99 protein-coding genes and 1 tRNA gene are annotated in these 111,960 nt (G+C 70.6%); 35 read left to right on the top strand and 65 right to left on the bottom strand.

Translation table 11 applies throughout. From position 1 onward, the window contains the following. Positions 1–79: 79 nt before the first annotated feature. Together glpK and OGL88_RS07580 are read right to left on the bottom strand one after the other, a co-directional pair. On the bottom strand, positions 80–1,591 hold the full coding sequence (glpK, locus tag OGL88_RS07585) for a glycerol kinase GlpK (RefSeq protein WP_111084025.1): 1,512 nt from the start codon (positions 1,589–1,591) through the stop codon (positions 80–82). Positions 1,592–1,665: 74 nt separating this feature from the next. Next, positions 1,666–2,391, bottom strand: coding sequence for an MIP/aquaporin family protein (locus OGL88_RS07580; protein WP_111084024.1), 726 nt, complete (start codon positions 2,389–2,391; stop codon positions 1,666–1,668). A 318-nt stretch (positions 2,392–2,709) separates the two neighbouring features. Between OGL88_RS07580 and dhaK the strand changes: the two genes are divergently transcribed. The 3 genes from dhaK to dhaM all read left to right on the top strand — a co-directional run bounded on the left by dhaK (position 2,710) and on the right by dhaM (position 5,147). Further along, positions 2,710–3,711, top strand: coding sequence for a dihydroxyacetone kinase subunit DhaK (gene dhaK / locus OGL88_RS07575; protein WP_263090925.1), 1,002 nt, complete (start codon positions 2,710–2,712; stop codon positions 3,709–3,711). A 75-nt stretch (positions 3,712–3,786) separates the two neighbouring features. Continuing rightward, positions 3,787–4,428 (top strand): dihydroxyacetone kinase subunit DhaL, encoded by a 642-nt coding sequence (gene dhaL, locus OGL88_RS07570; RefSeq protein ID WP_263090923.1) that lies wholly within the window; start codon positions 3,787–3,789, stop codon positions 4,426–4,428. Further along, positions 4,425–5,147 (top strand): dihydroxyacetone kinase phosphoryl donor subunit DhaM, encoded by a 723-nt coding sequence (gene dhaM / locus OGL88_RS07565; protein WP_263090921.1) that lies wholly within the window; start codon positions 4,425–4,427, stop codon positions 5,145–5,147. The genes dhaL and dhaM overlap by 4 nt, the downstream gene beginning before the upstream one ends. Positions 5,148–5,265: 118 nt before the next feature. On the opposite strand, the gene OGL88_RS07560 is transcribed toward dhaM, so the two are convergent. Then, the gene (locus tag OGL88_RS07560) at positions 5,266–5,874 is read right to left on the bottom strand and encodes a TetR/AcrR family transcriptional regulator C-terminal domain-containing protein (RefSeq protein WP_263090919.1); all 609 of its coding nucleotides are present in this window, start codon (positions 5,872–5,874) and stop codon (positions 5,266–5,268) included. A 55-nt stretch (positions 5,875–5,929) separates the two neighbouring features. Between OGL88_RS07560 and OGL88_RS07555 the strand changes: the two genes are divergently transcribed. Then, positions 5,930–7,150 carry a beta-ketoacyl-[acyl-carrier-protein] synthase family protein gene (locus OGL88_RS07555; protein WP_263090918.1) on the top strand — a complete coding sequence of 407 codons (1,221 nt, stop codon included), beginning with the start codon at positions 5,930–5,932 and terminating at the stop codon, positions 7,148–7,150. Positions 7,151–7,181: 31 nt separating this feature from the next. Beyond that, positions 7,182–9,083 carry an ABC transporter ATP-binding protein gene (locus tag OGL88_RS07550; protein WP_263090917.1) on the top strand — a complete coding sequence of 634 codons (1,902 nt, stop codon included), beginning with the start codon at positions 7,182–7,184 and terminating at the stop codon, positions 9,081–9,083. A 9-nt stretch (positions 9,084–9,092) separates the two neighbouring features. On the opposite strand, the gene OGL88_RS07545 is transcribed toward OGL88_RS07550, so the two are convergent. Further along, complete coding sequence (locus tag OGL88_RS07545; RefSeq protein ID WP_263090916.1) at positions 9,093–9,929, bottom strand: helix-turn-helix domain-containing protein; 837 nt, start codon at positions 9,927–9,929, stop codon at positions 9,093–9,095. A gap of 102 nt (positions 9,930–10,031) precedes the next feature. Here OGL88_RS07545 and OGL88_RS07540 point away from each other — a divergent pair, with 102 nt between their 5' ends. After that, complete coding sequence (locus tag OGL88_RS07540; RefSeq protein WP_263090915.1) at positions 10,032–10,712, top strand: SDR family NAD(P)-dependent oxidoreductase; 681 nt, start codon at positions 10,032–10,034, stop codon at positions 10,710–10,712. Between the two features lie 34 nt (positions 10,713–10,746). Here OGL88_RS07540 and OGL88_RS07535 read toward each other — a convergent pair whose 3' ends face one another. Then, the gene (locus OGL88_RS07535) at positions 10,747–11,196 is read right to left on the bottom strand and encodes a GNAT family N-acetyltransferase (RefSeq protein WP_263090913.1); all 450 of its coding nucleotides are present in this window, start codon (positions 11,194–11,196) and stop codon (positions 10,747–10,749) included. A gap of 91 nt (positions 11,197–11,287) precedes the next feature. On the opposite strand from OGL88_RS07535, the gene OGL88_RS07530 reads away from it, so the two are divergent. After that, positions 11,288–12,319, top strand: a complete 1,032-nt coding sequence (locus OGL88_RS07530) for an alcohol dehydrogenase catalytic domain-containing protein (protein WP_263090912.1) — start codon at positions 11,288–11,290, stop codon at positions 12,317–12,319. Here the strand turns inward: OGL88_RS07530 and OGL88_RS07525 are convergent. The 3 genes from OGL88_RS07525 to OGL88_RS07515 all read right to left on the bottom strand — a co-directional run bounded on the left by OGL88_RS07525 (position 12,316) and on the right by OGL88_RS07515 (position 13,888). Next, positions 12,316–12,942 carry a hypothetical protein gene (locus tag OGL88_RS07525; RefSeq protein WP_263090911.1) on the bottom strand — a complete coding sequence of 209 codons (627 nt, stop codon included), beginning with the start codon at positions 12,940–12,942 and terminating at the stop codon, positions 12,316–12,318. The genes OGL88_RS07530 and OGL88_RS07525 overlap by 4 nt on opposite strands. Positions 12,943–12,984: 42 nt before the next feature. Beyond that, complete coding sequence (locus OGL88_RS07520) at positions 12,985–13,581, bottom strand: dihydrofolate reductase family protein (RefSeq protein WP_263090910.1); 597 nt, start codon at positions 13,579–13,581, stop codon at positions 12,985–12,987. A gap of 151 nt (positions 13,582–13,732) precedes the next feature. Next, entirely contained in the window at positions 13,733–13,888 is a 156-nt protein-coding gene (locus OGL88_RS07515; protein WP_263090909.1) for a hypothetical protein, read from the bottom strand. A gap of 134 nt (positions 13,889–14,022) precedes the next feature. Here OGL88_RS07515 and OGL88_RS07510 point away from each other — a divergent pair, with 134 nt between their 5' ends. Next, on the top strand, positions 14,023–14,166 hold the full coding sequence (locus OGL88_RS07510) for a hypothetical protein (protein WP_263090908.1): 144 nt from the start codon (positions 14,023–14,025) through the stop codon (positions 14,164–14,166). Between the two features lie 94 nt (positions 14,167–14,260). Here the strand turns inward: OGL88_RS07510 and OGL88_RS07505 are convergent, their stop codons facing one another. The 4 genes from OGL88_RS07505 to OGL88_RS07490 form a co-directional block, all read right to left on the bottom strand. Further along, positions 14,261–14,527, bottom strand: coding sequence for a hypothetical protein (locus OGL88_RS07505; protein ID WP_123294405.1), 267 nt, complete (start codon positions 14,525–14,527; stop codon positions 14,261–14,263). A 119-nt stretch (positions 14,528–14,646) separates the two neighbouring features. Beyond that, positions 14,647–17,040 (bottom strand): excinuclease ABC subunit UvrA, encoded by a 2,394-nt coding sequence (locus tag OGL88_RS07500; RefSeq protein ID WP_263090907.1) that lies wholly within the window; start codon positions 17,038–17,040, stop codon positions 14,647–14,649. Between the two features lie 272 nt (positions 17,041–17,312). After that, positions 17,313–17,768 (bottom strand): NUDIX hydrolase, encoded by a 456-nt coding sequence (locus OGL88_RS07495; protein ID WP_263090905.1) that lies wholly within the window; start codon positions 17,766–17,768, stop codon positions 17,313–17,315. Positions 17,769–17,778: 10 nt separating this feature from the next. Then, on the bottom strand, positions 17,779–18,540 hold the full coding sequence (locus tag OGL88_RS07490; RefSeq protein ID WP_205462447.1) for an SDR family oxidoreductase: 762 nt from the start codon (positions 18,538–18,540) through the stop codon (positions 17,779–17,781). 154 nt (positions 18,541–18,694) lie between these two features. Here OGL88_RS07490 and OGL88_RS07485 point away from each other — a divergent pair, with 154 nt between their 5' ends. Beyond that, on the top strand, positions 18,695–19,168 hold the full coding sequence (locus OGL88_RS07485; RefSeq protein ID WP_263090904.1) for an NfeD family protein: 474 nt from the start codon (positions 18,695–18,697) through the stop codon (positions 19,166–19,168). Continuing rightward, complete coding sequence (locus tag OGL88_RS07480) at positions 19,165–20,391, top strand: SPFH domain-containing protein (protein ID WP_205462448.1); 1,227 nt, start codon at positions 19,165–19,167, stop codon at positions 20,389–20,391. Before OGL88_RS07485 ends, OGL88_RS07480 begins: the two co-directional genes overlap by 4 nt. A gap of 73 nt (positions 20,392–20,464) precedes the next feature. Here OGL88_RS07480 and OGL88_RS07475 read toward each other — a convergent pair whose 3' ends face one another. From OGL88_RS07475 to OGL88_RS07435, 9 genes are all read right to left on the bottom strand, one after another. After that, positions 20,465–20,815 (bottom strand): RNA polymerase-binding protein RbpA, encoded by a 351-nt coding sequence (locus OGL88_RS07475; protein WP_263090903.1) that lies wholly within the window; start codon positions 20,813–20,815, stop codon positions 20,465–20,467. A 123-nt stretch (positions 20,816–20,938) separates the two neighbouring features. Further along, on the bottom strand, positions 20,939–22,501 hold the full coding sequence (gene lnt, locus OGL88_RS07470) for an apolipoprotein N-acyltransferase (protein ID WP_263090901.1): 1,563 nt from the start codon (positions 22,499–22,501) through the stop codon (positions 20,939–20,941). Between the two features lie 41 nt (positions 22,502–22,542). Next, the gene (locus tag OGL88_RS07465) at positions 22,543–24,987 is read right to left on the bottom strand and encodes a DEAD/DEAH box helicase (RefSeq protein ID WP_263090900.1); all 2,445 of its coding nucleotides are present in this window, start codon (positions 24,985–24,987) and stop codon (positions 22,543–22,545) included. Beyond that, positions 24,984–25,736, bottom strand: a complete 753-nt coding sequence (gene tatC / locus OGL88_RS07460; protein ID WP_263090932.1) for a twin-arginine translocase subunit TatC — start codon at positions 25,734–25,736, stop codon at positions 24,984–24,986. Before tatC ends, OGL88_RS07465 begins: the two co-directional genes overlap by 4 nt. A gap of 191 nt (positions 25,737–25,927) precedes the next feature. Continuing rightward, positions 25,928–26,899 (bottom strand): helix-turn-helix transcriptional regulator, encoded by a 972-nt coding sequence (locus OGL88_RS07455; protein WP_111084002.1) that lies wholly within the window; start codon positions 26,897–26,899, stop codon positions 25,928–25,930. Beyond that, the gene (locus OGL88_RS07450; protein ID WP_263090899.1) at positions 26,892–27,923 is read right to left on the bottom strand and encodes a helix-turn-helix transcriptional regulator; all 1,032 of its coding nucleotides are present in this window, start codon (positions 27,921–27,923) and stop codon (positions 26,892–26,894) included. The genes OGL88_RS07455 and OGL88_RS07450 overlap by 8 nt, the downstream gene beginning before the upstream one ends. Positions 27,924–27,994: 71 nt before the next feature. Further along, positions 27,995–28,921 carry a hypothetical protein gene (locus OGL88_RS07445; protein WP_263090898.1) on the bottom strand — a complete coding sequence of 309 codons (927 nt, stop codon included), beginning with the start codon at positions 28,919–28,921 and terminating at the stop codon, positions 27,995–27,997. A gap of 43 nt (positions 28,922–28,964) precedes the next feature. After that, a complete protein-coding gene (locus OGL88_RS07440) occupies positions 28,965–30,068 on the bottom strand; it encodes a tRNA (adenine-N1)-methyltransferase (protein ID WP_260215883.1) in 1,104 nt (367 codons plus the stop codon). Beyond that, positions 30,065–30,823, bottom strand: coding sequence for an HAD family hydrolase (locus OGL88_RS07435; RefSeq protein ID WP_263090896.1), 759 nt, complete (start codon positions 30,821–30,823; stop codon positions 30,065–30,067). Before OGL88_RS07435 ends, OGL88_RS07440 begins: the two co-directional genes overlap by 4 nt. 150 nt (positions 30,824–30,973) lie before the next feature. Here OGL88_RS07435 and OGL88_RS07430 point away from each other — a divergent pair, with 150 nt between their 5' ends. Continuing rightward, entirely contained in the window at positions 30,974–31,909 is a 936-nt protein-coding gene (locus OGL88_RS07430) for a proteasome assembly chaperone family protein (protein WP_263090895.1), read from the top strand. A gap of 348 nt (positions 31,910–32,257) precedes the next feature. Here the strand turns inward: OGL88_RS07430 and mshC are convergent, their stop codons facing one another. The 3 genes from mshC to OGL88_RS07415 are packed head-to-tail and all read right to left on the bottom strand — an operon-like array spanning position 32,258 to position 35,712. Next, complete coding sequence (gene mshC, locus OGL88_RS07425; RefSeq protein WP_205462451.1) at positions 32,258–33,502, bottom strand: cysteine--1-D-myo-inosityl 2-amino-2-deoxy-alpha-D-glucopyranoside ligase; 1,245 nt, start codon at positions 33,500–33,502, stop codon at positions 32,258–32,260. Then, positions 33,499–34,329, bottom strand: coding sequence for an undecaprenyl-diphosphate phosphatase (locus tag OGL88_RS07420; protein WP_111083996.1), 831 nt, complete (start codon positions 34,327–34,329; stop codon positions 33,499–33,501). Before OGL88_RS07420 ends, mshC begins: the two co-directional genes overlap by 4 nt. A 60-nt stretch (positions 34,330–34,389) precedes the next feature. Then, on the bottom strand, positions 34,390–35,712 hold the full coding sequence (locus tag OGL88_RS07415) for a M20/M25/M40 family metallo-hydrolase (protein WP_263090893.1): 1,323 nt from the start codon (positions 35,710–35,712) through the stop codon (positions 34,390–34,392). Between the two features lie 183 nt (positions 35,713–35,895). On the opposite strand from OGL88_RS07415, the gene OGL88_RS07410 reads away from it, so the two are divergent. Continuing rightward, positions 35,896–35,981 (top strand) — tRNA-Leu (locus tag OGL88_RS07410). A gap of 396 nt (positions 35,982–36,377) precedes the next feature. On the opposite strand, the gene OGL88_RS07405 is transcribed toward OGL88_RS07410, so the two are convergent. The 5 genes from OGL88_RS07405 to OGL88_RS07385 form a co-directional block, all read right to left on the bottom strand. After that, positions 36,378–37,706, bottom strand: coding sequence for an NAD(P)/FAD-dependent oxidoreductase (locus OGL88_RS07405; protein WP_111083993.1), 1,329 nt, complete (start codon positions 37,704–37,706; stop codon positions 36,378–36,380). Positions 37,707–37,765: 59 nt separating this feature from the next. Beyond that, on the bottom strand, positions 37,766–37,963 hold the full coding sequence (locus tag OGL88_RS07400) for a hypothetical protein (RefSeq protein ID WP_123294394.1): 198 nt from the start codon (positions 37,961–37,963) through the stop codon (positions 37,766–37,768). 25 nt (positions 37,964–37,988) lie between these two features. Continuing rightward, entirely contained in the window at positions 37,989–39,782 is a 1,794-nt protein-coding gene (locus OGL88_RS07395; RefSeq protein ID WP_263090931.1) for a DEAD/DEAH box helicase, read from the bottom strand. A 161-nt stretch (positions 39,783–39,943) separates the two neighbouring features. Continuing rightward, the gene (dinB, locus tag OGL88_RS07390) at positions 39,944–41,188 is read right to left on the bottom strand and encodes a DNA polymerase IV (protein WP_263090891.1); all 1,245 of its coding nucleotides are present in this window, start codon (positions 41,186–41,188) and stop codon (positions 39,944–39,946) included. A 225-nt stretch (positions 41,189–41,413) separates the two neighbouring features. Then, a complete protein-coding gene (locus OGL88_RS07385; protein ID WP_263090889.1) occupies positions 41,414–42,595 on the bottom strand; it encodes an acyl-CoA dehydrogenase family protein in 1,182 nt (393 codons plus the stop codon). 23 nt (positions 42,596–42,618) lie between these two features. Between OGL88_RS07385 and OGL88_RS07380 the strand changes: the two genes are divergently transcribed. Further along, entirely contained in the window at positions 42,619–43,413 is a 795-nt protein-coding gene (locus OGL88_RS07380) for an SGNH/GDSL hydrolase family protein (protein ID WP_123294457.1), read from the top strand. Positions 43,414–43,547: 134 nt separating this feature from the next. Here OGL88_RS07380 and OGL88_RS07375 read toward each other — a convergent pair whose 3' ends face one another. Together OGL88_RS07375 and OGL88_RS07370 are read right to left on the bottom strand one after the other, a co-directional pair. Beyond that, complete coding sequence (locus OGL88_RS07375) at positions 43,548–44,930, bottom strand: serine hydrolase domain-containing protein (RefSeq protein ID WP_263090886.1); 1,383 nt, start codon at positions 44,928–44,930, stop codon at positions 43,548–43,550. A 50-nt stretch (positions 44,931–44,980) separates the two neighbouring features. After that, entirely contained in the window at positions 44,981–46,210 is a 1,230-nt protein-coding gene (locus tag OGL88_RS07370; protein WP_263090884.1) for a D-alanyl-D-alanine carboxypeptidase family protein, read from the bottom strand. 76 nt (positions 46,211–46,286) lie between these two features. Here OGL88_RS07370 and OGL88_RS07365 point away from each other — a divergent pair, with 76 nt between their 5' ends. Beyond that, on the top strand, positions 46,287–47,381 hold the full coding sequence (locus OGL88_RS07365) for an acetamidase/formamidase family protein (RefSeq protein WP_263090883.1): 1,095 nt from the start codon (positions 46,287–46,289) through the stop codon (positions 47,379–47,381). Beyond that, entirely contained in the window at positions 47,378–48,943 is a 1,566-nt protein-coding gene (locus OGL88_RS07360) for an AtzH-like domain-containing protein (RefSeq protein WP_263090882.1), read from the top strand. Before OGL88_RS07365 ends, OGL88_RS07360 begins: the two co-directional genes overlap by 4 nt. Positions 48,944–48,978: 35 nt before the next feature. On the opposite strand, the gene OGL88_RS07355 is transcribed toward OGL88_RS07360, so the two are convergent. Beyond that, entirely contained in the window at positions 48,979–49,797 is an 819-nt protein-coding gene (locus OGL88_RS07355) for a TrmH family RNA methyltransferase (protein ID WP_263090881.1), read from the bottom strand. A 224-nt stretch (positions 49,798–50,021) separates the two neighbouring features. On the opposite strand from OGL88_RS07355, the gene OGL88_RS07350 reads away from it, so the two are divergent. The 3 genes from OGL88_RS07350 to OGL88_RS07340 all read left to right on the top strand — a co-directional run bounded on the left by OGL88_RS07350 (position 50,022) and on the right by OGL88_RS07340 (position 52,515). Then, entirely contained in the window at positions 50,022–50,912 is an 891-nt protein-coding gene (locus OGL88_RS07350; RefSeq protein ID WP_374114432.1) for a Sir2 family NAD-dependent protein deacetylase, read from the top strand. Positions 50,913–50,919: 7 nt separating this feature from the next. Further along, the gene (locus OGL88_RS07345) at positions 50,920–51,558 is read left to right on the top strand and encodes a histidine phosphatase family protein (RefSeq protein ID WP_263090880.1); all 639 of its coding nucleotides are present in this window, start codon (positions 50,920–50,922) and stop codon (positions 51,556–51,558) included. Positions 51,559–51,774: 216 nt separating this feature from the next. Then, on the top strand, positions 51,775–52,515 hold the full coding sequence (locus OGL88_RS07340) for a hypothetical protein (RefSeq protein WP_263090879.1): 741 nt from the start codon (positions 51,775–51,777) through the stop codon (positions 52,513–52,515). A gap of 103 nt (positions 52,516–52,618) precedes the next feature. On the opposite strand, the gene OGL88_RS07335 is transcribed toward OGL88_RS07340, so the two are convergent. After that, entirely contained in the window at positions 52,619–53,692 is a 1,074-nt protein-coding gene (locus OGL88_RS07335) for a glycosyltransferase family 4 protein (RefSeq protein ID WP_263090929.1), read from the bottom strand. 5 nt (positions 53,693–53,697) lie between these two features. Continuing rightward, on the bottom strand, positions 53,698–54,765 hold the full coding sequence (locus OGL88_RS07330; protein WP_308202608.1) for an alpha/beta fold hydrolase: 1,068 nt from the start codon (positions 54,763–54,765) through the stop codon (positions 53,698–53,700). A 113-nt stretch (positions 54,766–54,878) separates the two neighbouring features. Between OGL88_RS07330 and treS the strand changes: the two genes are divergently transcribed. Further along, positions 54,879–56,588, top strand: coding sequence for a maltose alpha-D-glucosyltransferase (treS, locus tag OGL88_RS07325; protein ID WP_111084171.1), 1,710 nt, complete (start codon positions 54,879–54,881; stop codon positions 56,586–56,588). A 58-nt stretch (positions 56,589–56,646) separates the two neighbouring features. Beyond that, on the top strand, positions 56,647–57,390 hold the full coding sequence (locus OGL88_RS07320) for a 3'-5' exonuclease (protein WP_123339893.1): 744 nt from the start codon (positions 56,647–56,649) through the stop codon (positions 57,388–57,390). A gap of 76 nt (positions 57,391–57,466) precedes the next feature. On the opposite strand, the gene OGL88_RS07315 is transcribed toward OGL88_RS07320, so the two are convergent. The 3 genes from OGL88_RS07315 to glgA all read right to left on the bottom strand — a co-directional run bounded on the left by OGL88_RS07315 (position 57,467) and on the right by glgA (position 59,815). After that, positions 57,467–57,715 carry a type B 50S ribosomal protein L31 gene (locus OGL88_RS07315; RefSeq protein ID WP_017887280.1) on the bottom strand — a complete coding sequence of 83 codons (249 nt, stop codon included), beginning with the start codon at positions 57,713–57,715 and terminating at the stop codon, positions 57,467–57,469. 108 nt (positions 57,716–57,823) lie between these two features. Next, entirely contained in the window at positions 57,824–58,606 is a 783-nt protein-coding gene (locus OGL88_RS07310; protein WP_111083979.1) for an ABC transporter ATP-binding protein, read from the bottom strand. A 9-nt stretch (positions 58,607–58,615) separates the two neighbouring features. Beyond that, on the bottom strand, positions 58,616–59,815 hold the full coding sequence (glgA, locus tag OGL88_RS07305; RefSeq protein ID WP_263090873.1) for a glycogen synthase: 1,200 nt from the start codon (positions 59,813–59,815) through the stop codon (positions 58,616–58,618). Between the two features lie 47 nt (positions 59,816–59,862). Between glgA and glgC the strand changes: the two genes are divergently transcribed. Together glgC and serB are read left to right on the top strand one after the other, a co-directional pair. Beyond that, positions 59,863–61,104 (top strand): glucose-1-phosphate adenylyltransferase, encoded by a 1,242-nt coding sequence (gene glgC, locus OGL88_RS07300; protein WP_263090871.1) that lies wholly within the window; start codon positions 59,863–59,865, stop codon positions 61,102–61,104. 81 nt (positions 61,105–61,185) lie between these two features. Next, positions 61,186–61,824 carry a phosphoserine phosphatase SerB gene (gene serB, locus OGL88_RS07295; RefSeq protein ID WP_263090870.1) on the top strand — a complete coding sequence of 213 codons (639 nt, stop codon included), beginning with the start codon at positions 61,186–61,188 and terminating at the stop codon, positions 61,822–61,824. Between the two features lie 115 nt (positions 61,825–61,939). On the opposite strand, the gene fabG is transcribed toward serB, so the two are convergent. Then, positions 61,940–62,653, bottom strand: coding sequence for a 3-oxoacyl-ACP reductase FabG (gene fabG / locus OGL88_RS07290; RefSeq protein ID WP_027465673.1), 714 nt, complete (start codon positions 62,651–62,653; stop codon positions 61,940–61,942). Between the two features lie 165 nt (positions 62,654–62,818). Between fabG and OGL88_RS07285 the strand changes: the two genes are divergently transcribed. Genes OGL88_RS07285 through OGL88_RS07275 form a run of 3 tightly spaced genes read left to right on the top strand, consistent with a single transcriptional unit; the run spans position 62,819 to position 64,526 of the window. Beyond that, positions 62,819–63,241 (top strand): DUF3099 domain-containing protein, encoded by a 423-nt coding sequence (locus OGL88_RS07285; RefSeq protein ID WP_123312561.1) that lies wholly within the window; start codon positions 62,819–62,821, stop codon positions 63,239–63,241. Next, complete coding sequence (locus OGL88_RS07280; protein WP_374114431.1) at positions 63,241–63,549, top strand: hypothetical protein; 309 nt, start codon at positions 63,241–63,243, stop codon at positions 63,547–63,549. The genes OGL88_RS07285 and OGL88_RS07280 overlap by 1 nt, the downstream gene beginning before the upstream one ends. Then, the gene (locus tag OGL88_RS07275; protein WP_263090866.1) at positions 63,546–64,526 is read left to right on the top strand and encodes an SURF1 family cytochrome oxidase biogenesis protein; all 981 of its coding nucleotides are present in this window, start codon (positions 63,546–63,548) and stop codon (positions 64,524–64,526) included. The genes OGL88_RS07280 and OGL88_RS07275 overlap by 4 nt, the downstream gene beginning before the upstream one ends. 329 nt (positions 64,527–64,855) lie before the next feature. Here OGL88_RS07275 and OGL88_RS07270 read toward each other — a convergent pair whose 3' ends face one another. Continuing rightward, the gene (locus tag OGL88_RS07270; protein WP_263090865.1) at positions 64,856–66,454 is read right to left on the bottom strand and encodes an ABC-F family ATP-binding cassette domain-containing protein; all 1,599 of its coding nucleotides are present in this window, start codon (positions 66,452–66,454) and stop codon (positions 64,856–64,858) included. A gap of 115 nt (positions 66,455–66,569) precedes the next feature. On the opposite strand from OGL88_RS07270, the gene OGL88_RS07265 reads away from it, so the two are divergent. Next, a complete protein-coding gene (locus OGL88_RS07265) occupies positions 66,570–67,169 on the top strand; it encodes a biotin transporter BioY (protein WP_123294377.1) in 600 nt (199 codons plus the stop codon). A gap of 355 nt (positions 67,170–67,524) precedes the next feature. Here OGL88_RS07265 and OGL88_RS07260 read toward each other — a convergent pair whose 3' ends face one another. The 5 genes from OGL88_RS07260 to sufB all read right to left on the bottom strand — a co-directional run bounded on the left by OGL88_RS07260 (position 67,525) and on the right by sufB (position 71,718). Beyond that, positions 67,525–67,854: a metal-sulfur cluster assembly factor gene (locus tag OGL88_RS07260; protein ID WP_263090863.1), complete on the bottom strand. Its 330-nt coding sequence runs from the start codon at positions 67,852–67,854 to the stop codon at positions 67,525–67,527. Further along, complete coding sequence (sufC, locus tag OGL88_RS07255) at positions 67,854–68,636, bottom strand: Fe-S cluster assembly ATPase SufC (protein ID WP_111083971.1); 783 nt, start codon at positions 68,634–68,636, stop codon at positions 67,854–67,856. The genes OGL88_RS07260 and sufC overlap by 1 nt, the downstream gene beginning before the upstream one ends. A gap of 71 nt (positions 68,637–68,707) precedes the next feature. After that, positions 68,708–69,034, bottom strand: a complete 327-nt coding sequence (locus tag OGL88_RS07250; RefSeq protein ID WP_111083970.1) for a non-heme iron oxygenase ferredoxin subunit — start codon at positions 69,032–69,034, stop codon at positions 68,708–68,710. After that, a complete protein-coding gene (gene sufD, locus OGL88_RS07245) occupies positions 69,034–70,299 on the bottom strand; it encodes a Fe-S cluster assembly protein SufD (protein ID WP_263090862.1) in 1,266 nt (421 codons plus the stop codon). Before sufD ends, OGL88_RS07250 begins: the two co-directional genes overlap by 1 nt. Then, entirely contained in the window at positions 70,300–71,718 is a 1,419-nt protein-coding gene (gene sufB / locus OGL88_RS07240) for a Fe-S cluster assembly protein SufB (protein ID WP_111083968.1), read from the bottom strand. It abuts the gene before it with no gap. Positions 71,719–71,970: 252 nt separating this feature from the next. Here sufB and OGL88_RS07235 point away from each other — a divergent pair, with 252 nt between their 5' ends. Next, positions 71,971–72,948 (top strand): COX15/CtaA family protein, encoded by a 978-nt coding sequence (locus tag OGL88_RS07235; protein ID WP_263090860.1) that lies wholly within the window; start codon positions 71,971–71,973, stop codon positions 72,946–72,948. Positions 72,949–73,308: 360 nt separating this feature from the next. Here OGL88_RS07235 and OGL88_RS07230 read toward each other — a convergent pair whose 3' ends face one another. Continuing rightward, entirely contained in the window at positions 73,309–74,235 is a 927-nt protein-coding gene (locus tag OGL88_RS07230) for a heme o synthase (protein WP_111083966.1), read from the bottom strand. A gap of 446 nt (positions 74,236–74,681) precedes the next feature. Here OGL88_RS07230 and tkt point away from each other — a divergent pair, with 446 nt between their 5' ends. From tkt to pgl, 6 genes are all read left to right on the top strand, one after another. Next, positions 74,682–76,775: a transketolase gene (gene tkt, locus OGL88_RS07225; RefSeq protein WP_263090859.1), complete on the top strand. Its 2,094-nt coding sequence runs from the start codon at positions 74,682–74,684 to the stop codon at positions 76,773–76,775. Positions 76,776–76,902: 127 nt separating this feature from the next. After that, on the top strand, positions 76,903–78,015 hold the full coding sequence (tal, locus tag OGL88_RS07220) for a transaldolase (protein WP_205462466.1): 1,113 nt from the start codon (positions 76,903–76,905) through the stop codon (positions 78,013–78,015). Then, a complete protein-coding gene (locus tag OGL88_RS07215; RefSeq protein WP_263090857.1) occupies positions 78,015–79,613 on the top strand; it encodes a glucose-6-phosphate isomerase in 1,599 nt (532 codons plus the stop codon). The genes tal and OGL88_RS07215 overlap by 1 nt, the downstream gene beginning before the upstream one ends. Positions 79,614–79,635: 22 nt before the next feature. Then, entirely contained in the window at positions 79,636–81,174 is a 1,539-nt protein-coding gene (zwf, locus tag OGL88_RS07210) for a glucose-6-phosphate dehydrogenase (protein WP_111083962.1), read from the top strand. Continuing rightward, entirely contained in the window at positions 81,171–82,115 is a 945-nt protein-coding gene (locus OGL88_RS07205) for a glucose-6-phosphate dehydrogenase assembly protein OpcA (RefSeq protein WP_263090854.1), read from the top strand. The genes zwf and OGL88_RS07205 overlap by 4 nt, the downstream gene beginning before the upstream one ends. A gap of 98 nt (positions 82,116–82,213) precedes the next feature. Beyond that, positions 82,214–82,984 (top strand): 6-phosphogluconolactonase, encoded by a 771-nt coding sequence (gene pgl, locus OGL88_RS07200; RefSeq protein WP_111083960.1) that lies wholly within the window; start codon positions 82,214–82,216, stop codon positions 82,982–82,984. Positions 82,985–83,312: 328 nt separating this feature from the next. Here the strand turns inward: pgl and OGL88_RS07195 are convergent, their stop codons facing one another. The 11 genes from OGL88_RS07195 to uvrB all read right to left on the bottom strand — a co-directional run bounded on the left by OGL88_RS07195 (position 83,313) and on the right by uvrB (position 97,517). Next, complete coding sequence (locus tag OGL88_RS07195; protein WP_027465686.1) at positions 83,313–83,681, bottom strand: RNA polymerase-binding protein RbpA; 369 nt, start codon at positions 83,679–83,681, stop codon at positions 83,313–83,315. A gap of 3 nt (positions 83,682–83,684) precedes the next feature. Beyond that, a complete protein-coding gene (gene secG, locus OGL88_RS07190; RefSeq protein ID WP_017887256.1) occupies positions 83,685–83,936 on the bottom strand; it encodes a preprotein translocase subunit SecG in 252 nt (83 codons plus the stop codon). A gap of 108 nt (positions 83,937–84,044) precedes the next feature. After that, positions 84,045–84,824: a triose-phosphate isomerase gene (tpiA, locus tag OGL88_RS07185; RefSeq protein ID WP_263090848.1), complete on the bottom strand. Its 780-nt coding sequence runs from the start codon at positions 84,822–84,824 to the stop codon at positions 84,045–84,047. Then, positions 84,821–86,038, bottom strand: coding sequence for a phosphoglycerate kinase (locus OGL88_RS07180; RefSeq protein ID WP_263090846.1), 1,218 nt, complete (start codon positions 86,036–86,038; stop codon positions 84,821–84,823). Before OGL88_RS07180 ends, tpiA begins: the two co-directional genes overlap by 4 nt. Positions 86,039–86,041: 3 nt before the next feature. Continuing rightward, positions 86,042–87,046, bottom strand: a complete 1,005-nt coding sequence (gene gap / locus OGL88_RS07175) for a type I glyceraldehyde-3-phosphate dehydrogenase (protein ID WP_111083958.1) — start codon at positions 87,044–87,046, stop codon at positions 86,042–86,044. 280 nt (positions 87,047–87,326) lie between these two features. Next, positions 87,327–88,307, bottom strand: a complete 981-nt coding sequence (gene whiA, locus OGL88_RS07170) for a DNA-binding protein WhiA (protein WP_111083957.1) — start codon at positions 88,305–88,307, stop codon at positions 87,327–87,329. 75 nt (positions 88,308–88,382) lie between these two features. Continuing rightward, positions 88,383–89,282 carry an RNase adapter RapZ gene (rapZ, locus tag OGL88_RS07165; protein WP_111083956.1) on the bottom strand — a complete coding sequence of 300 codons (900 nt, stop codon included), beginning with the start codon at positions 89,280–89,282 and terminating at the stop codon, positions 88,383–88,385. A 103-nt stretch (positions 89,283–89,385) separates the two neighbouring features. Continuing rightward, positions 89,386–91,461, bottom strand: a complete 2,076-nt coding sequence (gene uvrC / locus OGL88_RS07160; RefSeq protein WP_263090843.1) for an excinuclease ABC subunit UvrC — start codon at positions 91,459–91,461, stop codon at positions 89,386–89,388. Further along, positions 91,462–94,488, bottom strand: a complete 3,027-nt coding sequence (gene uvrA, locus OGL88_RS07155; RefSeq protein ID WP_263090842.1) for an excinuclease ABC subunit UvrA — start codon at positions 94,486–94,488, stop codon at positions 91,462–91,464. A 49-nt stretch (positions 94,489–94,537) separates the two neighbouring features. Beyond that, positions 94,538–95,455, bottom strand: a complete 918-nt coding sequence (locus OGL88_RS07150) for an SDR family NAD(P)-dependent oxidoreductase (RefSeq protein ID WP_263090841.1) — start codon at positions 95,453–95,455, stop codon at positions 94,538–94,540. Further along, a complete protein-coding gene (gene uvrB, locus OGL88_RS07145; protein WP_308202609.1) occupies positions 95,445–97,517 on the bottom strand; it encodes an excinuclease ABC subunit UvrB in 2,073 nt (690 codons plus the stop codon). The genes OGL88_RS07150 and uvrB overlap by 11 nt, the downstream gene beginning before the upstream one ends. 193 nt (positions 97,518–97,710) lie before the next feature. Between uvrB and OGL88_RS07140 the strand changes: the two genes are divergently transcribed. Beyond that, a complete protein-coding gene (locus OGL88_RS07140) occupies positions 97,711–99,039 on the top strand; it encodes an MFS transporter (RefSeq protein WP_263090836.1) in 1,329 nt (442 codons plus the stop codon). A 290-nt stretch (positions 99,040–99,329) separates the two neighbouring features. Here the strand turns inward: OGL88_RS07140 and OGL88_RS07135 are convergent, their stop codons facing one another. The 7 genes from OGL88_RS07135 to polA all read right to left on the bottom strand — a co-directional run bounded on the left by OGL88_RS07135 (position 99,330) and on the right by polA (position 109,945). After that, positions 99,330–100,562 carry an acyltransferase gene (locus OGL88_RS07135; protein WP_263090835.1) on the bottom strand — a complete coding sequence of 411 codons (1,233 nt, stop codon included), beginning with the start codon at positions 100,560–100,562 and terminating at the stop codon, positions 99,330–99,332. Continuing rightward, positions 100,559–102,109, bottom strand: coding sequence for a class I adenylate-forming enzyme family protein (locus tag OGL88_RS07130; protein WP_263090834.1), 1,551 nt, complete (start codon positions 102,107–102,109; stop codon positions 100,559–100,561). The genes OGL88_RS07135 and OGL88_RS07130 overlap by 4 nt, the downstream gene beginning before the upstream one ends. A 22-nt stretch (positions 102,110–102,131) precedes the next feature. Then, the gene (locus OGL88_RS07125; RefSeq protein WP_263090833.1) at positions 102,132–103,175 is read right to left on the bottom strand and encodes a BPSS1187 family protein; all 1,044 of its coding nucleotides are present in this window, start codon (positions 103,173–103,175) and stop codon (positions 102,132–102,134) included. Next, complete coding sequence (gene coaE / locus OGL88_RS07120; RefSeq protein ID WP_263090832.1) at positions 103,172–103,774, bottom strand: dephospho-CoA kinase; 603 nt, start codon at positions 103,772–103,774, stop codon at positions 103,172–103,174. The genes OGL88_RS07125 and coaE overlap by 4 nt, the downstream gene beginning before the upstream one ends. A 92-nt stretch (positions 103,775–103,866) precedes the next feature. Next, positions 103,867–105,345 (bottom strand): 30S ribosomal protein S1, encoded by a 1,479-nt coding sequence (rpsA, locus tag OGL88_RS07115; protein WP_263090830.1) that lies wholly within the window; start codon positions 105,343–105,345, stop codon positions 103,867–103,869. Between the two features lie 160 nt (positions 105,346–105,505). Next, complete coding sequence (locus OGL88_RS07110; RefSeq protein ID WP_263090827.1) at positions 105,506–107,185, bottom strand: DUF885 domain-containing protein; 1,680 nt, start codon at positions 107,183–107,185, stop codon at positions 105,506–105,508. Positions 107,186–107,302: 117 nt separating this feature from the next. Continuing rightward, complete coding sequence (polA, locus tag OGL88_RS07105; protein WP_263090825.1) at positions 107,303–109,945, bottom strand: DNA polymerase I; 2,643 nt, start codon at positions 109,943–109,945, stop codon at positions 107,303–107,305. Between the two features lie 127 nt (positions 109,946–110,072). Here polA and OGL88_RS07100 point away from each other — a divergent pair, with 127 nt between their 5' ends. Beyond that, positions 110,073–110,441 carry a PaaI family thioesterase gene (locus tag OGL88_RS07100; protein WP_111084165.1) on the top strand — a complete coding sequence of 123 codons (369 nt, stop codon included), beginning with the start codon at positions 110,073–110,075 and terminating at the stop codon, positions 110,439–110,441. Positions 110,442–110,448: 7 nt separating this feature from the next. Here OGL88_RS07100 and OGL88_RS07095 read toward each other — a convergent pair whose 3' ends face one another. After that, entirely contained in the window at positions 110,449–110,919 is a 471-nt protein-coding gene (locus OGL88_RS07095; RefSeq protein WP_263090824.1) for a GNAT family N-acetyltransferase, read from the bottom strand. A 275-nt stretch (positions 110,920–111,194) separates the two neighbouring features. After that, positions 111,195–111,800, bottom strand: a complete 606-nt coding sequence (locus OGL88_RS07090; protein ID WP_022905562.1) for an ANTAR domain-containing response regulator — start codon at positions 111,798–111,800, stop codon at positions 111,195–111,197. Positions 111,801–111,960: the final 160 nt, after the last annotated feature.

Raw genomic sequence — 111,960 nt, 5'->3', positions numbered from 1 at the left:
CCCGGTGCCGGTTCACGGAACCGGCACCGGGCCTCCCGTCGGTGCGTTCGGTGCACGCGGTCAGCGTGCGCGTGCGTCGCTACTGGACGTCTTCGTCGACCCAGTCGAAGGTCTTCGTGACGGCCTTCTTCCAGAGACGGAGCGTGCGCTCGCGCTCCGCGGCGTCGAGCTGCGGCTCCCAGCGCTTGTCCTCCTGCCAGTTGGCACGGAGCTCGTCGAGGTTGGCCCAGAAGCCCACGGCGAGACCGGCCGCGTAGGCCGCGCCGAGCGCCGTCGTCTCGGCGACCACCGGACGCACCACCGGCACGTTGAGGATGTCGGCCTGGAACTGCATGAGCTCGTTGTTGGCGGTCATGCCGCCGTCGACCTTGAGCTCGGTCAGGTCCACGCCCGAGTCGGCGTTCACCGCGTCGAGGACCTCGCGGGTCTGCAGCGCCGTCGCCTCGAGGGCCGCACGCGCGATGTGCCCCTTGTTGACGTAGCGGGTCAGGCCGACGATCGCACCGCGAGCGTCCGGACGCCAGTACGGCGCGAAGAGGCCGGAGAACGCCGGCACGAAGTACACGCCGCCGTTGTCCTCGACGGTCTTGGCCAGCGCCTCGACCTCCGGGGCACTGCCGATGAGACCGAGGTTGTCGCGGAGCCACTGGATGAGCGAGCCCGTGACGGCGATCGAACCCTCGAGGGCGTAGTGCGTCTCCTGGTCGCCGAGCTTGTAGCCGACGGTGGTGAGCAGGCCGTTCTCGGAGCGGACGATCTCGGTACCGGTGTTGAAGATGAGGAAGTTGCCGGTGCCGTAGGTGTTCTTCGACTCGCCCTGGTCGAACGCCGCCTGGCCGAAGGTCGCGGCCTGCTGGTCGCCGAGGATGCCCGCGATCGGGACCTCGCGGAGCAGGTTGGACGACTCGACGTGGCCGTAGACCTCGGAGGAGCTGACGATCTCGGGGAGCATCGACTTCGGCACACCGAAGTCGGCGAGGATGTCGTCGCGCCACTGGAGCGTCTCGAGGTCCATGAACAGCGTGCGGGACGCGTTCGTGACGTCGGTCTTGTGGACGCCGCCGTCGACGCCACCGGTCAGGTTCCAGAGGACCCAGGTGTCGGTGGTGCCGAAGAGCAGGTCCCCGGCCTCGGCCTTCTCACGCGCACCCTCGACGTTCTCGAGGATCCACATGATCTTGGTGCCGGCGAAGTAGGTCGCGAGCGGCAGGCCGACGATGGCCTTGTAGCGGTCGGTGTCACCGTCGGCGAGCTTGTCGACGATCGACTGCGTGCGGGTGTCCTGCCAGACGATCGCGTTGTAGATCGGCTTGCCGGTGGTCTTGTCCCAGACGACGGCGGTCTCGCGCTGGTTGGTGATGCCCACGGCGGCGACGTCGTGACGCGTGATGTCGGCACGCGACAGTGCCTGACCGATCACCTCGCGGGTGTTGTCCCAGATCTCGGCGGGGTCGTGCTCGACCCACCCGGCGCGCGGGAAGATCTGCTCGTGCTCCTTCTGCCCGGTCGAGATGATCGAGCCGGAGTGATCGAAGACGATCGCTCGGGTGGAGGTCGTGCCCTGGTCGATGGCGACGATGTAGTCGGCCATTGGTGCTCCTTACGGGTGTTCGGTGCGGTGGGCGGCCCGCGATCGCGCGCCACTCACCCCGGGGTTGGGTTGGGTCAGCTGACGACGGGCAGCAGGGCGTAGGACAGCCCGGCGGCGATGGCGCCACCGATCAGCGGTCCGACGACGGGCACCCAGGCGTACGACCAGTCGCTCGAGCCCTTGCCCTTGATGGGCAGGAAGGCGTGCGCGAGGCGCGGACCGAGGTCACGGGCCGGGTTGATGGCGTAGCCGGTCGGACCGCCGAGGCTGACACCGATCGCGATCACGAGGAAGGCGACGGGGATCGCGCCGAGCTGCGCCGGGGTCTGGCCGTTGGTGAAGGCGATGACGACGAACACCAGCACGAAGGTGCCGATGATCTCGGTCACGAGGTTCCAGCCGTACGACCGGATCGCCGGGCCGGTGGAGAAGACGCCGAGCTTGGCGGCGGGGTCGGGCTCCTCGTCGAAGTGCTGCTTGTAGGCGAGCCAGACGATGACGGCCCCGATGACCGCACCGATGAGCTGCGCGAGCCAGAACAGGAGCATCGCGCCGACGGTGATGTTGCCGAGGATGGCCTGGGCGAGGCTGACGGCCGGGTTCAGCTGGCCGCCCGACTTGTACGACACGGTGACACCGGCGAAGACCGCGAAGCCCCAACCGATCGTGACCATGAGGAAGCCGGCTCCGAAGCCCTTCGACTTCGAGAGGGAGACGGCGGCGACGACACCGCCACCCAGGATGATGAGCATCGCTGTACCGACGAGCTCGGACAGGAACTTGACGCCGATGTCGTCCATCGGTGACCTCCAGTGCGTGAGGTGGGGGTCCGGTGGTGCTGCGCCGCACTCCCCGTTGAGTGATTGAGGCCGAGCATAGTGACGCGGAGAACGACGGGGCGATGAATTCCTGAGGGAAGTCCGGGATCGTGCACGAACGTGCAAGCGGCGTGCGCTGCGGAGGATCGCGAGCCGGTGACGCGTCCCCGTCGCACTGCACGAACGTGCAGACCGGACGAACGAGCGCCCGGGCGTCGGATGTAGATTGGGCGCACTCCGGTCGACGACGGCGGTGTGCAGTTCGCCTCGGCTCGGCCCCGTACCCGTGGAGGCACGCGCATGAAGAAGCTCATCAACGACCCGCAGGCCGTGGTCGACGAGACCGTCCGGGGGTTCGCCCGGGCACACGCCGGACACGTCGTCCTGGTCGAGGACCCGATCCACCTGCACCGCGCCGACGCCCCCGTCGCCGGCAAGGTCGGCATCGTCAGTGGCGGCGGCAGCGGACACGAGCCGCTGCACGCGGGCTTCGTCGGGTACGGCATGCTCGACGCCGCCGTCCCGGGCCCGGTGTTCACGAGTCCGACCCCCGACCCGATCGTCGCGGCCACCAAGGCCGTCGACGGCGGCGCGGGCGTCCTGCACATCGTGAAGAACTACACCGGCGACGTCCTGAACTTCGAGACCGCCGCCGAGCTCGCCGAGATGGACGACATCCGCGTCGAGTCCGTTGTGGTCGACGACGACGTCGCCGTGCAGGACTCGCTCTACACGGCCGGTCGCCGCGGCGTGGCCGGCACCGTGGTCGTCGAGAAGTGTGCCGGCGCTGCTGCCGAACGGGGCGACGACCTCGACGCCGTCGCCGCGGTCGCCCGCCACGTCAACGACGTCACGCGGTCGATGGGCCTGGCCCTGGCGTCCGGCACCGTGCCGCACGCGGGGGAGCCGTCCTTCACGCTCGCCGACGACGAGGTCGAACTCGGCATCGGCATCCACGGGGAGCCGGGGCGCGAGCGCATCCCGATGGCACCGGCCGACCAGCTCGTCGACCGGGTGCTCGAACCGATCCTCACCGACCTCGACGCTCCGGCCGGCTCGAAGCTGCTCCTGCTCGTCAACGGCATGGGTGGCACTCCGCTGTCCGAGCTCTACATCGCCTACCGCCGTGCCGCCGAGGTGCTGACGGACCGCGGGTACGACGTCACGCGTAGCTTGGTGGGCGACTACGTCACGTCCCTCGAGATGCAGGGGTTCTCGCTCACCGTCACGGTGCTCGACGAGGAACTCACGGCACTCTGGGACGCCCCGGTGGAGACCCCGGCACTGCGCTGGGGTCGCTGAGCGGCCGCCATCGGCCGCTCGACCACCGACCACGACACCGAGCCATCCCAGGCCGGACACACGAAGGGAACCGCATTGGCGCTCGACACCGCATGGGCCATCGACTGGGTCCGTCGCACGGCTGCGACGATCGACGAACACCGGGCAGAGCTCGTCACGCTCGACCGCGAGATCGGTGACGGGGACCACGGCGAGAACCTCGACCGCGGTTTCCGCGCCGTGCTCGAGGCCGTCGACGGCGGCTCCTTCGACACGCCCGGCGCCGTGCTGAAGACGGTCGCGACGAAGCTCATCTCGACCGTCGGCGGCGCCGCTGGTCCGCTGTTCGGCACCGCGTACCTGAAGGCAGCCCAGGCCGCAGGCGACGCGTCCGAGCTCGACGCCGACACGCTCGTCGCCGTGCTCGCCGCAGCGCGCGACGGCGTGGTCTCGCGCGGCAAGGCCGCCGTCGGCGACAAGACGATGGTGGACGCCTGGACCCCCGCGGTCGACGCCGCCACCGCAGCCGCCGCAGCCGGTGACGAGCCGGCAGCGGTGCTCGCCGCCGGGGCCGACGCCGCCGCCTCGGGCGCCGAGGCCACCGAACCGCTCGTCGCCCACAAGGGGCGCGCGAGCTACCTCGGCGAACGCGCCGTCGGGCACCGCGACCCGGGCGCGCAGTCGACGGCGTACATCCTGCGTGCCGCGGTGGACGCGACGACGGGCTCCGCCGCGTGACCGTCGGCATCCTGATCGTTTCGCACAGCGCCGCGGTCGCCTCCGGCACCGTCGAGCTCGCCCGCCAGATGGCGGCCGACGTGCCGCTCGTCGCGGCCGGCGGGACCGACGACGGCGGCATCGGCACGTCGTTCGAGGCGATCACCGCCGGCATCGAGGAGCTCTCCGACGCCGACGCCGTCGTCGTCCTGTGCGACCTCGGCTCTGCCTACCTGACCACCGACACGGCGCTCGACTTCCTCGACGACGACGTCCGCGCACGCGTGCACGTTTCACCGGCACCCCTCGTCGAGGGCGCGGTCGCCGCGGCCGTCGCGGCCCAGACGGGTGGCGACGCCGAGGCAGTGCTCGCTGCCGCGGCGTCCGCCGCAGGGTCCGCGGACGACGCGAGCAGCGCCTCCCGTCCGTCCGGTGACCAGCCGGGAGGCACGGGGCCGGGTGACGGGGCTGCCAGCGTCGACGACGTGGCCGCGTCCGAGAGCGTCGAACTGGTGAACGAGACCGGCCTGCACGCCCGCCCCGCGGCGGAGTTCGTGAAGACGGCAGCCAAGTACGACGCAGCTGTGCGCGTGAACGGCGTGGACGCGAAGAGCCTGCTGGCGATCATGGCGTTGGCGCTGCCGAAGGGAGCCACCGTGTCGATCGAGGCGAGCGGAGCCGATGCGCAGGTCGCGGTCGACGCGCTGGTGGAGCTGGTGCGGAGCGGTTTCGGCGAGTAGGCGTCGCCGCCGCTCAGCTTCGCAGCCGAGTCTCGCGTGAGGCGACAGTCCTCGCCGTGCTGAGCGCGAGAACGGTCGCCTGGGCCGAGACTCGGCCCGCCCTGGCCGAGTCTCGGCGTCAGCGGATGGACACCGTGCCGGCCAGGTCGAGGTCCGACGGCCCGCCGGTGACGCCCGCATCGGCGAGGAGCGTCGCGCCGAACACCGCACTCCAGAACGTCCGGGAATCACGGCCGACACCGCTCGGACTCGTCCAGCCGTGCTCCGCGACGACGCGCTCGAGGTAGCGCTCCGACTGCCGGAACAGGACCGCGAGCAGGAGTCGCACGCGCTCGCGCTGGGCGTCGTCGTCACCGGCGGCGGCCAGCGCGCGCACGACGAGCAGTGTCGACGGCATGGCGAGGGCGGTGCGTGCGAGCACCTGACGGAACGCGTCTGCGGACCCGGCGCGCCGACCGGCTGCCTGCAAGCGCGTCGTGTCGCGGAGGAAGAGCGCGAAGGCGGCGTCGAGGACGAGGCGGTCCTTCGAGCCGTAGTGGTGCGTGATCTGGTTCGGGTAGACCCCGGCCGCCCGGGCGATCTCGCTGACGGTGACGGCGTGGCGTGCGGTGCTGGCTCCCGCCGCGTCGCCGGCCGCCCCTGCGCTGAGGAGTCCGGCGGTCGCGGCGAGGATCCTCGCCCGGGTCGCTGCACCGCGGGTCGTCCCGGTGCCGTCGGTGGTTGCCATTCCTTAATTGTACGTGGTACAACTCCACTTGTTCAACGTACAAGAAGGAGCACTCGTGGACATCTCCATCACCGGCTACGGCGCCGTCTCCCCGTTCGGCCACGGCGTCGCGCCGCTGTGGGACGCCCTGGTCGCCGGACGCTCCGGCGTGCGCGAGGTGCACCGCGACGGGCAGCTCTGGGAGCGGGTGCCGATCACGGTCGGCGCCGACGCGGCACTCGACGCCGAGTCCGCGCTCGGTCGCGTCCGGGCGAACCGGCTCGACCGCAGCCAGCAGCTCGCGCTGGTCGCCGCCGGCGAGGCCTGGGCCGACGCCGGCGCGCCCGCCGTCGCGGGCGACCGCCTGGCCGTCGTCGTCGGAACCGGCATCGGGGGAGTGGAGACGCTGCTCGACGCGCACGACGTGCTCGGGACCTCGGGTGCTCGTCGGGTGTCGCCCCGAACCGTCCCGATGCTCATGGCCAACGGGGCCGCGGCGCAGATCAGCATCGAGTACGGCGCCCGCGCCGGTGCGTACACGACCGTCTCGGCATGCGCGTCCGGTGCCGAGGCGATCGCGACCGCCGCGCGGCTCATCGTCACGGGGGAGGCCGACGTCGTCATCGCGGGCGGTACCGAAGCAGCGGTCACCCCGGTCACCATGGCCTCGTTCGCCCAGTCTCAGGCCCTCGCGAAGCCCGACGGTGACGACCCCACCACGTTGTCACGACCGTTCGACGCCGACCGTCGCGGGTTCGTGCTTGGCGAGGGTGCCGGGTTCGTCGTCCTGGAACGGGCCGCGCACGCCGCCGCCCGCGCACAGCGGTCGCACGGCACGCTCGCCGGGTGGGGGATCACGTCGGACGCCTTCCACATCACCGCCCCACTCGGGGACGGCAGCGAGCAGGAACGCGCGATGACGGCGGCGATCCGGATGGCCGGCCTCACCGGGGCGGACATCGACCACGTCAACGCGCACGCGACCGGGACCCCGGTCGGGGACGTCGGCGAGGCAGCGGCGATCGGTCGTGCGGTCGGGACCGGTGCGCTCGTCACCGCGCCGAAGAGCGCCATCGGGCACATGTTCGGTGCGGCGGGAGCGGTCGAGGCGATCCTGACGGTCCGGACGCTCGAGACCGGGGTCGTGCCGCCGACCCTGAACCTGCAGCACCAGGACCCGGCGATCGACCTGGACGTGGTGGCGGGGACCGCTCGGACCGCGACCATGCGTGCGGCGCTGGGCAACTCGTTCGGGTTCGGCGGGCAGAACGCCTCCTTGGTGTTCACCGCGGTCTGAGGGGCGCGGGGGCCGACGTATCCTGACTGCCATGAGCATGGAAGGCGTGGCCTGGAGCTCGCTCTACAAGATCTCCACCGCCAAGGACGGCAAGCACGGCATCTCCCGTGAGTCGGTCCGGCGGATCATGACGTTCGCAGTGCCCTACCGGGCCAAGCTGGTGGTCTTCATCGTCCTCTCCGTCGTGGGCGCCGTCCTCGCGGTCGCGACACCGGTGCTCGCCGGCCGGGTGGTCGACGTCATCGTCGCCCGGGGCGCGCTCGGCACGATCACCTGGCTCGCGGTCGTCATCGCCCTGGTCGCCGTGGGCGACGCAGGCGTGTCGCTCGCGACGCGCTGGTTCTCGGCACGCATCGGCGAAGGCGTGATCCTGGACCTCCGGACCGCCGTCTTCAACCACGTGCAGAAGATGCCGATCGCCTTCTTCACCCGCACACGGACGGGCGCCCTCGTCAGCCGCCTCAACAACGACGTGATCGGCGCACAGCAGGCCTTCAGCGGCACGCTGTCCGGCGTGGTCACGAACACCGTGGCGCTGATCCTCACCCTGACCGTCATGCTCAGCACGTCCTGGCTCGTGACCGTCCTGGCGATCGTCATGCTCCCGGTCTTCCTGGTCCCCGCGCGCCGCATGGGCAGCCGCCTCGCCGCGCTGCGTCGCGAGGCCGCCGACCACAACGCCGCCATGAGCACGCAGATGACCGAGCGCTTCTCCGCGCCCGGCGCCACCCTCGTGAAGTTGTTCGGCCGTCCTGACGAGGAAGCGGAGGAGTTCCGGGTGCGCGCCGCCCGCGTCCGCGACATCGGCGTGCGGAGTGCCCTGCTGCAGTTCGTCTTCGTCACCGCCCTCACCCTGGTCTCCGCCCTCGCCCTCGCGCTCGTCTACGGGGTCGGCGGCGCCCTCGCGCTCGGTGGCCGGCTGAACACGGGCGACGTGGTGACGCTGGCCCTCCTGCTCACCCGCCTCTACGCACCGCTGACCAGCCTCGCGAACGCCCGGGTGGAGATCATGAGCGCGGTGGTCAGCTTCGAGCGCGTCTTCGAGGTCCTCGACCTCGAACCGCTCATCCAGGAGAAGCCCGACGCCGGCACCGTCCCCGACGGCCCGGTGGCGGTCGAGTTCGACGACGTCCGTTTCGCCTACCCCGCTGCGGACAAGGTGTCCCTCGCCTCGCTCGAGGAGGTGTCCACGCTGGACACTCGCGGCGGTGACGAGGTGTTGCACGGCGTCTCGTTCCGGATCGAACCGGGGCAGACCGTCGCGCTCGTCGGCACCTCCGGGGCCGGCAAGTCCACGATCGCGCAGCTGCTCTCCCGCCTGTACGACGTCGACAGTGGCGCCGTCCGGCTGGCCGGGTCGGACGTCCGCGACGTCACGTTCGCCTCCATGCGGCACACCATGGGGATGGTGACGCAGGACGGCCACCTCTTCCACGAGACGATCCGCTCCAACCTGCGCCTCGCGCGGCCCGAGGCGACCGAGGACGAGGTGTGGGACGCCGTCCGGCGCGCGCGGCTCGAACCACTCATCCGCTCCCTGCCTGACCAGCTCGACACCATGGTCGGGGAGCGTGGCTACCGGTTGTCCGGCGGCGAGCGCCAGCGGATGACCATCGCCAGGCTCCTGCTCGCCCAGCCGCGCGTCGTCATCCTCGACGAGGCCACCGCGGCGCTGGACTCGACGTCCGAGGCCGCCGTGCAGGCTGCGCTCAGCGAGGCGCTCGAGGGGCGGACTGCGATGGTGATCGCCCACCGGCTGTCGACCATCCGCAGCGCGGACCTGATCCTCGTGGTCGAGGACGGGTCGATCGTCGAGCGTGGGACCCATGAGGAGCTGCTGGCCATGGGCGGACGGTACGAGGAGTTGCACCGGACCCAGTTCGCCGTGCAGAAGGACGTCGCGGCGGATGAGGAAGCGCTTCGCCCGAGCTAGGTCCTCAGGTCACGGCGCCGTGCTGAACTGCTGCAGTCCGGTGACCCGAAGCAGGTCGAGCTTCGCGGCGTCCTCGGTGCCGGGGACCGCGGTGTAGACGACGATCCGCAGGTCGCCGCCCGGCACCGTCAGCACGTCGCAGTCGATCTCGATGGGCCCGACGGGCGTGTGCACCTGCTTGCGGCTGGCCCGGTGCTCGGCGATGCGCCCGGTGTCCCAGCGACGTTCGAACTCGGGCGACTCACGGCGGAGCCGCGCGACGAGCTCGGCGAGATCGCGGTCGGCGGGGTAGCGGCCGGACGCCTGACGGAGGTCCGCCGCGAGGTCGCTCGAGAACTCCTCCTGGTGCTCGTCGTCCCACTCGACGCCGTCGTGTGCGTGCATGAAGTGCCGCCACACCAGGTTGCGCTCGATCCCGACCGCCCGCGATGGGTCTCCGTTCAGCGCAGCCCACAGGTCGTTCCACAGCACGATGTCGTGCGTCGCCGTGAACACCGCGATCGGGACGTCGCCGAGCCGGTCGACGAGCCGCTGCACCCCGGGGGTGATGTGCCGCGGGACGACCTGGAGCGACGGGGGAGCGACGCCGGCGACCCGGCACAGGTGGTCGCGCTCGGCCGCGGTGAGCCGGAGCGCCGTGGCGAGGGCGCCGAGCAGCTGGGGTGAGGGGTTCAGCGCGCGGCCCTGCTCGAGGCGGACGACGTAGTCGACGCTCACCCCGGCGAGCGCGGCGAGCTCCTCGCGTCGGAGACCCGGCGTCCGTCGGCCGGGCCCGGCCGGTAGGCCGACCTCTTCGGGCCGGACGCGGTCGCGCCAGGAACGCAACACACTCGCGAACTCGCTCATGTCCACCATCCTCGCCCCGCGCCTCCTGTCCTTCCTGGTACTGGTGGTCCCACCGTCGCACGGTGCCTGGGGGAGTCAGCCGCTCGGGCGGAGAGTGGGGGCATGACAACGACACTCATCACCGGAGCCAACCGCAGTCTCGGGCTCGAGACCGTCCGCCGCCTGGTCGACGCGGGCCACACCGTGTACGCCGGCATGCGCGACCCCGCCACGGGCGACGAGGCGCGTGCCCTGGGCGCCCACGTGGTCCAGCTCGACGTGACCGACCAGGACAGCATCGACGCCGCGATCGCCACCATCCCCGCCCTCGACGTGCTCGTGAACAACGCCGGCATCCTCGGGACGTCGTTCGGGGTCGACGACCTCGACGCCGCCGCGATGGCCACCGTGCTCGACACCAACGTGACGGGCATCGTCCGGGTCACGCAGGCGGCGCTCCCGCTCCTGCGGGCGTCCGACCACCCCGTGATCGTGAACGTCGCCTCGGGCGTGGGGTTCGCCAGGTGGTTGACGACCCCGGGCCACGACGAGTACCCGGTGCCGGCTGTGCCCTACGCCGCGTCGAAGGCCGCGGTGATCGCGCTGACCGTGCAGTACGCGAAGAACCTGCCGGAGTTCCGCATCAACGTCAGCGACCCCGGGTACACCGCCACGGAGTTCAACGGCTTCGGTGGACACCAGACCATCACCGAGGGCACCGACGCGACCGTCGCGCTCGCCACGGTCGGGCCGGACGGGCCGACGGGGGAGTTCCACAACCGGAACGGCCGCATCGAGTACTGACGGTCGCTGGGCGCGGACGGTCGCGGTATCCGCTTCAGTCGTGCACATCGGCACCGAACCCCGACCCAGGGCGCATCATCCAGCCCGCCGGGTCGGGGAGCGGACGGAACCCGAACCGCTCGTACAGGCCCTGCGCGTCGGCGGTGAACAGGGCGAACCGCTTCAACCCGAGTGGCTCGATCGCCTCGGTCACGCCCTGCACGAGGGCGACGCCGACGCCACGGCCACGAGCGTCCGGTTCGACGAACACGTCGGCCAACCAGCCGAACGTCACCCCGTCGGTGATCACCCGAGCGTACCCGAGCTGCGCGCCCGTCGCGGTGTCGTAGACGCCGAAGTTACGGGACCCGGCGATGACCGCGTCCTGGGTGGCACGACTGCGACCCCGCGCCCAGTACGACTGCTCGCTGAGCCAGCGGTGCACGCGGTCGACGTCGAGGTCGGCGGGGTCGGCGGAGAAGTGCAGTGCGGTCGGTTCGTCCATGGGACCAGTGAAGCGGCGGTCGCCCGTGGCGAGCAACGGCCAATCCGTCGTCTGTGGACAACACGACAGCACCGTCTGGGACGATGGCGGGATGCGCGCAGTCCAGTACGACCAGTTCGGATCCGCCCCGTCGATCGTCGACCTGCCCGATCCGGCGGCACCGGACCACGGGGCCGTCGTCCGGGTCGCGGCCACCGGGGTGTGCCGCAGTGACTGGCACGCCTGGAAGGGACACGACGACTCCGTCTCGCTGCCGCACGTCCCCGGGCACGAGTTCGCCGGTGTCGTCACGTCCGTCGGGGACGCGGTGACCCGGGTGTCGGTCGGGGACCGGGTGACCGCGCCCTTCGTGTTCGCCTGCGGGACGTGCCCGGAGTGCGTCGACGGCGCCACCCAGGTGTGCACGCGCCAGCAGCAACCCGGGTTCACGCTGCCCGGTTCCTACGCCGAGTCCGTCGTCATCCCGCACGCCGACGTCAACGTGGTCGCGCTCCCGGAGACCGTGGGCTTCGCCGAGGCCGCGGCACTCGGGTGCCGGTTCGGGACGGCCTACCACGCCCTGCATGCCCGAGGTCGGGTCGCAGCAGGGGAGTGGGTGGCCGTGTTCGGCTGCGGCGGAGTCGGCCTGTCGACGATCATCGTCGCGGTCGCGGCGGGCGCGCAGGTGATCGCGGTCGACGTCTCGTCTGCGGCACTCGAACGTGCCGCAGCACTCGGCGCCGTCACCCTGCCGATGGACGAAGCGGCAGTCGCCGCGGTCCGTGCTCGGACCGACGGCGGCGCGCACGTCTCGATCGACGCCTTCGGCAGCCGGGCGACCTCCGTCGCAGCGGTCGCATCCCTGCGCCCTCGAGGACGTCACGTGCAGGTCGGCCTGCTGCTCGACGACGAGGCCGAGCCGGTGATCCCGATGGGTCGCGTCATCGCCGATGAGCTCGAACTGCTCGGCAGCCACGGCATCTCGGTGGGGGAGTACGCGGCGATGCTCGCCGACGTCGTCACCGGGCGACTGCGTCCGGACGACTCGATCGGCCGGACCATCGGCTTCGACGACCTGCCCGGCGCGATCGTGGCCATGGACCGTCCCGCCACGTCGACCGGGATGACCGTCGCCGTCTTCTAGCCGTCCGCGCTGACGCGGAGCAGCTGCACGGTGGCGTACCGGACGGCGTCCGATGCCTCGCGCAGGTCGTGGTCGAGCTGCATCGCGATCTGCTCGTCGGTCCACACCGCACCGGCCTCGATGGTGTCGAGGGGGTGCACAGGCCGCTCCGGTCGGTTCGCCCAGTCCGCCATGTGCGTCGTGCTGTCGTCGCTCAGGGGGACACCCAGTGCGGCGTCGGGGTCGCGGTGAGCGCGGTGCGCCTCCGCCACGACCGTGTCGATGTCGATCGGGGGAGTCAGCCCGGAGATCCGGTAGCGGTCGGCGACCTCCTGCCACCACTCGGTCGCCCGTCGCACGTGCCCCTCGGCTCGACGGACCATCTGATCGGTGATGTCGGCCTCGTGCTCAGCGTCGGTCTCGGCCGTCAGGAAGCCGTCCGAGTACCCGAGGATCCCCACGAGGTCGTCGGCTTCGGACCGGAGCAGTGGACGTGCGCCGTCCTCGACCGACTCGACGGTCGCGGCGTCCCAGTGCCAGCCGCGCAGCCGCATCCGGAGGGCCAGGTCGTCAGGATCGGAACCGGCCAGTCGTTCGCGGACGCCCCGGAGGTTCCGGCCGATCTGGGCATCGGTGAGTGTCATGGCGACGACGCTACGCATGCGATGCCGTCGGCGTCTCGGCGGTCACCGCGACGTCGGACGGTACATCAGCCCGAGCGCACCGCCGGCGAACGTCTCGGAACTGACCAGGTGCAGGTCGAGCTCGTCCGGCAGCCCCGCGAACACGCCGTCGCCGGAGCCGAGCACCACCGGAAGCACGGCAAGCCGGTACTCGTCGACCAGGCCGGCGCGGACGAGGCTGCGACCGAACCCCGTTCCGCCCTGGGCGAGGACGTACCCGTCCGACTCCTGCTTGAGCGCTGCCACTTCGGCCTCGAGCAGTCCGGATGCGACCCGCGCACCGGTCCAGGTCGCCGCCGCGGGGGAGCCACGGTCGGGGACTGCCACTGTTCGCGGATCGAAGTCACGCTGCGTGGTGAAGACGACCTTGGGGATCCGGTTCATCGGTTCGGCGAGGGGCCCCGGCGCCGTCGGCCAAAAAGCTGAGATGGTCTCGAAGGTTTTGCGGCCGAAGGCGTGCAGGCCCGCGCCGGTAACGACGTCGAGCACCCAGGCCATCGAGTCCGGACTCCCGCCGCGGAACATCCAGTCGGAGTCGGCGCGACGACCAGCCACGAAACCATCCAGCGACATCGACATCTTGAGGACGAGTTCACGCAAGGGGAGCCCCTGTCCGAACCTGAGTTGACATAATATGCATTATCGGCTCATGCCTGCGGACGGTACCGGGCGCTTGGTGAGCAGAAAAGGTCGAGTCCCACGCGCGGACTCGACCGTTCCTGCTCACGAAGCACATCGTCGGGCGACAGTGTCAGTCGGCTGGCTTCGTCGGGACGTCGTCGGCGTCGATCTCGAGCGCCGCTGGTTCAGCGCCCTGTTCCTCCAGGTTCTCCTGGTCGGTGTCCGGCTGCTCCGGCGTCTCGCTCTGGGTGGTCTCTTCGGCTGGGTCTGGCTGGCTGTAGCTCATGCGCCGGACGGTACGCCGAGCGGGCTGGGGACGCATCGGGCTCCATTCAGAGCGCGTCACCGTCGGATGGCCGGTCGACGCCGCGGGAGGAACGATCACGTGCGGCCGGACGCCGGGTGGTCGACGGTGGCTGGATGGCCGTCGGGCAAGCGGTCGCGAGCCTCAGACACATCACCGGCCTCGAGCCCGACCTCGACCATGTGCGCGCTGCCTTCACCGGGTTCCTCGCCGAAGGGCGAACCGCCGGTGACCGGACCGGACGCGAAGCCGTCGAGTGAGCAGAAGAGGTCGAGTCCAGATGACGGACTCGACCCCTTCTGCTCACGATGCACGCCCGCGGACGTCACGCGTGCGCCCTCGGACGGGCCTCCGTCACGACTGGGTGAGGATGACCGCCGTCAGGATGTAACCGACGATGCCGATGACGATCGCGACGGCCGACAGGATGATGCCGGCGAGGACGGTGCCGCGGCTCCCCCCGCGCTTGCGCGCCAGGATGCCGAGCACGAGCCCGATGATGCCGGCGATGATGCCGATCAGGGCGATGAAGATACCGCCGACGACGCCGACGATGCCGAGCACCAGGGAGACGACACCGAAGGTGTTGGACTGAGCGGGCGCGTTGCCGGGGTTGGACATGGGAGCTCCTTCGATCAGGACGCCGATCCAGGCCGGGTAGCCGATCGTGAGCGTCGATCAAACGCTATCGGAATCGCACCGGCAACGTTCAGGTTGCCTGGACGAACCTGTCCCCTGCTTCAGGCGCCGACGTAGGCCGCCAGGTGCTGGCCGGTCAGGGTCGAGCGGGCGGCGACGAGGTCGGCGGGCGTGCCCTCGAACACGATCCGTCCGCCGTCGTGCCCCGCGCCCGGCCCGAGGTCGATGATCCAGTCGGCATGCGCCATCACGGCCTGGTGGTGCTCGATCACCACGACGGTCTTGCCCGAGTCCACCAAGCGGTCGAGCAGCCCGAGCAGCTGTGCGACGTCCGCCAGGTGCAGTCCGGTGGTCGGTTCGTCGAGCACGACGGTGCCGCCACGCTCACCGAGGTGGGTCGCCAGCTTGAGCCGCTGCCGTTCTCCGCCGGACAGCGTCGTGAGTGGCTGCCCGATGGTCAGGTACCCGAGTCCGACGTCGGCCAGGCGCGCCAGGATCGCGTGCGCAGCAGGCAGCACGGCCGGACCGTCGGCGAAGAACACCACGGCGTCGGCGACGGACATGCCGAGGACCTGGCTGATGTCCTTGCCGCCGAGCTGGTAGCCGAGCACCGACTGGTCGAACCGCTTGCCGTCGCACTCCACGCACGGGGTGGCGATGCCGGCCATCATCCCGAGGTCGGTGTACACGACACCGGCGCCGTTGCACGCGGGGCAGGCGCCCTCGGAGTTCGCGCTGAACAGCGCGGGCTTCACGCCGTTGGCCTTCGCGAACGCCTTGCGGATGGGCTCGAGCAGTCCGGTGTACGTCGCCGGGTTGCTGCGTCGGGAGCCGCGGATCCCGCTCTGGTCGATGGCCACGACACCCTCGCGATGCGCGAGCGACCCGTGGATCAGCGTGCTCTTGCCGGACCCGGCGACGCCCGTCACGACGGTGAGCACCCCGGTGGGGACGTCCACGTCGACGTCGTGCAGGTTGTGCGCCGACGCACCGCGGATCGCGATCACCCCGTCGGACCGGCGGACGGCGGTCTTCACCGAGACGCGGTCGTCCAGGTGCTGACCGGTGATGGTCCCGCTCCCCCGCAGCCCGTGCACCGGGCCCTGGTAGCAGAGCATCCCGCCGCCGGAGCCGGCGCCCGGGCCGAGGTCGACGACGTGGTCGGCGATCGCGATGACCTCGGGCTTGTGCTCGACCACGAGCACGGTGTTCCCCTTGTCGCGCAGCCGCAGCAGCAGGCCGTTCATCCGCTCGATGTCGTGCGGGTGCAACCCCGTGCTCGGCTCGTCGAAGACGTACGTGACGTCGCTGAGGGACGACCCGAGGTGCTTCACCATCTTGACCCGCTGCCCCTCTCCCCCGGACAGCGTGCCGGTCGGGCGGTCGAGCGAGAGGTAGCCGAGACCGATCTCGACGAACGACTCGAGCAGGTCGCGGAGGCCGTCGAGCAGCGGCGCGACGCCGGGGTCGTCGACTGCACGGAGCCACGGCACGACGTCGGTGATCTGCATCGAGCAGACGTCGGCGATGCTCTTCCCGCTGATCTTCGACGAACGTGCGATGTCGTTCAGCCGGGTGCCCCCGCACGCCGGGCACGTCGTGAAGGTCACCGCACGGTCGACGAAGGCGCGGATGTGCGGCTGCATCGCCCCGCGGTCCTTCTGCAGCATCGAACGGCGCACCCGGGGGACGAGCCCCTCGTACGTCATGTTGATGCCGGCGATCTTCTGCTTCGTGGGCTCGCGGTAGAGGAAGTCGGCGCGCTCCTGCTCGGTGAAGTCGCGGATCGGGGTGTCCTTGTCGAAGTACCCGGACTCCGCGTACATCCGGACGTTCCACCCGTCGGTGCCGTAGCCGGGGATCGTGATCGCCCCGTCGCCGAGCGCCTTCGAGTCGTCGAACAGCTGCGTCAGATCGATGTCGTTGACGAGCCCGCGCCCCTCGCAGTCGGCGCACATGCCACCGAGCCGGGTGAACGAGACCTTCTCGGCCTTGGCGTCCTTGCCCTTCTGCACCGTGATCGCTCCCCCGGCGGTGACCGTCGCCAGGTTGAACGAGAACGCGTTCGGACCGCCGACGTGCGGGTCGCCCAGACGACTGAAGAGCACGCGCAGCATCGCGTTCGCATCGGTGGCGGTGCCGACGGTCGACCGCGGGTCGGCGCCGATGCGCTCCTGGTCGACGACGATCGCGGTGGTCAGTCCGTCGAGCAGGTCGACGTCGGGTCGCGCGAGCGACGGCATGAAGCCCTGCACGAAGGCGCTGTACGTCTCGTTGATCATCCGCTGCGACTCGGCGGCGACGGTGCCGAACACGAGCGAGCTCTTGCCGGACCCGGACACACCGGTGAACACCGTGAGTCGACGCTTCGGCAGGTCGACGTCGATCCCCTGCAGGTTGTTGGCGCGGGCACCGCGCACGCGGATGCGGTCGTGGCCATCGGCGGCGTGCACGCTCCGGCTCGGAACGGCGTCGTCTCCGGAACTGGTATGCATGTCGATCAGGGTACCGGCGGGTACCGACACCGACAAGGCAATCCCGCACCGTGCGTTGGACGCACCCCACCACCGGACAGGAGGCACGGGCCAGGCCCGCACCGCGCCTCCCGTCAGCACCGTGCGCGCCTTCTCACCCCGTGCGCGCTTCCGCGCACCGTGCAGCGCCACAAGCGCGCACCACGCCACCAACCCCGCACCGACCGACGGACCCGGCACCGTGCAGACGACGGCCGAGTGCAGACGACGGCCGGGTGCAGACGACGGCCGGGTCAGGCCGCGGTGAACCGACGCACCAGCTCCGGCAGCTCCGCCGGTTCGAAGTTCTCATCGGTGGCGTCGAGCTCGTCGGCGGTCCACCAGCGCGACGCGAGGATGTCGACCCGCTCGTCGTCGGTCCACTCGGCGTCCGACAGCTCGAAGCCCGGTGTGCGCACGACGTAGAACTCGCTGTGGCCCCGGTCGTGGTCGGCGAGGTCCCACTCGACGGTGAAGTCCCAGGACCAGACCGGCTCGCCCGGGTCGTCGATGACGATCCCGGTCTCCTCGCGCAGCTCGCGGATCGCCGCGTCGCGGTGGTCCTCGCCGGGGTCGACCCCGCCGCCGGGCGTGATCCACCGGTGGGCACCGTCCGACGACGGCGAGTTCGTGTCCATCAGGAACACGCGCCCCTCGGGGTCGAGCAGGATGATGCGGGAGGTTCGGCGCAGGCCGGGCTTGGCAGTCACCCGCCCGACGCTAGCCGACGAAGCCGCTGACGTCGCCGACGAGCTTGGTGTGGTCGGCGGGGATCGGCTCGATCGCGGCGAGGGCGATCTCGGCGGCGAACTCCGACACGCTGTAGAGCTTGCCGACCTCCTGCCGGCGGCCCTCGATCGCGCCGGGGTTCAGGCGGTTCAGCAGGGTCGCGGTGATCGTGCCCTCGATCATGTCGCCGGAGACGACGACGAACTCGATGCCCGCGGCCTCGAGCTGCGGGATCAGCTCACGCAGGGCGAGCTCACCGGCGCGCTTGCTCTTGGCGACCGGGACGTACTCGTCCATCGTCTCGGCGGTCTCGACGAAGTGGGCCTGGTGGCTCGTCACGAACACGACGCGCGACCCGGCGGGCATGTGCGGCACGGCGGTCTGGAGCATGTCGACCTGTGCGTCGCGGTTCAGGCGGAGTGCGTAGTCCTCGCCGAGGCCGGACTCCATGCCGCCCGAGGCGTTCAGGACGAGCAGGTCGATGCCGCCCCACTCCTGCACGACGGTGTCGACGAGCGCCTGCACCGATTCGTGGTCGGTCAGGTCGGCGCCGATCGCCAGGGCGGAGCCGCCGGCCGCGACGACCTTCTCGGCGATCTGCTCGGCGCGCTTGGCCTTGTTGCGGTAGTTCACGACGACCTTGGCGCCGGCGCCGGCCAGGTACCCGACGGTGTCGGCGCCGATGCCGCGCGACGAGCCGGTGACGACGGCGCGCGTGTCGGTGAGGGATCCGGGGGCGAGGGGGTTGCTCACAGTCGTGTTCTCCAGGTCGTGTTCCGGCCGGTCGGCCGCACCGAGCCTACCAATCGCCTGCACGGCCGACCGACCCTCCTGATATGTTGAACGGAGTTGTACCGGCCGTCGCGACGCTGCGAGCCACGGCGCGCGACCGAGGGAGGGAGATCGCGTGAACGGAATCGATTGGATCCAGACCATCGTCTGGATCGGACTCGTGTTGCTGCTTGGAGTGGTCGAGATCTTCACCCTCGACTTCATCTTCATCATGCTCGCGGCCGGAGCCGCCGGTGGGTTGATCGCCGCTCTGCTCGGCGCCCCGTGGTGGCTGTCCGCCATCGTCTCCGCCGTGCTCGCGCTCGTGCTGCTGTCGCTCGTGCGACCGCGCCTGCTGGTCATGCTCGGCCGAGGCGCCGACCCGCACCGCACGAACATCGAAGGGCTCATCGGGCTTCCCGGCACCGTCGCCGTCGCCTTCACATCCTCTGCTCCCGGCCAGGTCCGCCTGGCCAACGGCGAGACCTGGAGCGCACGGTTCGCCGTGGGCGCCATCGACCGCACACCGCCACTCGGCACCCCCGTGGTCGTCGAGTCGATCGAGGGGTCGACCGCGGTCGTGCGCCTCGCAGAAAGGGCCACCTCGTGACCATCTCACCCGGGACGATCGCACTGCTCGTCCTGATCCTCGTCGTCGTCATCTTCGTGATCGTCGTCCTGGCCAAGGCGATCCGCATCGTCCCGCAGGCCACCGCGGGCATCGTGGAACGCCTCGGCAAGTACCACAAGACGCTCTCGCCGGGCCTGAACCTGCTCGTGCCGTTCATCGACCGCCTGCGCCCCCTGCTCGACATGCGCGAGCAGGTCGTGTCGTTCCCGCCGCAGCCGGTGATCACCGAGGACAACCTCGTGGTCTCCATCGACACCGTCGTCTACTTCCAGGTCACCGACGCCCGCGCGGCGACCTACGAGATCGCGAACTACCTCGGTGCCGTCGAGCAGCTCACCACCACCACGCTCCGCAACGTCGTCGGTGGCCTCAACCTCGAAGAGGCCCTGACCAGCCGCGACAACATCAACGGTCAGCTCCGCGTCGTGCTCGACGAAGCGACCGGCAAGTGGGGCATCCGCGTCGGCCGTGTCGAGCTCAAGGCGATCGAGCCGCCCGTGTCGATCCAGGACGCCATGGAGCAGCAGCTGCGTGCCGAGCGGAGCCGTCGTGCCGCGATCCTGCAGGCCGAGGGCACCAAGCAGTCCCAGATCCTCGAGGCCGAGGGGCAGCGGCAGGCCGCCATCCTCGCAGCCGAGGGTGACGCCAAGGCCCAGGTGCTCCGCGCCGAGGGTGAGGCCTCCGCCATCGCCACGGTCTTCGAGGCCATCCACACCGGTGACCCCGACGACAAGCTGCTCTCCTACCAGTACCTGCAGATGCTCCCGAAGATCGCCGAGGGCACCGCGAACAAGCTCTGGATGATCCCGAGCGAGTTCACCGAGGCACTGTCCGGCATCGCGAAGGGCTTCTCCGGCGGACGGAGCGGCAGCGGCCCGGTCGCCGGCGCCGGCACCGGCGGGGACTTCCTCTCCCGCATCTCCAAGCTCGCGAACGAGAGCCTGGCGAACACCGCCGCTGCCGGGTCGGCCGACACGACCATGCCGCGTGCGGATGCCACCGCCGCGGACATCGTCCCCGAGTCCGACCTCGACGCACGACTGGCCGAGTCGAACCGGAGCGTCGACGCGCACCTCGCAGCCGCCGATGACGCGACCGCCGAGAAGGTCGACGACGCACCGGCCCCGCAGGCCGACGCTGCGCAGCACCCGAACGACGAAGCATCCGGGCACCGCACCAGCGACGGCTCCGGCCGACGCTGACCCGCACCACCACGAACGACGATGCCCGCCCCGGGGAACCGGGGCGGGCATCGTCGTTCGTCAGGTGCTGGTGTCAGGCACCGCGTCGTGCACGGAGGACCTGCAGGCGCTCTTGGAGGAGCTCCTCGAGTTCCTCGCGCGAGCGACGCTCGAGCAGCATGTCCCAGTGGGTACGGGGCGCCTTGACGTCTTCTGCTGCGACCTCGACGGGGATGCCGTCGTCACCGAGCAGGCGTCCTTCGCGGCCGGAGCGTGGCTCCGACCAGGTCTGGGGCACGTCTGCGTCAGCGGAGAAGACGATGTCGAAGGTCTCCCCCGAATCGGTCTGGTAGACCGCGCGCTTGCGGTCCGAGAGCTCGACGCCCTCTTCGCTCTGGAGACTCTGACTCCCGAGCCGCATGCCGCGGAGACTCCGATCAGCCATGTGTGTGCTCCTCTCGCTCGTCTGCCCTCCACAACACTGTCCCACGCGCCGTCGTTCCCGACTGGGCGCATTCACAGTCCGTTCCCAGTGCGTGGTCCGGGCGCTCAGGTGCGCGGCGGTGGATCAGGAGCGCGTACGGCGTCCCCACGGCGCGCAGGCGAGCAGCACGAGGAGCCCGCCGAGCGACAGGAACAACGCGATCGACCCGGACGCGAGCGACGCCGGGGTCGTCGAGGTGCCGAGCGGCACGTCGGTCACCATCGAGGTCGCGGTGTACTCGGGGACCCGGTCGATGGTGCGTCCGGACGGGTCGATGACCTGCGAGGCGCCGACGGTCGAGATGTTGACGAGGGAACGACCGGTCTCGATCGCCCGCATCCGTGCGATCTCGAGCTGCTGCAGGTTCTCGTCGGTGCCGGAGAAGTCGGCGTTGTTCGTCTGCGCGAGGATCACCTGCGCTCCGCCGCGCACCATGTCGCGGGACAGCCCGTCGTCGACGATGTCGAAGCAGATCGCGATGCCCGCCTTGATCCCCGCCACCGGCAGCACGTTGGGTTTCGTGCCCGGCGTGTAGTCGCGCTGCAGCAGGCCGATGAGGGACGGCGCGAGCTTCGAGAAGAACCACCGGTCCGGCACGTACTCGCCGAACGGCACCGGGCGCTTCTTGTCGTAGGACGACTGCCACCCGTCGGCGGTCCACACGAACGACGTGTTGTGCAGCACCCCGGACGGGGTCTGCGTGATGGCGCCGGCGACCAGCGGCGCCCCGACCGAGTCGACGACGGCGTCGAGCGACGACGCGATCACGGGCTGCTGGCGCGGGTCGAACTCGGCGGAGGCCTCGGGCCAGACGACGAGGTCGACGCCCTTCGCCTCGACGTCGGTCGCCGCGACCTGCGCCGCCAGGACCTCACCCGGCGCAGCACGGTCGAAGTACCCGGCCGGCCCGTTGCCCTGCACCGACTCGATCCGGACGGTGCCGGACGTCGCGGTCGGCCAGGCCGGCACCGCCAGGACGGCGGCGACGAGCAGGCCGGCGGTCGCGACCCGGACCGGCAGCCGCAGGGTCGCGCCCGGCGCCCGCGGGGAGACGAGGGCGAGTGACACGACGACCGCGACGCAGTAGACGACCACGAACGTCACCCCGAGGACGCCGACGTACGCCGCGAGGTGGGTGAACGGCCCCTGCGACTGCGACAGGCCGACGCGCCCCCAGGCGAAACCGCCGTACGGCCAGCTCCCCGAGAACCACTCGCGTCCGGTCCACAGTGCGGCGACCACGGCCGGGAGGCCCCACACGCGTCCGGCGGTCGAGGGCACCGCGCGCGCGACCCAGCGGTACGCGAGGGCGATCGCGACGCTGCCGAGGGCGAAGAACGCCGCCTCCAACAACGCCAGTGCGAACCACGGGACAGGGCCCAGGTAGCGACCGGCCCACGAGATGGCCGGGATCCAGAACGCGGCACCGGCCACGTAGCCAAGCCACGCGGCCCTGCGGGCGCGTTGCCCCATCGCCGCGAGGAGCATGCAGGCCAGCGCCGGGAAGGCCAGGAACCACCAACCGGGCGACGGGAACGCGAGCGCGAAGAGCAGCCCGCCGATGACGGCAAGGGGCAGCGCGGTGCCCAGCGGGAGCGCCGCGAACGGGCCGTCCGCGTCCGCACCGCGGCCCACACGCGCGGGCACCCCACGCACACCGGTCTCCGGAACCCGCACCGTGCCTCCCGTCAGACCGCGGCGTAGGCGACGATGCCGCGGCGCACCGCGTCGGTCGCACGTCTGGCGGTCTGGGCGAGGTCGTCGTCACCGGCGTTCCGGATCTGGTCGAGCAGGTCGATGACCTGCTTCGACCAGCGGACGAAGTCGCCGGCGGGCAGGTCGAGGGTGCGCAGGACGTCGTCGAGTGCCGAACCGGAGGCCCAGCGGAACATGCCGACCGCCATCGCCGGGGTGGGCGGCACCGAACCGGCCAGACGAGCGTCACGTTCGATGTCGTCGAGGCGCGACCAGATCGTCAGGGTCTCGTCGAGGGCCGGTCGGAACGCGCCGCGCGGCAGTGCGTGCTCGGTGCCGGGGGCGTCGTCGCGACGGGGCTGGTAGATGATCGTGGCGGCCATCGCGGCGAGCTGCGCCGGCGTGAGGTCCTTCCAGACGCCCGCCTCGAGGCACTCGGCGACGAGCAGGTCCCGGTCACCGTAGATGCGCTGCAGTCGGCGGCCCCCGGCGGCCACGGTGGCCTCGCCGTTGCCGGCGTCCACGAGGTAGCCGAGCTGCAGGAGCACGTCGGTGACCCGGTCGAACGTGGTCGCCACGGCACCGGTGCGGGACCGGATCTGCTGGAGCAGCTTGTCGTTGACGCGCTTGAGCTTCCACCAGCGCTCCGCCCAGCGGGCGTGCGCCTCGCGATCGGGGCAGGCGTGGCAGGGGTGGCGCTGCATCTGGCGACGGACCGCCGTGATCGCGGCCTGCCGCTCCTGCCGCGCGCCGTGCGAGGCCTCGCGCCCACCGGGCACGTTCGTGCGCTCGAGGTCGGACAGCTCGCGGCGGAGCGTCGAGTACTCGGTGAAGTCGCCGAGGTGGCACTGCATGGCCTCGCGGTAGCCCTCGAGGGATTCCTGCTGCGAACGGACCTTGCGGGCCAGGTCGACCACGGATCGGTCGGCCTGGAACTGCGCGAACGAGGTCTCGAGGACCTCGCGCGTGCGCTGCCGACCGAACTGGTCGACCAGGTTGACGGCCATGTTGTACGTCGGCTTGAACGACGAGTTCAGCGGGTAGGTGCGTCGGCTGGCGAGCGAGGCGACGGCCTGCGGGTCGAGGCCGTCGGTCCACTGGATGACCGAGTGCCCCTCGACGTCGATGCCACGGCGTCCGGCACGCCCGGTGAGCTGGGTGTACTCCCCCGGGGTGATCGGCACTCGGGCCTCGCCGTTGAACTTCTCGAGCTTCTCGAGCACCACCGTGCGCGCGGGCATGTTCACACCGAGCGCCAGGGTCTCGGTGGCGAACACGACCTTGAGCAGCTTGCGCTGGAAGAGGTTCTCGACCACTTCCTTGAACGCGGGGAGCATGCCGGCGTGGTGCGCGGCGACACCGCGCTCGAGCCCCTCGAGGAACTCCCAGTAGCCGAGGACGGCGAGGTCCTCGTCCGGCAGGGTGCGGCAGTGGTACTCCGCGGTCTCGCGGATCTCGTTGCGCTCCGGGACCGTGGTGAGCGACAGGCCGGAGCGCAGCACGTTCCGGACGCCCTGGTCGCACCCGGCGCGGCTGAACACGAAGAAGATCGCGGGCAGCAGCATCCGCTCGTCGAGCATGTGCGCGATGCGTTCGCGGTGCAGCTTCTCGGTGCGCGGCCCACGGCGGTCGTGGTATCCCCCGCGCCCTCGTCCGCCACGGTGGCCGCCGCCGTGCCGTTCGCTGCGCGAGGCACCGCCGACCATGCGGAGCAGTTCGGGGTTGACGCGGTTCGTCGCGGCCGCACCGCTGGAGTCGAACAGGTCGACCATCTTCGAGCCGACCAGGACGTGCTGCTCGAGCGGGACCGGGCGGTCTTCCGACACGATGACGTCGGTGTCCCCGCGGACGGCCTGCAGCCAGTCGCCGAACTCTTCCGCGTTCGAGACCGTGGCACTGAGCGAGACCAGCCGGACCTCGGTCGGCAGGTGCAGGATCACTTCTTCCCACACGGCGCCGCGGAACCGGTCGGCCAGGTAGTGGACCTCGTCGAGGACGACCCAGGCCAGGTCGTCGAGCAGGTCGGAGTCCGCGTAGATCATGTTCCGCAGGACCTCGGTCGTCATCACGACGACCCGCGCCCGTGGGTTGACGTTGGTGTCACCGGTGAGCAGGCCCACCTCGGACTCGCCGTAGACCTCGACCAGCTCGGCGTACTTCTGGTTGCTCAGGGCCTTCATCGGCGTCGTGTAGAACACCTTCGCCGTCGGCTGCCGCATCGCCAGCCAGATCGCGAACTCGGCCACGATCGTCTTGCCGGCACCGGTCGGCGCGGCCACGAGGACGCTGCGGCCCTGGTCGAGCGCGTCGCACGCGGCGAACTGGAACGGGTCGAGGTCGAAGCGCAGGTCGGCGCGGAACAGCTCCAGGTTGCGGGAGCGGTTCCGGACCTTGGCGGCGGCGAAGCGCTCGGCCGCGCTGAGGTCCGTGCCCGTCACAGGCCGTACTCTTCGTCGAGCTTGGCCTGCTTCTTCGCCATCCGTCGGTCGTGGAACCATGCCACGACGCAGGCGGCGATGTAGAGCACGACCATCGGGACGGCCAGCAGGAACATCGAGATGACGTCGGCGCTCGGCGTGACGATCGCGCAGAAGACCAGGATGCACAGGATCGCGATGCGCCAGGACTTGATGATCGCGGCGGCCGACAGGACCCCGACGAAGTTCAGCAGCACGATGAAGACCGGCAGCACGAACGCGATGCCGACAGCGACGATGAGCTTGATGACGAAGTCGTAGTAGGCCTTCGCGTCGACGATCGAGGTGTCCTGGCTCGACACGAAGCTGCCGAGGATGCCGACCACGTGCGGCAGGATGTACCACCCGAAGTAGCACCCGGCGAAGAAGAGCGGGATCGCGGTGCCGAGGAAGCCCCACACGTACTGCTTCTCGCGCCGCACGAGGGCCGGCACGATGAACGCCCAGATCTGGTAGAGCCAGACCGGGCTGGCGATGACGATGCCGATCGTGATCGCGATCTGCAGCTTGAGGTCGAACGCACCCGTGATCATCGGGAAGTTCAGCTCAGCCGTGTGCCCACCGACCTTGGCGAGCTCGGCGACCGGTGCCCGCAGCGAGTCCAGCACGAACGGGGTCAGGAACCATCCACCGACCGCGGCGATGACCACGGCGATCACTGCGCGGAACAGGCGGTTGCGCAGCTCGATGAGGTGCTGCCCGAGCGACATGCGGCCTTCGGCGTCGGTGTTCCGGCGCCCTTGCCGCCTCGCTCGCCCGCGCGCGGTCGTCGAAGCCATGGGTCGATCCTACGGGGTGGGGACCGACAGTTCGGCGCGCTCCGTGCGAACGCACATGCAGGAGCGGTCGACGGGGGCGGTCAGTCGTGTCGGTCGGCCGCGTCGGTCGGCGAGCGGCTGCGTCAGCCGGCGGCGAGGGCGGCGGCGGCGAAGTCCCGCACCGCGTCCCGCGCTGCGGGCGGGTCGAGCACCACGGCACGGCCGGGCAGCCCCGCGACGAGCCGGACCACGCCGTCGAAGCCGTTCGACGCCGCGAGCCGGATGCGCACGCGCGCCTCGGCGTCGGGAGCGTCCGCGGTGTCGGCGAGGAAGTCGGCCACGAGCGGCAGCGACGACGAGTCGAGCTCGACGGTGACGATGACGTCCTCTGCCGACTGCTGGAACAGCGTGTCCGGGATCACCACCTGGTCGGCCGACTTCTCCACCGCACGGTCGTCGACGCGTGCACCGGACATCCGGTCGAGGCGGAAGGTCCGGAGCGCCTGCCGGTCGAGGTCCCAGGCGCGGAGGTACCAGTCGGTGTCGATCGACTCGACGCGCAGCGGGTCGACCCGGCGGGTGCCGCCCTGGGTGCGCGGACCGGCGTACTCGAAGGACAGCCCGCGGCCGTCGGCCATCGCACGACGGATCGTGGCGAGGGCGACGTCGTGCAGGTCCTGACCGACCGCGACCGTCGACGCGGCACCGCCGGCACCGCGCGACAGCTTCGCCATGAGTGCTCGGATGGCGTCGCGATCAGCGGCCTCGGGCAGCGCGGAGAGGTACTGCAGCCCGGCGATGAGCGCAGAGGCTTCTCGAGCGGACAGTCGGGGCGAGTCGTCGATGGCAACGAGGTTCGTCAGGACGATCATCTCGTTCTGGTCGAAGTCGTCCCACGCGATGTCGAACAGGTCGCCGTGCTGGTACTGCATCGTCTCACCGGGGACCCCCGACACCGCGATGAGCTCCACGGCTCGGCGGATGCGGGCCTCGGGGACGCCGAAGTGGCGCGCGGCCTCGGCCACCGAGACGCGCTCGCGGTCGATCAGGTACGGCACCAGGGCGAGCAGGAAGGCGAGCTTGTCCTGCGCCTGCAGGGGTTGGGCGTCAGCCACGGGCGGGGTCCTCTTCGTCGCTGTGGTCGCGCACGAGCGCGCGGAGCCGCTCGACGACGCGCAGCCGCAGGTCCTCCGGCTCGAGCACCCGGACCTCGGGTCCGAACGCCGCGAGTTCCTCGGCCAGGATCTGCGGGTCGACGTGGTGCAGCACGAGTGCGTCGTCGGCGTCGGTCTCGGTGTCACGACGGCGCGCGAGCCGCCGCTCGGCGTCGGATCCGGGGGTCACCGCGATGCGCGCCGTGCGGGCGGACCAGATCCGTTCGAGCTCGGCGAGCGTGCGCTCCCCCGCGCCCACCGGGGCGGTGTGCTGCCCGACGTCGTACTGCGTGACGGGTCCGACGATGCGTGAGAGCAGGTAGTTCTTGTCCGAGTCCGTGGCGAACTCGTGGGCGGCGAGCATCCAGCGGCCGCCGTGCTGCACGAGGGCGAGCGGGGCGACCTCGCGACGACGGGCCTCGTGCTGGCCCGGGGTGATGTAGTCGAACCGGACGGCGGCACCGCGGTCGAGGGCGGAGCGGAGCGGCTCGAACGCCGCGTCGCGTGCCCGGAGCCGCGGGGCGTACGCGTCGACGCCGAGCTGGAGTGCGCCGTCGTCGTCCTCGGAACCCGCGGACCGGACCTTCAGCAGCCCGCGACGGGAGTCGGCGGACAAGGCGCCTTCACGCCAGGCCATCGCGGCCAGCGACAGCAGCGCGGACTCGTCCGGCGTGAAGCGGACGTCCACGGGCAGGTCGTACTCGCCCTTCGGGATCCGGTAGCGCAGCGTCTGGTTGTTGCCGGCGGCACCCGGTGTCTCGATGGTCTCGAGCGGGATGCCGAGCTCGCGGACGTCGTCCTTGTCACGCTCGAACTGGCGCTCGAGCGAGGCGTTGTCCCCACCCGGCGTGAACCGCTGGCGGTAGCCCTGCACGTTGGTCAGGATCTCCGCCTTGGTCAGCCCGGACTCCGTCGAGAGCAGCGCGAGCACGAGGCTGAACAGCCGCTCCTCTGCGGGCACACGGGGCACACGGGTCGCTGGCACGAGGCGATCCTACGGCAGCGCGGGTGCACCGGAGTGCACCCGCGCCGCGGTCGGTGGACGGTGTGGGAGCGTCAGCTCGACATCGCTCCGAGCACGTCGATGACGTACGCGTAGGCGGTGCCCTGCTGGTTCACGACGGCCAGGACCTGGTCGCCGACGTGGTGCCCGACGATGGCGCCCCGCACGCCCTCGTCGACCTGGCCCTTGGTGAGCGGCACGGTCTGCGCACCCGAGCCGTCGGTCCAGCTGGAGCCGGCCACGGACGGGTCAGTGCCCCACGTCACGGCGGTGTACTTGATGACCGCGGTGTCCTTCGCGGTGAGCACGCGACCGGACCCCTTGCGGAGCAGGTGCGTCTCGTTCGACTTCGGCGCGTTCCACGACGGGATCGTGATGCCGGGGGCGCCGGACGGTGCGAGCACGACGGCGGGCATCTTGTCGCCGGCGAGCTGCGGGGTGCCGGTCGCGCGGGCGTCGAAGGCCCGCTTGACGTCGATGACGGCGATGACGGCGTCCTCGGTCTTCGTCGACGAGCCGCTGTCGGTGGTCGCGCTGGTGTCCGAGCTGCTGAGGGCGCTCTTCGGCAGTGCGACGGCCAGGCGGTCGCCGACCTGCGCGCACTCGAGCGATTCGCCGAGGGCACCGTAGTTGCTCGCGCCGGCGGTGATCGGAGCCGTCTGCCCCGAGTACCCGCTGGTCTGCGCGACCTCGCCGGTGGCGCCGTCGACGAGCGTGTACTCGATCAGGACGGGCGTGCCGTCGTCGATGGTGCGGCCGTTGCCCTGCTTCAGGACGGAGACCTGCGTGCCCTTCGTGGTGAGTCCGCTCGGGATCGACACCTTCGGCTCCTTGCCGAACGCGCCGGTGGCGGTCACCGCTTCGGACGCCGCACCGGGTGCGGCGCAGCTCGAGGGGGTGGTACCGGCGCCGTTCGAGGCGCACGCCGTGAGCGACGCCACGAGACCGATGGTGACCAGGAGTGCGGGGATGGTGCGCACGGACCCTCTTTCCGTTCGATGCAGGACGGGCACGTCCGTCAGCCTACCGTTCGCCGTCGGTCGGCTCGGACGCGTCGCTGACGGGCTCGGACCCCTCGGCGGCGGCGGCGGACCCGGCCTCGGCAGCGGCGACCTTGCGGGCCTGCGCCGCCGACTGCCGTGCGACCTTGCGGAGCTTCTTGTCGCTCGTCGCGCGCTCGCCCACGGCGCCGGGGGTCCAGGCCTCGATGTCCTCGTCGGAGAACTCGACCTTGCCCGCGCGGCGCTTCAGGTTCGGCAGGACGGTTCCGTCGGCGAGACGGCGGGCCGTGATGAGGAACCCGGTGTGCCCGACCATGCGGTGGTCCGGTCGGACGGCGAGCCCTTCGACGTGCCAGGTGCGGACCAGGGTCTCGCTCGGCATCGGGTCGGTGAAGCGGCCGGTGTCGCGCAGGGCCTCGGCCGTGCGGGACAGCTGGGTGACGGTCGCGACGTAGCAGACGATGAGCCCGCCGGGCACGAGGGCGTCGGCGGCGGCGTCGACGCACTCCCACGGCGCGAGCATGTCGAGGACCACGCGGTCGACGCTCTGCTCGTCGACGGCGCCGGGGAGCTCCTCGACCAGGTCGCCGACGGTCACCGACCAGTTGTCCGGGACGGCGCCGAGGAACGTGCCGACGTTGCCCTGCGCGATCGCGGCGAACTCCTCACGACGCTCGAACGACTGCAGCTGCCCCGTGGGACCGATCGCCCGCAGCAGGAACAGGGAGAGGGCACCCGATCCGACGCCCGCCTCGACCACCCGGGCGCCCGGGAAGACGTCCGCGAACGCCACGATCTGGGCGGCGTCCTTCGGGTAGACGATGGCGGCGCCACGCGGCATCGACATCACGTAGTCGTTGAGCAGCGGGCGGAGGGCCAGGTACTCGTCGCCCGTGCTGGCACGGATCACCGAGCCGTCGGGCTGGCCGATGACGTCGTCGTGCCGGAGGACGCCGCGGTGCGTGTGGTACTCGCCAGCGGTCTCGAGGGACAGCGTCGTGAGCTTGCCCTTCGGACCGGTCAGCTGCACGCGGTCGCCGGCCCGGAACGGGCCACGCGGCGGCGTGTGGGGTGCGCCACCGGCGGTGTGCGGCAGGGCCGCTGTCGGGTCGTCGGTGTGGCTCATCGGGTGACTCCCTCGGTGTCCGCAGCGTGCGCCGGGTCAGGAGCCGGGCCTCCCGTCACGGCAGCGCGTGCGGCCAGCGCCGGCCCCGTCAACTCGACCAGGCGGTCGACGTCGACACCCGACAGGGTGGTCAGGTGCACGTCACCGCCGGCGATCTCGGACAGCGGGACGATGTGCTCCACGGCGACCGTGACGGCGCCGGAGGCGACGGCCGAGGCGACGCCGGTGGCGGAGTCCTCGATCGCGACGCACGCGGTCGGCTCGACGCCGAGCTGGGCGGCGGCGGAGAGGTAGGCGTCCGGGAACGGCTTCGGACGGTCCACGTCGTCCCCGGCCACGACGACGCGGAACCCGCGCTCGCCCAGTGCCTCGGCGGCGACGAGTGCCATCTTGCGGCGGGACATCGTCACCAGCGCGGTGGGGATGCCGCGGGCGTGGAGCTCCTCGACGAGTTCGCGAGCACCCGGACGCCACGGCAGCTCTCCTGCGCGAAGGTGCTCCATCACGTAGTCGGTCATCCACTGGATGATCTCCTCGACCTCCATGTCGACGCCCTTGGCGCGGAGGAGCTCACCGGAGCGCTCGAGGCCGGAACCGACCAGGGACAGGCCGTCCTCGTGGGTCCACTCGGCGCCGTAGCGGTTCGTCAGGTCGACCTGGGAGCGCTGCCAGATCGGCTCGGTGTCGATGATCGTGCCGTCCATGTCCCACAGCACGGCTGCGGGCGGGACGAGGGCAGGAGGATGCGCGGTCACGGGCGACGAGTCTACCGGGGCCGTTCCGCTGGGCGCGGACGCGCATGCCCGCGGGCGCCCCCGGGGCCTACAGTGGATGCCTGCATCGTGTCCGGCCGGGTGCCTCGTCGTGCCCGCCCCGCTCCGCTCCACCACCAGGAGGTCCGCTCCGTGCCACAGCACTCCCCCTTCAGCGACGGCCGGTTGCTCGTCGTCGCCTTCGAGGGCTGGAACGACGCCGGCGAAGCCGCGAGCGGACTCGCCCGACGCATCGTCGAGTCCCTCGAGCTCGACGAGCTGCGCGAGCTCGACGGCGAGCGGTACGTCGACTACCAGTTCAACCGTCCGACCATGGGGTCCGACGAGACCGGCGCCCGCGGGGTGCAGTGGCCCCGCATCGTGCTGCACGGCCCCGGAGCCGAGGGCCGTCCGGTCATCGGCGCCACCGGCTCCCCGACCGACCGCGACGTGTTCGTCCTCGTCGGTCCGGAGCCCTCGCGCACCTGGCGCGGCTTCTGCGCCGAGATCATCGACCTCGCCGACGTGTACTCGATCGACGCCGTCGTCTTCGTCGGCGCGATGCTGGCCGACGTCCCGCACACCCGCCCGATCTCGGTCTTCGTGTCGAGCGAGAACGCCGGCGTCCGAACCGCGTTCGACGTCGACAAGTCCTCGTACGAGGGCCCGACCGGCATCCTCGGCGTCCTGGCCGACGCCATGGACAAGGCCGGGCTGACCACGCTGTCGCTCTGGGCTTCGGTCCCGCACTACGTGCACAACTCGCCGTCGCCCAAGGCGACCCTCTCGCTGCTCGACAAGATCGAGGAGCTCACCGACGTCACGGTGCCGCGCGGCACCCTGCTCGACGACGCCACCGAGTGGGAGGACGGCATCGACGCCCTCGCCGCCGACGACGAGGACATGGCCTCGTACATCGGGCAGCTCGAGCAGGCCCGCGACACCGTCGACTCCCCCGAGGCTTCGGGCGACGCGATCGCGCAGGAGTTCGAGCAGTACCTGCGGCGGCGCGAGCACAAGGACGGCAAGGACGGCGGTACCGCCGGTGGCGAGGGGCCCTGGCGGCCCCCGCAGCCGCCCCAGCAGTAGGGCGCGCGCGGGGCGTGCGGGGCGTGCGGTCACGACACCCCGCTCACTTCCGCCGAGTGGTCGCGAACTGTCGGTTGCCGCTCGCTCAGGCGACAGTTCCTGACCGACCGGCGAACGGCACACGACGTGTTGCGACCGCACGGCGGACGGGAGGCACGGGACGGGGCCGCCACGGGCCTCCCGTCCAGGGGTCGCGAGCGGTCACGGCACCCCGCTCGCCTCCGCAGGCTGGTCCCGAATTGTCGGTTGCCGCCCACCCAGGCGACAGTTCCTGACCGACCGGCGACCGGCACACGACGTGTCGTCACCTGACAACGCAGGCCGACAGCCAGCCCGACTCGGCTCGGCTCAGGCCAGGCGGATGCCGAGCAGCGCGTCGATCAGGTCGGCGAGCTCGGGCGAGCAGGCCGTGCCCCCGGCGATCGCGGTGTCGACCGCGGCGACCGCACCCGGCGTGTCGAGGTCGTCGGAGACCCGAGCCCGGATCCGCGAGGCGGCGTCGGCCGCGTCGTCGACGTGCCCGGCAGAAGCCCCCGATGCCCACGCGTCCCAGGTCGCGAGGCGCGTCGTGGCACTCGTGAGCTCGGCGTCGAACCACTCCCAGTCGTCGGAGTACTTGTGCGACAGCAGCGCGAGCCGGATCGCCCGGGGGTCCGCGCCGTCGTCGAGCAGCCCTCGCACCGTGACGAGGTTTCCGAGCGACTTCGAGATCTTCGTGCCCTGGTAGGCGATCATCCCGGTGTGCACGAACGCGTGCGCCAGGGGCTGGTGCGCCAGGGCCGCTGCGTGTCCCGCGCTCATCTCGTGGTGTGGGAAGACGAGGTCGCTGCCGCCGCCCTGCACGCTGATCGGCAGGCCGAGACGGTCGCCGGCGATGACACTGCACTCGATGTGCCAGCCGGGCCGGCCGGGGCCGATCTCGGAGTCCCAGCTCGGCTCACCGTCGCGGGCCGCACGCCAGAGCAGCGGGTCGAGCGGATCACGCTTGCCGGGGCGCTCCGGGTCTCCGCCGCGCTCGGCAGCGAGCGTGAGCATGGTCTCGCGGTCCAGGCCGCTCTCGTCGCCGAGCGACCACGCGTCGGTGGGGTGGTTCACGTCGAAGTACAGGTCGTCGCCCTCGGCGTCCGGGGTGGGGACCTCGTAGGCGGAGCCGGTCTCCTGCAGGAACGCGACGGCCTCGGCGACGCGGTCGACCTCGTCGGTGACGGCGACGAAGTCGTCGGGCGGCAGGATCCGGAGCGATTCCATGTCGCGGCGGAAGAGGTCGATCTGCGACGCGGCGAGCTCGCGCCAGTCGACGCCGTCGCGGGTGGCGCGCTCGAGCAGCGGGTCGTCGACGTCGGTGACGTTCTGTGCGTACTCGACGTCGAGGCCGGCGTCGCGCCACGCACGGCCGAGCGTGTCGAACGCCAGGTAGGTCGCCGCGTGCCCGAGGTGGGTGGCGTCGTACGGGGTGATCCCGCAGACGTACAGCGCAGCGCGCTCGTCGCCCTGCGTCGGGTCGACCGGCTTGCCGGTGGCGGTGTCGTGCACGACGGGCCGCGGCGCTGCGCCGGGGACGTCGGGAACGGACGGGGCCTGCCAGGCCCTCACGGCTGGATCACTCCGAGCGACAACAACACGATGAGAACGATACCGAGTGCGATGCGGTAGACGACGAACGGCATGAAGCTGCGCTTGCTGATGTAGTTCATGAACGCCGCGATCACCACGAAGCCGACGACGAACGCCACCACCGTCGCGATGAGCGTGTCGGCGAGTCCGAACGGCGCTCCGTGGTCACCGAGACTCGTCGCGGCCTCGTACAGCCCGGACAGGAACACCGCGGGGACGGCCAGCAGGAACGCGAACCGCGCCGCTGCCGGTCGCGTGTAGCCGAGTGCGAGCCCCATCGACACGGTCGCTCCGGAGCGCGAGACCCCGGGGACGAGTGCCAGCACCTGCGCCAGACCGATCAGGATGCCGCCACCGAAGGTCATGTGTTCGATCCGACGTTCCTTGCGGCCGACGACGTCGAGCACACCGAGCACGATGCCGAAGACGATGAGCACGATCGCGACGATCCAGAGCGAGCGGAACGTGGTCTCGATGGAGTCCTTCAGCAGGAGCCCCGCGATGCCGATCGGGATCGTGCCGAGGATCACGAGCCACCCGAGACGCACGTCGGGGTCGCCCTTCGGGACGTCGCGCCGGAACACGGAACGGAACCACCGCCCGATGATCCGGGTGATGTCCTTCCAGAAGTAGATGAGCACCGCGGTCTCGGTGCCGAGCTGGGTCACCGCGGTGAAGGCCGCGCCCGGGTCCTTCGCGTCGGGCAGGAACAGCCCGACGATGCGCAGGTGCGCGCTGGAGGACACCGGCAGGAACTCGGTGAGCCCCTGGACGAAGCCGAGGAAGATCGCCTCGAGGATGTGCACGCACGGGCCTTTCGGGGGAGGTCGGTCAGGACACCGCCACGCAGGCGACCATGAACAATATCAGTACGTGGCCAGGAGATCCCCGAGAACACGCCGACCGAAGGCCAGCGAGTCGAGCGGCACCCGCTCGTCGACGCCGTGGAACATCGCCGGGAAGTCCACGCCGGCGGGCAGCTGCAGCGGCACGAAGCCGTACCCGGCGATCCCGAGTGTCGACAGCGCCTTGTTGTCCGTGCCGCCGGACAGCAGGTAGGGCAGCACCGGTGCGCCCGGGTCGTGGCGGCCGAGGACGTCACGGACGGCGTCGACGAGCGGTCCGCCGAAGTCCTGCTCGAGGCCGATGTCGCGGAAGGACATCACGACCTCGACCTCGTCGCCGGCGAGCTCCCGCACGCGCGCCAGCACCGACTCCTCGTCGCCGGGCAGGCAGCGGATGTCGACGAGCGCCTCGGCCGTGTCCGGGATCACGTTGTGCTTGTACCCCGCGGTCAGGACCGTCGGGTTCGTCGTGGTGTGCAGAGCGGCGTGGATGAACCGCGAGGCCGACCCGGTCGCGAGCGCGACCTCGTCCGGGCCCGTCACCGTCGGGTCGGCGCCCAGGAACCGAGCGACCTCGGCGACCATCGCGTCCGTCGTGGCGGACAGACGCACCGGCCACTCCTCGCTGCCGATCCGGGCGACGGCCGCGGCGAGCTTCGTCACGGCGTTGTCACGGATGACGTGCGAACCGTGCGCAGCGGTGCCACGGGCGACGAGCTTGATCCACATCAGCGCCTTCTCGCCCGTCTGCAGCAGGTAGGCGCGACGGTCGCCGAGGGTGATCGAGTACCCGCCCACCTCGCTGATGGCGGCACTGGCCCCGGCGAAGACCTCTGGGTGGTGCTCGACGACGTGGTGCGAGCCGAGGACTCCCCCGGCTTCCTCGTCGGCGAAGTACGCGATCACCAGGTCGCGCTCGGGAGCCCCCTGCGCCGCGATGACGTCCGACAGCGACGTGAGCATCATCGCGTCCATGTTCTTCATGTCGACGGCTCCCCGCCCCCACAGCGAGCCGTCCTTCACGACGCCGCCGAAGGGGTCCACCGACCAGTTCGCCGGATCGGCCGGCACGACGTCGAGGTGCCCGTGCACCACGAGGGCCGGCTTGTCGCGATCGCGACCGGGAACCCGCGCGACGACACTGACGCGATCCGGCTCGGACTCGAACAGCTGCGGCTCGAGGCCCAGCCCACGCAGCTTGTCCTCGACGTAGTGCGCCGCCTCGGTCTCGCCGCGCGACTTCCCCTCGCCCCAGTTCGTGGTGTCGATGCGGATCAGGTCGCGCGCGATCGCCGCAGTGGCTTCGAGCTCGGTCGCGGTCGCGGTCGACTCCGGGTTCGTCATGCCTCCACGGTATCGGTCCCCACCGACGAGCCCCGGCCCGGTGACGCCGCAGGACGCGCCGGGAACCCAGCCCAACGGACGCGCCCGGGATGCGCGGCCGTGTTCATCGGGCGTTCAGACCCGTGCTAGTGTTTTCTCTCGGCAGGGACGCCGGGGAAACCCGGGGAAATCGCCACACATCCAGTCCGGATGGCGGAATTGGTAGACGCGCTAGCTTGAGGTGCTAGTGCCCGTATTAGGGCGTGGGGGTTCAAGTCCCCCTTCGGACACAGAAACATGCGGTGCCCCCTGACCTTTCGGTCCGGGGGCATTTTCTGTTGTGCCTCCCGGCGAGTGCCGCCATCGCTGCGCTCAGGGCGTCACCGCCTCGGGATGGCCAGTTCGCTGCGCTCACGGCCGGGGGTGGGGGCACGGCCAGTTCGCTGCGCTCACGGCCGGGGATGGGGCGACAGCCAGACCGCTGCGGTCGCGGCCGAGCGACGAGATCGACGTCGTACGACCTCGATGGTGTCGTTGCGGGACGGGTCGGGGCGCGGGTTGCGGCGCACGCACCAACGGACAGGAGGCGCGGTGCCAACTGGCACCGCGCCTCCTGTCCGTCAGGTGGTCGCGTCTCGGACTTCGACCCCTCGACGGAGTTGCGGCCTGATGCCGCGTTCGGTCTCCTAGCTCTTCGACGCCTCGACGAAGTTGCGCCGCGGGTCCGTCTCCTTGATGAGCGAGGTCGCGTCGCGGCCCGAGACGGCACCGGTGACCCAGCCGATGACGATGCGCGCCTTGCGGTTCAGCGTCGGCATCGCGTACACGTGGTACGCACGGTGGGCGAGCCAGGCGAGCAGGTTCGTCATCTTGATGCCCTTGATGTTCGCGGCACCCTTGGCGACACCGTACGAGGCGACCGTGCCGATCGAGGGGTGGCGGTACTCCTCGAGGGGCTTGCCGGTGATCGTCGCGACGACGTTGTCCGCCGCGACGACGGCCTGGCGGACGGCGTTCTGCGCGTTCGGCGGGTAGAACGCCGGCTGCTTGTCGGCGGTCAGGTCGGGCACCTGTGCGACGTCGCCGAGACCCCAGACACCGGGGACGACCTCGTGCGTGTCCTCGGCCTCGACCTGGAGCTTCGCGTTGGCGGCGAGGTGCCCCTTCGGTCCGCGGGGCAGGTCGGAGGCGTCGAGCAGCGGGTTCGGCTTGACGCCCGCAGTCCAGACGAGCAGCCCGGTCGGGATCTCGTCGCCGTCGGAGAGCTTGACGATGCCGCCCTCGGCGCTCGGCATGGTGGTCTTCAGGCGCACGTCGATGCCGCGGGCGCGGAGCGACTCGAGCGTCCACTTGGACAGTTCCGGGCCGACCTCGGGCGCGACGCGGTCGAGCGCGTCGATGAGGATCCAGCGGGGCTGCTCCCCCGCGAGCGACGGGTAGGTCTTGATCGCGGCCTGCGAGACGTCGAACAGTTCGCCGATCGCCTCGACGCCGGTGTAGCCACCGCCGACGAAGACGCTGGTCAGCAGACGACGACGCTCATCCTCGTCACGGGTGGCAGCGGCCTTGGCGATGTTGTCGAGGAGCTTGGCGCGCACGTAGGCGGCCTCTTCGACGCTCTTGAATCCGACGCCGTACTCCTCGAGCCCGGGGGTCGGGAAGGTGCGGGTGACCGAACCGAGCGCGACGACGAGCTGGTCGTAGCCGAGCGTGCGGTCGTCGCCACCGGCGGTCGCGATCGAGACGGTCTTGTCCTTCGACGAGATGCCGGTGACCTTGCCCTGGATGACGCGGGTCTTGCGGAGCGCACGGCGCAGCTCGACGGTCACGTCCTTCGGGGCGATGTGGCCGCCGGCGACCTCGGGCAGGAACGGCAGGTACGTGTAGTAGGTGTTCTGGTCCACGAGCGTGATGCGCATGGGCACGGTCGCGGCGTGCTTCTGCAGCTGCTTGACGGTGCTGTAGCCAGCGGAGCCGCCGCCGAGGACGAGGACGTGAGGGATCGAGTCTGCCATTCCTCCGGTCTACCGGATACGAGCCGTCAACGTCATGAACGCCGCACTTCCTGAGCGAATCAGCGCTCTCGGAGTCGCCACCAGGCCGTCTCGGCGAGGTCGAGGCCCATGTAGACCCCGTGCGCGGTGCGTCGGGACTCGGTCAACGAGAACCGTCGCAAGCGGTAGCCACCACCGAACCGGTCGATGATCGCCTCTGGGGAGGACTCCGCGTCGCGCTTGACGTACCAGGTGCGGTCGTCGACGGACTCGATCACGGGCGGACCGCCCGGACCGGACCCGTCACCGGCGCCCGCCGATGCGGGAGCGCAGGACGTCGATGCGCTTCTGGATCTGCTCGATGCTCGCCTGTGCCACGGCAGGCCCGCCGCTGATGCGCCGGAGCTCGGCGTGGATGGAGCCGTGCGGCTCGTTGGAGTGCCGAGACCAGATCGACACGAGGCGCGCGAGCTCGGTCCGCTGCTCCTTGATGGTCATGTACATCGGGCGGTTCTCGGGCTCGGCGGCCTTCGGTTGGCCGTCCTTGACCGCCCGGCCCTTGGAGCGCTTCGCCTGGGTCGCCTGGCGCGCCCGGAGCAGGTCGCGCACCTGGTCGGGTTCGAGGAGCCCGGGGATGCCGATGAAGTCGAGTTCCTCGAGCGACCCGACCTCGCCACCGGTGCCGAACTCTCCGCCGTCGTAGAGGACGCGGTCGAACGACGCCTGCGAGTCGAGCGCCTCGAACGGCTGGACCTCGAGCAGGCTCTCGGACGCGCGGTCTTCCTTGTTGGCCTCGGCTACCATCGCGTCTTCGGGGTTGTACATGCCGTCGTCGGCGTCCTTCGGACGGTCGAGGGCGTGGTCGCGTTCGAGCTCGAGCGTCGCCGCCAGTGCCATCAGTCCGGGCACGCTCGGCAGGAAGACGCTCGCCGTCTCACCGCGGCGTCGGGCACGCACGAAGCGGCCGATCACCTGGGCGAAGAACAGCGGGGTGCTCGCGCTCGTGGCGTACACGCCGACGCAGAGCCGCGGGACGTCGACGCCTTCGGACACCATGCGCACGGCGACCATCCACCGCGAGGTGTCATCGGCGAACGCGCTGATGCGGCTGGACCCGGCGGCCTCGTCGGACAGCACGACGGCTGGCCGCTCCCCCGTGATCTGCTGCAGGATGCGAGCGTAGGCGCGGGCCGTGGTGGTGTCCGTCGCGATGACCAGACCACCGGCGTCGGGCACACCACGACGCACCTCGGTCAGGCGCTTGTCGGCGGCGGACAGCACGGCCGGCATCCACTCACCCTCGGGCGACAGCGCCGTGCGCCAGGCCTGTGCGGTGATGTCCTTCGTGACCTGTTCGCCGAGGGAGGCCGACATCTCGTCGCCCATCCGGGTCTTCCAGCGCATCTGGCCGGCGTAGGCCATGAACAGCACCGGTCGGACGACGCCGTCCTTGAGCGCGCGGCCGTAGCCGTAGTTGTAGTCGGAGATCGAGGTGCGGATGCCCTGCTCGTCGGGGGCGTACTGGACGAACGGGATCGGCGCGGTGTCGGACCGGAACGGCGTGCCGGACAGCGAGAGCCGTCGGGTGGCGCCGGAGAAGGCTTCCCGGATGCCGTCGCCCCAGGTGAGCGCGTCGCCGCCGTGGTGGACCTCGTCGAGGACGACGAGGGTGCGCCCGCCCTCGGTGATCTTCTTGTGCACCTCGGGGTTCATGCCGACCTGGGCGTACGTGATCGCGACGCCCTGGTAGTGCCGGCCGAACATGCCGTCGCCGTTCTTGAACATCGGGTCGATGCGGATGCCCACGCGGTCGGCGGAGTCCGCCCACTGCCGCTTCAGGTGCTCGGTGGGGGCGACGACCACGATGCGGTCGACGGTGCCGCGCGCCAGCAGCTCGGTGGCCAGGCGGAGCGCGAACGTCGTCTTGCCGGCGCCGGGCGTCGCGGCCGTGAGGAAGTCACGCGGCTCGGACTCGAAGTACTTGGTGAGGGCTTCGACCTGCCAGGCGCGGAGCTTGGAGGCGGTCCCCCACGCGGCGCGGTCCGGGAACGCCGGCGACAGGTGCTGGACGGCCGAGTTGCCAGCTGCTTCGGCCAGGGCGGCCGCGTCGGCTTCGTCCCGCGCGACCGCATCGGCATGCGCGGAGGACGAAGGATCCGTCGACGACGTGTGGTCGTCCCCCGACTCGGCCCACAGCGTGGCGGGCTGCTGCTGTTCGTACTCCGCTGCGCTCACTGGACCTGATTCTACCGCCACCGTCAGTCCTGCCTGGCGTGCGGGACGTGGCCGTCGGGGGTACGGCGGACCAGGGATGCCGGTCGCAGCACGCCTGCGCCGAAGCGCGCGGCGACCGCGTCGACCGTGGTCTCGGTCTCGCGCCACGGCGCGTCGTCGTCCCACAGCGCGTTGCTCGCGGCGGCCGGCACGAGGTTCTCGCCGCGGACCCCGATGAGCCGGATCCGGTTGCCCGGTCGGTGCAGCACGTCGTACAGCTCGACGGCTTCGCGGTGCAGCCGCTTGGCGACGTCGGTGGGCTCGGCGAGGGTGCGCGACCGGGTCAACGTGGTGAAGTCGGTGTAGCGGACCTTGAGCGCCACGGTGCGGGCCTGCACGTCGGCGTGGCGCAGGCGGACGGCGACCTTGTCGGCGAGGCGCAGGAGCTCGCGCGCGACGTCGTCCCGCTCGGTCAGGTCGTGGCCGAACGTGACCTCGTGCCCGATGGACTTCTCGCCCACCCCGGTGTCGACGACGCGTGGGTCGCGCCCCCAGGACAGGTCGTGCAGGCGCTGGCCACCGGCTGGCCCGAGCGCGGACACGAGCGACCCGAGGGGCGTGTTCGCCAGGTCGCCGACGGTGCGGATGCCGCGGCGCTCGAGGGTCTCCTGCGTCTTGCCGCCCACGCCCCACAGCGCCGAGACCGGCTGCGGGTGCAGGAACGCGATGGTGTCGGCTGCGGGCACGACGAGCAGCCCGTCCGGCTTGGACCGGCTCGAAGCGAGCTTCGCCACGAACTTGGTCGACGCGGCGCCGACCGAGCAGTGCAGGCCCGTCTCGGCGTGGACCGTGCGCCGGATGGCCCGGCCGATCTCCCACGGCGTGCCGTACAGCCGGAGCGCGCCGGCGACGTCGAGGAACGCTTCGTCGATGCCGAGCCGTTCGACCCGCGGCGTGAACCGGTCGAAGATCGCCATCACCGCGGCGGACTGGTCGCGGTACTTCTCGAAGTGCGGCTCGACGATGATCGCGTTCGGGCAGCGGCGCTTCGCGATGGCCATCGGCATGGCGGAGTTCACGCCGTACCGACGGGCTTCGTAGGTGGCAGCGGTGACCACGGAGCGGTCGGAGTCGTGGCCGACGATGACCGGCAGTCCCACCAGGTCGGGTCGGTCGAGCAGTTCGACGGACGCGAAGAAGGCGTCCATGTCGACGTGCAGCACGGTCGCCGAGACGTCGTCCACCGGTGCGACGGAGACGAGCCGGTTGCTTCCGTCCTGCTTGCTCACACGGAGATGATGCCAGGGACCACCGACATCGCCGGGCTCACCGTGCGCCGGTGGCCGCCGAACGCGTGGCAGTCCCAGTCGCACCGTGGGACCTTCGCCGATCCGTGCCGGGTTGATCGCTCGGTGCGGCGCTACAAGGCCGCACGGAGCGAGCAACCTCGCACCAGCTCACAAGTCCCGCACCGTGCTCGCGCGGCCGGGCACGCGGCCGGGCACGGGACCGCGTCAGCCGAGCGGGCCGAGCACGGACGCCGCGAGCGTTCGCGCCGCCGAGTCCCGCGACGACGGGTGGTACTGGCCGGCCCGGACGTCACGCGCCAGGCGGGCCAGTTCGCTCGAGGACCGGAACGCCGAGCCCCCGACGACCCGCATCGCCTCGTCCACGACGTGCTGCGCCGTGTCGACCGCCCGCGCCTTGGTCCCCACGAGCAGCGGGAACCACCGCGCACCGAGGTCGTCCAGCTCGTCGACCGACCGCGCGAGCGAGGACACCTGCAGCTCGATCGCGTCGACCGACCCGCGCATGTCCGCGATCGCCCGGCGCACGTCCGGGTCCTGCGACCGTGGCGTCCCGTCGAGCGATGCACGCGACTGCACCGCCGAGACCGCCAGCGACACCGCACGCGAGGCGATCCCGACGTACACCGAGGCGATGAGCAGCTCGAACGCCGCGAAGACCCCGAACACGAGCGGGTCCTGGTTCGGCCCGACCGGCAGCGACCGCACGATGCGGTCAGCGGGGACGTGCACGCCGTGCAGGCTCGTCGTGCGGCTCTGCGTGGCCCGCATGCCGAGGGTGTCCCAGTCGTCCAGGTGCTCGACGTCGCCGTCGGACCGGAGCACGAAGCCGTGCACCAGCCGCGGTTCCGGCCCGGAGGTGTCCTTGCCGAACACGCTCAGGACGTCCCACGCCGGTGCGAGCGAGGTGAAGACCTTGGTGCCGGTGAAGCGGTACCCGCCGTCGCCGTCCGGCTCCGCCGTCGTCGACGAGTCGAACAGGACGGCGTCGTTGCCGGGTTCGCTCACCCCGAAGCCGAGCAGGTGGCCGTCCGACGCGTGGTCGGTGACGGACTGGAGGAACGTCTCACCTCGCGCGGTGACGGCGCGCGCCGCCTGCACCCACACCTGGTGCATCCCGAGACCGAGCGCCGTCGCCGGCGCGGCCTGGGCGAGGGTCCGCTGGACGGCGGCCGTGGCGCGGAGGCCGAGACCGGAGCCACCCTGCGCCACCGGCACCCCGATGCGCAGGTAGCCCGCGGCGCGGAGTTCCTCGAGGTCCTCGGCGCAGAACGCGTTCGCGGCGTCGTACCCGGGGGCGCGTTCGGCGATGCGGGCGAGCAGGTCGTCCGGCACGGTCCAGGCGGCTGCGTCCGTGCCGCGGTCCGCGCCCGTGTTGGCCTTCGTCATGGCACGAGACTATGGTCCGGAGCGTGTCAGATCGTCATCCGTGGTCCAGGTACGTCGCGATCGGTGACTCGTTCACCGAGGGGATCGGCGACCCCGACCCCACCGTCCCCGGGGGGAACCGGGGTTGGGCGGACCGAGTGGCCGAGGTGCTCGCCCACGGGTCCGACGACTTCGCGTACGCCAACCTGGCGATCCGCGGGCGGCTGCTGCAGCAGATCATCGACGAGCAGGTGGAACCGGCGCTCGCGCTCCGTCCGGACCTGGTCACGGTGTCCGCCGGGGGCAACGACATCATCCGGCCGGGCTCCGATCCGGACGAACTCGCCGAGCGGGTGGACGCGATGGTGTCGCGGCTGCGGAGCGACGGCGCCACCGTCGTGCTGTTCACCGGGCCCGACGTCGGCATGACGCCGGTGCTCGGCATGGTGCGCGGCAAGACGGCGATCTACAACGAGAACCTGCACGCCATCGCCCTGAAGCACGGCGCACTGGTGGCGGACATGTGGGCGCTCCGGGTGCTCCGCGACCCGCGCATGTGGGCACCGGACCGACTGCACCACTCCCCCACGGGGCACGCCACGATCGCCGCCGCGGTGCTCGACGCCCTCGGCGTGCCGCACGGCCTGGAGCCGTTCAACCCCGAACCGCTCGAGGCCCGGCCGTGGCGTGAAGCCCGCGCCGAGGACCTCGGCTGGGCGAAGGAGTACCTGGTTCCGTGGGTCGTCCGGCGCATCAAGCACACCTCGTCGGGCGACGGTGTCTCCGCGAAGCGCCCCGAGCTGCAGGACGTCGTCGAGCACAGGTCCGACACCCCGTAGCGGAACGAAGGCCATCCGGTTCCGCACGCCTCCCCGGCCGCGCCCCACCACGGTCATCGCGCCCCGACTCCCCGGGGCGCGATGACGGCACAGGGGCGCGAACCGCGACGTGCGCACCCTGTGGTCGGCACAGGTCAGGCGGCCGGGCGCCGCAACGTCAGCGGGCCGTCGTGCAGCGGCTCGGTCTTCCACTTCGTCCCGACCGTGCCCGCGTCGAGGTCGACGCGCAGGTGCAGCAGGTGCGGCGTCTCCACGAAACGGAGCGCGACGAGCACGGTGCCGTCCGACTGGGTCGCTGCGCTCGCTGCGAGGGCGCCCTCGATGGCCCACTCCCCCTCGCCGATCGGCACGGAGTCCGACCGACCGTCGTCGGTGATGGTCACGCGGACCCCGTCCGCGTCACGCGTGAACGTGACGGCGTCGAGGATCGCGTCTGGACGCGACCGGAGCTCGACGTCGGCGAGGCGCTCGGGAAGTCGACCGCCCGGTACCGGAGGCAGCCCCAGGGAGGCGAGCCGTGCCTCCAGGGCGGTGTCCGCACCCGTGTCGGACGGACGGTCGACGGCGGGCAGCAGGTGCTGCCAGGCCGCGTCGAGGACCGCCTGCATGTCGAGGCTCTGTCCGGTGATCGCGAGGACGACGTCGTGCTCCGGCAGGACGACGCAGAACTGACCGTAGGCGCCGTCGCCGCGGAAGCCGTGGCGGGCCATCCAGAACTGGAAGCCGTAGCCCTGCGACCAGTCCGGGTTCTCCTCAGCCGGGTTCTCGACCTGGGTCGTCGTGGCGGCCGCGACCCAGTCCTCGTCGAGGATCCGCTCGCCCTCCCACACGCCGCGCTGCAGGTACAGCTGCCCGAGCTTCGCGACGGCGTCGGTCGTCGTGTAGCACCCGCTGAAGCCGAGCTCGGCGCCCGTCTCGTCGCGGCGCCAGGCGAGGTCGTCGACGCCGAGCGGGTCGAGCAGACGAGGACGCAGGTAGTCGACCAGCGAACCACCGCTGACCCGCCGGACGATCGCCCCCAGCGTGTACGTGCACGGCTGGTTGTAGGCGAAGACGGTGCCGGGCTCCTCGTCCGGCGGCGTGAGCAGGAAGCCACGGACGAGGTTCGACGGGTCGGCGGCGCGGGCTCGGTCGAGTGCTTCCTCGCGGTGCCCGCTCGCCATCGCGAGCAGGTGCCGGACCCGGATGCGGCGGCTGCGCTCGTCCGTGATCTCGACGTCGAGTTCGGGGAAGTACGACAGCGCGGTCGCGTCGAGGTCGATGAGTCCCTCGCGCACGGCGATGCCGACGGCCGCGGCGGTGAAGCTCTTGCTGAGCGAGTAGAGCAGGTGCACCCGGTCGGCCGCGTACGGCTGCCACCACCCCTCGGCAGCGACCTGGCCGTGCCGGAGCAGCATCAGGCTGTGCGGCTCGACGCCGGGGGTCGACTCGAGGGCGTCGACGAACGCGCGCACACCTCCGGCGTCGATGTCGAGGGCGGATGGGGTGGTCCGGGGGAACGTCTTCGTCGTCGTCACCCGTCCGACAGTACGGACTCCGGGTGGTGCGCGTCAGAGCGCGAGCGCCGTCAGCCCTGGAAGGGGTTCGTCCAGCGCCACCAGACGCCGGGGTCGTCGATCGTCCGCTCGAGCACGAGCGGCACCGTGACCGGGTCGTGGTTCGTGACCGTGAAGCGGACCTTCCCGACCCGCTCGCCCTTCGTCCCGAGGGTGACCTCGTCGAGGTGCGCCTTCGCCCGGACCTTCGTCTTGCCCCAGACCAGCACCTCGGCCGCCTTCGCGGTGACCGCGTCGGCCTCGTCCTGCCAGGGGGTGGAGAACGTGCCGAAGGTCTGCCCCGCGTGGGTCAGGGTGACGACCTGGAAGTTGTCGGCCACGGAGCGCAGCAACCGCTGGACATCGACGTCGAGCGAGTCGTGGTCGGCGCCGCCGAGCATGACGCCGATCACCGTCACGTCACGGCCGCCACGCTCGTACGTCGCGGCGAACAGCAGGCAGGCGCCGGCCTCGTCGAGGGTGCCGGTCTTGATGCCCTCGATGCCGTCCATACCGAGCAGCTTGTTCGAGTTCTCGATCTCGCCGACCGTCGGGATCGTGACGTCCTCGGTGCCGACGATCTCCTTGACCACCGGGTTCGCGAGGGCGAGCTGCCCGAGGTCGACCAGGTCGGTCGCGGTCGAGGTGTTCTGCGGGTCGAGACCGGTCGGCTCGTGGATCGTGGTGTCGTCGAGGTCGTGCGCCTCGAGCCACTTCGTCGCCGCCCGCTCGTAGTCGGCGATCGACCCGAAGGCCCAGATGGCGAGGGCGCCGGCGTAGTTGTTCGCCGACTGCATGAGCATCACCTGGAACGCCTGGTGCTCGGACAGCTCCAGGCCGGCGGGCATCGGCGCGACCTCACCGTTCAGGGCCGCGTACTTGGCGTAGAGCGACTCCATCTTCGGCGTGAAGGTGATCACCGGGCCGGACTCCCCCGCCGCCATCGGCTTCTCGTCGAGCACCACGAGCGCCGTGACGATCTTGGTGATGCTCGCGATCGACCGGGGCTTCGTGTCACCGCTGGTACGCAGGCTCTCCGGGAAGTCGGTGGCCTCGACCGCGGTGGCGCCGTACCCGGGGAAGTCCAGCGCCGGGACGCTCGACGTCGGGGCCGAGTACGTGGTGGTCGCGGCGCTCGCCGGACCGAACGGCACCACGGCGGCGGCCACGAGGTACCCGGCGACGAGCACCAGGACCGCGACGACGGAGATCGTCACGGGCCTCCGGACGGCGGAGCGTGGGCGACGGACGACTCGTGACACGGGAACCGAGCGTACCGGTGACGAGTCCCGCGTGGCTGCGAGCGGGCCGCGGTGTCGCGTGTGCGAAAGTGGCTGCGTGAGCACCCCCGCGATCCCGACCCTGCAGCCCGGCGCCGGCCCGATCCGGTCCACCCGCTACCTTCCCGTCGACCCGGACACGGTCCTGTGGGGTCGGCTGCCGAACGCCGACGACCGCCCGGTCGTCACGATCGCGTCCGGTGACGACGTCACGATCGACACCGTCAGCCACGAGGGGATCCTGCCCGACCAGGGCAGCGACCCCCGCGGGTACTTCGCGTCGCACGGCGTCGCCGCGGAGCACGTCCTCGACGACGCCGTCGCGATCGCCAGGAGCGGCCACCGGGACCCTGCCACCGACGGCCCGCACGTCGTCTCCGGTCCGATCGCGATCGCGGGCGCCGAACCGGGCGACGTCCTGACCATGACGGTGCTCGAGACGCTGCCGCGGGTGCACTACGGCGTCGTGTCGAACCGGCACGGCCGCGGCGCCCTGCACGGCGAGTACCCGGTCGACGGCACCACGGTCAGCGTCTTCGCCGACGTGGTCGAGACGGCCGACGGTCAGCGGGGCCGCATCCCCCTGACCGGCGCCCGCGACCGCTTCGCGCACTTCCCGCTCGCCCCCTTCCTCGGGATCATGGGCGTCGCCACACCCGGAGAACGGCTGCACTCGGTGCCGCCGGGCCGGCACGGCGGGAACGTCGACGTCAACCTGCTGCAGGTCGGCGCGCAGCTGCACCTGCCGGTCCTGGTCCCCGGGGCGCTCGCGTACGTCGGTGACCCGCACTTCGCGCAGGGCGACGGCGAGGTCGCGCTCACCGCGATGGAGGCGTCGCTCCGCGCGACCGTCCGGTTCGACGTGACACCCGCCGCCGACGCCGCACAGCAGTTCGGCGACCTGGCCTGGCCGCTCGTGGAGACCCACGAGTTCCTCGTGCCGACGGGCATGGACCCGGACCTCGACGAGGCCGTCCGCGCCTGTGTCCGGCACGCCGTCGCGATCCTCGGCGCCCGCTGGGGCATGGAGCCGCACCTGGCGTACGCCTACCTGTCGGCGGCGACGGACTTCAACATCTCGCAGGTGGTCGACCTGGTCACCGGCGCGCACGCGCGCATCCGCAAGGCCGACTTCGAGGAGCCCGCACGATGAGCACGCACGAGACGAGCACCGCGGCACCGGAGGGCCTGCTCGACGCGCTCGACGCGTACGAGGCCGCCCTCGCCGCGAACGACCTCGACGCCCTCGACGCCGCGTTCGTCGACGCCCCCGGCACGATGCGCGGGGACGACCGCGGCCTGCTCGTCGGGCACGACGCGATCAGCGCGTTCCGCGGGGCACGGGGTGGGGTCCTGGCCCGGTCGCTGACGCGCGTCGAGGTCCGCCCCCTGACCGAGGGACTGGCCCTCGTCGTGTCGGTGTCCGAGTTCGCGGCGGGCGGGCAGGGCCTCCAGACCCAGCTGTGGCGACGCGACAGCGACAGCACCCACGGCGACGCGGGTCCGCGCTGGCGCATCGAGGCGGCCCACGTCACCGGCCGCCCGAAGGCCTTCGACACCACCGTCTGGCGCGCCGTCGGCGACCCGCTCGTCGCCCCCACCGCGTCCGGACCGCTCGACGGGCTCACCGTCGCGGTGAAGGACCTCTACGCCGTCCCCGGCCAGCCCGTCGGCGCCGGCAACCCGACGTACCTGCGCGAGTCCCCCGTCCAGGCGACGCCGGCCGCGGCCGTCGCAGCCCTCCTCGACGCCGGCGCCGCCATCCGCGGCATCGCGCGCACCGATGAGTTCGCCTACAACCTGACGGGCCGCAACGAACACCACGGCACCCCGCCGAACGGGGCGGTCCCGACCCGACTGCCAGGAGGCTCGTCCAGCGGATCCGCATCGGCTGTCCGTCTCGGCACGGCCGAGATCGGGATCGGCACGGACACCGCGGGATCGGTGCGGGTCCCCGCCTCGTACCAGGGGCTCTGGGGCCTCCGGACGACCCACGGCGCGGTCCCCCGCGAGGGCCTGCTCCCCCTCGCGCCGTCGTTCGACACCGTGGGGTGGCTCACCCGGAGCACCGACGTCCTGCTCGCGGCGCTCGACGCCACGGTGCCGTCGGATCCGGAAGCTCCGGCGGAACCGGAGCTCCTCGTGCCCGCCGAGCTCCTGGAGCTCGTCGAGCCGGCCGTCGCCAAGGCCTTCACCGCCTTCGTCGCCGAACAGGGTCACCCGATCGGCACCGTGCGGCTCGCCGACCTCGGGATCCCGCCGCTCGACGACCTGCGCGAGCTGCTGCGCCTCGTGCAGGCCGCCGAGGCCGTCGCCGCCCACGGTGCCTGGATCGACGCCCACCCCGGTGCCCTGAGCGCCGTCGTCGGCGACCGGTTCGCCGCCGCCCGGGCGAACGACCCCGCAGCCACCGCCGACGCCGTCGCGCGGCTCGACGACGTCCGGGCGTCGATCCGCACGGCGCTCGCCGACCGGACCCTGCTGTTCCCGACGGTCCCCGGGCCGGCACCGCTGATCGCTGCCGACACGGCGGCGCTCGAACGCACCCGGACCGCGACGACGGCGATGACGAGCCTCGCGAGCGTCGGTGGCGTCCCGGCGGTCAGCGCACCAGCGCTCACCGTCGACGGAGCCCCCGTCGGCGTCTGCCTGGTCGGCGGACCGGGCGCCGACCGCGCCCTGGTGATCCGCGCCGGACGGATGCTGCAGCGCTGAGGCGAGCCGCGCCTCCCGGTCCGCCCGTGGCGTGGCTAGGAAGCGAGCCGCTGGGCCTGGGTGACCGCCCACAGTCCGACGGCGCTCGCCGCGGCGATGTTGAGCGAGTCGACACCGTGCGCCATCGGGATCCGCACCGTGGTGTCGGCCGACGCGATCGCGGCGGGCGTCAGCCCCTGCCCCTCGGTGCCCATGACGAGCGCGACCTTGCCCGGGACGTCCCGCGCGAACTCGGCGAGGTCGACCGACTCGTCGGTGAGCGCCATCGCGGCGAGGTGGAAACCCTGCGCGCGCAGTTCCTCGCCCGCTGCCGGCCACTCGCCGATCCGGGTCCACGGGATCTGCAGGACCGTGCCCATGCTCACCCGGACGCTCCGGCGGTACAGCGGGTCGGCGCAGCGCGGGCTGACGAGGACCGCGTCCGCGCCCAGGCCGGCGACGCTGCGGAAGACAGCACCGACGTTCGTGTGGTCGACGATGTCCTCGAGCACGACGACGAGCTTCGCGTCCCGCACCACCTCGGCGACCGTCGGCAGCTCGGGGCGCTGCACGGCGGCGATCGCGCCACGGTGCATGCGGAAGCCGGTGAGCTCCTCGAGCAGCGCGTCCGGGCCGACGAAGACCGGACCGTCGTGGTCGGCGACCAGGGGCAGCACGCTGGCGAGCCACTTCTCCTGCACCAGGATGCTCCGAGGGGTGTGCCCGGCACGGACCGCGCGCTCGATGACCGTGTTCGACTCGGCGATGTACAGGCCGCCCTCCGGTTCGCTCACCCGGCGGAGCGCCACGTCGGTCAGACGGGCGAAGTCGTCGAGGCGGGGGTCGTCGAGGGAGTCGATGCGGACGGGGTGCACGGGGCTCGTTTCGGTGTCGTTCGTGGGCGCCGGCCGGTGTCGTGGCTGGCGTGCCGGCCGGTGTCGTGGCCGGCGTGCCGGCCGGTGTCGCTGCTGGCGTGCCGGCCGGTGTCGCTGCTGGCGTGCCAGCCGGTGTCGCTGCTGGCGTGCCAGCCGGTGTCGCTGCTGGCGTGCCGGCCGGGAAGCGACCGGGACGGTCGGCTGTTGAGGGTACCGTGAACAGGGTGCTGGATGATGCTGCGTCGACGAGCGGACCGACCACCGGGACTCCGACCGGTCTGCCGACGGCAGCGGACCTCGACCGCGTGCTCGAGGTGCTCGCCGGCAAGCGCGTCGCCGTGCTCTCCGGCGCCGGCCTGAGCACCGACTCCGGCATCCCCGACTACCGCGGCGCCGGGCGGATCGTGCGCAAGCCGATGACCTTCCAGGAGTTCCGTGCCGACGCCGCCAAACGGCAGCGGTACTGGGCGGGCTCGCACCTCGGCTGGCGGAGCTTCGCCGCCGCCCGACCGAACGAGGGGCACCGGGCGCTCGCCGCCCTCGAGCACGCCGGTGTCGTCACGGGCGTCATCACGCAGAACGTCGACGGCCTGCACCTGCGCGCCGGGTCCCGTCGCGTGGTCGAGATCCACGGGTCGATGGACCGCGCCCTCTGCCTGACGTGCGGGCAGGTGTTCTCCCGTGCCGACCTCGCCACGACCATCGACCGTGCCAACCCGTGGATCGACGAGCCCGGCTCGGTGCAGCTACAGCCCGACGGCGACGTCGAGATCACCGACGTCGAGCGCTTCGTGGTGCCGGACTGCTCGGTGTGCGGCGGGATGCTCAAGCCCGACGTCGTCTTCTTCGGCGAGTTCGTGCCCACCGAGAAGTTCCACGAGGCGGTGTCGATCGTCGCCGACGCCGAGGCGCTGCTCGTGGTGGGGTCGTCGCTCACGGTGAACTCCGGCGTGCGGCTCGTCGACCACGCTGCCCGCCGCAAGAACCCGGTGGTCATCGTGAACCGCGGTGCGACCCGCAGCGACCGCCGCGCCGCCGTGAAGCTCGACGGCGGGACGACCGAGACGCTGGTGCACCTGGCCGAGCGGCTCGGCGGGCCTCGCCTTCTGGGATGATCGACGGGTGACGACGCTCCTGTACCTGGTCCGGCACGGTGAGACCGACTGGAACGCGCAGCGCCGCATCCAGGGTTCCACCGACATCCCGCTCAACGACACCGGGCGGCGACAGGCCGCCGAGGCCGCCGAACTCCTCACCCGCCGGCAGTTCGACGCGGTCGTCGCCTCGCCGCTGTCCCGCGCCGCCGAGACCGGGGCGATCATCGCCGACCGGCTCGGGCTCGCGGCGCCGGTGCCGTACGCCGGGCTGGCCGAACGCTCCTACGGCGAAGCCGAGGGGCTCACCGACACCGAGGTCACGGCGAAGTACCCGCACGACGACATCCCGGGCCGCGAGTCCCGGTCCGCGCTGCTCGCCCGCATCACCGAGACACTCGGTGAGATCGCGGTGCGCTTCGACGGCGGGGTCGTGGTCGTCGCCACCCACGGCGCGGTGATCCGGAGCGTGGTGAACGAGGCGGCACCCGGCACCGCCGACCGGCACGCCACCCCGATCCGCAACGGCTCGATCCACTCGTTCCGCTGGGACCCCGAACGCTTCCACGCGGAGCTCGTCCGGTTCGACGACCCGATCGACGACGTCTCGGACGGGCCCGGGCGGTACGCGTTCGACTACCAGAACCCCCTGGAACGCCGGGGCTGACGAGCGCCCTGCGCGGACGGGCGCCGAGCGGCTCCCGCACCACGCTGCGGGGACGGGGCGCCGAGCGGCTCCCGCACCACGGTGCGCGGACGGCGCGCCGAGCGGCTCCCGCACCACGCTGTGCGGACGGGGCGCCGAGCGGCTCCCGCACCACGGTGCGCGGACGGCGCGGCCGTCCTGCGACTAGGCTCCGACGCACCCGAACCAGGGGGCGACATGGTGACCGACGGAACCGACCCGGGTGGCTGGCAAGCCACTGACCGGCAGGACGACGACCTCGACCGTGCCTTCGGCCCCGAGACCGCCAGCGTGCAGACCCGCACGATGGGGCAGCGGGCCCGCACCTGGTTGCTCATCGGCGGCGGCACCGTCGTCGTCGCCGGTGTGATCGCCCTCGTGCTCGGCACCATCATCGGCAGCGTGCAGACCGGCGTCGGGGGCGCGTTCCCCCGCCCGGACCTGGCACTCGACCGCCTCGACGACCGGCTCGCCGACGTGCCGGGTGTCACCGAGGTCCTCCACCACCCGGCCGAGAAGACGGGCTTCGCGAGCTACGACGCCATCGCGACGATCACGGCCGACCCGTCCCTCGACGCCGCCGCGCGCACCGTCCTGGTCGAGACGCTGAGCCGCGCGACCGAATCGGCGGGCGGCAACGGCGTCCGGGTCGTCGCGATCGCCGACCTCGGCGCCATCGAGGTGGGCGTGTCCGACTCACGGTCGGTGACCGCGAAGCGCCTGGTGCTGGCGGACACCCTCGACCGCATCGGTGGGGTCACGGCCGTCCGCTGCTCGTGGGAGCGCGGTGGCACGCCCTCGGACCGCGCCGCCGACCAGGCCATCGTCGTCCGCACCCCTGGGCGTGGGGCCGCCGTCCCGCCGATCGTGGCGCGGGTGACCGAGGAGACGCACAAGGTGTTCCCCGGGGCGAGCGTCGAGGTCATCGCGCCGAAGTAGCGGTCGGCTGGTCGAATGCCCGACACTGAACGACGAATCCGATGTCGTACGACGTCGACGATGTCGTATCGCATCGACCGACGCGCCGCCGCGCCGCTCCCCGCTACCGCGCGCGCCGGTCGGCCACGGCCCGCTCGACCGCCCGCACGACCTGCTCCGCCGAGTCCTGCCACCGGAACCGCGCGGCCCGCTCGACCGACTGCGCTGAGGCCTCGTCCCACCGCTCCTCGACCCGCCGCACCGCAGCCGCGACCGCCGACGGAGACGCCGGGTCGAAGTACTCGGCTGCATCGCCACCGATCTCGCGGAAGATCGGGATGTCGCTCACCACGACCGGGGTCCCGACGCCCATCGCCTCGACCAGCGGGATGCCGAAGCCCTCGTCGTACGACGCCGTCGCCAGGGCCGTGGCGGATCGGAGGACCGACAGGTACTCCTCGTCGGTCGCACCGTCGTGGAACACGATCGAGCCGGCCGGCGCGAGCCCCTCGATCCGTGCGCGGTCGGCCCCGGACACGCGTGACATGCAGTGCAGGGTCCAGTCCGCCCCGAGCAGCGGCAGCGCGGCCGCCAGCGTCTCGACGTTCTTGTACGGCATGAACGACCCCATGTAGACGAGCGAGCGCTCCCGTGGCGCACCGGCCACGCGCGGCGACGCCGGGTCGGCAGCGTTGTACGCCACTGTCACCGGACGCTTCGTCAGCCGGTGCTCGGCGATGAGTCCCGCGGTGGTCTCGGACACCGTGACCACCCCGTCGGCTCCGTTCAGCAGGACACGCTGCGGCACCCACGACAGGTGGAACGCGCGCCACCCGAGCCGGAGCGGCCACGAGAACTCGCGCGGGGGTGTCCGGTTCCGGTAGTAGATCAGGTCGTGCAGGGTGAGCACGAGCGCGTAGTCGCGCCCCCGCGATCCCATGGTCTGCATCGGTGAGAACACCGCGTCGAGTCCGAGCCGGTTCACCCGCCGTGCGACGAGCGGCTCCCCCGCGTCGGTCGGCGCCGGCAGCAGTTCCCACGGCAGGTCGCGCGGCAGGGACTCGAGCTGGCGCTCGTCGTGGACGAGCAGCACGACGTCGTGCCGGTCGGGCAGGTTCCGGGCGACCCCGGCGGTGAACCGGCTGATGCCGTCGTGGCGGCCGATCCGGACGTAGCGGCAGTCGAGGCCGATGCGCAGGCGCGTCACGCGTCGGTCTCCTTCGCGTCGCTCGTCGTCGAGTCGTCCGATTTCGGCGCGCTCGCCTTCGGCGCGGTCGCCTTCGTCGCGGTCGCGGTCGCGTTCGCCGCGGTCGTCCGGGAGGCCCGTCCCGCCCCCGACGGTCGGCTCGCCTTGGTGCCGCGGCCCCGTCCAGAGCGCGCGGCGGTGTCCGCCATCCGGCGCAGCACCGCGGCGGCGGCCGGTGCCGGTGTCTCGTAGTGCACCAGGTGCCCGACCCCGGGGATGACCACGAGTTCGGCATCGCGCAGGCGGGCTGCCAGGGCGCGCTGCTCGGGGACGGCCGTGATGTCGTCGTGCTCGGCGGCGATCATCAGCACCGGCACGTCGATGCGGTCCGCGTACTCGGACACGTCGTGGGTGACCGAGGTCCGGAACGCCTCGAGCACGCTCGTGCGGTTCGCGAAGGCCGAGAAGTACCGGTCGTGCTGGTCGTGCACCCAGCGGCGCATCCCGCGGTCGTGCGACTTGAGCATCGCGATGCTCATCACCCGCACGATGGCGGCGTTCCGCAGGATCCCGAGCCCGATCGGTCTCGGCAGCACCGCGCCGGCCTTGTAGTAGCCGATCGCGATCCCGGTGCCCACCGCGCGGGGCCCCTGCAGCGCCGGGGCGGCGATCGGGTTCACGAGGACGAGCAGCCGGGTGTCGAGCCCGGCGGCGACGGTGGCGGACACCACGATCGACCCGAACGAGTGGCCGAGGACGACGGCGTCGCGGCGGAGCCCGAGCGCCTCGTGGAACGCACGCAGCCAGCCGACGTACGACTCGATGTCCGACACCGGCAACGGATCGGACACGCCGAAGCCGGGCAGGTCGGGGACGATCACGCGGACGTCCTGCAGGTGCGCGGCGATCGTCTCGAGGCCGTGGTGGTCCCCGCGGAAGCCGTGAACCGCCAGGACGGTCTGCGTCGCGTCGGACGGCCCGTACTCCCAGTAGTGCGTGGTGCGGCCGTCGACCTGCACGGCCCGGTGGACCACCGGTGTGGCGGCCATGAGCGACTGGTACGGGGAGAGCACGGGCGGTTGCATCGGCGCCAGTCTACGAAGACAACCGCACGAAACCCCGGACACCCGCAGCATCGCGCGCCTATCGTGTCCGGGGCGGGCCGTCGACCGGCCCGTCGATGACGACGAGGAGCACGGTGACCTTCACAGCCCCGATCCAGCTGCCCGGCCTGACGCTCGACCCGCAGTGGTACAAGCGCTCGGTCTTCTACGAGTGCATGATCCGCTCGTTCGTCGATTCGAACGGCGACGGGATCGGTGACCTGCAGGGTGTGATCGGCAAGCTCGACTACCTGCAGTGGCTCGGCGTCGACGCCCTGTGGCTGCCGCCGTTCTTCCAGTCGCCGATGCGCGACGGCGGGTACGACATCGCCGACTACAAGGCGATCCTGCCGGAGTTCGGTACGCTCGACGACTTCCGCGAGCTCGTCACGAAGTCGCACGAGCGCAACATGCGCATCGTCATCGACATGGTGATCAACCACACCAGCGACCAGCACGAGTGGTTCCAGCAGTCCCGCGAGGACCCCGACGGCCCCTTCGGTGACTTCTACGTCTGGCGGGACACCGACGAGGAGTACCCGAACATCCGGGTCATCTTCGTCGACACCGAGGAGTCGAACTGGACGTTCGACCCGGTCCGTCGGCAGTTCTTCTTCCACCGGTTCTTCTCGCACCAGCCCGACCTGAACTTCGAGAACCCCGCGGTGGTCGAGGCCGTGTACGACGTCGTGCGGCACTGGCTCGACCTCGGTGTCGACGGACTGCGGCTCGACGCGATCCCGTACCTGTTCGAGTCGGAAGAGGGCAACGGCGAGGGCGAGCCGGAGACCCACGAGTTCATCAAGAAGATGCGCGCGATGGTGGACGACGAGTACCCCGGCCGTGTCCTGCTCGCCGAGGCGAACCAGTGGCCGCGCGAGACCGCCGCCTTCTTCGGCACCGACGAGGAGCCGGAGTGCCACATGGCGTTCGACTTCCCGGTGATGCCCCGCATCTTCTACTCGCTCCGTGCCCAGCACGCCAAGGAGCTGTCCGCGATCCTGTCGGAGACGCTCGACGTGCCGTCCGCGGCAGCCTGGGGCGTGTTCCTCCGCAACCACGACGAGCTCACGCTCGAGATGGTCAGCGAGGAGTACCGGCAGGCCATGTACGGCTGGTACGGCTACGACCCCCGGATGCGCTCGAACATCGGCATCCGGCGCCGGCTCGCTCCCCTGCTCGACAACTCGCGTGCCGAACTCGAACTCATCCACGCGCTGCTGTTCTCGCTGCCGGGCTCGCCGTTCCTGTACTACGGCGACGAGATCGGTATGGGCGACAACATCTGGCTGCCCGACCGCGACTCGTCCCGCACGCCGATGCAGTGGACCCCCGACCGCAACGCCGGGTTCTCCACGGCAGACCCGGGCAAGCTGTACCTGCCCGTGGTGCAGTCACTCGTGTACAACTACGCGCAGGTCAACGTCGAGGCGCAGCTCGCCCAGTCCCGCTCCCTGCTGCACTGGGTGCGCAACGTCATCCACGTGCGGAAGGCCCACCCGGTGTTCGGGCTCGGGACCCTGCACGTGCAGGAGACCTCGAACGAGTCGGTGCTCGCGTTCGTGCGCTCGTGGGAGGGCTCCGGGCAGCAGTTCGGGCCGTCGGCGGAGGACGTCCTGTGCGTGTTCTCGTTCGCCACGAACCCGACGTCGGTCACGGTGTCGGCTCCCGAGTTCGCCGGTCGGCCGCTCTACGACCTGTTCGGCGGCGGTTCGTTCCCCGCGTTCGACGAGGACGGCACCGTCACGCTGACCCTCGGGACGCAGTCGTTCTACTGGCTGCACGTCGGCGCGCCGGTCGGGTAGCACCGGTCGTGTCGGTGCGTCCCGTTAGCCTGACCGCGTGACGTTCCCCACAGCACAGCTGGATCCGACAGCACAGCTCGACACGCCCGCCCCGGCGCAGGACCTCTCCGGACGCCCCTGGTGGCACGCCCTCGGCGTCTTCGACCTCGAGACCACCGGTGTCGACGTCGAGACGGCACGGATCGTCACGGCGCACGTCGGCCTCATCGACATGACGGGTGCCTCCATCGCCGAGGGCGCGTGGATCGCCGACCCGGGCATCGCGATCCCCGAGGGCGCCGCGGCCGTGCACGGCTACACCACCGAGCGCGCCCAGGCCGAGGGGCGTCCCGCGGCCGAGGTCGTCGCCGAGATCATCGCCGCGATCGAAGCGGTGTTCGCCCGCGGCATCCCGCTGGTGATCTACAACGCCCCGTACGACCTGACGGTCCTCGACCGCGAGGCAAAGCGGCACGGGTTCGCCTCCCCCGTCATCGGCAACGTCGTCGACCCGCTCGTGATCGACAAGGCCCTCGACACCTTCCGCAAGGGCAAGCGCACGCTCGAGGCGGCGTCCGAGCTGTACGGCGTCACCCTCGACGACGCGCACGACGCCGGTGCCGACGCCATCGCGGCCGGTCGGGTCGCCCAGGCCATCGCCGGCAAGTACCAGGACGAGCTCGGCATCTCGGCAGAGGAACTCCACCGCAAGCAGGTCGGGTGGTGCGCCGAGCAGGCGACCTCGTTCCAGGAGTACATGCGCAAGAAGCGCGACCCGTCCTTCACCGCCGACGGTCGCTGGCCGCACCGCAACGGCGCCTGACCCGCGCACCGCTCGCACGACGCAGAACGGGCGGTCCTCCCGAAGGAGGACCGCCCGTTCTGCTGTTGCCGAAGGACTACTTGGAGAAGCCCTTGAAGCGCTGGTTGAACTTCTCGACGCGACCGGCCGAGTCGAGGATGCGCTGCTTGCCCGTGTAGAACGGGTGCGAAGCGGACGAGATCTCGACGTCGATCACCGGGTAGGTGGCACCGTCGAGCTCGATCGTCTTGTCGCTGTTCGCGGTCGAACGCGTCAGGAAGGTCTCACCGGAGGCCAGGTCACGGAAGACGATGGCGCGGTACTCGGGGTGGGTGTCGGTCTTCATGGAGTTTCCTCGATAGCGGTAGCGGTGGTGGGATTGCGCGAGATGCGCGGGAAGTCATCGGCTTGCGCCAGCCGTCAACGTTACCAGACGGACGGCGCGATCGCAGCGCTAGGACGCGCGCGCCGTGTACCGACCGGCGTCCTTCGTGACGGACAGCGCGATGCCGAACGCCTCGGTCAGGGTCTGGTCGGTCAGGACCTCGTCGATGGGCCCGGCGGCCTGCACGTGGCCGTCGGCGAGCACCAGCGCGTGGGTGAACCCGGCGGGGATCTCCTCGACGTGGTGGGTGACGATCACGATGGCCGGCGAGTCGGCGCTCTGGGCGTAGCCGCCGAGGGTGCGGACGAGGCTCTCACGGGCACCGAGGTCGAGCGAGGCGGCCGGTTCGTCCAGGAACAGGATCTCCGGGTCGGTCATGACGGCACGGGCGATCTGGACGCGCTTCTGTTCGCCGTCGCTCAGCTCGCCGAAGGTGCGGTCGGTGAACGACCCCAGGCCCCACTCCTCGAGCACGCGCTGGGCACGGCGGACGTCGAGCTCCTCGTACTCCTCGTTCCAGCGACCCGTGACCGAGTACGCGGCCGTCAGCACGACGTCGATGACCTTCTCGGTCACCGGGATGCGACGGGCCAGGGCGGTCGACGCGAAGCCGATGCGCGGGCGGAGCTCGAACAGGTCGGCGCCGCCCAGCTCGGTGCCGAGCACCTCGACGTCACCCGAGGTCGGGAACGTCTGGGCACCGGCGACCTGCAGCAGCGTGGTCTTGCCGGCGCCGTTCGCGCCGAGCACGACCCAGCGTTCGTCGTCCTGCACCCCCCACGAGATCGAGTCGAGGATGGTGGCCCCGTTGCGGACCACGGAGACGTCTGACAAGCGCACGACCGAGGGCATGCGACCAGCCTACGGGTTCCGGCCGAGCACCTCGTCGTAGACCTGCCGTGTCCTCGTCGCGATCGCGTCCCAGGTGAACTCGGACTCGACGCGCAGGCGTCCGGCGCGGCCCATGAGCTTCGCGAGCCCCTCGTCGGCGAGCACCTCGCCCAGGGTCGCGGCCAGGTCCGCCACGTACTTCTCGGGGTCGGTCGGGGTGCCGGTGCCGTCCTGCGCCTGGTCGATCGGCACGATGCGACCGGTGAAGCCGTCCGCGACGACCTCGGGGATGCCCCCGGTGCCGGTCCCGACGACGGGGATGCCGCACGCCATGGCCTCGAGGTTCACGATGCCGAGCGGTTCGTAGATCGACGGGCACACGAACACGGTGCCCGAGGACAGCACGTTCACGATCTCCTCGTGCGCGAGCATCCGGTCGATCCACACGACGCCCGCGCGCTGCTCGCGCAGGCCCTCGACCAGCCCGGTGACCTCGGCGAGGATCTCCGGGGTGTCCGGGGCGCCGGCGCACAGCACGATCTGGACGTCCTCGGGGAGCGACGCCACGGCGCGGAGCAGGTAGGGCAGGCCCTTCTGCCGGGTGATGCGACCGACGAACACGACACTGGGGCGCGACGGGTCGATGCCGAGGGCGCGGACGGCGTCCTCGTCGACCTGCGGCTTCCAGGCGTCGATGTCGATGCCGTTGTAGACGACGTGCACCTTGGCCGGGTCGATCGACGGGTACGAGCGCAGGATGTCGGCGCGCATGGCCTTCGACACCGCGATCACACCGTCGGCGTTCTCGAACGCCTCGCGTTCCATCCAGCTCGACAGGCGGTAGCCACCGCCGAGCTGCTCGGCCTTCCACGGGCGGAGCGGCTCGAGGCTGTGCGCCGTGACGACGTGGGGGATCCCGTAGGTCAACTGCGCGATCCGGCCCGCCGAGTTCGCGTACCAGGTGTGCGAGTGCACGAGGTCGGCGCCCTCGACGTCGGCGGCGATGGCCACGTCGGTGCCGAGCGCCTGCAGTGCACCGTTCGCCTGCTCGAGGCCGGCCGGCGTGCGGTACCCCCAGACGTCGGCTTCGTCGCGGAAGGCCCCGAAGGCCCGGACCCGGACGTCGGTGTCCGTCCCCGACCGCAACGCAGCAGTCAGTTCGGCCACGTGGACACCCGCACCGCCGTAGACCTCCGGCGGATACTCCCTGGTCAGTAGATCGACTCGCACGGGTTCAACGTAACCGGTTCCCAGTGCTGACGCCTACTGTGAGCGGCATGGCACCAAAGAAGGTCTTCGGCATCGTGCTCGCTGGCGGCGAGGGGAAGCGGCTCATGCCGCTCACGGCCGACCGGGCGAAGCCCGCAGTCCCGTTCGGCGGGAACTTCCGTCTCATCGACTTCGCGCTGTCGAACCTGGTGAACTCCGGTCTGCAGAAGATCGTCGTCCTCACCCAGTACAAGTCGCACAGTCTCGACCGGCACGTCGCCGAGACCTGGCGCATGGAGGGCCTGCTCGGGTCCTACGTGGCGTCGGTCCCCGCGCAGCAGCGACTCGGCAAGCGCTGGTTCGCCGGGTCGGCCGACGCGATCCTGCAGTCGCTCAACCTGCTCCGCGACGAGCGCCCCGACATCGTCGTCGTCGTGGGCGCCGACCACGTGTACCGGATGGACTTCCACCAGATGGTCGAGGCGCACATCGCCTCGGGCCGCAGTGCCACCGTCGCGGCGATCCGTCAGCCCATCGAGCTCGCCGACCAGTTCGGCGTCATCCAGGTGGACGCCGACGACCCGACGAAGATCGATGCCTTCCTCGAGAAGCCGAAGGACCCGGTCGGGCTCGCCGACTCCCCCGGCGAAGTCCTGGCCTCGATGGGCAACTACGTGTTCAACGCGGACGCCCTCGTCGACGCGGTGCTCCGCGACGGCCAGGTCGAGTCGTCCGCGCACGACATGGGCGGTGACATCGTCCCCGACTTCGTGGACCGCGGCGACGCCGGTGTCTACGACCTGCAGCGCAACGAGGTCCCCGGGTCCACCGACCGCGACAAGTACTACTGGCGCGACGTGGGGACGATCGACTCGTTCTTCGACGCGCACATGGACCTCATCGCCCCGGTGCCGGTGTTCAACCTGTACAACCAGGACTGGCCGATCTTCAACCAGCAGACCAACCTGCCCCCGGCGAAGTTCGTGCGGGACGCCAACGGCAACACCGGCTCGACGGTCGACTCGCTCGTGTCGCTCGGCTGCCTGGTGTCGGGCGCGCAGGTCGAACGCAGCATGATCGGCCCGTGGTGCGGGATCGACTCCGGCGCGAAGGTCCTCGACTCGATCGTCTTCGAGCGGGCGACGATCGGCGCCGGTTCGGTCGTGAACCGGGCGATCCTGGACAAGGACGTCGTCATCGCGCCGGGTGCGCAGGTCGGCATCGACCGTGAGGCCGACGAGGCCCGCGGCTTCACCGTGACCGAGTCGGGCATCACCGTGGTCGGCAAGGGCGTCCGCGTCGACGCGTAGGACGACCCAGGAAACCGGTCAGGAGGCACGGCTCGCGTCACGGACGCGAGTCGTGCCTCCGTCTGTCGGTACCGTTGGTCCGTGCCCCGCTTCCTCGTCGTCCTCGATGCCGATTCCACCCTCCTCGAGGACGAGGTGATCGAACTCCTCGCCGACACCGCCGGGACCCGACCACAGGTCGAGGCGATCACGGAGCGCGCCATGCGCGGGGAGATCGACTTCGCCGAGAGCCTCCGGGAGCGTGTCGCGACCCTGGCGGGCCTCCCGGTCGACGTCTTCCGACGCGCACAGCGAGCGGTCCGCGTGACGCGGGGGGCCGACCAACTCGTCCGCGGCGTGCACGCCGCCGGGGGGACCGTCGGTGTCGTGTCCGGCGGGTTCCACGAGGTCCTCGACCCGTTCGCCGAGCAGCTCGGTCTCGACCACTGCCGGGCGAACCGGCTCGAGGTGACCGACGGCGTGCTGACCGGACGTGTGCTCGGCGACGTCGTGGACGCGCACGCCAAGGCCGTCGCCCTGCGGGAGTGGGCCGAGGCCGACGGCGTCGACGCCGTCCGCACCGTCGCGATCGGTGACGGGGCGAACGACCTCGAGATGATGCGCGTCGCCGCCCTGTCGGTGGCGTTCGACGCGAAGCCGCGCGTGCGGGAGCAGGCGGACGTCGCCGTCGTGGACCGCGACCTGTCCGCCGTGCTCGCGACGCTCGGACTGCGCGGCTGACGCTCCGCTCCTCGCAGCCGAGTCTCGCGCACGGCGACACTTCTCGGCCCGCGCGGCCCGAGCAGTGTCGCTCAGGCCGAGACTCCGGCCGGGCCGGGCGGGCCGGGCGGGCTGGCTAGTGGCCCATCCCGAGGCCACCGTCGACCGGGATGATCGCGCCGGAGACGTAGCCGGCCCCGTCGCTCGCCAGGAACAGCGTGGCGTCGGCGACGTCGTCGACGGTCCCGTAGCGAGCCGCCGGGATCGCCTTCTTGAACTCGGCCTGCAGTTCGTCGGACAGCGCAGCCGTCATGTCGGTCTGGATGAACCCGGGCGCGACGACGTTGGCGGTGATGCCGCGCGAGCCGAGCTCACGGGTGATCGAGCGGGCCATGCCGACCAGGGCGGCCTTCGAGGACGCGTAGTTGACCTGGCCGATCTGGCCGTAGGCGCCGACGACGCTCGACATGAGCACGATGCGGCCGAACTTCGCCTTCATCATGCCCTTGGTGGCACGCTTCACGACCCGGAACGTGCCGGTCAGGTTGGTGTCGACGACACTCGTGAAGTCGTCCTCGGACATGCGGAGCAGCAGCTGGTCGTTCGTGATGCCGGCGTTCGCCACGAGCACCTCGATCGGACCGAGCTCGGCTTCGACCTGCGTGAAGGCCGCGTCCACCGAGGCCGTGTCGGTGATGTCGGCCTGCACGGTGAGGGCCCCTTCGGGTCCGCCCTGTCCGCTGCGCGACGTGACCGCGACGCGGTGCCCGGCGGCGACGAAACGCTCGGCGAGGGCGTGGCCGATGCCGCGGTTGCCGCCGGTGATCAGGACGGTACGGGGGGTGCTCATGGTCGCTCCGTTCGGTGGTGGTGTGCGGTCGTGTGGTGCCGACGGGTCGGCGGACACGCCCGGACGAGCGTAGCGGAGCCAGCACCGCAGCCCGTTCGCGCGCGGCGCACCCACGATCGGCCCCGGAGGCTTAGGCTGGACCACGGGTAGACGGAGACCATCTGTATGAAGAGCACGCACACCAGCATCACCACGCTCCCGGATTCGCCGGAGCTGGACCGGGCGCACCGCCTGTCCCGCTACGTGTGGCAGATGGCGATCCGCGTCGTGCTCTTCGTCGTGGCCGTGCTCGTCTACTCCATCTGGCACTCCTGGATCGCCGTCGTGCCGATCGTCCTCGCCGCGGTGATCCCCTGGGTCGCCGTCATCGTCGCGAACGCCGGCAGCCGGACCGAGAGCGACATGATCTCGCCCGCCGGTGCCATGCAGCTCTACGACGCGGTCGACCCGGGCCTCCGCGAGCAGCAGGAAGAGGACCGCGCCCAGGCCTACCGCGACGAGCAGGACCGCCTCCGGCAGCAGGCGCAGCACGCACAGGACGAGTGGCAGCGCAACGGCGACCGCTCGAAGATGTGGGGACACCGCTGATGGGCGCGACCTTCGACCTGCACACCGAACCGGGCTCGACCCCCGTCTGCTCCCGGGCCGGCTGCTCCAACACGGCAGCGTGGCGGGTGAACTGGCGCAATCCCCGGATCCACTCCGCCGACCGCGTGAAGATCTGGGCCGCGTGCGAAGAGCACCGCGACTTCCTCGCCGACTACCTGCGGTCCCGTACCTTCCCGGTGCGCGTCACCGGCATGCACGAGGACGTCGACCGGCTCGACGACGAACGCGATCCGGCATCGTCGCCGAAGAACGACGTCGGGGTGCGCTCCACCGGCACCGGTCGATGACCGACGGCTTCGACCCGCACTCCCGGTACGGCCGGAAGCACGCTGCCAAGCTGCAGCGCGCCGCCGACCACGCACGGCGATCCGCACCGGACGACGAACGCCCCGCCCAGGACCCGGACGAGCCCTTCGTCGGCTGGCACTTCGTCCGCAGTCGCCGCTGGCTCGGGTACTTCGCGATCGCCGTGGCCTTCGCGATCGTCTGCGCCCTGTTCGGCATGTGGCAGTGGGACCGCCGCAACGAAGCTGTGCGCCAGAACGAGCAGGTCGCCCAGAACTACGACCACACCCCGGTCCCCCTCGACCAGGCGCTGCCGACGGCATCGAGCTGGCAGGACGAGCAGGAGTGGCTCCGCGTCTCCGTGACCGGCCGCTACGACGTCGACGCACAGCTGCTCGTCCGCAACCGCGTGCACAACGGCCAGCCCGGCTTCGAGGTCCTCACCCCCCTGGTCACCGACGACGGCCGCGCGTTCATCGTGGACCGCGGCTGGGTCCCCACCGGCAACGCGCAGGACGCCCCCGACCACGTGCCCGCTCCCCCGTCGGGCGAGGTCACGGCGATCGTCCGCCTGCAGCAGAGCGAACCGCGGATCCCCGGCCGCACCGACCCCGCGCACACCGACCAGGTGCAGTCGGTCACGCTGGCGGACGTCGCGAAGAAGGTCGACACCCCCATCTGGACCGGCGCGTACGGCGAGCTCGCCTCCGAGTCCCCCGCCCCGACCGAGGCGCGCCCGCTCGGCTGGGAGCGCCCCACTGCCGACACGGGCCTGCACCTGAGCTACTTCATCCAGTGGTTCCTGTTCGCGGCCGGCGGCTTCGGGTTCCTGGCGTACGTGATGGTGCAGGAGTACCGGAACCTCAACCAGGACGACCCGGAGGAACGCGAGCGCGCCCAGGAGCGGCAGCGCCGCAAGGACGCCAAGCCGAAGACCGACGCGGAGATCGAGGACGACCTGATCGCGTCCCGCCGCTGACGCGCTGCACCGGGCCGCTCGCCGCACGCGTGCCGCCGAGCGGTCAGGAACCGTCGCCCGTCGACGCCGGTGACGACACGTGGTGACCACTCGGAGGACGCGAGCGGGTTGCCTTGACCGACGGCACAGCAGACGGGAGGCCCGTGGCGGCGTCGCCACGGGCCTCCCGTCCGTCCTCCGGTCACGTCGACCACCGCACGCCACCCGGCCGCTGGTCACGACGCGCTCGCACGCGTGCCGCCGAGCGGTCACGAACCGTCGCTCGCCGGCGACGGTGACGACACATGGTGACCACTCGGCGAACCTGAGCGGGGTGTCGTGACCGCCCGCTAGGCGAGCTCGATGAGCTCCGCGTAGTCCTTGTTCCAGTGGTCCTCGGTGCCGTCCGGCAGCAACAGCACGCGCTCGGGGTTGAGCGCCTCGACAGCACCGGCGTCGTGGGACACCAGGACGACCGCACCCTCGAACCCGGCCAGGGCGTTCAGGATCTCCTCGCGCGACGCCGGGTCCAGGTTGTTCGTCGGTTCGTCGAGCAGCAGCACGTTCGCGCCCGAGACGACGATCATCGCGAGCGACAGACGCGTCTTCTCACCACCGGACAGGACCCCGGCCTTCTTGTAGCCGTCGTCCCCGGTGAACAGGAACGACCCGAGCACGCGACGGGCCTCGGTCTCGTTGAGGTCGGTCGACGCCGACACCATGTTCTCGATCACGGTGCGGTTGACGTCGATGTTCTCGTGCTCCTGCGCGTAGTACCCGATGCGCAGACCGTGGCCGGGCTGGATCTCCCCGGTGTCCGGCTGGTCGGCGCCCGCGAGGATCCGGAGCAGCGTCGTCTTGCCGGCACCGTTGAAGCCGAGGATGACCACCCGCGAACCGCGGTCGATCGCCAGGTCGACACCCGCGAAGATCTCGAGCGACCCGTAGGACTTCGACAGTCCCTCGGCCATGAGCGGCGTCCGGCCGCACGGAGCTGGCGTCGGGAAGCGGATCTTCGCGACCCGGTCGGCCACGCGCTCGTCCTCGAGACCCGCGAGCAGCTTGTCGGCACGCGCGACCATCTGGTGCGCTGCGGCGGCCTTCGAGGCCTTCGCACCGAACCGAGCGGCCTGGTCCTTCAACGTCGCGGCCTTCTTCTCGGCGCCGGCGCGCTCCTTGCGGCGACGCTCTTCGTCTGCGACACGCTGCCGCTGGTACAGCTTCCAGCCCATGTTGTAGATGTCGATGGTCTGGCGGTTGGCGTCGAGGTAGAACACGCGGTTGACGACCTCGTCCACGAGTTCGACGTCGTGGGAGATGATGATGACGCCACCGGGGTAGGTCTTCAGGTGCTCGCGCAGCCACACGACCGAGTCGGCGTCGAGGTGGTTCGTGGGCTCGTCGAGGATCATCGTCTCGGCGTCCGAGAACAGGATCCGCGCGAGCTCGATGCGACGACGCTGCCCGCCGGAGAGCGTCTTGAGCTGCTGGTCGAGGATGCGGTCCGGCAGCTTCAGGTTCGACGCGATCGAGGCAGCCTCGGCCTCGGCCGCGTAGCCGCCGAGCGCGTTGAACTGGTCGTCGAGTCGGCTGTACCGGCGCATCGCCTTCTCGGCGACGGCCGTGTCCTCGCTCGCCATGTCGAGCGTGGCGAGGCGGATGCCCTCCACGAGCTCACCGAGACCGCGGGCGTCGAGGATGCGCTTGCGCGCGGTCTCCTCCGGATCGCCGGAACGCGGGTCCTGCGGCAGGTAGCCGATCTCACCACCGCGCTCGATCTTGCCGCCGGTGGGCTGCGTCTCACCCGCGAGGGCCTTGGTCATCGTCGTCTTCCCCGCGCCGTTGCGGCCGACGAGTCCGATCTTGTCACCCTTCTCGACACGGAAGGACACGTCTTCCATGAGGAGACGAGCTCCGACGCGGATCTCGAGTTCGTGCACGGCAAGCACAGTGGACGTCCAATCAGTTGGTGGGTTTGCACAACGACGTGTGCGTGAGGTGCACCGCTACGCTGACGGGACCGATGGTTCCGAACGGGACCAGCAGTCCATTCTAGGAGAATCCATGACGAACGCCACCGGGTTCGCTCCCCGCGCAGTCCTCGCCGACCGTCTGCGGACGCACGGGCTGGCCACGAACGCCGCCCTCGTCGCCGGCGGAGCCCTGTTCACCGCCGCGATGGCACAGCTCGAGGTCCCGATGTGGCCGGTTCCGATCACCGGGCAGACGCTCGCCGTCGTGCTCGTCGGCGCGACCCTGGGTGCCCGCCGCGGCATGCTCTCGCTGCTCGTCTACGCCGTCGCCGGCCTCGCGGGTGCACCGTTCTTCGCCGACATGACCGGCGGCCTGCAGGCCCTGGCCGTGCCGAGCTTCGGCTACGTCATCGGGTTCATCCCCGCCGCGGGCGTCGTCGGCTGGCTCGCCCGCCGCAACTGGGACCGTCACTTCGGGCGCGCCGCGGTGGCGATGCTGCTCGCGAGCGCCATCCCGTTCGTGACCGGCCTGCCGTACCTGGCGGTCGTGCTCGGGCAGCTCGGCGCACCCAACGACCTGCAGTCGGTGCTCGCCGCCGGCCTGTACCCGTTCATCGTCGGTGGAATCGCGAAGGCGCTCATCGCCGCGGGCATCGTGCCGCTCGCGTGGAAGGCGCTCGGCCGCCGCTGACCCGTCGCACGACAACGGCCCCGCACCGATCGGTGCGGGGCCGTTCTGCGTCCGATGCGCGGCCGGGCTGCCCGTGCGCGGCCGGGCTGCCGGTGCGGTCCGTGCGGCTCGCCGAGTCGCAGGACACGCCGCCTGCGGGGCGCGTCGTTCGGTCACGACTCCCCGTCGCCTGGAGACCGAGTGGTCGCGATCAGCCGCCTGGAGCGCGGTCAGCCGACAGAACGTGACCAGTCGGCGGACGCAAGCGGGCGGTCGCGACCGCTCGGCGGCGCGCCCCGCGCGTGGCGCCACCACGGACAGACGGGAGGCCCGGTGCCAGCTGGCACCGGGCCTCCCGTCTGCGGTGTGGTCGCGACTAGATCGCGAACCCGAGCGCGCGCATCATCTCGCGCCCGTCGTCGGTGATCCGCTCCGGACCCCACGGCGGCATCCAGACCCAGTTGATGCGGAAGGCGTCCACGATGCCGTCGAGGGCGTTCGCGGTGTCGCCCTCGATGACGTCGGTGAGCGGGCAGCCGGCACTGGTCAGCGTCATGCTGATCACGAGCGCCGAGGCCTCGTCGTCCCAGGCCAGGTCGTAGATCAGGCCGAGGTCGACGATGTTGACGCCGAGCTCCGGGTCCTGGACCTCTTTCAGACCCTCGACGACCTCGTCGAACTTCTCCGGGGCGAGTGCCGTGATCATCAGGCCTGCGCCTCAGCGGCGGACGCGGCCGCAGCCTGCACGTAGCGGTCGTAGCCCTCGTTCTCGAGGCGGTCGGCGAGTTCCGGGCCACCCTGCTCGGCGACCTTGCCCGCGACGAACACGTGCACGAAGTCCGGCTTGATGTAGCGCAGGATGCGCGTGTAGTGCGTGATGAGCAGCACGCCCAGGCCGGTCGCGGCCTTGGCGCGGTTCACGCCCTCGGACACGATCTTCAGCGCGTCGACGTCGAGGCCGGAGTCGGTCTCGTCGAGCACGGCGAAGCGGGGCTTCAGGAGCTCGAGCTGCATGATCTCGTGGCGCTTCTTCTCGCCACCGGAGAAGCCCTCGTTGACGTTGCGCTCGGCGAACGACGAGTCCATCTTGAGGTCGGCCATCGACTGGCGGAGCTCCTTGATCCAACCGCGCAGGGCCGGGGCCTCGCCGTCGATCGCCGTCTTGGCGGTGCGGAGGAAGTTCGACACCGTCACGCCGGGAATCTCGACCGGGTACTGCATCGCCAGGAACATGCCGGCACGGGCGCGCTCGTCGACGCTCATCGCGAGGACGTCCTCGCCGTCGAGGGTGATCGACCCACCGACGACGTTGTACCGGGGGTGACCGGCGATCGTGTACGCCAGCGTGGACTTGCCGGAGCCGTTCGGCCCCATGATCGCGTGGATTTCGCCCTCGTTGATCGTGAGGTCGACACCCTTGAGGATCTCCTTGGTGCCCTGATCGGTGTCGATCGAGACCTGGAGGTCGCGGATTTCCAGAGTGGACATTGCGTGGGTTCCTTCGGTTTTCTGTCGTGTCGCGGACGGGCCGCGGAAAGTGTGGGGGCCGGGCGGCGGTGTCAGTCGACGGGGACGGGGTCGTGCACGTCGACGTAGACGTCGCCCTCGCGCACCTCGACCCGGAACACCGGGACGGGTTCGTACGCCGGGAAGTTCTGCGGCTTCCCCGTGGCGAGCGAGAAGCGGGAGCCGTGGGCCCAGCACTCGAGCGTGTCGCCCTCGATGAACCCCTCGGCCAGCGAGATGTCCCCGTGGGTGCAGGTGTCGCCGATGGCGTGCACGGTGCCGGACGAGTCCTTCACGATGGCCACCGCGGTGCCGTCGACGACGGCGCGCATCGGGCTGTCCACCGCGATCTCGGACTCCGCGCAGACCTTCGTGGGCATCAGGCGTCGGCCTCCGCCGGCGCGACGATCACCGAGCGGCCCTCGGCGAGCTCCTGCTCGACCGCGGCGATGAGTCGTTCCTCGAGCTCGGGCGCACCGATCTTCTGGATGACCTCGACCAGGAAGCCGAGCACGACGAGCCGACGCGCTTCTTCCTCGGGGATGCCGCGGGCCTGCAGGTAGAACAGCTGCTCGTCATCGAAGCGACCGGTCGCACTCGCGTGGCCGGCACCCTCGATGTTGCCCGTCTCGATCTCGAGGTTCGGGATGCTGTCCGCACGGGTGCCGTCGGTCAGCACGAGGTTGCGGTTCTGCTCGTACGAGTCGGTGCCGTCACCGGCGCGACCGATGAGCACGTCACCGATCCACACGGTGTGCGCGCCCTTGCCCTGCAGCGCACCCTTGTAGTTGACCCGACCGCGCGTGTTCGGCGCGTCGTGGTTCACGTAGACCTGCTGCTCGATGTACTGACCGGCGTCGGCGAAGTACACGCCGTACATCTCGGTGTCGGCGCCCTGCGCACCGAGGTGCGTCGAGGGGTTGACCCGGATGACGTCGCCGCCGAGCGAGACCACGACGTGCTTCAGGAAGGCGTCGCGGCCGACCTCGGCGAAGTGCGTCGAGACGTGCACCGCGTCGTCGTCCCAGTCCTGCAGGCTGACGACGGTCAGGCGCGCTCCGTCCTGCACGACGATCTCGATGTTCTCGCTGAGCAGCGCGCTGCCGCGGTTGTCGAGCACGACGATGCCCTGGGCGTGCGGCTCGGCCGTGATGACCGTGTGCGCCGCGCGGGGCTGCGTGCCGAAGTCGGAACGCGTGATGGTGATGAACTCGTGCGCCTCGGTCGCCGTGACGGTGACGGCGAGGACGGCGTCGCGCGCCGTCCACGCAGCGGCCGCTGCACGGTCCTCGGGCAGACCAGCGGACCCGACGCGGGGGTCGTCGCTGCGACCCCACTCAACGTCGGCACCGTCGGACTGGCGGGCGAGGAACCGGTAGGCGGATCCGTCGAGACCGCCGTCGAGGAGCGGCTGGAGCTTCGCCAGGGGCGCGAACTTCCAGTTGACCTCTCGGCCGGTGACGGTCGGAAACGCCTCGAGGTCGCCGGACTGGAACCGCTCGGAGCGGGTCTGGACCGGGATCTTCTTGTCCGGGGCGTCCCAGCCGCCGTCGGAGTGGGCTCCGGCGCCGTGCTGTTCGGCACCCTGGGCGGGTGCCGCGGGCTCGATCGGCTGGTCGATGTGGGGAGGGGTGGTGCTGGACATCTAGCCGACGGATCCTTCCATGCTCATCTCGATGAGCTTGTTGAGTTCGAGCGCGTACTCCATCGGGAGCTCGCGGGCGATCGGCTCGATGAAGCCACGGACGATCATCGCCATCGCTTCGTCCTCGGCCATGCCGCGGGACATCAGGTAGAAGAGCTGCTCCTCGCTCACGCGCGAGACCGTGGCCTCGTGCCCGAGCTGGACGTCGTCGACGCGGATGTCGATCGCCGGGTACGTGTCACTCCGGCTGATCGTGTCGACGAGCAACGCGTCACACCGCACGGTGTTCGCTGCGTGGTGGGCCGCCGGGTCGACCCGGACCTCGCCGCGGTAGCCCGCACGACCGCCGCCACGGGCGATCGACTTCGAGACGATCGACGACGTCGTGTACGGCGCCATGTGGATCATCTTCGCGCCGGCGTCCTGGTGCTGGCCGGGGCCGGCGAACGCGACGGACAGGGTCTCGCCCTTGGCGTGCTCACCGGCGAGGTAGATCGACGGGTACTTCATCGTCACCTTGGAGCCGATGTTGCCGTCGATCCACTCCATCGTGGCGCCCTCGTGCGCGATCGCACGCTTGGTCACGAGGTTGTAGACGTTGTTCGACCAGTTCTGGATCGTCGTGTAGCGAACGCGGGCGTTCTTCTTCACGATGATCTCGACGACGGCCGAGTGCAGCGAGTCCGACTTGTAGATCGGGGCGGTGCAGCCCTCGATGTAGTGGACGTAGGAGTCCTCGTCCGCGATGATCAGCGTCCGCTCGAACTGACCCATGTTCTCGGTGTTGATCCGGAAGTAGGCCTGGAGCGGGATCTCGACGTGGACGCCCTTGGGGACGTAGACGAACGAGCCGCCCGACCACACGGCGGTGTTCAGCGCGGCGAACTTGTTGTCGCCGGCCGGGATCACGGTGCCGAAGTACTCCTGGAAGAGCTCGGGGTGCTCGCGGAGCGCGGTGTCGGTGTCCATGAAGATGACACCCTGCTGCTCCAGGTCCTCGCGGATCTGGTGGTACACGACCTCGGACTCGTACTGCGCGGCGACACCGGCGACGAGTCGCTGGCGCTCGGCCTCGGGGATGCCGAGCTTCTCGTAGGTCGCGCGGATGTCCTCGGGGAGGTCCTCCCACGACTGCGCCTGCTTCTCGGTCGAGCGCACGAAGTACTTGATGTTGTCGAAGTCGATGCCCGTCAGGTCGGCACCCCACGTCGGCATCGGCTTGCGGCCGAAGAGCTGCAGGCCCTTGAGCCGGTTCTTGAGCATCCACTCGGGCTCGTGCTTGAGGTTCGAGATGTCGGTGACGACCTCGTCCGAGACCCCACGGCGGGCCGAGGCCCCGGCCGAGTCGGAGTCGGACCAGCCGAACTCGTATTGCCCGAGCCCTTCGAGCTCGGGACGGTCGATGAGCACGTCGGACATGGTCTCCTCGTTTCCTTCTCGCGGGGCAGCGTCTTCAGGTGTGAACCCGTGGCGTCTGGACGCCATTCCACCGCAGACCGCCGACAGGCGGACACGGTGCTGCTCCCTCGCAACGACAATGGTTCCACGCAGTCCCTGGATCGATCGGCGATCTCGGCCCATTCGGAGCCGGCGCCTGCCTAGACTTGACTGCTGCTGAACCCTCGAATCCTACAGGTTCACTGCACGGAACAACAGGAAGGCACCACCCTCGTGACTCGCGTCGGACCCCCCGTCGACCAGGATCTCCGGACCGCACGGTGGTGGTCGCTCCCCCGGGTCGTCGACCGCCGGGTCATCGCGCTGGCGTGGGCCTCGTTCGTGGTCGAGGTGGTGTTGATCGGCACCGGCGGTCTCGTCCGCCTGACCGCGTCGGGCCTCGGATGCCCCACCTGGCCCAAGTGCACGGCCGATTCGCTGGTCTCGACACCCGAGATGGGCATCCACGGGATCATCGAGTTCGGCAACCGACTGCTCACCTTCGTGCTCGTCATCGTGGCGATCGCGATGTTCCTGGCGGTCGTCCGGATGCTCCGCACGCGCCCCGAACTCTTCTGGCTCGCGTTCGCTCAGGGCGTCGCGATCCCGGTCCAGGCCGTCATCGGTGGGCTCAGCGTGCTCACGAACCTCAACCCGTTCGTCGTCGGGCTGCACTTCGTCGTGTCCGCCGCCCTGACATCGGTCACCGCGGCCCTGGTCTACCGGACGATGCACGGGCCCCGCACCCGCCACCGCCTCGTGCCCGGCTGGTACACCGGCGTCGTCCGCGGCACCGTCGCCGCCGTCGTGGTCACCGTGCTCGTCGGCATCCTGACGACCGGCAGTGGCCCGCACGCCGGCGCCGACGAAGCGGTCGACGGCGGGATGCTGCACCGCACGGGCTTCGACCCCGCGGTCATGGAACACGTGCACGCCTGGCCCGCGTACGCCCTGTTCGCGCTGACCCTCGTGCTCGTCGTCGGCGCCGTCCGGCTCCGGATCTCGAGCAAGTGGGCGCTGTTGCTGCTCGTCGTCGAGTTCCTGCAGATCGCCGTCGGCCTGACCCAGGCCCGCACCGGTCTGCCCGTCGGGCTGGTGGGCACGCACATGGTGCTCGCCGGACTGCTCGTCGGGGCCACCACGGCGGTCGTGCTCGCCACGCGCGCCAGCGCCGGTCGCGAAGCCGTGCGCGAACCACTCGACGCAGCCTGACGCCCGGGCGCGTCGCGCGCGCGACACCGGTTCTGCGACACCCCACGAGTCGATCGACTCGTGGGGTGTCGTTCGTTGCGCGTGCACCGGGTGCGTGCGTCCGCCCCGCGGCCAGGGCTCGCACGCTGCGGACGGGAGGCCCGTGGCGGCCCCGCCCCGCGCCTCCCGTCCGCCCTGTGCGCACGTCCACAGCCGCGCCCTGTCGTGCGCCGACCCAGAACGACGTCGTCGACGTCGTACGACGTCGAGGACGTCGCATCGCGCGTGCGCGCAACCCTCGCGTACGCGCACCGACGACGAAGGCGACGTCGCACGACACCGAGGACGTCGTACGGCGTCGCCCGGCGCGGCGCGCAGCGCCTAGAAGGTGAAGACCTGCGGCAGCAGCGGGTCGATGCCCACGGCGATGAAGAGCAGCGTCAGGTAGGTGATCGAGCTGTGGAACACGCGCATCGGCTGCACGTGCTCGACGTGCTGGATCGCCCGCGAGTACAGCCGGTGCGACTCGACGACGAACCAGATGCCACCGGCCAGTGCGACCACGGTGTACAGCGGGCCCATGTGCGCAACGGGGATGAGCAGGAGCGAGCAGACGAGCGTCGCCCAGGCGTAGAGCACGACCTGCAGGCCGACCACGGTGCGACCGCGGACCACGGCGAGCATCGGGACGTCGGCGGCGTCGTAGTCGTCGCGGTACTTCATCGACAGCGGCCAGTAGTGCGGCGGCGTCCAGAGGAAGATCACCATGAACAGGATGACCGGGGCCCAGGTGAGCGACCCGGTGACGCCCGCCCAGCCGATGAGCACGGGCATGCAGCCGGCCGAGCCGCCCCACACGATGTTCTGCGGGGTGCGGCGCTTGAGCCACAGCGTGTAGACGAACACGTAGATGAGGATCGCGATGACGCTCAGGGCCGCGGCGAGCCAGTTCACCAGGAACCCGAGCACCGCCGTCGACAGGACACCGAGGATCCACGAGAACACGAGGGCTTCGCGGTCCGAGAGCTCACCGGTCACCAGCGGGCGGGTGCTCGTCCGCTTCATCAGGCGGTCGATGTCACGGTCGATGTAGCAGTTGAAGGCCGACGCCGAACCGGCGGACATCGCGCCGCCGAGCATCGTCCAGAACACGAGCCAGAGGTCCGGCACACCACGCTCGGCCAGGAACATGGTCGGCGCGGTGGTCACGAGCAGCAGCTCCATGACCCGCGGTTTGGTCAACGAGACGTACGCACGGACCTTGCGGGACAGCGTCGATCGGGGTCGATCGGTGTCGGGCCTGGTCACGGTGGCAGTCGGCAAGGGAACCTCAGTCTGTTCGCATCAGCTCGCACACTCGGTGGACGACTGCGGCGGCGTCCGGGCATGCGCTGACCCGGAATGTCCACGGGTCGTCGACAGTTTACGTGATGGAAGCGCCGCGATGATGCCCCGCTCGCCCATCCCGGTCACGACGACGGACCACGGACGCCCGACTGCGGAGCACGACACGCCCGGCGGACAGGCGCCCGGGTGACCCGACTGGTGAACATCGGGCGTCACCTGAACCCCTTCTGAGTGGCTGGTCACTATGCTGGACCTGCCCTCCCGCAGTGCGCGCCCCGATGACGTCGGCCGCGATGAGCCGGTCGGCCGCCGCTAGACGGCGACACGACTCGGCCCCGGGATGGCCACATGTCCGTGCGATGGCACGAGCCCTCGCACATGTCGCATCAAGAAGGGTCAACATCCAAGTGGCTGAATTCACCTGGGACGCCATCGACCGGAAGGCCGTCGACACGGCCCGCGTTCTCGCCGCCGACTCGGTCGAGGCCGCCGGCAACGGTCACCCCGGCACCGCGATGAGCCTCGCGCCGCTCGCACACCTGCTCTTCCAGAAGGTGATGCGTCGCGACCCGAGCGACTCCACCTGGATCGGCCGCGACCGCTTCATCCTCTCCGCCGGTCACGCCTCGATCCTGCAGTACGTGCAGTTCTACCTGCACGGCTACGGCCTCGAGCTCGAAGACCTCCAGCACCTGCGCAAGTGGGGCTCGAAGACCCCGGGTCACCCGGAGTACGGCCACACCGACGGTGTCGAGATCACCACCGGCCCGCTCGGCCAGGGCCTCGCGTCCTCGGTCGGCTTCGCCTACGCCCAGCGCTTCGAGCGCGGCCTGTTCGACCCGGAGACCCCGGCCGGCCAGTCGCCGTTCGACCACTTCACCTACGTGATCGCCGGTGACGGCGACATGCAGGAGGGCGTCACGAACGAGGCGGGCTCGCTCGCCGGCCGTCAGCAGCTCGGCAACCTGATCGCGTTCTACGACTCGAACCAGATCTCGATCGAGGACAACACCGACATCGCGTTCTCGGAGAGCGTCCCCGAGCGCTACGAGGCGCTCGGCTGGCACGTCCAGATCGTCGACTGGAAGAAGACGGGCGAGTACTCGGAGGACGTCGAGTCCCTCTTCGCCGCAGTCGAGGCCGCCAAGGCCGTCACCGACAAGCCGTCGCTCATCGTCCTCAAGACGATCATCGGCTGGCCGTCGCCGACCAAGCAGAACTCCGGCAAGATCCACGGCTCGGCGCTCGGCGCCGACGAGATCAAGGGCCTCAAGGAGGTCCTCGGCTTCGACACCGCGAAGACCTTCGAGGTCGCTCCCGAGGTCCTCGAGTACACCCGCGGCGCCGTGGCCAAGGGCCAGGCGCAGCACGCCGAGTGGCAGAAGACCTTCGACGCGTGGGCTGCCGCCAACGCCGACAAGAAGGCGCTGTTCGACCGCGTCAACGCCAAGGAGCTCCCCGCGGACCTCGAGGCAGCACTGCCGGTCTTCCCGACCGACAAGGCCGTCTCGACCCGTGCCGCCTCCGGCAAGGTCATCAACGCCATCGCGCCGCTGATGCCCGAGTTCTGGGGTGGCTCGGCCGACCTCGCCGAGTCGAACCTCACCACGATCGAGGGCGCCAAGTCCTTCGGTCCGGCCGAGGCCTCGACGTCGACGTGGAGCACCGACCCGTACGGCCGCGTGCTGCACTTCGGCATCCGCGAGCACGCCATGGGCTCGATCCTCAACGGCATCGTCCTGCACGGGAACACCCGCCCCTTCGGTGGCACGTTCCTGATCTTCAGCGACTACATGCGTCCGGCAGTCCGTCTCGCCGCGCTCATGGGCGCCCCGGCGATCTACGTCTGGACCCACGACTCCGTCGCACTCGGTGAGGACGGCCCGACGCACCAGCCGATCGAGCAGGTCTCGTCGCTCCGTGCGATCCCGGGTCTCGACGTGGTCCGCCCCGCCGACGCCAACGAGGTCGCGTACGCCTGGCTCGAGATGCTCAAGCACACCGACCGCCCGGCCGGCATCGCGCTGAGCCGTCAGAACCTGCCGGTGTTCGAGCGTGGCGAGGGCGACGCCTCCGGTGAGGTCTTCGCCTCGGCGAAGAACGTCGCCAAGGGTGCGTACATCCTGGCCGAGGCGCCGAACGGCACCCCGGACGTGATCCTCATCGCGACCGGTTCCGAGGTCCAGATCGCCGTCGAGGCCCGTGAGCAGCTCAAGGCCGAGGGCATCAACGCCCGCGTCGTGAGCGCACCGTCCATCGAGTGGTTCCGCGCCCAGTCCGAGAACTACCAGGACCAGGTGCTCCCGAAGGACGTCACCGCTCGTGTGTCGGTCGAGGCCGGCATCGCCATGAGCTGGCGCGACATCGTCGGCGACAAGGGCCGCAGCGTCTCGATCGAGCACTTCGGTGCCTCGGCCGACTACCAGACGCTGTTCAAGGAGTTCGGCTTCACGACGGAACACGTCGTGGCCGCCGCGAAGGAATCCATCGCGGCTTCCTGACCCGCAGGGGCCGGGTCCGGTTCGCCGGATCCGGCCCTTCTGCCGGGAGGCGCGGCTCGGCTCCGCCACGCGCCCCCGGTCCCCCAGACCCCGGCCATCAGGCCGATGAAGGAAAGAAGAGAAACACATGGCTGAGAACACCCCCACTGCCGCCCTCTCCGCGGTCGGCGTGAGCATCTGGCTCGACGACCTGTCCCGCGAGCTCCTCGAGACCGGTGCGCTCACCGACCTCATCGCGCAGAAGAACGTCGTCGGCGTCACCACGAACCCGACGATCTTCGCGTCGGCCCTCGCCAAGGGCGAGCGCTACGACGCCCAGGTCAAGGAGCTGGCTGCTGCCGGCACCGACGTGACCGCGGCGATCTTCGAGATCACCACGCAGGACGTCGCCAACGCGTCCGACGTCTTCAAGCCGATCTACGACGAGACCAAGGGCTTCGACGGCCGCGTCTCGATCGAGGTCGAGCCGGGCCTCGCGCACGAGACCGCCAAGACCATCGAGCAGGCCAAGTTCCTGTTCGAGAAGGTCGGCCGCGAGAACGTCCTCATCAAGATCCCGGCAACGGTCGAGGGCCTCGAGGCCATCACCGAGGTCATCGGCGCGGGCATCTCGGTGAACGTCACCCTGATCTTCTCGCTCGAGCGCTACCGCGCCGTCATCGACGCCTACCTCGGTGGACTCGAGAAGGCCAAGGCCGCCGGCCACGACCTGTCGAAGATCCACTCGGTCGCCTCGTTCTTCGTGTCGCGCGTCGACTCCGAGATCGACAAGCGCCTGGACGCCGTCGGCACCGACGAGGCCAAGGCCCTGAAGTCGAAGGCCGGCATCGCCAACGCGCAGCTCGCCTACCAGGTCTGGACCGAGGCGTTCGCCTCCGAGCGCGCCCTCGGCCTGCTCGAGGCCGGTGCGAACACGCAGCGTCCGCTCTGGGCCTCGACCGGCGTCAAGGACCCGTCGCTGCCCGACACGCTCTACGTGACCGAGCTCGCCGCACCGAACACCGTGAACACGATGCCGGGCAAGACGCTCGACGCCACGTTCGACCACGGTGAGATCCACGGCGACGCGATCGCCGGCACCTTCGACGCCGCGCAGCAGGTCCTCGACCAGCTCGCCGCGCAGGGCATCGACTACGACGACGTCGTGGCGCTGCTCGAGAAGGAGGGCGTGGACAAGTTCAACGTCTCGTGGGGCGAGCTCGTCGACACCGTGAAGGCTGCGCTCGAGGGCGCCAAGTAGTGACGGTTTCCATCGCTGCCAGCGGCGATGCCGCGCGGGCCATCGACTCGGTGGTCCCGCGGCTCGTCGCTGACCTGGTGGCCTCGGGCATCACCGCCCAGGACCCCGAGCTGTGGGGACCGGACGCCGAGGCCGAGGCGTCCAAGCGCCTCGGCTGGGTGGAGGCCGTCTCGGTCTCCCGCCCGCTCGTCGCCCAGATCACCGCGCTGCGCGAGTCGCTCCGTGCCGAAGGGGTCGACCATGTCGTCCTCGCCGGCATGGGCGGCTCGTCGCTCGCGCCAGAGGTGATCACGCGCACCGCCGGCGTCCCGCTGACGGTGCTCGACTCCACCGACCCCGCGCAGGTCCGCGCCGCCGTCACGACGGACCTCGAGCGCACCGTGCTCGTCGTCTCGTCGAAGTCCGGCTCCACGCTCGAGACCGACTCCCAGCGCCGTGTCTACGAGCAGGCGTTCCGCGACGCCGGCATCGACCCCGCCGGCCGCATCGTCGTCGTCACCGACCCGGGCTCCGCGCTCGAGGCCGCCGCGATCGACGCCGGGTACCGGGTCTTCACCGCTGACCCGACCGTCGGCGGCCGCTACTCGGCGCTCACTGCGTTCGGGCTGGTACCTTCCGGTCTCGCCGGAGCGGACATCGCCGAACTGCTGGACGAGGCAGACGCGATCTCCGCGCTGCTGTCGGTCGACCTCGACGAGAACCCCGGGCTCGTCCTCGGTGCGGTCCTCGCCGGCACCGACCCGCTGCGCGACAAGATCGCCATCGTCCCGGACGGCACCCACATCGTCGGGTTCGGCGACTGGGTGGAACAGCTGATCGCCGAGTCGACCGGCAAGAGTGGACGTGGCCTGCTGCCCGTCGTGCTGCACCCCGACTCCCCCGAGGTCTCCGCAGCCCTGCCGGACGTCCAGGTCATCCGTCTGGTCGGTTCGCGCGAGGACGAGCGCCACGTCGCCGAGGGCGAGGTCGAGATCACCGGGACGCTCGGTGGCCAGATCCTCGTCTGGGAGTACGCCGTCGCGGTCGCCGGGCGCCTGCTCGGCATCGACCCGTTCGACCAGCCCGACGTCGAGGCCGCCAAGGTCGCGACCCGTGCGCTCCTCGACGACCGTCCCGCGCCTGCGGAACCTGCATTCACCGAGGACGGCATCGCCGTCTCCGCGACGCCCGGACTGCCGGTCGGGAAGACGCTCGCAGAAGCCGTGACGGGCCTCCTGTCCGAACTGGACGCCACCGGCTACGTGGCGGTGCAGGCGTACGTCGACCGCACCACGAACCGTGACCTCGAGACGCTCCGCGACGCCCTGGCGGCGCGCACGCGTCGGCCGGTCACCTTCGGGTACGGCCCGCGGTTCCTGCACTCGACCGGGCAGTACCACAAGGGCGGCCCCGCCACGGGAGTGTTCCTGCAGATCGTGGCGGACGAACCGGACGACCTGGCGATCCCGGGCCGGCCGTTCACGTTCGGCCAGCTCCTCCAGGCCCAGGCAGCGGGTGACGCGAGTGTCCTCGCGCAGCACGGCCGCCCGGTCCTCACCCTCACGACGTCGGACGTGCGCGCCGCCACCGCGGCCATCGCCTCCGCCGTCTCCCACTGACTCGTAAGGAGTTCACCGACTCATGTCACCGGTGGCAATCACCCCGGAGCACAACCCGCTCCGGCTGCCGACGGATCGTCGACTGAACCGGATCGCGGGACCGAGCACGCTCATCATCTTCGGCGTGACGGGCGACCTGTCACGCAAGAAGCTGATGCCGGCGGTCTACGACCTGGCCAACCGGGGGCTCCTGCCCCCGGGGTTCGCGCTCGTCGGCTTCGCCCGTCGCGACTGGGAGGACCAAGACTTCTCCCAGCTCGTGCACGACGCCGTCAAGGAGCACTCCCGCACCCCGTTCGACGAGGACGTCTGGCGTCAGCTCGAGCAGGGCATCCGCTTCGTCCAGGGCTCGTTCGACGACCCCGAGGCGTTCCTGCAGCTCAAGCAGACCGTCGACGACCTGGACGCCGAGCGCGGGACGCTCGGCAACCACGCGTTCTACCTGTCCATCCCGCCGAAGATGTTCCCGGTGGTGACCGAGCAGCTGAAGCTGTCCGGCCTCACCGCGAAGCGCGAGGGCTCGTGGAGCCGCGTGGTCGTCGAGAAGCCGTTCGGCTCCGACCTCCGCACCGCGCGCGAGCTGAACGCGATCGTCGAGAGCGTCTTCGCGCCCGACGACGTGTTCCGCATCGACCACTACCTCGGCAAGGAGACCGTCCAGAACCTGCTGACGCTCCGGTTCGCGAACCAGATGTACGAACCCATCTGGAACTCGAACTACGTCGACCACGTCCAGATCACGATGGCCGAGGACATCGGCGTCGCCGGACGTGCGGCGTACTACGACGGCATCGGCGCGGCGCGCGACGTCATCCAGAACCACCTGCTGCAGCTCCTCGCGCTCACCGCGATGGAGGAGCCCGTCTCGTTCAAGGCCGCCGACCTGCGCGCCGAGAAGGAGAAGGTGCTGTCCGCTGTGCGGCTGCCCGAGGACCTGTCGACCGCCACGGCGCGTGGACAGTACGCCGGCGGCTGGCAGGGCGGCGAGAAGGTGCTCGGCTTCCTCGACGAGGCCGGGATGAACCCCGAGTCCGGCACCGAGACGTACGCGGCGATCAAGCTCGACATCGCGACCCGTCGCTGGCAGGGCGTCCCGTTCTACCTGCGTGCCGGCAAGCGGCTCGGCCGTCGTGTGACCGAGATCGCGATCGTCTTCAAGCGCGTCCCCGAGGACGTCTACGGCAACTCGCAGTCCCCCCTCGGTCAGAACGCGCTCGTCATCCGCGTCCAGCCGGACGAGGGCGTCACGCTCCGGTTCGGCTCGAAGGTCCCCGGCGTCGGCACCCAGGTGCGCGACGTGACGATGGACTTCGGGTACGGCCACGCCTTCACCGAGGCGTCCCCCGAGGCGTACGAGCGACTCATCCTCGACGTGCTCCTCGGTGACCCGCCGCTGTTCCCGCGGCACCAGGAGGTCGAGCTGTCCTGGAAGATCCTCGACCCGATCGAGGAGTTCTGGGCCACGCAGGGCCAGCCCGAGCAGTACCGTCCCGGCACGTGGGGTCCGGCGTCCGCCGACGCCCTGCTCGCCCGCGACGGCCGGACCTGGAGGCGTCCATGAAGATCGACCTGCCGAACACCACGGTCTCGAAGATCCAGAAGAAGCTCGTCCACATCCGCGAGGAGGGCGGTGCCGTCGCCCTCGGTCGTGTCCTGACGCTGATCATCTCGACGGCCCTCGGCCACGAGGAAGAAGCGATCGAGGCCGCGAACGAGGCGTCCCGCGAGCACCCGATGCGCGTGATCATCGTGTCGAAGAACGACGGTGACACGAAGTCGCCCGGCCGTCTCGATGCGCAGATCCGCGTGGGCAGCGACGCGGGCGCCAGCGAGGTCATCGTCCTCCGTGCCTACGGCGAGACCGCGACCGACGAGGAGAGCCTGGTCACGGGCCTGCTCCTGCCGGACGCCCCGGTCGTGGCCTGGTGGCCGCAGACTGCGCCGTCGCAGCCGTCGGCCTCGGCACTGGGCCGCATCGCCCAGCGTCGGATCACCGACGCCGCCGCGCAGAAGGACCCGAACGGCGCGATCGAGGCCCTCGGTGCCTCGTACGTGCCGGGCGACACCGACTTCGCGTGGACCCGACTGACCCTGTGGCGGAACCAGCTCGCCGCGGCGCTCGACCAGCCGCCGTACGAGCCGATCACCGGCGTCGAGGTCACGGGCGCTTCGGACAGCCCGTCGACGATCCTGCTCGCCGCGTGGTTGCAGCTCCAGCTCGAGGTGCCGGTGACGGTCACCACGTCGCCGCGTGCGACCGGCTCGAGCGGCATCCACGGCGTCAAGCTCGTGCGCGAGTCGGGCACCATCGACCTCGAGCGTTCCCTGGTGGACGTCGCGACGCTCTCGATGCCCGGTCAGCCCACGCACGACCTGTCGCTGCCACGCCGCAACCTGCGTGACTGCCTGGCCGAGGAACTCCGTAGACTCGACCCGGACGTCCTCTTCGGAGACGTCGTCAAGCACGGGGTGACCCAGCTGCGCGAGACCATCGTCCGCTGAGCACCCCACAACGGTCGGGTCGTCTGTCTGGTGCAGGCGGCCCGACCGGACCGAAGGCGGTCGTACGACCGGTCGGCCGCCACGAACACGGGAGTCACGTGACCAACGAACGGCGGGTGCTCGTGCACCCGGACAAGCAGGCCCTCGGCGCTTCGGTCGCCGCACGCTTCATCACCAAGATCATCGACGTGCTCGACGAGCAGGAGCGGGCCGACATCGCGATCAGCGGTGGCTCGGTGTCGTCCCTCGTCCTCGCCGCGATCGGCCAGTCGCCGGCGCGCGAGAGCGTCGACTGGTCGAAGGTCCACGTCTGGTGGGTCGACGAGCGCTGGGTGCCGGCAGGTGACGCCGACCGCAACACCACGGGGACGCAGACCGACTTCTTCGACCACGTCGACATCCCGGAGTCGAACATCCACCCGATGCCCGCGTCCGACGCCGGCATCGACATCGAAGCGGCCGCGCTGCAGTACGAGCGCGAGCTCCAGGACGCCGCGTACGAGGGTGCCGTTGCTCCGCGCTTCGACATCACGCTGCTCGGTGTCGGCCCCGACGGGCACACCGCGTCGCTCTTCCCCGAGTTCCCGCAGCTCACGGTCACCGACCGCGCCGTCGTGTCGGTCGACGACTCCCCCAAGCCGCCGCCGCAGCGCCTGACGGTCACCTACCCGGTGATCAACGCCTCGCAGCGCGTGTGGGTCATCCTGTCCGGTGCCGAGAAGGCGTCGGTCCTCGGGCTCGCCCTGGCGGGCGCCTCCGTCGAGGACGTCCCCGTGGGCGGCGTCCAGGGTCGCAAGCGCACCGTGTTCTTCGTGGACCAGGACGCCGCGCGCGACGTCCCCGAGAACCTCATCGCGTCGACGTACTAGACGCGCGTCCTGTCAGACGGGAGGCCCGGTGCCAGCTGGCACCGGGCCTCCCGTCCGTCGTCCGGTCGCCCCTACCGCCGCCGGCCCCCGTCCCCGTCGTCCCCGCGCACTGGCCGTCGGCCGCACCCGCGCGCCGACGCCGAGCGGTCAAGAAGTGTCGCCTGGACGCGCCCCAGCCGACAGAACGCGCCGCCGCAGCGAACCGCACGCGGCGTGTCGTGACCACGCGGCGAGCGGGCCATCCGCGCGCCGAGCACCGCCGGCGACTTCAGACGCACGAAGGCCCCCACACCATCACGGTGCGGGGGCCTTCGTCAGTGGGTGAGCGCTACGCCTTCTTCGCCGCGGTACCGCGACGCTCGCGAAGCTGCTGGAGCGCGTCCTCGAGGAGCTGCGCTGCCTCTTCCTCGGTGCGACGCTCCTTCACGTACGCCAGGTGCGTCTTGTAGGGCTCCGTCTTGGAGACCACGGGAGGGTTCTCCTTGTCCCGCCCGGCGGGGAGACCGCTCGACGGCGAATCGACCGTCTCGGGGATCTCTTCATCCGGGAGGTTCGCGGCGAAGTACCGCACGACCTCGTTGCCGAGGGCGTCCCAGTACGAGATCGCCACACGCTCGGCCTGGACCCCACGGTCCTGCTCGCCCATCGGTCCTGCGCCCACGCGGGACCCTCGGATTGCACTGCCTCCGCTAGCCATGGATCAGACCCCCGCCGTGAACTTGTTGATGAGACCGAGCACGATGATGGAGACGATCCAGACCAGACCGAGGATCACCGTGATGCGGTTGAGGTTGCGCTCGGCGACGCCGGACGCCCCGAGGTTGCTCGTCACGCCGCCACCGAACATGTCGGAGAGACCGCCACCGCGGCCCTTGTGCAGGAGGATGAGGAGCGTGAGCAGGAGGCTCGTGATTGCGAGCAGGACCTGCAGCACGACGGAGAGTATCGCCACGACGTACCTTTCGTGTCAGTCAGCCGTACCAGTGTACCGGCCGCGCGGGGCACGGCCGGTACATGGACGGGAGTGGTGCGGACTACAGCCCGACGCCAGCAGGTGTTGCTACAGCCCGACGTGCTGGCGGAACCGGGCGATCGCCGCGAACTCCTGCACGTCGAGGGATGCGCCGCCGACGAGGGCGCCGTCGATGTCGGGCTCACGGAGGAACCCGGCGATGTTGCCGGACTTGACCGAACCGCCGTACAGGACACGCGTGTCGGCAGCGGCCTGGTCACCCCAGGCAGCAGCGATGCCACGACGGATCGCGGCGCACTCGTCCTGCGCCTGCTCGGCCGTGGCCGCCTGGCCGGAACCGATCGCCCAGACGGGCTCGTAGGCGACGACGATGTCCGACGGCTGCACGGCGTCGAGCACGACGCGGAGCTGCTCGACCGGCACGACGCCGGCGCCGCGCTGTTCGCGCTGCTCACCGGTCTCGCCGATGCAGACGACCGGCACGAGGCCGTGCTTGACGGCCGCGGCGGTCTTCGCCGCGACGACCTCGTCGGTCTCACCGTGCAGCGTGCGCCGCTCGGAGTGTCCGACGATGACGTACTGCGCGTCGAGCGCCGACAGGAACGCGCCGGAGACGTCGCCGGTGTACGCACCGGAGTCGTACTGCGACAGGTCCTGCGCACCGAAGTGGATCGGCAGCTTGTCGGCCGAGATGAGCGTCTGCACACTCCGCAGGTCGGTGAAGGGCGGGAACACCGCGACCTCGACGTCGTCGAAGTCGTGGCGGGCGTCCTTCAGGGTCCACGCGAGCTTCTGGACCGTGGCGATGGCCTGGAGGTGGTCCAGGTTCATCTTCCAGTTACCCGCAATGAGCGGCGTACGGGTCATGCGGACCACCCCAGTGCTTCGAGACCGGGAAGCGACTTGCCCTCGAGGAACTCGAGGCTCGCACCGCCACCGGTCGAGATGTGCCCGAACTGGTCGTCCGAGAAGCCCAGCGAGCGGACCGCAGCGGCGGAGTCGCCACCGCCGACCACACCGAGGCCGTCGACCTCGGTCAGGGCCTTGGCGACGGTCTTCGTGCCGGCGGCGAAGGCCGGGAACTCGAACACGCCCATCGGACCGTTCCAGAACACCGTCTTCGAACCGGACACCGCCGACGCGAACCGCGCCGCCGTCTCCGGACCGATGTCGAGGCCGATGCCGTCGGTACCGAACGACGACGACTCGATCGCGTCGGCCGCCACCGTCTCGTGTGCCGCGTCGGCGGAGAACCCGGAGGCCACCACGACGTCGGTCGGCAGGTCGATCGTCACGCCGAGCTCCTTCGCCCGCGAGATGTACTCGCGGACGACGTCGAGCTGGTCGGCTTCGAGCAGGGACTTCGCCACCCCGTGGCCCTGGGCCGCGAGGAAGGTGAAGAGCATGCCGCCGCCGATGCACAGCGTGTCGACCTTCGGCAGGATGTGGTCGATGACGCCGAGCTTGTCGCTGACCTTCGAGCCGCCGAGCACCACCGTGTAGGGGCGCTCGGGGTTCTTCGTCAGGCGCTCCAGCACCCGCAGTTCGGTCTCGATGAGCGAACCGGCTGCGCTGGGCAGCGCAGACGCGAGCTCGTAGACCGATGCCTGCTTGCGGTGCACGACACCGAAGCCGTCGGAGACGAACGCGTCACCGAGTGCCGCGATGCGGTCTGCGAACGCGGAGCGCGAGGCAGCGTCCTTCGCGGTCTCCTCCGGGTTGAAGCGGAGGTTCTCGAGCAGCAGGACGTCACCGTCCTCGAGGGCCTCGGCGGCTGCGGTCGCCTCGTCGCCGACGGTCTCGCCGACGAACGTGACCTCTTTGCCGAGCAGCTCGGAGAGCCGCTGGCCGACCGGCGCGAGCGAGAACTCCGGCTTGGGTTCCCCGTCGGGGCGGCCCAGGTGGGAGATCACGATGACGCGAGCGCCGGCGGTGATGAGGGTGTTGAGGGTCGTCAGCGACGCCCGCACGCGGCCGTCGTCCGTGATGGTGCCGTCCTTGAGCGGGACGTTCAGGTCACAACGGACGACGACGCGCTTGCCGGCGAGGTCGCCGAGGTCCTCGAGGGTGCGGAGGGCCATGTGCTACAGACGCTCGCCGACGTACTCGGTCAGGTCGACGAGACGGTTCGAGTAGCCCCACTCGTTGTCGTACCACGAGGTGATCTTCACGAGACCGCCGATGACCTTGGTGAGGCCGGAGTCGTAGATCGAGGAGTGCGGGTCCGTCGTGATGTCGGTCGACACCAGCGGGTCCTCGCTGTAGAGCAGGATGCCCTTGAGCGGGCCCTCTGCGGCCTCCTTGTACGCGGCGTTGATCTCGTCGACGGTGACCTCGGACTTGGTCTCGAGGGTCAGGTCGGTGATCGAGCCGGTCGGGACCGGGACGCGGAGCGCGAAGCCGTCGAGCTTGCCGGCGAGCTCCGGCATGACCTGGCCGATGGCCTTGGCGGCACCGGTCGAGGTCGGGACGATGTTCAGCGCGGCCGCACGGGCACGACGGGGGTCCTTGTGCGGGCCGTCCTGCAGGTTCTGGTCGGCGGTGTAGGCGTGGATCGTGGTCATGAGGCCACGCTCGATGCCGAACTTGTCGTTGAACACCTTGGCGAGCGGCGCGAGGCTGTTCGTGGTGCAGGACGCGTTCGAGATGATGTTGTGGTTCGCCGGGTCGTACTGGTCTTCGTTCACGCCGAGGACGATGGTGACGTCGTCACCGGTGGCCGGGGCGGAGATGATGACCTTCTTGGCGCCCGCGTCGATGTGCTTCTGCGCATCGGCGGCCTTGGTGAAGAAACCGGTCGACTCGATGACGATGTCGACGCCCAGCTCGCCCCAGGGGAGGTTGGCGGGGTCGCGCTCCGCGAGGACCTTGATGGCCTTGCCGTCGACGACGATGTTGTCGCCGTCGAGCTCGACGGAGACGCCGAGACGACCCGTGATGGAGTCGAACTTCAGCAGGTTCGCCAGAGCGGCGTTGTCGGTGAGGTCGTTCACCGCCACGATCTCGAGGTCGGAGCCCTTCGCGAGGGCGGCCCGGAAGAAGTTGCGGCCGATACGGCCGAAGCCGTTGATACCGATCTTGACGGTCAATGGATCTCCTGGTGGGTGTGGAGCGCCCGAGGGGCGCTGCTTTCGGAGGGCGCTGGCCCTGTCGGGCCCGCGTGTGGTGGACGATACGCCCCGTAACGTCGCCGTAACGACCCTAGCAGTCGGACCCTGCCAGGCCGTGCCGGATGACGGTCCGTCCGGACGGTCCCGCACGGTGTCCTGACGGGCGTCGATGCGGCCCGCGAAGTCGGCCACAGAACGGACGGGAGGCGCGGTGCCAGCTGGCACCGCGCCTCACGTCATGCAGGTCGGACGACCCGTCTCAGACGCCCTCGAGCTCCTCGGGGACGCTCGCTTCCGTGCCGGGGATGCCGAGGTCGGACGCGCGCTTGTCGGCCATCGCGAGGAGTCGGCGGATGCGACCGGCGATGGCGTCCTTCGTCATGGGCGGGTCGGCGTGCTGGCCGAGCTCGTCGAGCGACGCGTCGCGGTGCTGCAGGCGCAGCGCGCCGGCGTACTGCAGGTGGTCGGGGACCTCGTCGCCGAGGATCTCGAGCGCGCGCTCGACGCGGGCGCAGGCGGCGACGGCGGCCTGCGCCGAACGGCGGAGGTTGGCGTCGTCGAAGTTGACGAGGCGGTTCGCGGTCGCACGGACCTCGCGCCGCTGCCGCATCTCCTCCCAGTCGGCGGTGGTGCGGGCCGCACCCATCACCGTGAGCATCTGGCCGATGGCCTCGCCGTCGCGGATGACGACGCGGTGGACGCCCCGGACCTCGCGGCCCTTCGCGGCGACGCCGAGACGCGACGCGGCACCGACGAGGGCCATGGCGGCCTCGTTGCCGGGGCACGTGACCTCGAGCGCTGCGGCCCGGCCCGGGTCGGTCAGCGTGCCGGAGGCGAGGAACGCACCGCGCCAGATCGCGGCGAGGTCCTCTCGGTTGCCCGTGGTGAGCCGGTTCGGCAGCCCGCGGACAGGGCGGCGACGGGCGTCCATCAGACCGGTCTGGCGTGCGAGGGTCTCCCCCGCCTCGAGCACGCGGACCAGGTAGCGGGTGCCACGACGGGACGACGCGGACGAGCCCACCGACGCCTCGCTGCGGACGCCGTACAGCTCGGCGAGGTCCTTGCGGACCCGGTGCACGATGATCCGGGTGTCGAGCTCCACCTCGACCGCGATGCGGCCCGAGATGACGTGCAGGCCACCCGCGAACCGGAGGATCGTGGCCAGTTCGGCGGCGCGGACCGTGTTGCGGTTCACGGCGACCCTGGCCAGTTCGTCCTTGACCTCGGCAGTCAACGGCACAGCATCATTCCTAACGTTCATCTGGTGGTCCCGCGATCCCGGCGGCACGTGCGTGGGGAGCGGCCGGAGGGACGGTCACTCCCGGCCGAGATCTCGGTTCTTCACACGCACGGCGACGCCAGGCATCCCGCGGAGGAGGTTCGCCAACTCGGCGACGATGGCGACCGAGCGGTGCTTCCCGCCGGTACAGCCGATGGCGATCGTAGCGTGTCTTTTGTTCTCGCGCTGGTACCCCTCGAGCACCGGCTCGAGCACGGAGACGTACCGATCGACGAACGGACGGGCTCCGGCCTGGGCCAGGACGTAGTCCGAGACGGGCTGGTCGAGGCCCGTGTGGGCCCGGAGTTCCGGGACCCAGTAGGGGTTCGGCAGGAACCGGACGTCGGCCACCATGTCGGCGTCTGCGGGCAGGCCGTACTTGAACCCGAAGCTCATGAGCGTCACCTGAACACCCACGAAGTGATCGTCGGCGAACTGCTCGGTGACGGTGTTCGCGAGCTGGTGGATGTTGAGGTCCGAGGTGTCGATCACCATGTCGGACGCCTCGCGCAGACCGGCCAACCGGGTCCGCTCGCGCGCGATGCCGTCGAGCAGGGTGTCCTCGCCCTGGAGCGGGTGGGGTCGTCGGACCTGCTCGAAGCGCCGCACCAGGACGGCGTCGGTGGCTTCGAGGAACAGCACCCGGACCCGTGCGGACGTGGTCGACCGCACCTGCTCGACCGCGTGCTCCGGATCCGTGAAGAACCGCCCGCCGCGGACGTCGACGACGGTGGCGATCTTCGGGATCTTCTCGCCGGCGCGGTCCGCCAGCTCGGTGAGCGGTGCCAGCATCTGCGTCGGCAGGTTGTCGACGACGTACCAGCCGAGGTCCTCTAGGGCCTTGCCGACCGTCGAACGCCCGGCGCCGGACATGCCGGTGACGATGAGGATGTCGTGCTGCGACGCGTGCGCGGTCGCTGTGGCGCTGTCGGTCATCTGGGAGTGGGCTCCGTCGTGGCGGCCCGGGCGCGTCGCCCGGGGAGGTCTCGGCTGCGGGACCAGGGTATCGCCAGACAGGTGTCGGGAGGCTCGGGATGCGTCACGTGGGCAGCTGCGGACCGTCGAGGGTCACGTCGGGGACCCGCACCGGGCCCCCGGGGAGCGCCGCAGCGTCCGCGGGGTCCGTCGTGTCCGGCTGGTCCGTCTCGGCGTCCGGCGCGCTCGTCGGGCTCGCCGTACTGGTGGCCGGCGCACTCGTCGGGGTCTGCTGCAGCTTCGTGACGACTGCCGCGGCGGTCGCCGGACCGACACCGTTGACCTCGCTGATCTCGTCGGCCGTGGCCTCGCGCAGCCGCGCCACCGAACCGAAGTGCTTCAGCAGTGCGTTGACGCGGGTCGGACCGAGCCCGGGGATCTCCGACAGCCGGGACCGCACGTCGCGCTTGCGGCGGGTGCGCTGGTGGGTGATCGCGAACCGGTGTGCCTCGTCACGGATGCGCTGGATGAGGAAGAGCGCCTCGGAGTTGCGCGGCATGATCACCGGGAAGTCGTCGTCGGGCAGCCAGAGCTCCTCGAGACGCTTCGCGATGCCGACCAATGCGATGTCGTGCACCCCGGCTTCGTCCAGCGCACGCTTGGCGGCCTGCACCTGGGGTTGCCCACCGTCGACGATGAGCAGTTGCGGGCGGTAGGCGAACCGCTTCGAGGGCTTGGAGCCCTCGACCACCTCGGCGCTCGTCACGTCGGGGACGTCCGGCAGGTCGGCGTCCTCGTCGAGGCGCGCCAGACGCCGGGAGAGCACCTGGTACATGCTGTCGGTGTCGTCGGTGGTCTCGGCGATCGTGTAGCGGCGGTACTGGTCCTTGCGGGGCAGGCCGTCCTCGAACACCACCATCGAGGCCACGACGTTGGTCCCCTGCAGGTGCGAGATGTCGTAGCACTCCATGCGGAGCGGGGCCTCGGTCATGCCGAGGGCGTCCTGGATGTCGGCGAGGGCCGCGGAGCGCGTCGTGTAGTCCGCGGACCGCTTCGTCTTGTAGAGCATCAGCGCCTGGGCGGCGTTCTGGGCGGCCGTGCGGGCCAGGCCGGCCCGGTCACCGCGCTGCGCCGTGCTGAGCTTCGTGCCGCGGCCGCCCCGTCGTTCGCTGAGCCACTGCTGCAGTGCGTCGGCGTCCTCGGGCAGGGTCGGCACCACGACCTCGCGCGGGGGTTCCTCGGCGACGGCGGCCGGCGTGAGCTCGTTGTCGGCGTAGACGCCCTGCACGATCTGCTCGACCAGGTCACCGGTCGAGATGTCGAGTTCCTTGTCGACGACCCATCCGCGGACACCACGGATGCGCCCGCCACGGACCGAGAACAGCTGGACGGCGGCGGCGAGTTCGTCCTCGGCAATGCCGAACAGGTCGAGGTCCACCGAGTCGCGGAGCACCACGGCCGACTTCTCGAGCACCGCCTCGAGCGCCTCGACCTGGTCGCGGAACTTCGCGGCCTGTTCGTACTGCATCGCATCGGCCGATGCGCCCATGCGCTGGCGCAGCTCGGTGATCACCCGGCGGTCGTAGCTGTTCATGAACCGCACGAACTCCTCGACGAGCGCACGGTGCTCCTCGATGGTGACGCGCTGCGAGCAGGGACCGCCGCACTTGCCGATCTGCCCGGGGAAGCAGGGCTTGCCCGTCTGCATCGCGCGCTTGTACGACGAGTCCGAGCAGGTGCGGATCGGGAACACCTTGATCATCAGGTCGATCGTGTCGTGCACCGCCCAGATCTTCGGGTACGGCCCGAAGTACTTCGCACCCTTGATCTTCCGGTTCCGCGTGACCATCACCCGTGGGGCCTCGTCCGCCATGGTGATCGCCATGTACGGGTACGACTTGTCGTCGCGGAACTTGACGTTGAACGGCGGGTCGAACTCCTTGATCCAGGTGTACTCGAGCTGCAGTGCCTCGATCTCGGAGCCGACCGTCGTCCACTCGACGCTGCGGGCCGTCAGCACCATCCGCCGGGTGCGTTCGTGCAGCGTCGGCAGCGGTGCGAAGTAGTTGCTCAGCCGGGCGCGGAGGTTCTTCGCCTTGCCGACGTAGAGCACCCGGCCGGCCTCGTCACGCCATCGGTAGACGCCCGGGTCGGTCGGGATCTCCCCCGCCTTCGGGCGCCACGGGACGGTGTCCGCCACCTACCGTGCACCCGCCTTCTGCTTGGTCGACTTCTTCGGTCGGCTCGCCGAGCGGGCTTCGACCGCCTGCTGCTTGCCGACCCGGGCGTCCTGCGCGTCGAAGATCTCGCGCAGGAAGACGCCCGTGAAGCTCTCCGGCACGTCCGCGACGTGCTCCGGGGTGCCGGTCGCGAGCACGGTGCCGCCGCCGGCACCGCCCTCTGGGCCCATGTCGATGACCCAGTCGGCCGACTTGATCACGTCGAGGTTGTGCTCGATCGTGATGACGGTGTTGCCCTTGTCGACCAGGCTCTGCAGCACCAGGAGGAGCTTGCGGACGTCCTCGAAGTGCAGACCCGTCGTCGGCTCGTCGAGCACGTAGACGGTCCGGCCGTTCGAGCGGCGCTGCAGCTCGGTGGCGAGCTTCACGCGCTGTGCCTCGCCACCGGAGAGCGTGGTCGCGCTCTGGCCGAGACGGACGTACCCGAGACCCACGTCGACGAGGGTCGCCATGTAGCGGTGGATCGCGGAGATCGGCTCGAAGAACTCGGCCGCCTCGCTGATCGGCATGTCCAGGACCTCGGAGATGCTCTTGCCCTTGTAGTGGACCTGGAGCGTCTCGCGGTTGTAGCGCGCACCGCCGCAGACCTCGCACGCGACGTAGACGTCGGGCAGGAAGTTCATCTCGATCTTGATCGTGCCGTCGCCGGAGCAGTTCTCGCACCGGCCACCCTTCACGTTGAAGCTGAACCGACCGGGCTGGTAGCCACGGGTCTTCGCCTCGGGTGTCTCGGCGAACAGCTGCCGGATCCGGTCGAACACGCCCGTGTAGGTCGCCGGGTTCGACCGCGGCGTGCGGCCGATCGGTGCCTGGTCGACGTGCACGACCTTGTCGAGCTGGTCGAGCCCCTTGACGCGGGTGTGCTTGCCGGCGATGTGCCGCGCACCGTTGAGCTGGTTCGCGAGCACCTTGTACAGGATGTCGTTGACCAGGGTGGACTTGCCCGACCCGCTCACGCCGGTGACCGCGGTGAACACCCCGAGCGGGAAGTCGGCGTCGATCGTCTTCAGGTTGTTCGCCCGTGCACCCTGCACGCTGATGGTGCGCTTCAGGTTGACCTTGCGGCGCTCGGCGGGGACCTCGATCGCACGACGGCCGGCGAGGTAGTCCCCCGTCACCGACTCGCGGTTCGCGATGATGCCCTCGTACGAGCCCGAGTGCACGACGTTGCCGCCGTTGACGCCGGCCCCGGGGCCGATGTCGACGACCCAGTCGGCGGTGCGGATGGTGTCCTCGTCGTGCTCGACGACGATCAGCGTGTTGCCGAGGTCCTTGAGCTTGACCAGGGTGTCGATGAGACGGCGGTTGTCGCGCTGGTGCAGCCCGATGCTCGGCTCGTCGAGCACGTACAGCACGCCGGTCAGGCCGGAGCCGATCTGCGTCGCGAGACGGATGCGCTGTGCTTCGCCACCGGACAGCCCGCCGGCGCCGCGCGCCAGGGTCAGGTAGTTCAGGCCGACCTCGAGCAGGAACTCGAGGCGCGCCCGGATCTCGCGCAGGACCGCCGCGGCGATGTGCGCTTCGCGGTCGGTGAGCGTCAGGGTGTCCATGAACGCGTACGCGTTGTCGAGGGACATGTCGGTGACGTCGGCGATGCTGCGGCCGTCGACCGTGACCGCCAGGACCTCGGGCTTGAGGCGCGTGCCGTCGCACACCGGGCACGGGACCTCGCGCAGGTAGCCCTGGAAGCGCTGGCGCTGCGAGTCCGATTCGGCCTCGGCGAACTTGCGCTCGATGTAGGGCATGACGCCCTCGAACCCGCTGGTGTAGCGCATCTCGCGGCCGAACCGGTTGCGCCAGGACACCGACACTTGGAAGTCCTTGCCCGTCAGGATCGCGGCCTGCACCGAGGCGTCGAGCTGGCTCCACGGGGTGTCGAGCGTGAACCCGAGGTCCTTGCCGAGGCCGGCGAGGAGCTTCTCGAAGTACGAGTACAGCCCGCTCGCTCCGGTCCAGGGCAGCAGGACGCCGTCGCGCAGCGAGGCATCGGGGTCGCCGAGCACCAGGTCCGGGTCGACCGACATGCGCGTGCCGAGCCCGGAGCACTCCGGGCAGGCGCCGAACGGCGCGTTGAACGAGAACGTGCGGGGCTCGATCTCGGTCAGCGCGAGCGGGTGGTTGTTCGGGCACGACAGGTTCTCGGAGTAGGTGCGCACCGCACCGGGGCCGTCGTGGTCGACCAGGTCGATGCCGACGGTGCCACCGGTCAGGCGCAGTGCCGTCTCCAGCGAGTCGGTGAGCCGACCGAGGATGTCGTCGTTCGACACCAGACGGTCGACGATCACCGAGATGTCGTGCTTGACCTGCTTCTTGAGCTTCGGCGGGTCGCTGAGCTGGATGCGCTCACCGTCGACGATCGCGCGGGCGTAGCCGGACGCCGCGAGCTCCTGGAAGAGGTCGACGAACTCGCCCTTCTTCTTGGAGATGACCGGGGCGAGCACCTGGAAGCGCGTGCCGGACTCGAACTCCATGAGCTGGTCGGCGATCTGCTGCACGGTCTGCTTGCTGATGACCTCGCCGCACGTCGGGCAGTGCGGCACCCCGATGCGCGCCCAGAGCAGACGCATGTAGTCGTAGACCTCGGTGATCGTGCCCACCGTCGACCGCGGGTTGCGGTTCGTCGACTTCTGGTCGATCGACACCGCGGGCGACAGCCCTTCGATGAAGTCGACGTCGGGCCGGTCGACCTGGCCGAGGAACTGCCGCGCGTAGGCGGACAGGGACTCGACGTAGCGTCGTTGCCCCTCGGCGAAGATCGTGTCGAAGGCCAGCGACGACTTGCCGGATCCGGACAGGCCGGTGAAGACCACGAGGGAGTCACGGGGGATCTCGAGGTCGACGTTCCGGAGGTTGTGCACCCGGGCCCCGCGGACGCTGAGCGTCGAGGAGCCGGTCGGGACGGTCACGCCGGGGAGGTGGGGGTCGGTCGGCTCGCCGAAGGCGTTCCGGCCCGAGGTCGCGGTGCCGCGGTCAGAGGTGATTGTCATCGCCGTCGATTGTACGAAAGGGGTCCGACATCCGCCCGCGAGTCGGTGGTCAGACGAGTGCGTCGAGAGCGAACGCGGCCCCGGAACGACGTTCGCTGGCCGTCCAGAGACGCGCGGCAGCGGTCCGGTCGTGTGCACGCGGCTCGGCACGGACCACGGCTGCGGGTCCGCGCAGCTGCATCCACCCGGCCGGGCCCCAGTACTCCCCCGAGCGGACGTCCGCGGCGACCGCAGCGTGCACGAGGGGCTCGGCACCGGCGTCCTTGCCCTGGGCGTACAGCCGCTGCGCCGGCCGGGTCCACGCGGGTTCCGGGCGGGACGGCGCGACGTCCGGGCGCTCCGGAGAGAGGGCGTCGAGCGACAGCCCGGGGTGCGCGACCACGCTGGCAACGGACGAGCCCGCATCCGCCAACCGCTGGGCGAGTTCGAAGCCGAACAGCATCACCGCGAGCTTGCTGCGGCCGTACTGCCGGTAGCTGGAGTAGCGGCCGACACGGAACGGGTCGCCCGGGTCGAGGCGGGCCCACCGGTGCGCGATCGACCCGAGGTGCACGACGCGGCCGCTGCGCTGTTCGAGCAGCGGCATCGTCAGCGCCGTCCAGGCGAAGTGCCCCAGGTGGTTCGTGCCGATCTGCAGCTCGGTGCCCTGCGCGGTGGTGCTCGGGGTCGAGGCCCCGACGACTCCGGCGTTGTTCACGATCGCGTCGACGCCGTCCGGTTCGAGGGCCGCGAGCTCGTCGGCGGCGGCACGGACGGAGTCGAGGTCGGCGAGGTCGAGGTGCACGTGCGCCAACGACGCCCCGTCCACGTGCCGGCGGATGCTCTGCTCCGCCGCAGCGGCGCGACCGCGGTCGCGGGTGGCGAGCACGACCCGGTGCCCCGACGCGGCGAGCTGCTCGGCCGCGTGGTACCCGAGGCCCGCGCTCGCCCCGGTGACGACGACCGTGCGGCGACCGTCAGCTGACATGCCCGGCCGATTCCATCTGCCGCAGTGCCTTCTTCAGGTCCTGCACCTCGTCACGGAGTCGCGCGGCGAGTTCGAACTTCAGCTCCGCCGCGGCCTGCAGCATCTGGTCGTTGAGGTCGCCGATCGTCGCCTCGAGCTGGGTCGCGCCCTCGCCCGCGATGCCGCCGCGCTTCAGGTTCGGCGTGGGCGAGCGGCGGCCGTCGGCGCCGGGACGACCCTGCAGCAGCGCCTTGGTGTCGTCGTTCTCGCGCTGCAGCACCTCGGTGATGTCGGCGATCTTCTTGCGGAGCGGCTGCGGGTCGATGCCGCGCTCCAGGTTGTACGCGACCTGCTTCTCGCGACGACGATCGGTCTCCTCGATCGCGGTCTTCATCGAGTCGGTCATCTTGTCGGCGTACATGAGCACCTGGCCCGACACGTTGCGGGCCGCGCGACCGATCGTCTGGATGAGCGACGTCGACGACCGCAGGAAGCCTTCCTTGTCGGCGTCGAGGATGGCCACCAGGGACACCTCGGGCAGGTCGAGGCCTTCTCGCAGCAGGTTGATGCCGACGAGCACGTCGTAGACGCCCTGTCGCAGTTCGGTCAGGAGCTCGACGCGCTTGAGCGTGTCGACGTCGGAGTGCAGGTACCGCACCCGCACACCCGCGTTGCCGAGGAAGTCGGTCAGTTCTTCCGCCATGCGCTTCGTCAGGGTCGTGACGAGCACGCGCTCGTCCTTGTCGACGCGCTGCTTGATCTCCTCGAGCAGGTCGTCGATCTGGCCGTCGCTCGGCTTCACCACGATCTCGGGGTCGACCAGGCCGGTCGGGCGGATGATCTGCTCGACCACGCTGTCCGTGATGCCGAGCTCGTACCGACCGGGGGTCGCCGACAGGAAGACCTTCTGCCCGACGCGGTCGAGGAACTCCTCGAACCGCAGCGGACGGTTGTCGAGTGCGCTCGGCAGCCGGAACCCGTGGTCGACGAGGGTGCGCTTGCGCGAGGCGTCGCCTTCGTACATCGCACCGATCTGCGGCACGGTGACGTGCGACTCGTCGATGACGATGAGGAAGTCGTCGGGGAAGTAGTCGATGAGGCAGTGCGGCGCCTCGCCCGCGACGCGGCCGTCCATGTGCCGCGAGTAGTTCTCGATGCCCGAGCAGAAGCCGATCTGCTCCATCATCTCGATGTCGAACGTGGTGCGCATGCGGAGCCGTTGGGCCTCGAGCAGCTTGCCCTGTCCCTCGAGCTCGGCCAGGCGCTCGGCGAGCTCGACCTTGATGTCGGCGATCGCGCGGTGCATGACGTCGGTGTCGGCGACGTAGTGCGACGCCGGGAAGATCGACACGGCAGGCAGGTCGTCGATCACGTTGCCGGTCAGGGGGTGCAGCGAGGAGAGCGCTTCGATCTCGTCCCCGAACATCTCGATCCGGATGGCGTGCTCTTCGTACATCGGGATGATCTCGATGGTGTCGCCGCGCACGCGGAAGGTACCGCGGGCGAAGTCGACGTCGTTGCGCTGGTACTGCATCGAGACGAACTTGCGCACGAGCTGGTCGCGCGAGATCGTCTGCCCGACGTGCAGTGCCACCGAGGCGTTCATGTACTGCTCGGGTGTGCCGAGGCCGTAGATGCAGGACACGGTCGACACCACGACGACGTCGCGCCGGCTGAGCAGCGAGTTGGTCGTCGAGTGCCGGAGCCGCTCGACCTCGGCGTTGACCGAGGAGTCCTTCTCGATGAAGGTGTCCGTCTGCGGGACGTACGCCTCGGGCTGGTAGTAGTCGTAGTAGGACACGAAGTACTCGACCGCGTTGTTCGGCATCAGACTGCGGAACTCGTTCGCCAACTGGGCGGCGAGGGTCTTGTTGTGCGCGAGCACGAGCGTCGGCCGCTGCACCTGCTCGATGAGCCACGCGGTCGTCGCCGACTTGCCCGTACCGGTCGCACCGAGCAGCACGACGTCGGTCTCACCGGCGTTGATGCGCCCGGCGAGCTCGGCGATGGCCGCTGGCTGGTCGCCACTCGGCGTGTACTCGCTGATGACCTCGAACGGACGTACCGCTCGGGTCGGTTCGATCGCAACACCCATGCCGTCAACGGTAGTCGGCACCCCTGACACCGGCGCCCCTGCTCGCCCTGGGCGTATCGTCCTCGCCAAGCAGCCTCCAAGTCCGCTGATAACCAGCGGGCATAGCGTCCGGTCCGTTCAGCAACCCGATCGCTCCGCACGTCCCCGACGAGCCAGCACGAGCCACACCCGAAGAGGCCCCATGACGACGGCGACCCCCGCCGCACCGACGACGGGCACCCCGTTCCGCGGTCGCATCCGCGGACGAGTGCTCATCCTGCTCTGTTTCATGTACGCGATCTCGTACATCGACCGGACGAACATCTCGACGGCGCTGCCGCACATCACCGAGGAGTTCGGCTTCAACGAGGCCACCGCGGGCCTGATCGTGTCCGCGTTCTCGCTGCCGTACGCGCTGCTGCAGGTCTTCGGCGGCACGATCAGCGAGAAGGCCGGACCGCGCAAGGCCCTCTTCGTCATCACCGTGGTGTGGGGCGTCGCGACACTGTGGACCGGCTTCGCCGTCGGCTTCTGGACCCTGTTCGCGGCCCGGGCGCTCCTCGGGCTCAGCGAGGCCGCGGCGTTCCCGACCGCGACCCAGGCCATGACCCGTTGGATCCCCCGCGACCGCAACGGCTTCGCGCAGGGCGTCGTGCACTCCGCGGCCCGGCTCGGCAACGCGCTGGCTCCGCTGCTCGTCGCCTGGGTGATCGGTTCGACGGGCAGCTGGCGGTGGGCGTTCTTCGCCACGGCGGTCCTGTCCTTCGCCTGGGGCATCGTCTGGTTCGTCTGGTTCCGCGACAAGCCCGAGTCCACGAAGGGCATCACGCAGGTCGAGATCGACGAGCTCCCGCCCGTCGAGACGCGTGCGACCCGTCCGCCGGTGCCGTGGCGGCAGATGGCGCGGCAGATCCTGCCGGTGACCTTCGTCGACTTCGGCTACGGCTGGACCCTCTGGGTGTTCCTCACGTGGCTGCCGACGTTCCTCAGCTCGACGTACGGGCTCGAGATCGGCGACTTCGCGCTGTTCACCACGCTCATCCTGCTCGCCGGCGTCGTCGGGGACACGGTCGGCGGCATGCTCAGCGACCGGATCATCCACCGCGGCGGCAACACCCGGAACGCCCGCCGGACCGTCCTGGTGATCGGACTCGGTGGCTCGCTCGTCTGCCTCGTCCCGCTCGTCATCGGGCAGGGCCTGCTCGTCGCGACGATCTCGCTGGCGCTGTCGTTCTTCTTCCTGGAGCTCTGCAACGCGAACCTCTGGGCGATCCCGATGGACGTCGCCCCGCAGTGGTCCGGCACCGCGTCCGGCTTCATGAACACCGGCTTCGGCATCGCCGGCGTGGTCTCCCCGATCGTCTTCGGACTGCTCATCGACGCGTCCGGCTGGCAGCTGCCGTTCGCCCTGTCGTGCGTGCTGCTCGGCGCCGCAGCGGTCGTGGCGTGGTTCATGAAGCCGCAGCGGCTCACGTCGACGAACGGCGTCCTCGAGGTCGGCACCCCCGCCGCCGAGCAGCGCGCCCCCTGACCCGCGACGCGCACTGTCGGCGGCACGCCGTGCCGAATCGGGCGTACCTGGTCGAGGGGAACGACCAGGTACGCCCGATTCCGCTGTCCGCAACGGGACGCACCGGACGTGCGCGGAGCCCTGGTGGTCCCCGACCGCCGGACGGGAGGCCCGGGTCCGGCCCGACCCGCGCCTCCCGTCCGCCGCGCAACGCGTCCACAGCCTCGCAGCGCGTCCGACGCCGCGCACAGCAAGCAGGAACGGGCGTCCCTGGTCGGGAGAACCGACCAGGGACGCCCGGGGTGCGCGGGTCAGCGCTGCGGGCCGCGCGCCCGACGCTGGGCGCGGGACGCGAGCGACGGCCGGCCGGTGAGCGGCACGCTCAGCGGCGTCCACCGGAACGCCTCGGTGACCGCCACGGACAGCACCACCACGAGCAGGTACGTGACGAGCGTCAGCCACGGACGCGGCACCACGGCCTCGAGCCAGCTGTCGCCGTACAGCAGGATCCAGATCAGGAACGGGTGACTCAGGAAGATCCCGAACGACCGGTCCGAGGCGTAGTCCACGAAGCGCGCGGCCGGGCTGCCGGGGCGCCGACGGTCCGCCCAGCGCGCACCGATCGCCAGGAAGCCGACGAACACCGCGGTGCTCCACACGGCCTCGATCGGCTGCAGTGGTGTCCCGGCGGCGTAGAGCGACTGGCCGAGGGCGACCTGGAGCGCCCAGACGCCGAGCGTCAGCGCGCCGACGCCGGCGAAGGCCCAGAGCACGGCCCGGCGGTGCACCCGGATGAACCGGAGGAACGCGTCGGCGTGGTCGGCGGCGATCGCCCCGGAGACGATGAAGAACACGTACGAGAAGAAGAACTGCTTCTGGTAGCCGTGCAACCAGGCATCGCTCGCCGGGAAGTACTTGTACCCGGCGAACACGACGAGCTGCACGATCAGCGCGACGACGAGCGTCGTGACGTGGTGCCCCCGGGTCTTCCGGACCAGCCACACGATGACCGGCAGCAGCAGGTACACCTGCATGGTCACGAGCAGGAAGTACAGGTGGTACCAGGACGAGCCGGTGACGATGCCCTCGGCGAGAGTGCGCACCAGGTCGGGCACGTCGCCCCGACGCGTGCTGCTGACGAGCCAGCTCGAACCGACGTACACGACCGACCACGCCAGGTACGGCACCCCGACGAGCAGGAACCGCTTCGGCCAGAACTGCGCCATCGGCCGCGGCCGCAGTGTGTAGCTGTAGACGAGCACGAACGCCGTCAGCGAGAAGAAGACGAGCCGGGTGAAGTGCAGCAGGGCGAGCAGCGCGTTCAGGCCGACGTCGTCGGACGCGGCCGTGTGGCTGGTGGTGTGCACGCCGATGACGCAGGCGAAGGTCAGGATCCGGAGGACGTCGACCTCGTACAGGTGGCGTGGCTTGCCCGCCGCGGTGCGGGTCGGGGTCTGGACCTGTGGCTGCTGCGGCTGGCCCTGTGGCTGCGGCTGGGACTGCGCCTGGGCCTGGGCCTGCGGCTGCGGCAGGGCGCCGGTCACGACGGCTGCGCCATCGTCCGCACCTTCGCCCGCTGCACCTTGCCGGTGGGCGCGCGCGGCAGGTCGGGGACGACGATGATCTCGACGGGGCGGCGGAAGCGGGTCAGGTGGGCCTCGGCGCGCGCGGTCAGGTCGGCGACGAGCCCAGCGGCGTCGACCGGGGCCGCAGCAGCGGCGACCGCGCCGGCGTCGTCCGCTGCCTCGGCTTCGTCCGCTGCGTCCTGCTCCACGATCACGTACGCCACCGGGACGGCCCCGAGCACGTCGTCCGGCCGCCCGACCACCACGGCCTCGAGCACCCGGGGGTCGCCGAGCAGGACGTCCTCGACCTCGGAGGGGTAGACCTTCTCGCCGCCACGGTTGATGACGTCGTCGGAGCGTCCCGCGAGCGAGACCCAGCCGTCCGCAGCGACGGACCCCACGTCGCCGGTGCTCAGCCAGCCGTCGGCGTCGAAGCGGTCGGATGCGCGCCCGAACAGGTAGCGCTCGACGATCCCCGGGCCGCGCACCCACAGCGCACCGACCTCGTCGGCGGGCAGGGCTGCGCCGTCCTCGTCGCGTGCCTGCACCTCGGATCCGACGGGCACGCCGACGGTCCCGGGGCGAGCAGGCGCGTCCAGCGGTGTCGCGGTGATCTGCGACGCGCCTTCGGTCATCCCCCAGCTCACGACGAGCGGGACGTCCCCGAGTGCGCTGCGCACCGGGTCCGGCAGCGGTGCCGAAGCGCTCCGGACGAACCGGAGGCCCTCCGGGAAGTCCAGTGGCCCGGTCTTCGCGAGCACGGCGAGGATCGCCGGCACCGCGTTCAGCCAGGTGATGCGCCGCTCGGCGAGCAGTTCCCAGAACCCGGTCCGCCGGAAGCGCACGTCGAGCACGAGCGTCGCACCGGCGACGAGCGTCGCCAGCAGGCCGACGACCTCGGCGTTGACGTGGAACAGCGGCAGCGAGTTGAACCCGCGGTCGCGGCCCGTCAGCCCGTTGTGCCGCGCGACCGCCCGCGCGACGAACAGCAGTTGCGACTCCGGCAGCTCGACGCCCTTCGGAGCGCCGGTCGAGCCGGAGGTGAAGAGCACCACCGACCCCTCGCCCGGTGCGTCCGGACTCTGCGTGGGGACGTCTCCGTCACGGACGGCGGCCGGGAGGAACGTGGCCGCGTCGATCCCGCTGGCGGGCACCCCGGGGACGGTCCCGTCCACGGCGCGGTCCGACACCACGATCGAGGCCCCGCCGATCAGGTCGGCGAGACGGGCCGGCTCGGTCGCCGGCTGTCCGGTGTCGACCGGGACGGCACGGCGCCCGGTCGCCACGGCGGTCAGGTGCACCACGGCGAACGCGAGGGGGTCGCCGACGTCGACGAGGACGGCTCCGGAGGCGGGCACGCCGATCGCGTCGAACGTCGCGGACCAGGCGGTCACGGCGTCCTCGAGCGCTCGGTATGTCAGGACGCGCGCGGAACGCGCGTCCTCCAGGTAGGGGCGCTCGGGGATCTCCGCCGCGCGGTCGCGGATGAGCGAGCGCAGGTCGGGTTCTCCGTCGACGGGCTGCACCAGCAGAGGCTATTGCGCGAGCCTATGAGCCGTCAGAGGGGAACCGGTGCAGCATCCACTGCCAGAGCGCGGTCATCCGGGGGTCCCCGTCCGGTCCGAGCGGCGTGGAGTCCTTGATGATGAACGAGTGCGCCTTCCCCCGGCCCCGGACGTCGGTCAGGATCGCGTGCGGGTCCGCGTCGGCGGGCGGTGGATCGGTGTCCGTCCGGAAGGGGCCGTCGACGCCGTCGTACCCGAGCACTCGCCACGACCCGGTGATCCGCGGACCGAAGGCGTCGCGGACGTCGTCGACGGCGTACATCCGGGCGACGGGGGTCTTGCCGGGCCGGTTCATCCACGCCGCGTGCGCCGGACCCCGTGACTCGACGGGCGACGAGAACATCAGTGCGCCGCGGACGGACCGGATGTGCGCGATGTACGCCGCCTCGCCGCCGCCCTGCGAGTGTCCGGCCACGACGATGTCCCGCCAGGCGATGTCGTCGTCGCCCTGCACGAAGCGGCCCCACCCGCCGTCGGGGTCGTGGTCGTCGAGGTAGGCCACCGCGTCACGGAAGCGCGACACGATCGACCCGGCGGGCGTCACCGAGCTGAACTCGGACTGGCGGGTGCCGTCGAACCGGTTGCGCTGCACCATGCCGTAGCAGCCGGCGTCGGCCTCGCACGTGCCGGAGAGGGTGCGTCCGAGGTTCCAGTAGTCCAGCCCGAGCACGTGGTACCCGTCGGCGAGGGCCTGCCCGAGGAACCGCTGGTACTCCGCCGGGCGGGACCTCGTGGCGGGCAGGAACAGCAGCAGGGGGCCGCCTGCCGAGGTGCGGGCGGCGAAGTCGTCGCGGTTCGGGGTGAGCCGTTCGCCGCTCACGGTGCCGAGCCGGAACCGGTGGAACTCCCCCTCGGGTCCGCGCCCGTCGCCCGATGGCGGCGCGGCGGCGTGCGAGCGGTCGATCGTCGGGACGCGTCCCTCGTCCTCGATGCGCTGCGCACCGAGGAGGTTCGCCGCGACCAGCGCGCCGCCGCCGATCGCGACGAGCACGATCGCGGCGAGCACGAGCAGCAACCGGTGCTTCACGAGGTGATCCGCAACCACACCTCGTCGGCGGATCGGATCGTCTGGTCGAGTGTGCCCGTCGCGTCGACGACGTGGTCGGCGAGGGCGAGTCGGTCGGCGTCACTCGCCTGAGCGGCCACCCGGCGCTCGGCCTCGTCGCGTTCCATGGCACGGTGCTCCACCAGCCGCTCGATGCGCTGCGCAGCGGGGGCGTCGACGACCACGACCGCATCGAACCGCAGCGGGCGGGATCCTCGGGCCTCGGCGAGCAGGGGCACGTCGTACACGACGACGGTGTCCGGGTCGGCGGCCTCAGCCGCGTCGAAGGCACGCTGGGCGAGCCACCAGACCTCGGGGTGGGTGATCGCCTCGAGGTCCTTGCGTGCCGCGGGGTCGGAGAACACGATCGCTCCGAGCGCGGGACGGTCGAGCGAACCGTCGGCCGCGATCACCGAGGAGCCGAACCGCTCGGCGACCTGTGCGAGCCCGGGGCTGCCGGGTGCGACGGCGTCCCGCGCCAGCCGGTCGGCGTCGACGACGACGCCGCCGTGCTCCGCCCAACGCCTGGAGACCGTCGACTTGCCCGCGGCGATGCCGCCCGTGAGACCGATGATGCGCACTGCGACAGGCTAACGACCCGCAGCGTCGAAACGCCGGAAGCCCGGCACCCCCTCGGGGGATGCCGGGCTTCCGGTCAGTGCGACTCGCTCGATCAGTTGGTCGAGCTGAGCTTCTCGCGGAGCGCCGCCAGCGAAGCGTCGTCGGCGAGGGGGCTTGCGCCACCGGTCTCGCTCGAGAACGACGACGAAGAGGAAGCGGACGACGTCGATGCGCCGGCCGGGAGGTCGAAGCCACCCTTTTCCTCGTCGGCGATGGTCTTCGCGACCTGCGCCTTGTGGGCTTCCCAACGACCCTGGGCGGCCGCGTACTGGCCCTCCCACTCGGTGCGCTGGGTGTCGTAGCCCTCGAGCCACTCGTTCGTCTCCGGGTCGAAGCCGTCCGGGTACTTGTAGTCACCCTTGTCGTCGTACTCGGTCGGCATGCCGTAGAGCGCCGGGTCGAACTCGGTGCCCTCGGGGTCCACGCCCTCGTTCGCCTGCTTGAGGCTGAGCGAGATGCGGCGACGGTCGAGGTCGATGTCGATGATCTTGACGAAGACCTCGTCGTTGACCGAGACGACCTGCTCGGCGAGCTCGACGTGCTTGTTCGAGAGCTCGGAGATGTGCACCAGGCCCTCGATGCCGTCGGCAACGCGGACGAAAGCACCGAACGGGACGAGCTTCGTGACCTTGCCCGGTGCGATCTGACCGATCGCGTGGGTGCGGGCGAAGACCTGCCACGGGTCCTCCTGCGTCGCCTTGAGCGAGAGCGACACGCGCTCACGGTCCAGGTCGACCTCGAGGATCTCGACGGTGACTTCCTGACCGACCTCGACGACCTCGCTGGCGTGCTCGATGTGCTTCCAGCTGAGCTCGGAGACGTGGACGAGACCGTCGACGCCGCCGAGGTCCACGAACGCACCGAAGTTGACGATCGAGGACACGATGCCCTTGCGGACCTGGCCCTTGTGCAGGTTGTTGAGGAACGTGGTCCGGGACTCGGACTGCGTCTGCTCGAGGAGCGCACGGCGCGACAGGACCACGTTGTTGCGGTTCTTGTCGAGCTCGAGGATCTTCGCCTCGATCTCCTGGCCGAGGTACGGCGTGAGGTCGCGGACGCGACGGAGCTCGATGAGCGAGGCGGGGAGGAAGCCGCGGAGACCGATGTCGACGATCAGGCCACCCTTGACGACCTCGATGACCGTGCCGGTCACGACGCCGTCGGACTCCTTGATCTTCTCGACGTCGCCCCATGCGCGCTCGTACTGCGCACGCTTCTTGGACAGGATGAGGCGGCCTTCCTTGTCCTCCTTCTGGAGGACCAGGGCCTCGACCTCGTCGCCGACCTCGACGACCTCGTTGGGGTCGACGTCGTGCTTGATCGAGAGCTCGCGCGAGGGGATGACGCCCTCGGTCTTGTAACCGACGTCGAGGAGGACCTCGTCGCGGTCGATCTTCACGACGGTGCCGGAGATGAGATCACCGTCGTTGAAGAACTTCAGGGTCTTCTCGACCTCGGCCAGGAAGTCATCAGCCGAACCGATGTCGTTGATGGCGACCTGCTTAGGAGCCTTGGTCGTAGTGGTTGTCATGTAGAGATTGCTCCGAACGGACATGAGTCGGGCCGTGGCGGGCGAGGAGTCGAGACCCCCGTGGTGCACCGCCGTGGCGATTGATTGTGTGACGCGGATTGCGCCGCACAAGTCTAACCGCACCGGCGGAGCCCCCACAACCGGGCGTGTCGCCCGCGCGTCAGCCGAGCAGCGCGCTCCGCAGCGTGTCGAGACCGATGCTGCCGAGGGCGAGCGCACGACGGTGGAACGACTTCAGGTCGAAGTCGGCGCCTTCGCGGGCAGCGACCTCGTCGCGGATCGACTCCCACACGCGCTGGCCCACCTTGTACGAGGGCGCCTGTCCGGGCCACCCGAAGTACCGCGCGACCTCGAACTGCACGAACGCGTCGTCCATGTTCACGTTCTCGCGCATGAAGTCGAGGGCGTACTCCCACGTCCAGCCGCCGCCGTCCGGGTTGGTCTTCTGCAGGTGCACGCCGATGTCGAGCACCACGCGGGCGGCACGCATGCGCTGGCCGTCGAGCATGCCCAGCCGGTCGCCGTCGTCGTCGAGGAACCCGAGCTGCTCCATCAGGCGCTCGGCGTAGAGCGCCCAGCCCTCGACGTGTCCGGACGAGCCGGACAGCTGGCGGCGCCACGTGTTGAGCTCACCGCGGTTGTAGACGCCCTGGCTGATCTGCAGGTGGTGACCGGGGACGCCCTCGTGGTAGACGGTCGTCTTCTCGCGCCAGGTGCCGAACTCGGTCACGCCCTCGGGCACCGACCACCACATCCGGCCAGCGCGCGAGAAGTCGTCGGACGGCCCGCTGTAGTAGATCCCGCCCTCCTGCGTCGGGGCGATGCGGCACTCCAGCCGGCGGATCGGGTCCGGGATGTCGAAGTACGTGCCGGCCATCGCCGCGACGGAGGCGTCGCTCGTCTCCTGCATCCAGCGCTGCAGGGCGTCCGTGCCGTGCAGGATCCGCGACGGGTCGGTGTCCAGCACCTCGATCGCCCGGGCGACGCTCGCACCCGGCTCGATCCGGTCCGCGATCCGCTCCTGCTCGTCACGCATGCGGGCGAGTTCCTCGAGGCCCCACTCGTACGTCTCGTCGAGGTCGACGACGGCGCCGAGGAACCGGCGGGAGTGCAGTTCGTAGGCCTCGCGCCCGACGGCGTCGACCGGGGTGGCGAGCGGCAGCAGCTCGTGCTCGAGGAACTGCCCGAGGCTCCGGTACGCGGCCGACGCGACCTCGGCCCCGCGGGTCAGCTCGGCACGGAGCGAGTCCGGCACGGGAGCGCCGTCGTCGAACGCCGCACCCTCGGCGAGCCGGCGGAAGAAGCCGTCCTCGGCACCGTTGCGGGCGGCCTGCTCCGCGACCAGGGCGACCTGCCGCTTCGCCGGGGTGACGTCCTCGCGCGTGCCCTCGAGCAGGGTCTCGCGGATGCCCTCGAGCGCGTCCGGCAGCGCGTGCAGTCGGCTGGCGACGTCGCGCCAGTCCGACTCGGTCGCCGTCGGCATCAGGTCGATGATCTCGCGGACGGACTGGGCCGGGCTCGCGATCACGTTGAGGTCGCGGAGGTGCAGCTTCCGCGCGTACGACTCCTGCACCAGGTCGAGTTCGGCGCCGAGGTCCGCCTTCGTGACCTCGTCGACGGGGTCCGCCGCCGCAGCGGCGTCGAGCGCGTGCTTCGTGGCCCGCGCCGCGTCGGCCAGGGCGGCCGCGCCGGCGGGCGAGGTGTCGCCGTACTCCCCCGTGCGACCCGGCACACCGATGTACGTGGCCGTCGTCGGGTCGAGGTCGACGAGGGTGGCGACCCATCCCTCGGCCACGTGGTCGACGGCGGTCTGCTGGCGGACGGGACGCTCTTCGCTCATGCTCCGACCCTACCCACGTCGGCAGGTGCCGTCGGCCGGGCGCGCATCGGACGGGAGGCCCGGTGCCAGCTGGCACCGGGCCTCCCGTCCGTCCTGTGGTCGCCTCGCGACCCGCGGTCAGTGCGCCGCGCTCTCCCAGTTCGCACCGAGACCGACCGAGACGTCGAGCGGCACGGTGAGTTCGGCGGCATTGCCCATCCGGGTGCGCAGGATCTCCTCGACGCGGTCCTGCTCGCCGGGCGCGACCTCGAGGATGAGCTCGTCGTGCACCTGGAGCAGCAGGTGCGACTCGAGTCCGCCGCTGCGCAGGTCCTCGTCGACACCGAGCATCGCGATCTTCATGATGTCGGCCGCCGACCCCTGGATCGGCGCGTTCAGCGCAGCCCGCTCGGCGTTCTCGCGCAGCACGCGGTTCGGGCTCTTCAGGTCCGGGAACGGCCGGCGACGACCGAAGATCGTCTCGGTGTAGCCGTCCTCGCGCGCCTGCTCGACGACGTTGCGCAGGTAGTCGCGCACGGCGCCGAACCGGGCGAAGTACTCGGTCATGAGCGTCCGGGCCTCGGACTGCTCGATGCGGAGCTGCTTCGACAGCCCGAACGCGCTCAGCCCGTAGGCAAGGCCGTACGACATCGCCTTGACCTTGGTGCGCATCTCGGCGGAGACCTCGGCCGGCTCGACGCCGAACACCCGGGCGCCGACGAAGCGGTGCAGGTCCTCGCCCTCGTTGAAGGCCTGGATGAGACCGGGGTCGCCGGACAGGTGCGCCATGATGCGCATCTCGATCTGCGAGTAGTCGGCCGTGATGAGCGTCGTGTACGGCTCGGCGACGGCGAACGCCGACCGGACCCGGCGCCCGACCGCGGTCTTCACCGGGATGTTCTGCAGGTTCGGGTCGGTCGACGAGATGCGGCCGGTGCTGCTGCCCGTCTGCTCGTACCGGGTGTGGATGCGCCCGTCAATGATCGCCGCGTCGAGCGTGTCGACGATCTGGCGGAGCTTCGTGGCGTCGCGGTGCTGCAGCAGCAGGCCGAGGAACGGATGCGGGTGCTGCTCCTGCAGGTCGGCCAGGCTCGCGGCGTCGGTCGAGAACCCGGTCTTCGTCTTGCGGGTCTTCGGCATCGCGAGCTCGGTGAACAGCACTTCCTGCAGCTGCTTCGGGGACCCGAGGTTCACCTCGTGCCCGATCTCGGCGAACGCCTGCTGTGCCAGGTCGGCCGCTCGCTCCCCCAGTTCCTTCGACAGCCCAGTGAGCACCGGGCGGTCGATGCCGACACCGATCGTCTCCATGCTCGCGAGCACCGACACCAGCGGGAGCTCGATGTCGTCGAGGACCTTGAGCGACGACTCGTCGATCCGGGCACGGAGCGCCGTGGTGACCCGCAGGACGAACCACGCGTGCACGCCGACGTTGACCGGGTCGGTCTCCGGCACGAGCTGGTTCGGGTCGGCGGTGGGGAGCTCTTCGCCGAGCTCCTGGTAGACGAGATCGGCCAGCGGCTGCCCCTGCTTGCCGGGCTGGGCGAGCCACCCCGTGATGCGCGCGTCGCCGGCGATGCCGTTCACGACGAAGCCAGCGGTCGCGAGCACCTTGATCGCGGTCTTGGCGTCGTGGAAGTGCTTCGGGGCGTCGGAGGCGAACCACGCCGCCAGCTGCTCGTAGTCCTTCGCGCCGCTGCCACCGGGCACCTGAACGGCGTCGTCGTGCGTGGCGATGCCGATGGTGCTGAGTCGGCCGTCGATGACCTCGACCGCGACGCCGTAGCCGTTCGCCGCCTCGGACGCGTTGCGGCGCTCGAGCCAGTACCCGAGTTCTTCGTCGATCAGCGTCTTCACCGACGGCGGGGTCGCGGCGCCGTCCATCACCCCACCCTCGGCTGGCTGCTCGGACGGTTCGCCGGAGCCGGCGACCTTGAAGACGCGGTCGAGCAGTGTGCGGAACTGCAGCTTGGCGAACAGCTCGCGCACGGCGGTCTCGTCGAGGGGACGGAGCGCGACGTCGGCCGGACCGACGGGCAGCTCGACGTCGGTGACCAGGCGGTTGAGTCTGCGGTTCCGGACCGCACGGTCCTGCTGCTCGCGCAGGTTGTTGCCGACGACGCCCTTGATCTCGTCGGCGTGCTCGAGGACCCCCTCGAGCGAGCCGTACTGCGTGACCCACTTGACCGCGGTCTTCTCGCCGACCTTGTCGATGCCGATCAGGTTGTCGCTGGTCTCGCCGACGAGCGCGGCGATGTCCGGGTACTGGTGCGGCTCGATGCCGTAGCGCTCGTACACCTTGTCGCGGTCGTACCGGGTGAGCTCGGAGACGCCACGGACCGACGGGTAGAGCAGCGTCACGTCGTCGTTGACGAGCTGGATCGCGTCGCGGTCGCCGGAGACGACGTACACCTGGTAGCCCTGCGCAGCACCCTGGGACGACAGGGTCGCGAGGATGTCGTCGGCCTCGTAGTCCTCCTTCGTCACGGTGGTGATGCCCATCGCCTCGAGCGCCTGCTGCAGCAGCGGGATCTGCCCCTTGAACTCGGCCGGGGTCTCGGAGCGGGTGCCCTTGTACGCCTCGTACTCACGGGTGCGGAACGAGAACCGGGAGATGTCGAACGCCACCGCCAGGTGCGTCGGCTTCTCGCGCTGCAGGAGCATGAGCAGCATCGAGATGAAGCCGTGGATGGCGTTCGTGTGCTGCCCGTCGCGGTTCACGAAACTGTCGACCGGCAGCGCGTAGAAGGCCCGGAAGGCGAGCGAGTGGCCGTCGATGACCATGAGGGTAGGCTTTGCGGAGTCCGACACCCGGACAGCCTACCGACGCCATCCGACACGGGAGTTCGAGCGCGTGACCGACGAAGCCACCATCACCGGGAACGTCGACGAGCGCCTCGCGGCCCGCGGGATGGGTGAGCTGGCCGACAAGATGGGCATGGTCATCACCGAGATGTCGGCCGACCGCGCCGTCGGCAGCATCCCGGTCGAGGGCAACCGGCAGCCCGTCGGCCTGCTGCACGGGGGCGCCTACGTCGTCCTGGCCGAGAGCCTCGGTTCGATGGCCGCCAACGTGCACGCCGGCGAGGGCCGCTACGCCGTCGGCATCGAGCTCAACGCATCGCACACCCGGAGCGCCACGTCCGGCACCGTCACCGGTGTCTGCACCGCGATCCACCTCGGCAACACGCTCACCACGCACGAGATCGTGCTCACCGACGACCAGGGGCGCCGCTGCTCCACCGTCCGCATCACCAACCTCATCCGCGAGGCACGCTGACCCGTCGTCAGTCCTCGGGCGGACGCTGCAGCAGCAGCCGTGCGTCGCCGAAGCCGAGCCGTCGGTAGAGCCGCTCCCCGTCGACGCTCGAGTGCACCGAGGTCCGCTCGACGCCGAGGTCGTCCGCGATGTCGAGCAGTGCGGTGACGAGTCGTCCGGCGACGCCGAGCCGGCGCAGGTCGGGGTGCACGTAGACGGTCTGCACGTCGGCGGTCAGGCGTCGGCCTGGCCGGTCCGGGGTCGGCGGCCGGGCGACGAGTCCGAGCCACGCCATCCCGAGCACCGCACCGTCGCGCTCCGCGACCACGCAGCGGTGCGTGTCCGGGTGCTCGAGGGCGAAGGCCGTCATCACCGCGCGGTAGTCGTCCGGCGACGCGGCCGGCTCGGCGCCGCCCTCGCCGACGCTCCACCGCCACCGCAGGTCGGCCACCGCCGGCATGTCGTCAGGCCGGGAGGCCCGGATCACCACGTCGTCCACGGCTCCAGCCTGCCAGGTGGTCGCCACCACCGCCCCGACCGCCGTCCCCACGAGCGCATGCGTCCGCACACTTCGACAGAGCACGCGTCGATCAACCGGTGGCTTGTCGCGACATGCACACGCAGAGGATGCGTCTGCACACTGCGACAGGACACGCGTCGATCGACCGGTGCCGTGTCGCAACATGCACACGCACCGAGTGCCCCACGCGCCCGGGAACGCAGCAGCGCCGCCGGACCGGGGTCCGACGGCGCTGGCGTGAGCGACGGGTGGTACTACTTCTTGGCGCTGAGCTGCTCGATGATCGCCTTGGCGACGTCGTGCATGGTCAGGCGGCGGTCCATCGAGGCCTTCTGGATCCAGCGGAACGCCTCGGGCTCGGTGAGGCCCATCTTCTCGTTGAGCAGGCCCTTGGCGCGGTCGACGAGCTTGCGGGTCTCGAAGCGCTCGACCAGGTCGGCGACCTCGGCCTCGAGCGTGATGATCTGCTGGTGCCGCGAGAGGGCGATCTCGATCGCGGGGAGCAGGTCGTTCGGGGTGAACGGCTTGACCACGTAGGCAAGCGCGCCGGCCTCGGTCGCACGCTCGACGAGGTCCTTCTGGCTGAACGCCGTGAGGAGGACCACCGGAGCGATGTGGTTCTTGGACAGCTTCTCGGCTGCGGAGATGCCGTCGAGCTGGGGCATCTTGACGTCCATCACGACGAGGTCGGGACGGAGGTCGGTGGCGAGCTGCACGGCGGTCTCGCCGTCGCCGGCCTCGCCGACCACGTCGAACCCGTTGTCGCGGAGGATCTCGACGATGTCGAGGCGGATGAGCGACTCGTCCTCGGCGACGACGACGCGACGGGGTGCTGTTGCAGTTGCTTCTGTGTCACTCACAGCCGCAAGCCTACTAGACGTCAGAAGTGCTTCATGTCAGCACACGGCTCAGGCTGCCAGAAAGCGTTGTACGAGTGGCGGGACGCGGTACCGGAACAGCCCCGCACGCCGTGAGCCTGCCTTGTACGAGTGGCGGGACGCGGTACCGGATCAGCCCCGC

The sequence above is a fragment of the Curtobacterium sp. RIT-PI-V genome (genome assembly GCF_025642935.1).
Taxonomy (GTDB): domain Bacteria; phylum Actinomycetota; class Actinomycetes; order Actinomycetales; family Microbacteriaceae; genus Curtobacterium.
The sequence above is the reverse complement of the archived record's forward strand: the minus strand, read 5'-3'. Positions and strand labels throughout refer to the sequence as shown.

What these genes read in the sequence shown, in the direction of transcription:
- OGL88_RS07180 (WP_263090846.1), bottom strand. Translation starts at nt 86,038, where the DNA reads ATGGCCCTCCGCACCCTCGAGGACCTCGGCGACCTCGCCGGCAAGCGC.
- tpiA (WP_263090848.1), bottom strand. Translation starts at nt 84,824, where the DNA reads ATGACCCGTACGCCGCTCATTGCGGGTAACTGGAAGATGAACCTGGAC.
- zwf (WP_111083962.1), top strand. Translation starts at nt 79,636, where the DNA reads ATGTCACCGGTGGCAATCACCCCGGAGCACAACCCGCTCCGGCTGCCG.
- OGL88_RS07540 (WP_263090915.1), top strand. Translation starts at nt 10,032, where the DNA reads ATGACAACGACACTCATCACCGGAGCCAACCGCAGTCTCGGGCTCGAG.
- dhaK (WP_263090925.1), top strand. Translation starts at nt 2,710, where the DNA reads ATGAAGAAGCTCATCAACGACCCGCAGGCCGTGGTCGACGAGACCGTC.
- OGL88_RS07545 (WP_263090916.1), bottom strand. Translation starts at nt 9,929, where the DNA reads ATGAGCGAGTTCGCGAGTGTGTTGCGTTCCTGGCGCGACCGCGTCCGG.
- OGL88_RS07250 (WP_111083970.1), bottom strand. Translation starts at nt 69,034, where the DNA reads ATGCCCACGAAGGTCTGCGCGGAGTCCGAGATCGCGGTGGACAGCCCG.
- OGL88_RS07205 (WP_263090854.1), top strand. Translation starts at nt 81,171, where the DNA reads ATGAAGATCGACCTGCCGAACACCACGGTCTCGAAGATCCAGAAGAAG.
- OGL88_RS07515 (WP_263090909.1), bottom strand. Translation starts at nt 13,888, where the DNA reads ATGAGCTACAGCCAGCCAGACCCAGCCGAAGAGACCACCCAGAGCGAG.
- OGL88_RS07560 (WP_263090919.1), bottom strand. Translation starts at nt 5,874, where the DNA reads ATGGCAACCACCGACGGCACCGGGACGACCCGCGGTGCAGCGACCCGG.
- OGL88_RS07415 (WP_263090893.1), bottom strand. Translation starts at nt 35,712, where the DNA reads ATGACGAACCCGGAGTCGACCGCGACCGCGACCGAGCTCGAAGCCACT.
- OGL88_RS07265 (WP_123294377.1), top strand. Translation starts at nt 66,570, where the DNA reads ATGACGAACGCCACCGGGTTCGCTCCCCGCGCAGTCCTCGCCGACCGT.
- OGL88_RS07525 (WP_263090911.1), bottom strand. Translation starts at nt 12,942, where the DNA reads ATGACACTCACCGATGCCCAGATCGGCCGGAACCTCCGGGGCGTCCGC.
- OGL88_RS07580 (WP_111084024.1), bottom strand. Translation starts at nt 2,391, where the DNA reads ATGGACGACATCGGCGTCAAGTTCCTGTCCGAGCTCGTCGGTACAGCG.
- sufC (WP_111083971.1), bottom strand. Translation starts at nt 68,636, where the DNA reads ATGTCCACTCTGGAAATCCGCGACCTCCAGGTCTCGATCGACACCGAT.
- OGL88_RS07385 (WP_263090889.1), bottom strand. Translation starts at nt 42,595, where the DNA reads ATGACGAAGGCCAACACGGGCGCGGACCGCGGCACGGACGCAGCCGCC.
- OGL88_RS07440 (WP_260215883.1), bottom strand. Translation starts at nt 30,068, where the DNA reads ATGAGCCACACCGACGACCCGACAGCGGCCCTGCCGCACACCGCCGGT.
- OGL88_RS07285 (WP_123312561.1), top strand. Translation starts at nt 62,819, where the DNA reads ATGAAGAGCACGCACACCAGCATCACCACGCTCCCGGATTCGCCGGAG.
- uvrA (WP_263090842.1), bottom strand. Translation starts at nt 94,488, where the DNA reads ATGACAATCACCTCTGACCGCGGCACCGCGACCTCGGGCCGGAACGCC.
- rapZ (WP_111083956.1), bottom strand. Translation starts at nt 89,282, where the DNA reads ATGACCGACAGCGCCACAGCGACCGCGCACGCGTCGCAGCACGACATC.
- OGL88_RS07550 (WP_263090917.1), top strand. Translation starts at nt 7,182, where the DNA reads ATGAGCATGGAAGGCGTGGCCTGGAGCTCGCTCTACAAGATCTCCACC.
- fabG (WP_027465673.1), bottom strand. Translation starts at nt 62,653, where the DNA reads ATGAGCACCCCCCGTACCGTCCTGATCACCGGCGGCAACCGCGGCATC.
- tal (WP_205462466.1), top strand. Translation starts at nt 76,903, where the DNA reads ATGGCTGAGAACACCCCCACTGCCGCCCTCTCCGCGGTCGGCGTGAGC.
- sufB (WP_111083968.1), bottom strand. Translation starts at nt 71,718, where the DNA reads ATGTCCGACGTGCTCATCGACCGTCCCGAGCTCGAAGGGCTCGGGCAA.
- rpsA (WP_263090830.1), bottom strand. Translation starts at nt 105,345, where the DNA reads ATGACAACCACTACGACCAAGGCTCCTAAGCAGGTCGCCATCAACGAC.
- OGL88_RS07360 (WP_263090882.1), top strand. Translation starts at nt 47,378, where the DNA reads ATGAGCACGCACGAGACGAGCACCGCGGCACCGGAGGGCCTGCTCGAC.
- OGL88_RS07100 (WP_111084165.1), top strand. Translation starts at nt 110,073, where the DNA reads ATGGGTGAGCTGGCCGACAAGATGGGCATGGTCATCACCGAGATGTCG.
- OGL88_RS07150 (WP_263090841.1), bottom strand. Translation starts at nt 95,455, where the DNA reads ATGTCAGCTGACGGTCGCCGCACGGTCGTCGTCACCGGGGCGAGCGCG.
- OGL88_RS07260 (WP_263090863.1), bottom strand. Translation starts at nt 67,854, where the DNA reads ATGATCACGGCACTCGCCCCGGAGAAGTTCGACGAGGTCGTCGAGGGT.
- polA (WP_263090825.1), bottom strand. Translation starts at nt 109,945, where the DNA reads ATGGTCATCGACGGCCACTCGCTCGCCTTCCGGGCCTTCTACGCGCTG.
- OGL88_RS07195 (WP_027465686.1), bottom strand. Translation starts at nt 83,681, where the DNA reads ATGGCTAGCGGAGGCAGTGCAATCCGAGGGTCCCGCGTGGGCGCAGGA.
- OGL88_RS07310 (WP_111083979.1), bottom strand. Translation starts at nt 58,606, where the DNA reads ATGCCCTCGGTCGTGCGCTTGTCAGACGTCTCCGTGGTCCGCAACGGG.
- OGL88_RS07530 (WP_263090912.1), top strand. Translation starts at nt 11,288, where the DNA reads ATGCGCGCAGTCCAGTACGACCAGTTCGGATCCGCCCCGTCGATCGTC.
- OGL88_RS07405 (WP_111083993.1), bottom strand. Translation starts at nt 37,706, where the DNA reads ATGGCAGACTCGATCCCTCACGTCCTCGTCCTCGGCGGCGGCTCCGCT.
- OGL88_RS07535 (WP_263090913.1), bottom strand. Translation starts at nt 11,196, where the DNA reads ATGGACGAACCGACCGCACTGCACTTCTCCGCCGACCCCGCCGACCTC.
- OGL88_RS07275 (WP_263090866.1), top strand. Translation starts at nt 63,546, where the DNA reads ATGACCGACGGCTTCGACCCGCACTCCCGGTACGGCCGGAAGCACGCT.
- OGL88_RS07340 (WP_263090879.1), top strand. Translation starts at nt 51,775, where the DNA reads ATGGTGACCGACGGAACCGACCCGGGTGGCTGGCAAGCCACTGACCGG.
- OGL88_RS07315 (WP_017887280.1), bottom strand. Translation starts at nt 57,715, where the DNA reads ATGAAGACCGACACCCACCCCGAGTACCGCGCCATCGTCTTCCGTGAC.
- OGL88_RS07505 (WP_123294405.1), bottom strand. Translation starts at nt 14,527, where the DNA reads ATGTCCAACCCCGGCAACGCGCCCGCTCAGTCCAACACCTTCGGTGTC.
- OGL88_RS07500 (WP_263090907.1), bottom strand. Translation starts at nt 17,040, where the DNA reads ATGCATACCAGTTCCGGAGACGACGCCGTTCCGAGCCGGAGCGTGCAC.
- OGL88_RS07140 (WP_263090836.1), top strand. Translation starts at nt 97,711, where the DNA reads ATGACGACGGCGACCCCCGCCGCACCGACGACGGGCACCCCGTTCCGC.
- OGL88_RS07510 (WP_263090908.1), top strand. Translation starts at nt 14,023, where the DNA reads ATGGCCGTCGGGCAAGCGGTCGCGAGCCTCAGACACATCACCGGCCTC.
- sufD (WP_263090862.1), bottom strand. Translation starts at nt 70,299, where the DNA reads ATGTCCAGCACCACCCCTCCCCACATCGACCAGCCGATCGAGCCCGCG.
- tatC (WP_263090932.1), bottom strand. Translation starts at nt 25,736, where the DNA reads ATGTCGCTCGGGCAGCACCTCATCGAGCTGCGCAACCGCCTGTTCCGC.
- glpK (WP_111084025.1), bottom strand. Translation starts at nt 1,591, where the DNA reads ATGGCCGACTACATCGTCGCCATCGACCAGGGCACGACCTCCACCCGA.
- glgC (WP_263090871.1), top strand. Translation starts at nt 59,863, where the DNA reads ATGGCACCAAAGAAGGTCTTCGGCATCGTGCTCGCTGGCGGCGAGGGG.
- OGL88_RS07280 (WP_374114431.1), top strand. Translation starts at nt 63,241, where the DNA reads ATGGGCGCGACCTTCGACCTGCACACCGAACCGGGCTCGACCCCCGTC.
- OGL88_RS07330 (WP_308202608.1), bottom strand. Translation starts at nt 54,765, where the DNA reads ATGCAACCGCCCGTGCTCTCCCCGTACCAGTCGCTCATGGCCGCCACA.
- OGL88_RS07475 (WP_263090903.1), bottom strand. Translation starts at nt 20,815, where the DNA reads ATGGCTGATCGGAGTCTCCGCGGCATGCGGCTCGGGAGTCAGAGTCTC.
- OGL88_RS07110 (WP_263090827.1), bottom strand. Translation starts at nt 107,185, where the DNA reads ATGAGCGAAGAGCGTCCCGTCCGCCAGCAGACCGCCGTCGACCACGTG.